Here is a 113905-nt window from a genome sequence, read left to right as displayed (position 1 = left end):
AGTCCGCCAGGAGGTCTCCATGCCCAGCGCCGACCAGCCCGTGCCCTTCACCGCCGAGGACTACCGGGCCCGCATGACCCGCGCGGCCGAGTCCGCGGACGCCGCCGGCCTCGCCGGCGTCCTGGTGGCGCCCGGCCCCGACATGGTCCACCTCACCGGCTACCGGCCGACCGCGGAGACCGAGCGCCTCACCCTGCTCGTCCTGCGGGCCGGACAGGAGCCCGTCCTCGTCGTACCGGCCCTGGAGGCCGCCGACGCCGAGCGGGCGACCGGCGCCCCCGCGCTCACCCTGCACGACTGGACGGACGCCACCGACCCGTACGCCCTGGCGGCCGGACTCCTGGACGCCCAGGGCCGGTTCGGGGTCAGTGACAACACCTGGGCCCTGCACCTGCTCGCCCTGCAGGAACTCCTGCCGGGCACCTCGTACGCCTCGCTCACCGCCGCGCTGCCCATGCTGCGCGCCGTCAAGGACGCGGCCGAACTGCAGCGCCTCGCGGCGGCCGGGGAGGCCGCCGACGCCACGTACGAGCGGATCCTCACGGTCCGCTTCTCCGGCCGCCGGGAGAGCGACGTGGCCGCCGACCTGGCCGCCCTGCTCACCGAGTACGGCCACTCGCAGGTCGACTTCACCGTCGTCGGCTCCGGCCCCAACGGCGCAAACCCGCACCACGAGGCGGGTGACCGCACCATCGAGCGGGGCGACATGGTGGTCCTGGACTTCGGCGGGCTGAAGCACGGTTACGGCTCGGACACCTCCCGTACCGTCCACGTCGGCGAACCCACCGCCGAGGAGCAGCGGGTGCACGACGTCGTACGGGAGGCGCAGGAGGCCGGCTGCCGTGCCGTGCGGCCCGGGGTCGCCTGCCAGGAGATCGACCGGGCGGCCCGTGCCGTCATCACGGAATTCGGGTACGGCGAGCGTTTCATCCACCGCACCGGTCACGGCATCGGCGTCACCACCCACGAGCCGCCCTACATGATCGAGGGCGAGGAGCAGCGGCTCGTACCCGGCATGTGCTTCTCGGTGGAGCCGGGCATCTACCTCCCGGGCCGCTTCGGGGTCCGCATCGAGGACATCGTCACGGTCACGGAGGACGGCGGCAGGCGGCTGAACACCACCTCGCGCGAGCTGGCCGTCGTGGAGTAGGAAACCGGGCGCTCGCCGACGGGCACCTGGCGGAAACCGGGGACCCGTCGGCGCACACCGGGCCGAGGCCGGTCACTCGTCGGCGAGCACCACGCACGATTCGGGCGGCAGGTGCAGGACTCCGTCGGCCCCGGGTGCGTCCACCGGCTCCCAGGCGGCCAGGACCCGGCCGGTGCCGGAGCGGTGCCGGCCGACGCCGAGCGGGACGGCGGCCGGCCGGGCCGCGAGGTTGACCACGATCCGCAGGTCGCCCCGGCGGTAGGCCAGCCAGCGCGCCTCCTCGTCGAACGCGGTCCGCACCGAGGCCAGATCGGGATCGGAGAGGTCGGGCAGGGCCCGGCGCAGAGCGATCAGCTCGCGGTACCAGGCCCGCACGCGGGCGTGCGGTTCACGCTCGGGCTCGCTCCAGTCGAGGCAGGAGCGCGCCCGGGTGCGCGGGTCCTGCGGATCGGGGATGTCCTCCTCGGCCCAGCCGTGCGCCGCGAACTCCCGTCGCCTGCCGTTGCGTACGGCCTCGGCGAGCTCCGGGTCCGTGTGGTCGGTGAAGAACTGCCACGGCGTACGGGCCCCCCACTCCTCTCCCATGAAGAGCATCGGGGTGAAGGGCCCGGTGAGGACGAGGGCGGCTGCGCAGGCCTGGAGCCCGGGGGAGAGGGAGGCGGCGAGCCGGTCGCCGAGGGCGCGGTTGCCGATCTGGTCGTGGGTCTGGGCGTAGCCGACGAAGCGGTGGCCGGGGGTGCGGGTGACGTCGACGCGGCGGCCGTGTGTCCGCCCCCGGAAGGTGGAGTAGGTGCCGTTGTGGAAGAACGCGCTGGTCACCGTCTTGGCGAGAGCGGCCAGCGGGGCGGCCGCGAAGTCGGCGTAGTACCCCTGGGACTCGCCGGTGAGCGCCGTGTGCAGGGCGTGGTGGAAGTCGTCGTTCCACTGGGCGTGCAGGCCGAGACCGCCCTCGGAGCGGGGCGTGGTCGTACGGGGATCGCAGAGGTCGGACTCGGCGATCAGCGCGAGGGGCCGGCCGAGCTCGGCGGCGAGCGCGTCGACGGCGGCCGAGAGCTCCTCCAGGAAGGTGAGCGCCCGGCCGTCGGCCAGCGCGTGGACGGCGTCCAGCCGCAGCCCGTCCAGGCGGTAGTCCCGCAGCCAGGCGAGCGCGCTGCCCAGCAGGTACGCGCGCACCTCGTCGGAGCCGGGCGCGTCGAGGTTGACGGCCGAGCCCCACGGCGTGTGGTGGGTGTCGGTGAAGTACGGGCCGAAGGCGGGCAGATAGTTGCCCGACGGGCCGAGGTGGTTGTGCACGACGTCCAGGACGACCGCGAGGCCCAGCCCGTGGGCCGCGTCGGTGAAGCGCTTCAGGGCGGCCGGGCCGCCGTACGGTTCGTGCACGGCCCACAGCGACACCCCCTCGTACCCCCATCCGTGCGTGCCGGGGAAGGGGCAGACGGGCATCAGCGACACATGGGTGATGCCGAGGTCCACCAGGTGACCGAGCCGTTCGGCCGCGGCGTCGAAGGTGCCCGCCTCCGTGAACGTACCGACGTGCAGCTCGTACAGGACCGCGCCCGGCAGTCCGCGCCCCGCCCACGGGTGCCGCCAGGTGTACGCGTCCTGGTCGACGACCGCGCTCTCGCCGTCGGGTCCGTCCGGCTGGCGGCGCGAGCGCGGGTCCGGCAGCACCGGCCCGCCGTCGAGCGCGAAGCCGTAGCGGTCGCCGTCGGCCGCCTCCGCCTCGGCCGTCCACCAGCCCGCACGCAGCGGATCACGCTCCATGGACTGCCGCCCGCCCGCCGTGCTCAGCACGACCGACCCGGCCTGAGGGGCCCACACCTCGAACTGCATCCACCACTCCTCGTCCGTGGTCCGTGGTCCGCGGGCTCGGGAACAGCCCCGTGGCCGGCGGACGTCGCACTGCGCGGCCCCGGGCACTGGAGCGAGCCCGTACCTGGCCATTAGGGTCTGGTCCTGATCATTGCCCTGCCGGGTTCCGCTCATACGTAGCGAAGCCGGGCAGTCATACAAGGTCCCTCTTACGGCTGCTGGAGTCCGAGATGACCGTGCCGACGTTCCCGCCCGGCTTCCTGTGGGGCGCCTCAGCCTCCGCTTTCCAGACCGAGGGGGCGTACGACGCCGACGGCAAAGGGCCGTCCGGCTGGGACGCCTTCGCCGCTCAACCGGGCCGTATCAAGGACGGCACCGACACCACCCGGGGCACCGGCTTCCACGAGCGCTACAAGGAGGACGTCGCCCTGCTCGCCGGACTCGGCGCGGACGCCTTCCGCTTCTCCATCAGCTGGCCCCGGGTCGTGCCCGGCGGCAGCGGTTCGCTCAACCCGGCCGGGCTGGACTTCTACGACCGGCTCGTCGACGAACTCTGCGCCCACGGCATCACCCCGGCCCCGACGCTCTACCACTGGGACACCCCGCTGCCGCTGGACGAGGCCGGCGGCTGGCTCAACCGGGACACCGCCTACCGCTTCGCGGAGTACGCGGGCATCGTCGCCGAACGCCTAGCCGACCGGGTCCCCATGTGGATCACCATCAACGAACCCGCCGAGGTCACGCTCCTCGGCTACGCGCTCGGCGAGCACGCGCCCGGACGCACCCTCCTCTTCGACGCGCTGCCCGCCGCCCACCACCAGCTCCTCGCCCACGGACTGGCCGTACGGGCGCTGCGGGCCGCCGGAGCCGACAACATCGGCATCGCCCTCTCCCACACCCCCGTCTGGACGGCGGGGGACTCCGAGGAGGACCGCCTCGGCGCCGCGCTCTACGACACCCTGACCAACTGGCTGTTCGCCGACCCGGTCCTCACCGGCCGCTATCCCGACGAGAACGTCGCCGCGCTGATGCCGGGTCCGGTCGGGGACGACCTCAAGGTGATCTCCACCCCGCTGGACTGGTACGGGGTCAACTACTACAGCCCCACCCTTGTCGGCGCGCCCGGCCCCGGCACACCCGGGACCTTCTCCGGCTACACCATGCCTCCGGAACTCCCCTTCGGCCTGAGGGAGATCGAGGGCTACGACACCACCGACCTGGGCTGGCCCGTCGTCCCTGAAGGGCTCGCCGAGACACTGGCCGGACTGCGGCGCCGCTTCGGCGACCGGCTGCCGCCCGTCTACATCACGGAGAACGGCTGCGCGGTCGACGAGCCCGTCGCCGACAGCCGCCGCATCGCCTTCCTGGAAGGGCACCTGGGGGCACTGCGGACGGCCATCGACGCGGGCGTCGACGTGCGGGGCTACTTCACCTGGTCACTGACCGACAACGTGGAGTGGACCGAGGGCGCCAGCAAGCGCTTCGGCCTGGTCCACATCGACTACGAGACGCTCCGGCGCACCCCCAAGGAGTCGTACGCCTGGTACCGCGACGTGATCCGGGCCCAGCGCACGGGCGGCACCGGCTGACCCCGCTATCGCACCAGATGGACCCGCTCCTGCACGATGCGGTGACCGGCCCGGGCGAACGCCGCGGCCATCGGGGTGTTGCCCCGGTCGGTCGCGCCGGCGACGGACGTCGCACCCTCGGCGGCCAGGAAGCGGGTGCATTCGACGAGCAGGTCGTAGCCGTACCCGTGGCCGCGCGCCTCGGGGACGACGCCGATGAAGCCGATGCACGGGCCGCCGGGGTTGCGGGCCGGCACGTGGATTCCGGCGAGCGCGCCGTCCGGGGTGTACGCGAGCTGCCACCAGGAGCGCGGGGAGGGACACCAGTGGAAGAAGTCCAGCTCCTCCTGGGCGGCCTGCTCCAGACCGCCGGGGCCCTCGATGGCGCGCCGCGCATGGGCGTCCAGCGTGACGGAGTGGACCCGGCGCAGGACGTCCAGGATCACGGCGTCGTCCGGCTCCTGGCGGAACTCCAGCCGGCCGGGCCGCTCGGGAAGGCCGTCGCCGGGGGTCCACTCGTACCGGTAGCGCTCGACCAGCACGCGCATGCCGGCCGCCTCGGCCGCGGCGATCCGGGCCGAGGCCGCCGCCCGTACCTCCGGCACCTCGCGCCAGCCCGCAGGCACGATCAGCTCGTACTCGGCGGACCACGGGGCGCTCCGCAGCAGTTCGGTCCCCGCCTCCGCCTCGCCCGGGGCGAAGTCGAAGTAGTTGACCAGCACGGGCTCGGTGTCCTCGGGCCCGCCCCACCAGGCGGCCCGGGCGACGACGACGCCGTCGCGCAGGGCGACCCGGGTCCACTCGGGGCGGTACTCACCGCCGTCGCGCACGGTGGCGAAGCGGTGGCCGAACGCGGCGCGGCCGACGAGACGGGCATCTTGCAGGGAATCGAAAAGGTGGGCGTCGCTCTGGGTGAGCGCGCGAATGACCAGATCGGTCATGGACGTGTCCTCCGGGACAGCGGGCGCGCTCCCGGTCAGACCGGGTCCGGCACCGCCCTGCGGACGGGACGGGAGCGCGCGGACGAAGTGGTGCCTGGGGTGGTGGTACGGCAACGCACGTCTCTCGCCTCCCTCCGCGTCCGGGGCCTGTGGTCCACTCGACTGTACGGGCCCCGGAACGGGCCGTCCATCGCTTTTCCGGCGGCCGACCGGTCCCCCGCCCTGGCGAAGAGGCGTCCGGCGTTCCCCCTGCCCGGACGCCCGGCGACTGCGGTCCACGTCCCCGGCGGCGGCCGGACATGAGGTCGTCGGCGCGCTCGTGGTCCGGGACGCAGAGGGGATGGAGGACGAGGCCGAGCCCGGCGGCGGCCGGCGAGCGGACGGGCCGTCAGTTCCGGTGGTACGACGGGCACGGACCGCCCGGGTGCGGCTGGTCCCGGCGCCGGCCAGGAGCGGGGCCGCACCAGCCAACTCGCCTCCGGCGAACGGAGTTCGCCGGCCGCCTCCCAGTTCAGGAAGGCCGAAATCCGGGTCTGTCTGGACACCCCCGGCCCGGCGGACCGACAATCGGCACTGTGACGTCCTCCTTCGAGTCCTCCACGTATCCCGCGCGGCTGTCCGACGCCCAGCGCGACCGTGTCCTCGGTGTGCTCAGGGACGGCGCGGCCCAGGGCAAGCTCTCCCACGACACCTTCATGCGGCGGATGGAACTCGCCCTGGTGGCCCGGCGCGCCGAGGAACTGGAGGCGCTCACGGCCGACCTGGACACCGGCGGGCGCTGGTCGCGGGGGCTGCTGCGCGCGGTGGGCGGCGTCTCCGCCTTCCCGGCACGCCTGCGCAGGGCCTGGCAGTCGGAGCGGCTGCCCAAGCTCCTCCTGCCCGTGCCGGGCCCGCACCCGCTGCACATCGGACGCGATCCGGGCAACGGGCTGCGGCTCAGCCACGAGACGGTGTCCCGGCGGCACGCGGAACTGACGGCCCACGGCAGCCGGTGGATCCTGCGCGACCTCGGCTCGACGAACGGCACCTGTGTCAACGGCCGACGGGTCATCGGCTCCGTCCCGGTGCGCGACGGCGACCAGGTGAGCTTCGGACGGATGGCCTTCCGGCTCTCCGCGCCCGTGCCCGGCCCGCCCGTCTGAGGCATCCCCCTCGCGGCCCCACCCCCTCCCGCCCCCCGCTCCTTCGCCCGGAGGTCCTCGCGGCGTACGTCCTGGTGACTACCCCACGTGCTCCACGTGGCACTCGAGTACCACGCGTAACCCGTTCACAGACGGATTCGTGGAACCTCCGCCGCCTCGTACCGTCTTGATCAGAGACGGGACGACGGCAAGACGCCCGCCCGGGGGCCACGGTCCCCGGGCGGGCGCGACAGCGGGCAGGTGGCACGGGTGACACAGGTGGCTCAGCGGGAACAGGCGAAGGACAAGGCGTTCGCCCCCGAATACCAGGGGGCCCTCGGCTCCCTTTCGGTGAACTCATCCCTCACCGAGGTGCTGGCGAAGGGCATCGAGGAACTACGGGCCGCACAGGCCGCGGGGCAGCAGCGGGAGATGGCGCGCTGCGGCCTCGCCGTCGCGGAGGCCTACCGGCGGCTGGGACGGGTCACGGACGCCGACGCGGCCTGGAAGGCGAGTTACCGCGCCGCACGCTCGGCGCGGGACACCGGGGCGATGGCCTGGGCCCTGTGGAGCGGCGGCACACTCGCCCGCCAGCGGGGCGCCCTGGCACTGGCCTACCGGCTGCTCGGGCTCGCGGCCGAACTGGGCGAACGCGGCGGCGACGTCGTGGTGCGCGGCTACTCGCTCGCCGGGCTCGCCGAGACGGGGCGCATCCAGGGCGACTACCAGGCCGTCGGTGAACTGCACGAACAACTGCTCGCCGAGGCACGCCGGCGGGGAGAGGCCCGGCACACGGTGTGGGCGCTGGAAGGCATAGCGCAGATGCACCGGAACACCGGTGACTACGATCGTGCACTCGCCCTCTTCGAGGAGGCGGCCGAGACCGCCGGCCGGGCCGACGACCGGCGCGGACGGGCCTGGGCGCTGCGCGGGATAGCCGACGTCCTGTCCGTACGCGACGGGGACGTGGAGCGGGCGCTTGAGCTGCTCGCCGAGGCCGAAGTGGCCTGCCGCGAGATGAAGTTGTCCAGCGCGCTGGCCTACAACCTGAAGATGCGCGGCAACGTGCACTACCGGGCCGGGCTGTACCCGCAGGCCCGGGACGACTACGGGCGGGCGCTGGCCGGGTTCCGGGAGATGAACGAGCCCCGGGGGACCGCGCTGTCCCGGCTGGGGCTCGCCAAGTCACTGGCCCGGCTCGGGCGGGATCCGGTGGAGACCGCCGCGGAACTGGCCGGCCTTCGCCGGACGCTGGACCGGATCGGACTGCGGCACGCCCGGGACATGGTCGACAAGGCGGCGGCCGAGCTGGGGGTGGGACCCCTGCCCGTCGGGGACGACCGCACCGAGGAGGCGGCGGCGCGATGACCTACCCCGCCACCGCCCCGGCCGAGACCGCCCCCCGGGTACTCGCCCGCTGCCGCGACCTCGTGCGGCCCGCCCTGTCCGCCGCGATCGGACGGCTCCACCCCTGGCCCCGCGAGATGGCCGCCTTCGCCCTCGGCCGGAGCACGGACGGCGGGGCACCGGCGGGCGCCGCACCGGCGGACGGAGCCTCCGAGGGCAAGGGCGTACGCCAGACCCTCGCCGTGCTGGGCGCGGAGGCCGCCGGGGCACCCGGACGGAGCGCCGTCGCCGGGGCGGTCGCCGTCGAACTGACCCACGCCTTCACCCTCGTGCACGACGACATCATGGACGGCGACGGAACCCGGCGGCAGCGGGAGACCGTGTGGAAGGCGTACGGCACCGGAGCCGCCGTACTGGCCGGGGACGCACTCTTCGCCCTCGCGGTCCAGACCCTCGCCGAGGCCCCCGGGCCGCACACTGCCGCGGCCGTGCGCCGCCTGTCTCAGACGCTGGGCGGCCTGGTGCACGGCCAGGCGGAGGACCTGCTGTTCGCGGCCCGCCCCTGGACGGGGCCCGAGGCCGTCGGCCCCGACGAGTACCGGACCATGGCCGAGCTCAAGACCGGCACCCTGCTGGGCTGCGCCGCGGCGCTCGGCGGCCTGCTGGGCGGGGCGCCGGCCGCGACCGTCACCGCGCTCGACCGGACCGGGCGCCACCTCGGGGTGGCCTTCCAGGCCGTCGACGACCTGCTCGGCATCTGGGGCGACCCCGCGGTGACCGGTAAGCCCGTCCACAGCGACCTGCGGCAGCGGAAGAAGACCTACCCGGTGCTGGCGGCCCTTGCCGGTGAGGGCCCCGCCGCCCGGGAACTCGCGGCCCTCCTGAACTCCCCGCTTCCCCTCGACGACACCGGCGCGGTCCGCGCGGCAGCGCTCACCGAGGCGGCGGGCGGGCGCACCGCCACCCTGGAGGAGGCCCGCCGCCACCTCGACGCCGCCCGCGCCTGCCTGCGCAGCGTCCCCCTCGCCCCGGGGCCGGTGGGCGAGATCGAGGTACTGCTCGGGTTCCTGCTCCACCGCACGGGATGAGGCGGCGGCGGGGGACGCGTCTCCTCAGACGGCGCCCTTCCGCCCCGCCTTCGTGAGCAGGGCCACGGGCCGTTCCCCGAACAGGTCGGCGAGCGCGACCGTGGCGCCCGCGAACTCCCGGCCCGGAGAGAGCTCGTCGCGCCACGGGCCCTCGTCCGGCAGGACCAGCGTCGTGTCGCGCCAGCCACCCTCCTCGGCGAGACGCAGCGAGAGCCGGGTCACCGCGGTGACCGCTTCGCCGGACCGGCAGAACGCCAGGCAGTGGGAGGCCGCCGGGCCCCGTGCGGCGAGCGGGGCGTACGTACCCGACTCGCCGAAGAGGTCACGGCGCTCCCGCCGGAGGCGCAGCGCGGCGGCCGTGATCTCCGCCTTCTCGTCCCGCCCCCCCGCCGGCCGGGCGAAGGGTCGCCGGTTGTCCGGGTCGACCAGGGCGATGTACTCCCGCTCCGTGCCCTGGTACAGGTCGGGCACGCCCGGCATCGTCAGGTGCACCAGCGCGGCGCCCAGCACGTTGGCCCGGACGAACGGGGCGAGCGTGTCCGTGAACCGGGTCAGCGCGTCCCGTGCCTCGCCCTCGCCGCTGCCCGGGCCCGCCGCCACGAAGTCGCTCACCGCACGCTCGTACGCGGGATCGGGCTCCGTCCAGCTGGTGAACAGTCCCGCCTCCCGGACGGACTTCAGCAGCGCGGGCGCCAGCCGGCCCGCCATCTCCCCGGCGGGCAGACATGCGCAGGCGTACGCGACCTGCCAGGCCTGCCATGCCAGCTGCGGGTCCGGGGCGGCCGCAGCCGTCGACCGGGTCAGCCGCGCCACCAGCGAGGCCCACCGCTCGGGGCACTCGGACAGGACCGCGATCCGGGCCCGTACGTCACCGCTGCGCTTGGTGTCGTGCGTGGTCAGCACCGTACCGGTGGCCGGCCAGTCCCGGGCCAGCCGTGCGCAGAAGGAGTGGAACTGCTCCGGGCTCACCGCCGGCCTGCCGGGGTCGCCGCCCACCTCGGTCGCCGAGATCAGCGGCACGTAGCGGTAGAAGGCCATGTCCTCCACCGACTTGGCGTGCAGCGCGGACGCCGTCTGGGCGAACCGGGCACAGAACGCCGTGTGGTCCGGCCCGTCCCCGAGCCGTCCCAGCGCCAGCCCCCGCACCACGTCGACCGCCTCCGCCTCCTGGGGGACGGAGAACACCGCTTTGGCGTCCCGCACCGCGTCGGGCGGCAGCGTCGCCTCCGCGATCTCCGTGAGGGGTCCGCCCGCCGTGACGTACGGGCGGTAGACGGGGACGCGCACGAGCAGCTCGCGCACCGCCGTGTGCAGCGCCCACGGGGCGTGGTCGCGCAGGGCGGGGTCCGCGGCGCAGACCCGTGCGGCGAGGCGGGTGAGCCACTCCGTCTCGGCGGCGAGGTCGTGGGTGACCACGCGGTAGGCGGCCCGCCGGACGGTGGCCGTCCAGTAGCCGCCGCGGTCCCCGGCCGGGCCCGCGAAGTCCCGGTAGCGGCCGAGCAGGTCGGCGCTGCCCATCGGGTCCGTGAAGACGCCGTCGACGCGGTGCAGCGCGTCGTACCCGGTGGTCCCGGCGACGGCCCAGCCCGCGGGGAGCGTCTCGGAGCCGGTCAGGATCTTCTCGACCACCGTCCACCGTCCCTCGGTGGCCTCGGCGAGCCGCTCCAGGTACGCGGCGGGTTCCGCCAGGCCGTCCGGGTGGTCGATGCGCAGTCCGTCGGCGACTCCGTCCCGGAGCAGCCGCAGGATCGTGCCGTGGGTGGCGGCGAAGACCTCGGGGAGCTCCACCCGGACGCCGATGAGGTCGGAGATGGTGAAGAACCTGCGGTAGTTCAGCTCGGTGCGGGCCAGGCGCCACCAGCCGAGCCGGTAGTGCTGGGCGGCCAGCAGCTCCCGCATCGGGAGGCCGGCCGTCCCCGCGCGCAACGGGAACTCCTGCTCGCCGTAGCGAAGGACGGGCGTGCCGTCGTCCCGTTTCGCCACCTCGAATCCGCCGATCTCCTCGCCGATCCGCCCGGCGAGGACCGGCAGCAGGACCTTCCCGCCGCCCGCCTCCCAGTCGATGTCGAACCAGGAGGCGTAGGGGGACGCGCGCCCCTCGCGCAGCACCTCCCACAGCGGCCGGTTGTGGCGGGGCGCGGCCGCCATGTGGTTGGGCACGATGTCGAGGATCAGTCCGAGGCCGTGCGCGCGGGCCGTGGCGGCCAGCCGCCGCAGCCCTTCCTCGCCGCCGAGCTCGGCCCGCACCCGGCCGTGGTCGACGACGTCGTAGCCGTGACCGGAGCCGGGCACGGCCTCCAGGACCGGGGACAGGTGCAGATGGGAGACGCCGAGCGTGGCGATGTACGGCACGGCGTCTGCGGCGGCTGCGAACGGGAAGTCCGGTTGGAGCTGCAGCCGGTACGTGGCGGTGGGCGTCATGGACACGTACGTACCCCGCCTGACGGCTTCTGTGTCACATGACGCCCCACCAGGGCACCACCGGTGGTCTCCGGGCCTTCCGGGTGCCCCGTCTGGCCTACGCCGGGCGCTTGAGCACCGTCAGACTCCGCCCCAGGAGTGTCACCCGTTCGCCCGCGGAGACCTTGGGGCCCGCACCCGGGGGGACACCGTCCGGGATCGCCGTGTCCACGACGACCTGCCACCGCTTCCCGTGGTGCACCGGCACGGTGAACTCCAGGGAGTCGGCCCCCGCGTTGAACATCAGCAGGAACGAGTCGTCGGCGATCCGCTCGCCGCGCGGCCCCGGCTCCGAGATCGCGTGACCGTTCAGGAAGACCGTCATCGCCTTGGCGTGGGCGGCCTGCCAGTCCCGCTGGGTCATCTCCTCGCCCCGCGGGGTGAACCACGCGATGTCCGACAGCTCGTCGTGCGTGCCCTCCACGGGCCGGCCGTGGAAGAAGCGGCGGCGCCGGAAGACCGGGTGGTCCCGGCGCAGCCAGACCATGGACCGGGTGAACTCGAGCAGGCTCGTGTCCGTGCCGGGGGCGCCGGCGGCCTCCGGACCCTCGCCCTTCGGCGCGCGGGCGGCGGCCGGGTCGGGCCAGTGCACCCAGGAGAGCTCGTTGTCCTGGCAGTAGGCGTTGTTGTTGCCGCGCTGCGTACGGGCGAACTCGTCGCCGTGGCTCAGCATGGGCACGCCCTGGGAGAGCATCAGCGTGGCGATGAAGTTGCGCATCTGACGGCTGCGCAGCTCCAGGATCTCCTTGTCCTCGGTCTCCCCCTCCGCGCCGCAGTTCCACGAGCGGTTGTGGCTCTCGCCGTCCCGGTTGCCCTCGCCGTTGGCGTCGTTGTGCTTGTCGTTGTACGAGACGAGGTCGTGCAGGGTGAAGCCGTCGTGGCAGGTGGTGAAGTTGATGGAGGCCAGCGGGCGCCTGCCGTCGTCCTGGTAGAGGTCGGAGGAGCCGGTGAGCCGGCCCGCGAACTCCGCGAGTGTCCGGGGCTCGCCCCGCCACAGGTCCCGCACGGTGTCCCGGTACTTGCCGTTCCACTCGGTCCACAGCGGCGGGAAGTTCCCCACCTGGTATCCGCCCTCGCCCACGTCCCACGGCTCCGCGATCAGCTTCACCTGGCTGACCACCGGGTCCTGTTGCACCAGGTCGAAGAAGGACGAGAGCCGGTCCACCTCGTGGAACTGGCGTGCCAGCGTGGCCGCCAAGTCGAAGCGGAAGCCGTCCACGTGCATCTCGGTCACCCAGTACCGCAGGGAGTCCATGATCAGCTGGAGCACGTGCGGGGACCGCATGAGCAGGGAGTTCCCGGTGCCCGTCGTGTCCATGTAGTACTGCGGATCGTCGGCCAGCCGGTAGTAGGAGGCGTTGTCCAGGCCCCGGAACGAGAGGGTCGGCCCCAGGTGGTTACCCTCCGCCGTGTGGTTGTAGACGACGTCGAGGATCACCTCGATGCCGGCCCGGTGCAGCGCCCGGACGGCCTGCTTGAACTCGAGGACCTGTTCCCCGCGGTCGCCCCAGGAGGCGTACGCGTTGTGCGGGGCGAAGAAGCCGATGGTGTTGTAGCCCCAGTAGTTGGCGAGGCCCGCGTCGGCCAGCCGGTGGTCCTGGACGAACTGGTGCACCGGCATCAGCTCGATCGCCGTGACACCCAGCTCCGTCAGGTGGGCGATGATCTCCGGATGCGCGAGCCCGGCGTACGTACCGCGCAGTTCCTCGGGCAGCCCCGGGTGAAGCATCGTCAGGCCCTTGACGTGGGCCTCGTAGATCACGGTGCGGTGGTAGTCCGTACGGGGCGGGCGGTCGTCGCCCCAGTCGAAGTACGGATTGACCACGACCGAGCTCATCATGTGCGGCGCCGAGTCGAGGTCGTTACGCGCGTCGGGCCGGCCGAACGGATAGCCGTACACCGCCTCGCCCCACTCGATCTGCCCGGAGATCGCACGCGCGTACGGGTCGAGGAGCAGCTTCGCCGAATTGCAGCGCTGCCCGCGCTGCGGCTCGTACGGGCCGTGCGCCCGGAAGCCGTAACGCTGTCCCGGCATCACTCCGGGCAGGTAGGCGTGCCGGACGAAGGCGTCGGTCTCGCGAAGCTCCACCGCCGTTTCTGAACCGTCGTCGTGCAGCAGGCACAACTCGATCCGGTCTGCGGCCTCCGAGAAGACCGCGAAGTTGGTGCCGGCGCCGTCGTACGTGGCACCGAGGGGATACGCCTGTCCCGGCCAGACCTGCATAGATAGGACTCTTCCATTTCTGATCCGGGTGTTGGAGGGTTCTTGCCCCGATACTCCCCGAAAGATGTGCGCGCACCTAGGACGTCCGCCGGTGCGGCCGGGTCCCGTCGGCCGTGATTGCGCCGGGCCGGTCAACTTCGGACACTTTCGTGTCGCCCGGAGGATGCGCGTCGAGCGGCGGCACGCCCACCCGTCCGCTGTGCGGCCTCCCCGGAGTGCCCAAACGCTATGAATCAGCTCACTCCCCCTGATCTCGCCCCAGGGAACCGGCATGGATCACAGGGGAGTTGAGTGAGGAGCCTGTGCATCCTGCTGCAGGGGATCCCGGTCCCGGAGTACCCTTCCTTGATCGTTGGTGGGGGAGTGGAAGGCGGTACGCGGGTGAGCTCGGGAGGGTTCGAGCTGCCCCCAGGTGACGCAGGTCACGAGGGGGAGTCGACCGATGCCCCGCCGGGGGCGGTCTCCCTCGCGCAGCCCATGGAGATCGGCGCGGAACTGGACTGGGGAGCGGATGCCTGGAACGAGGTGCGCACCCGGGCCCAGCGCGCAGGCCGGGCCTACATTTGGCTGAATCTCGTCGAGCAGCGGCTGCGCGCCGTGGTCTCCGCCGTGGTCCGGCCGATCTACGAGCCCGTGCACGGCGAGGACTGGGTGGTGGCCGCCGCGGGTCCCGCCGGGCAGGAGTGGGTGCAGCGGGCCGTCGCGGTGCGGGAGGTCTCGCGCCGCAAGGGTTATCTGCTCGACCCGGCCGACGACAACGTCCTCAGCTTCCTCACGCTTCCGCAACTGCGGGAGCTGATGGTCCAGCACTGGGCCTGCTTCGAGCCGTACTTCGACGACCGCCGCGAGGTGGAGCTCGCGCTCGACGAGCTGGAGGTGGCGCGCAACGTCGTCTCCCGCAACCGCGCGCTGAACGAAGCGGTCCTGGCCCAGGCCGAGAGGGCCTCCGCACGGCTCCTGGAGATCCTGGGCAGCGGGGCCGCCGTGCCGTCCGCCGACCGGCTGCCGGTGGACGCCGTGGAGGAGCTGGTGGGCGACCGGTACGCCGACGTGGTCTCCGTCCACTCCGACCGGGTGCGCCTCCAGCGCCAGCTGCCCGCCGAGGACCTGTTCGGCGGCGCGCGACGGCTGGACGCGATCGGCATAGGGCTCAATCTGCTCACGCAGAACTTCTCGGGCCGGCGGCTGGTCCGCCTCGCCGAGTCCGGCTGCCGGGTGCGGCTGCTGTTCATCAACCCGGCGAGCAGCGCGGTCAAGCGCCGGGAGCGGGAACTCGGCCTCAAGAAGGGCGAGCTGAGCCGCTCCGTGGAGATGAACATCCTCCACATGCGCAGGGTCCGTTCCAGACTCCGCGACCCGGGCGCCTTCCAGATCCAGGTCTTCGACGAGACGCCGCGCTTCACGGCCTACCTCGTGGACGGTGACGGCCCGGACGCGGTGGGGGTCGTGCAGCCCTATCTGCGGCGCGCACGCGGCATGGAGGCACCCGTTCTGGTACTGCGCGGCGGCGGACGGGCCGTGGTCCGGGCGGGCCAGGACAGCGAGCACGGCCTCTTCGAGACCTACCGCGAGGAGTTCGAGTCGGTGTGGACGGACTCCCGGCCCGTCTCCTGACGCCCCCTCCTGCGTTGTCAGTGGCGCGTGCGAAGGTGGTCACCACATGGGGGAGAGCACCAAGGAGGAGGTACGGGATGAGCTGGCACCGGGAGCGTCTGGTCGGCTTCGACCTGGAGACGACGGGCACGGACCCGCTGGAGGCCCGGATCGTCACCGCCGCGGTCGTGGCGGTGGAGAGCCGGGCGGAGGAGCCGGTCCGGTGCGGCACCTGGCTGGCGGATCCGGGCATCCTGATTCCCGCGCAGGCCTCGGCGATCCACGGCATCAGCAGCGAGCGGGCCGCGGCGGAGGGCCGCCCGGTCCGCGAGGTCGCGGACGAGATCGCCGACACGCTGGTGGAGTACTGGTGCGAGGGGGTGCCGGTCGTCGCGTACAACGCGGCCTTCGATCTGACCCTGCTCTCCGCGGAGTTGCGACGCCACGGACTGCCGTCCCTGAGCGAGCGGCTGGGCCGGCCGGGCATCGGCCCCGTCATCGACCCGTACACGATCGACCGGGCCGTCGACCGCTATCGCAGGGGCAAGCGCACCCTCGAGGCGGTCTGCGTCGAGTACGGCGTGGTGCACGGCGGTGCGCATGACGCGGCCGCCGACGCGCTGGCCGCGGTGCGCGTGGCGTACGCGATAGCCGAGCGGCACGGTGCGGTCGCCGCCCTCACCACCGCCGAGCTGCACGAGCGTCAGATCGGTTGGTACGCGGAGTGGGCGGCCGACTTCCAGTCCTTCCTGCGGCGCAAGGGCACGGCCGACGCGGTGATCGACGGCCGCTGGCCGCTGCGCGAGCCGGCCCCGGCGCAGCTCCCCTGACGGCCGATCCTCAGAACGGATACCACCGGACCTCGGGGTTGTCCTCGCGCAGGGACGCCACCCTGCGACGGAATTCGGCCAGGGCCTTCGGATTGGCCGGGGCGTGCTGGGAGACCCAGGCGCAGCTGGCGGTCTCGCGGGCTCCGCGCAGCACGGCGCAGCCCTCCCACTCACGCACGTCCCAGCCGTAGGCCGCGGTGAAGGCGTCGTACGCCTCGGCGGGCAGGCCGTAGCGGTCGCGGGAGAGGGCGAGCACCACGAGATCGTGCTCGCGCAGATCGGCCGAGAAGGTCTCCAGGTCCAGCAGGACCGGTCCGTCCGGACCGATGTGGACGTTGCGGGGGAGCGCGTCCCCGTGGATCGGGCCGGGTGTGAGATGCGGCGCCAGGGCGGCGGCGGCCGTGGCGAAACCGTCGCGCCGGCCGCGCAGGTAGTCGGCGTCGGCCGGATCGATCGCGTCACCCGCCAGCCGCAGCCAGCGTTCCACCCCGCCGAGCAGTTCGCGGCGCGGCAGGGCGAGGCCCTCGGGCACGGGCAGCGCGTGGACGAGGGAGAGCAGCGGGGCCAGGTCGCGCGGTTCGGGAGGGCGCACCGCCTCGGGGAGCCGGTGCCAGAGGGTCACCGGGTGGCCCTCGACCAGCCGGGCCGCCGGTTCGGCGGCCCGCACGGCCGGCACGCCCGAGGCGGCGAGCCACCGGGCGACGGCGACCTCGCGCTCCGCCCGCTCCGCCAGCTCCGGGTGCGCGGTGGCGTTCCTGCCGACCTTGACCACCAGGTCACCGACGGAGAACACCGCGTTCTCGCCCAGCGCGAGCAGCTCGGAGCCGCCGGGCAGCCCGGCGGCGGTCAGTACCTCGCGTGCGCGCATCTCGTCCATGGCCTGATTTTCGCATCCGTGCAGGCCACCTTGACGAACGGACCATGCGTCAGCACGATGACGGGGGCCTCACGGACGGGCCGGACATGGGTGAAACCGATCCAATGGGGCAAAGGGGTCGATTCATGGCATTAACCGGCGTCGTGGCTCCTCAGGGCCGTAAGAGGCCACCCGGCGGGCCACCGCGGCGCCGCAGAGGCGACGGCGCCACCTGGTTCCTGGTGCTGCCCGCGCTGATCCCGATCCTGGTCCTGAGCGTCGGCCCGCTGCTGTACGGGATCGCGCTGGCCTTCACCGACGCGCAGTCGGGCCGGACCCGCGCGACCCGGTGGACCGGCGCCCTCAACTTCCAGGACCTGCTGCACGACACCCTGTTCTGGGACTCGTTCAGGATCGGCCTGCTGTGGGCGGTCGGCGTCACGGTCCCGCAGTTCGTGCTCGCGCTGGGGCTCGCCCTCCTCCTGAACGCGGACCTGCGCATGCGCCGGATGGCCAGAGCGCTGGCCATCATCCCCTGGGCCATGCCCGAGGTGGTCGTCGGCATCATGTGGCGCCTGGTGTACAACCCCGACGCCGGCATCCTCAACGAGACCCTTCGCGACCTCGGTCTCGGTGACGGCCGGGACTGGCTGACCGGGCCGGTGACCGCCCTGCCCGCGGTGATCCTCGTGGGCGTCTGGGCCGGCATGCCCCAGACCACCGTGGTCCTGCTGGCCGGCCTGCAGAACACCCCGCACGAACTCCACGAAGCAGCCGCCCTGGACGGTGCCGGGGCCTGGCGCCGCTTCCGTACCGTCACCTGGCCCGCGATCAGGCCCGTGGCGCTGGCCGTGAGCGCGCTGAACCTCATATGGAACTTCAACTCCTTCGCCCTGGTCTACGTCCTGACCGCCGGAGGGCCGGGGGGCCGCACCCGGCTGCCCATGCTGTTCGCCTACGAAGAGGCCTTCCGATACGGCCAGTTCGGCTATGCTGCGGCGATGGGATGTGTGATGGTCGCGGTGATCTCCGTGATCCTCGCCGTGTTCCTCGCCGGCCGGCTCCGGGGATGGGAGGACACGTGAGTCCGCGTACCGGCGGAGCGGCACGGGCCGGGAAGTACGCCGCGCTCCTGTGCTACCTGGCCTTCCTGGCCTTCCCGTTCCTGTGGCTGGTCTCCACCGCCTTCAAACCCGCCCGCGAGCTGGGCGCCCTGCACCCCACCTGGATCGCGCGGGAGCCGACCCTGGACAACTTCCGCCAGGCCTTCGACGAGCAGCCGTTGCTGCGCGCGGCCGCCAACTCGCTGACCGCCGCCCTCTGCGCGGCACTGATCGCCGTCGTCATCGCCACCCCCATGGCGTACGTCATGGCGCGTCACCGCGGCAGACTGGCCACGGCCGCCACCGGATGGATCGTGATCAGCCAGGCGTTCCCCTTCGTCCTGGTCATCATTCCGCTCTTCCTGGTCCTCAAGAACCTGCACCTGATCAACTCCCTGGGGGGTCTGGTCATGGTGTACGTGGTGTGGTCGCTGCCCTTCGCCCTGTGGATGCTCACCGGGTACGTCCGGGCCCTGCCGCCCGAACCGGAGGAGGCCGCGGCGGTCGACGGGGCCGGCAGGGTGCGGATCCTCGTCTCGGTCACCGCCCCGCTGCTGGCCCCCGGGATCGTCGCCACCGGGCTCTTCGCCTTCATCACCGCATGGAACGAGTTCTTCTTCGCCCTCGTCCTGCTCAAGACCCCGGAGAAGCAGACCTTGCCGGTCGTACTGACGCACTTCCTCGGCGCGGAGGGTGCGGCCGACCTCGGGCCGCTCGCCGCCGCCGCCTTCCTCGCCACCCTCCCCTCCCTCCTCCTCTTCGCGGTCATCCAGAAGCGCATCACGGGCGGACTGACGGCCGGGGCGGTGAAGCACTGATGCGCCGCCGTCCCTTCACGGCCGCCGCGGCGGTGACCGCCGCGCTGGCCCTGCTGCTGACCGGCTGTTCGGACGGGGGAGAGCGGGGCAGGGACGCCGACGGCACGATCCGGCTGAGCTTCCGGTCGCCGGCCTGGCAGAAGGAGTCCGTCGACGCCAACAGAGAGCTGGTCGAGGAGTGGAACGCCACGCACCCGGACATCCAGGTCGACTACGTCCAGGGCAGCTGGGACGACGTCCACGACCAGCTCCTCACCTCCTTCGAGGGCGGTGAGGCGCCCGACATCATCCACGACGCCTCCGACGACCTCGCGGACTTCGCTTACGGGGGCTACCTCGCCGACCTGCGGCCCCTCCTGTCGGACCGGCTGAGCCAGGACATCCCCCAGCGTTCCTGGCAGACCACGACCTTCGGTGACGGTGTCTACGGAGTTCCCTTTCTCCAGGAACCCAGGGTCCTGATCGCCAACACGAAGATCCTCGAGGCGTCCGGTGTCCGGATACCCACCCCCCGACGGCCGTGGAGCTGGCCGGAGTTCCGGAGGGTCACCGCCGAACTGACCGGGAAGGGGAGGTACGGGGTCGCCTGGCCGCTCAGGGAACCGGTCTCCGTCACGCTCAACCTGGGCCTCTCCGCGGGCGGGCGGCTCTTCCACCGCGAAGCGGACGGCAAGGTGACCATCCGCTTCGAGGACGGCGACCAGGTCATGCCCGAAACGGTCCGGGACCAGGTCAACGCTGATCACAGCGCGGCGCGCACGGCGCTTGGCATGGGAGGGTCGGACACCCTGCCCGGCTTCTTCGGCGGCAGGTACGCCATGGTCGCGCTGGGCTTCTCCTACCGTCAGCAGGTCGTCGAGCAGGCCCCGGAGGGCTTCGAGTGGAGCGTCCTGCCGGTTCCCGCCGGTAGCGGCGGACTCGCCCAGGGGGTCAGCCCGCAGACCCTCTCGGTGGCCGAGGACAGCCCCCACAAGAAGGAAGCCGTGCAGTTCATCGACTTCCTGCTGCGCCCGCCGAACATGGTGCGTCTGGCCAGGGGCGACTGGATGCTGCCGACCGGCACCGAGGCGCTGGCGGACCCGTCCCTGCACACCGCCGAGAACGGCTGGGCGACCGGCACGGCCCTCGCGGGCGCCCTGCGTCCCGCCCCCGCCCAGGCGGTGCGCGGATACCCGGAGTGGAAGGACAAGGTCGCCACCCCCGCGCTGCAGGAGTACTACAGCGGGGCGATCGGCACGAAGGAGCTGGAGGAGCGGCTGGCGGTCTCCGGGAACCGGGTGCTCGCCCGGTACCAGCGCTGAGGGGTGAGCGCCGAGAAGCAGACTGTACGATACGTTCCGTCTCGCATAGCGTGAGTGCCATGACCACCACCCCGCGTGCCCATATCGCCATGTTCTCCATCGCTGCCCACGGGCATGTGAACCCGAGTCTCGAAGTGATCCGGGAACTCGTCGCCCGGGGACACCGCGTCAGCTACGCCATCCCGGCCCCGTTCGCCGAGACGGTCGCCGCCACGGGAGCGGAGCCGGTGATCTACACGTCCGTCCTGCCCACCGAGGACAGTCCGCAGGACTGGGGCACCGAACTCATCGACCACCTCGAGCCGTTCCTGACGGACGGGATCCAGGCGCTCCCCCAGCTCGCCGCCGCGTTCCGGGGCGACGAGCCGGACCTCGTCCTGCACGACATCACCTCCTACCCGGCTCGCCTCCTCGCCCACCGCTGGGGCGTCCCCGCCGTGTCGCTCTGGCCCAACCTCGTGCCGTGGGAGGGGTACGAGGAGGAGGTCGGCGCGCCGATGACCGCCGAGCTGAGGCGGACCGAGCGGGGCGCGGCGTACTACGCGCGCTTCGCCGCGTGGCTCGCGGAGAACGGTCTCGGCGGGATGGAGCCGGACGCCTTCGTCTCCCGCCCCCGCCGCGCCGTCGTCCTCATCCCCGAGGTGCTCCAGCCGCACGCCGACCGGGTCGACCGCACCGTCCACACCTTCGTCGGCGCCTGCCAGGGGGACCGCGCCGAGCAGGGGGAGTGGAAGCGTCCCGCCGGGGCGGAGAAGGTGCTGCTGGTCTCGCTCGGCTCGGCCTTCACCGACGAGCCGGGCTTCTACCGCGAGTGCGTCCGGGCCTTCGGTGATCTGGCGGGCTGGCACGTCGTGCTCCAGATCGGTGCCCATGTGGATCCGGCCGAACTCGGAGACGTGCCGAGCACCATCGAGACGCACGCCTGGGTGCCCCAGCTGTCCGTACTGAAGCAGGCGGACGCCTTCGTCACCCACGCCGGCGCGGGCGGCGCTCAGGAGGGCCTCGCCACCGGTACGCCGATGGTCGCGGTCCCGCAGGCCGTCGACCAGTTCGGCAACGCGGAGATGCTGCAAGCGCTCGGTGTGGCCAGGCATCTGCCCAAGGAGGAGGCCGACGCGGCGTCCCTGCGGGCCGCCGTCCTGGCCCTGGTGGACGACCCCGAGGTCGCGGCCCGGCTGGCCGCGGTGCGGGAGCGAATGGCGCGGGAGGGTGGTACGCAGCGGGCGGCCGACCTCATCGAGGCCGAACTGCCGGCCTGAACCGCGGCCCGCGTCCCTGGCGGGCAGGCTCCCGGTAGGGACGGCGTGCGCGGGCGGGATCGTGGCGCGGGTGCCCTCGCCGGGGTGGCGGGCCGAGCGGGCTGGGGGTCCGCGTCCCTGCCCTGGATCGAGGGGGCGTCATACGTGCTCGGAGCGGCGGGACTTCGCGGGTCGCTCGGTGCCGCGGCAGGGAGCGAACCGGTCGGCCTGTGCCGCACCGACGTTCCCCCGCCGGAAGAGGAGCGGGCGATTCCGAGGAGAGGACGGCCAGGGAACCGTCAGCGGGACAAGGTGACCCGTCGGCGTCCGATATGTGGATTGCGGGATCTTTCCTCCTTCACCCCGGTTCGGCCGTGAGTGGGCCGGTTTCCTGTGACGAAGATCTGGTAACTCCGTGACGGCTGCATGAAGTTCTTGATCTGGGCGCGTCAATCGCGCAGGGTTTCGAGGCAACCCCCGGAGATTTTCCGGCCGAGGGTCAATCCCCCCACAAAGAATGACGAGGAGACCCCTCTTCATGGCAATTCACAAGCGCGCACGCCGGGTCAGGCTGACAGCAGCGATAACCGCGGTCGCCGCCGCGGCAGGTGTCGGCATCCTGGGCACCCCGTTCGCCGGAGCCGCACCGGCTCCCGCGATGGGCACCGTCTACGGAGCCGACGCGGCCACCGCCGTGTCCGGCAGCTACATCGTGATGCTGGACAAGAAGGCGGACAAGTCGAAGCTCGCGAAGGAGTACGGCGGCAAGCTCTCCCGCAGCTACAACTCCGCCATCAACGGCTTCTCGGCCGGCGGACTGACCCGGACCGAGGCCAGGAGGCTGGCGGCCGACCCCGCCGTCGCCAAGGTCGTCCAGAACAAGAAGTTCCACACCACCGCCACCCAGGACAACCCGCCGTCCTGGGGCTTGGACCGGATCGACCAGACCGGAACCGCGGGCGACAAGTCGTACACCTACCCGGACGCCGCGGGTGACGGCGTCACGGCGTACGTCATCGACACCGGCGTACGGGTGACCCACAGCGACTTCGAGGGCCGGGCCACCTCGGGCTTCGACGCCGTGGACAACGACGACGACGCCGACGACGGCAACGGGCACGGCACCCACGTGGCCGGCACCATCGCCGGCGCGGCCCACGGCGTGGCGAAGAAGGCGAAGATCGTCGCCGTCCGCGTCCTGGACGACGCCGGTTCCGGTACCACCGAGCAGGTCGTCGCCGGCATCGACTGGGTCACCGCCAACCACAAGGGCCCGTCCGTCGCCAACATGAGCCTCGGCGGAGGCGCGGACCCCGCGCTGGACGCCGCGGTCCAGAAGGCGATCTCCTCCGGCGTCACCTTCGCGGTCGCCGCCGGCAACGAGTCGAGCGATGCGGGCGGGGGTTCGCCCTCCCGGGTTCCCGAGGCCATCACGGTCGCCTCCTCGACGGTGGACGACGCGCAGTCGTCGTTCTCCAACTTCGGTTCGGTCGTGGACATCTACGCCCCGGGTTCGGACATCACGTCGGACTGGAACGACAGCGACGACGGCACGAACACCATCTCCGGTACGTCCATGGCGACTCCCCACGTCGTCGGTGCCGCAGCCGTCTACCTCGGCGGGCACCCGGACGCCACCCCGGAGCAGGTCGCCACGGCGCTCACGGGCGGGGCCACCCCGGACGCGATCACCAACGCGACCGAGGGCACCGCCAACAAGCTCCTCAAGATCGTCGAATAGGGAGCAGTCGCTGGGGTCTGTCCCGCACCTCACGGCGGATCGGCGCGGCGCTGGATGCGGTGCGTCGTACGGCGGAGGGACGTTCGCACACGGATCACGTGGACGTTCCGGCGGCGCGCGAGGTGGCGTAGCCGTCGCCGCGCGTCAGCCGGGACGGGCGGGGCGGCCCTCGGGCCGGCCGCCGCGCCCTCCCCCACGGGGCGCGGCGGCCGTGACCGGCCTGCAGATCGTCCTGGCTTCTGTCGCCACTCACGCCCGTATCAGGAGTGACGCGAGTGACCGCTGCTTCGTAGGAATCGGTGGTCTTGTCGCCCCGGACGTGAACGGGCCTGACCCGAGGCCGCCCGGACCTGATGCGCACCCGGATCGCTTCCGTCACCGTTGTGAACCGGGTGAGCCGCTGGTGTTCCCGCTCGTCCCGACGAAGCTGAGCGGGCGGCCGGATCCGTCGCGGGCTGGTGCCGTGACCGGCCATGTCTGCCCCATGAGGAGCGTCGTCCCGTGCGCCGGCCAACGCGGATGGGGGTCCCCCCTGGCCCTTCAGGCCTTGGGGGAGTGCGTGCTGGGCGGCGCGACGGGGCAAAGCTTGCCGAGAGGGGCACTAGTGCACGGTGGCCGACCAGCGGACCAGGCAGTCCACCTCGATCAGGCCAGGGCCCGGAAGTTCGACGGTGCCGCGGAAAGGCCCGTCGCACCCCTCCAGGTGCGTCGCTTCCCCACCGCTGAGTGGCCGGTGTGAGAAGCCTGCGTACCCCTTGCCCACCTCCAGCTCCAACCTGGTGCGCTCACCGGTATACAGCAGGACATCCGGATGACGGCCCTCCACGCTCTTCACCAACTTGGGCAGCGAGTCCGCGGCGCGAAAGCCGATGTTCCAGCGCGGAAACAGCGAACCACGGGACATCTTCTTCACCTTGAGGTGCGTGTACTCCCTGGGCACGATCGCCCGTACACGGTGACCACCGAGGTTGTGCTTCACGAGCATGCGGCCCTGTTCGAGCCGACCGGGAGTGTTGATCAGTCCGTAGACGTAGAAACCGGCGAGAGTCCCGCCTTCGATCTCGACCACTGTGGTCTCACTCTTCGGAGCGTGACTGACGGGAACCGTGCCGTTCCCCCGCCCCCGATGGCGTAGTTGTATGTCCTCCATGGCCGCAGTCTGCCAGGGCCGGTCTCCTTGGCGCGTCCCCCGCTCGGACCCACAGCAGCCGTCGCCTTGGCCTCACTACCGATGTGAGGAAGACGCGGAGACCCCTGAGGGCTGTCCCGTCATCCCTGGCATGCGCACGGTGGCAGCAACGGCACCTCGCCGCGTTGTCGGAACGCCCGAACGCATGCCGTACGCGGACGCGCCTGCGCCGTGCCATGCACCGCATCCGACGCCGCGCGCTGACCCGCCAGGGCTTACGGGAAGCCCCTAGGGTGGGGTCATGAGCACGATGTACGCGGCGCTGCTGCGCGGGATCAATGTCAGCGGTCACCGGAGAGTCCCCATGGCGGAACTCCGCACGCTGCTCGCGGAACTGGGGCACGGCGACGTGGCCACCCACCTGCAGAGCGGGAACGCGGTGTTCACCAGCGCGTCGCACGACGAGGACGCGCTGTGCGCCGAGTTGGAGCGGGCGATCGAGGCGCGGTTCGGGTTCCCGGTCGACTGCCTGGTCCGCTCGGGTGCCTACCTGGCGGCCGTCGCCGAGGCCTGTCCGTTCCCGGCCGCCGAACTCGAGGGCCGGCAGCTGCACGCCACCTTCTTCGACAAGCCTGTCGACGCCGCCCGCTTCGCCGCCCTCGACGCGGCCGCTTTCCGCCCCGAGGAGTTCCGCGTCGGCGAACGGGTGCTCTATCTGTACGCCCCGGAAGGACTGGGCCGCTCGAAGCTGGCCGAAGCCCTGGGGCGTCCCGCCCTCACGCGCGGGCTGGTCGCCACCAGCCGCAACTGGAACACCGTCGCGAGACTCGTGGAGATGACGCATGGCTGAGCGATCGCCCGCCGTGGCCGCAGCCGTCGAGGGTGAGCTCCGCCTCCTCGATCCGGTGGTGCGGGCATCGGCGGAGGCGCTGTCGGCCATGCTCCACCCCGACTTCCGGGAGATCGGTACGAGCGGCAGGCTCTGGGAGCGGGACTCGATCATCGCCGCGCTCACCACGCCCGACCCCGGCGCACCGCGCCCCGGCCCGTTGACCGCTTCCCGGATGCGGGGCGAGCAGCTTGCTGCGGATCTGGTGCACCTCACCTTCGACACGGAGTCCAGGGGATCGCGCTCACACCGCAGTTCGCTCTGGCGGCTGACGGGGAACGACTGGCTGCTCTACTTCCACCAGGCCACGCCGTTCGTCGACGATCCGTTCGCCGAGGTCTGACGGCGCCGGACAGCCGGAGAGCCGGCCCCGGCGGGCTGTGAGCCCGCACCGCGGGCCTGCGGTCCGATCGACCGCCCGCCCCGCGCGCTTCCGACCCGTGCGCACCCGCCCGCACGCACCCGCACGATACGCATCCCCCTCGGCGTGGACCGACCTGTGCCGATGCCGACGGGTCCGCTCAGCACAGGCGGGCTGTGGCCGCAAGGGCGCGGCCCCGGCCGATCCGGTCTCCGGCAGCGGCCGGTTCCTGCCGGAAGGAATGATTCCGGCCAGGGGCGGAGGGTCGGATGTTTCAGTCGAAAGCCGACCGAACGGACGGTTCACCGTCGCCTTGCGCCCGGGGGCCGGGGAGCCGGTGTCCACCTCGACAGGTGCCGGGCGGGCGTGTGTGGACGCGACGTCCGGTGGGCGCGGTCCAGGTCCGGCCCATCCTTCGCGATTTGCTGCAACGCATGACCGCCGTGGGTCCGGTGGGCGGAGGCCGACATCCGGGGGTCGCCCAGCCGCCCGCCGGAGTTCACCTTCCGTCCTCTTCCGCCGGTCCGGAAGGCGACCTTGTCAGCAGGCCAAGCGGAGTCAAGGATTCACGTCGTGCGGTTGGCAGGTCCACGACCAGTACCACTGGCCGGGGACAGCCGCACCCGCGGCCCGCCCACCCAGCGGGTCGTCACACCCCCCTTCATGGAGGAACTTGTGACCTTCAAGCGCTTCGCCCCCCTCGGCTCCCTCTCCAGACGTGCACGGCTCATCGCCGCGACCTCCGGTCTGGTCACCGCCGTCGCGCTTGCGGCACCGACCGCGGTCGCCCAGGCCACACCCGACACCACCGTGACGAAGGCCGAGCTGGCGAGTGCCAGCTCCGCCGTACGCGGTGCCGACATCGCGGGTACCGCCTGGTACACCGACGCGAAGACCGGCAAGGTCGTCGTGACCGTCGACAGCACGGTCTCCGCCGCCGAGGTCGCCACGATCAAGAAGTCGGTCACCGACTCCGGCGCCAAGGTCGACGTCAACCGCACCCCGGGCACCTTCAACAAGCTCATCGCGGGCGGCCAGGCCATCTACGCGGGCGGCGGCCGCTGCTCCCTGGGCTTCAACGTCCGCAGCGGGACCACGTACTACGCGCTGACCGCCGGCCACTGCACGGAGATCGGCAGCACCTGGTACACCAACTCCGGGCAGACCAGCACCCTCGGCACCCGGGCGGGCAGCAGCTTCCCCGGTAACGACTACGGGCTCATCCGCCACTCCAACTCCGCCAACGCGGACGGCCGGGTCTCCCTCTACAACGGCAGCTACCAGGACATCACCTCGGCCGGCAACCCCTCGGTCGGCCAGGCGGTGAAGCGCAGCGGTTCCACGACCGGCGTGCACAGCGGTACGGTCACCGGTCTCAACGCCACGGTGAACTACGGCGGCGGCGACATCGTCTACGGCCTGATCCAGACCAACGTCTGCGCCGAGCCCGGTGACAGCGGCGGCTCCCTCTTCGCGGGCAGCACGGCGCTGGGCCTGACCTCGGGCGGCAGCGGCAACTGCTCCAGCGGCGGCACCACGTTCTTCCAGCCCGTCACCGAGGCACTGAGCGCCTACGGCGTCAGCGTCTTCTAGGCACACGCGTCACGGGCCCCGGGCCCGACGGCGGGCCGCGCTCCCCGAGCGCGGCCCGCTTCCGCGTGTACGCCCCCGGTTCACGGGGACACGACGGTGTGGTTCGGCCCCCTCCCGCGGTCCGTGCCGCGCGGGCAGGAGGGGCACGGCACGGATGGCCGGTCACCGGACTTCTCCGAGCGCACCCGCACCGGCACCTCGGCCGCGGCTGACGGGCCGTCCCGGCGGACCGGCCGGCTCACGCGCTCAGCGTGGTGGGCCTCTCCGCCGCGGCGCACGCCTCGTCGTACCGGTCCGCCACCAGCCTGGCCAGCCCGGACGACGGCCCCAGCACCCCGGCCAGGACGTCGGCCCCGGCCTCTGCCGCGCCCGCAGCGATCCGGTCGGGGAGACGGCCCGGCGCGATGACGTACGGGGCGACCGCCACCCGGTGCACGCCCTCGGCACGCAGGGCCCGTGCCACGTCGGCGGTGCGCGGGAGGCCGCCGGGAGCCACCGCGGAGGCGAACGCAGGCCGCACGGCGCACCAACCGGTGTGCCGCAGCTCCCGCGCGATGTCAGCGATCACTGCGATCGCCTCCGGGTCCGTGGAGCCCGCCGCGGCCAGGACGAGGCCGGTCGAGCTCTTGTCGGCGGGGGAGAGGCCCGCCTCGTACAACCGCCGCTCCAGCGCCGCGTTCAGGATCGGGGAGGGGCCGAGTACGCCGGCCTGCCGGATCCGCAGCCTCGGCAGCCGGGCCCGCGCCTCCCGCAGCACCGAGGGGATGTCCGACGTGGCGTGGAAGGCCCGGGTGAGCAGCAGCGGCAGCGCGACGACCTCGTCCGCCCCCTCGGCGGCCAGGCGTTCCAGCACCCCCGGCACCGACGGGGCGCTGAACTCGAGGAAGCCCGTCTCCACGCGCAGCCCGGGCCGCAGCGACCGTACCCGCGCGGTGAGCGCGTGCACGGTCGCCGCGTGCCGTGGGTCGCGGCTGCCGTGGGCGACGACGAGGAGGACGGGACGGGTCATGGCGTCTCAGCTCCTGACGAGGAGACCGCGGCTGCGCAGGACCCGCCGCTCCAGCGGACTGAAGATCAGCAGATCGATGGCGATACCGACGAACAGGATGAGCAGGATCGCCAGGAAGATCCCCGGCATGTCGAAGTTGTTCCGGCCGTTCTCCAGCAACTGTCCCAGCCCCAGGCCCAGGTCGGGCGAGGAGGCGATGATCTCGGCGGCCATGAGCGAGCGCCAGGAGAACGCCCAGCCCTGCTTGAGGCCCGCGAGGTAACCGGGCAGCGACGCCGGCAGGACGATGTGGATCGTCCCGCGCAGCCCCGTCGCCCCGATGGTGCGGCCCGCACGCAGGAACAGCGGCGGCACCTGGTCGACGCCCGAGACCAGCCCGTTGGCGACGGACGGCACCGCGCCGAGCAGGATCACCGCGTACATGGTCCGGTCGTCGAGCCCCAGCCAGATGATGGCCGGCGCCACCCACGCCACGGACGGCAGGGACTGCAGCCCGGACAGGATCGGGCCGATCGCCGCCCGGATCACCTTCACCCGCGCCACCAGCAGACCCAGCGGGGTGCCGAGGGCGACGGCCATCAGGAAGCCGAGCAGGCCGCGCGACACACTGGTCCAGACGACTTCGAGCAGTGTGCCCTGCAGCCACATGTCCGTGAGACTGCGCCAGACCTCGGCCGGCGGCGGCAGCTTGTAGTCGTCGGTGACCTCCGCCCAGACCAGCAGCTGCCAGACGAGGACGACCAGGACGACGGCGGCGACCGGCGGCAGGACCTTCCGGGTCAGGATCTCGCGCAGGGGTATCCGGCGCACCTGGACGGCGTCGAGCGCGTCCAGACCCGCTTCGAGGCCCGCCAGGTCGTCGGCCTTCGTGTCAGTGCTGGCCATGGCGGCGGATCTCCCCACGCAGTTGTTCGGTGATCTCGACGGACAGTTCCGCCACGGCGGTGTCCTCGATGCGGCGCGGCTGCTCGATGCCGACCGTCCACTCCTGGGCGATCCGGCCGGGCCGCGAGGACAGCAGGACGACCCGCTGCGCGAGCCGTACCGCCTCGCGCACGTTGTGGGTGACGAAGAGCACCGACGCGTTCGTCTCGTGCCAGATACGGGTGAGTTCGTCGTGCAGGACATCGCGCGTGATGGCGTCGAGTGCCGCGAACGGCTCGTCCATCAGCAGGAGGCGGCTGTCCTGGGCGAGCGCGCGGGCCATCGCCACGCGCTGGCGCATCCCGCCCGAGAGTTCGTGCACCCGCTTCCCGTGCGCCCCGCCGAGGCGTACGAGTTCGAGTAGCCGCTCCGCCTCCGTGCGGCGGTCCGCCTTGGGCATACCGCGCATGCGCAGGGCCAGTTCGATGTTCTTCCCCGCGGTCAGCCACGGGAAGAGGGCGTGCTCCTGGAACATCAGGGCCGGCCGCCCGCCGGGGGTCTCGATGGACCCCGCGGTGGGGCGGTCGAGCCCGGCCACCAGGTTGAGGAGCGTGGACTTGCCGCATCCGGACGCTCCCAGGAGGGTGACGAACTCGCCGGGAGCGACATCGAGCGTGATGTCGTCCAGGACGAGCTGCTGTCCCGTGGGTCCGGCGAAGGACTTGGAGACGTGCGTGATGCGGGCGGCGTGCTCGACCGCTGCACGGTCCTCGGCCTCGGTGAGGGTGGTGGTCGCCATGGTCGTCACCTCCTGGGGAATCGTCAGGAATCCTGGGTGCGGGTCGGGTGGGCTACTTGACGCCGAGACCGGCGTCGCCGACCGCGGGCCGCCCCGCGGCCTTGAGGATCTTGTTCAGCGGCTTCAGGTCGTAGATGCCCGCGAGGTCGGGCTTCTCCAGCAGGCCCGCCTCGACCGCGTGGTCCGCCTGTGCCTGGAGCGTGGCGGCCAGCGGGTCGTCCGTGACGCGGATGGACTTCCACGCCGGGTCGAGGACGTCGGCGGACAGGGCCTTGCCGTTCAGCTTCTCCAGCGCGGTGTTGGCCGAGGCCTTCGCCTCGTCCGGGTGGGCGTTGATCCACTTGTTGGTGTTCACGGTGCCGCGCAGCACCGCCTCCACGACGTCCGGGTGTGCGGAGAGGAACTTCTGCGACACGATGATGTTCGTGATGACGAACTTGTCGTCCGGCCACAACGTCGACTCGTCGAGCAGGACCTTGCCGCCCTCGGCGACCAGCTTGGAAGCGGTCGGCTCCGGGACCCAGGCGCCGTCCAGCGAACCCGCCTTGAAGGCGTCCGGGGTCACCTTGTTGTCCGAACGGACCACGGAGACGTCGCCCTTGCCGCTCTGGGCGTCGACCTTCCAGCCCTTCTCGGAGATCCAGTTGAGGAACGCCACGTCCTGGGTGTTCCCGAGCTGCGGGGTGGCGATCCTCTTCCCCTTGAGATCCTCCGGAGTCCTGATCTTCTTCGGGTTCACGACGAGCTTCACGCCGCCCGAAGCCGAACCGCCGATGATGCGCAGGCTCTGGCCCTTGGACTTCGCGTACCCGTTGATCGAGGGGGAGGGGCCGATGAAGCCGATGTCGATCGCACCCGCGTTGAGCGCCTCGATCTCGGAGGGCCCGGCGTTGAACGTCGAGGGCTTGACCGTGGTGCCGCCCAGTTCCTCGGCGATGATGCCCTTCTGGATGCCGACCAGGGCGGTGGCGTGCGTGAGGTTCGGGAAGTACCCGATCTTCACGGTGTCCGAGGACAGCTTCTTCCCGTCGGCGGAGACGCTCTCGGTGTCGTCGTCCTTCGCCTGGGAGCCGTAACCGCACGCGGTGAGCGCGACGGCGAGCAGCGGCAGGGCCGCGACAGCGGCGAGGCTGCGGCGAAGGCTGGTACGGGGGGCATGCACGGGAGGCTTTCCTCTCGTCGGCCCGGTGCTCACGTCCCCCTGGGACGGGGGGTCGCGGCCGGGTGGGCGGCGGGTCTTCGTCTGGACGGGCGGTGCGGGCGGGCGCGCAGGCAGTGCGCGTACGTCAACACGCACATCGCCCGACCCCGCCCAGGCCTCCCCCGAGGGCGCCGCTGCCGACCCGGCCGCCCTCCTTCGCGAAGGTCGAGAAGACGTCCGTACGCATCAGAAGTCCCACTCCGCGTCCTCGGCCGCGCCCGCGTTCCCGGCGCCGTCGGCGGCGGCGGTGAACGAGGCGCCCGCCATGCCGGCCGTCAGCGTCGTGCCGTCCGCGGGGTCGATCAGGAGGAAGGAGCCGGTGCGCCGGGAGGCCGCGTAGTCGTCGAGCGCGAGCGGCTCGGCGGTACGCACCACGACCCGGCCGATGTCGTTGGCGACGAGCCGGCCGGGTGCCGGGTGCTGGGAGAGGTCGTCCAGAGTGAGCCGGGAGGGGATGTCCTTGACGATCGCCTTGACCGTGCGGGTGGTGTGCTTGAGGAGTACCCGCTGACCCACGGTGAGCGGCTGGTCGGCCACGTGGCAGACGGTCGCCTCGACGTCCTGGGTGGTCCGCGGGGCGTCGTCGCCCGGTGCGATCAGGTCGCCGCGGGAGATGTCCAGGTCGTCGGTGAGCCGCAGGGTCACCGACTGCGGCGCCCAGGCGACGCGCACGCTCTCGCCCAGGGCGTCGATCCCGGCGATCGTCGACGTGCGGCCCGAGGGCAGGACGGTGACGGGCTCGCCGACGCGCAGCACCCCGGAGGCGATCTGCCCGGCGTACCCGCGGTAGTCGGGGTGCTCGGCGGTCTGCGGGCGGATGACGTACTGGACGGGGAAGCGGGCGGGGCACTGGGTCAGGTCGTGGCCGGCCGGCACGGTCTCCAGGTGCTCCAGCACCGTCGGGCCGCCGTACCAGTCCATGTTCGCCGACGGGTCCACCACGTTGTCGCCGGCCAGCGCCGAGATCGGGATGGCGGTGATCTCCGGGACGCCCAGGGAGGCGGCGTACGCGGTGAACTCCTCGGCGATCGCGGCGAACACCGGCTCCGCGTACTCCACGAGGTCCATCTTGTTGACGGCGAGGACGACGTGGGGGACGCGCAGGAGCGCGGCGACGGCGGCGTGGCGGCGGGTCTGTTCGACGACGCCGTTGCGGGCGTCGACGAGGACGACGGCCAGCTCCGCCGTGGAGGCGCCGGTGACCATGTTCCGGGTGTACTGCACGTGCCCCGGGGTGTCGGCCAGGATGAACCGGCGCCGCGGGGTGGCGAAGTAGCGGTACGCCACGTCGATGGTGATGCCCTGCTCGCGCTCGGCGCGCAGTCCGTCGGTCAGCAGCGCGAGGTCGGGCGTCGCCTGGCCCCGGTTGCGGGAGGCGTGGGCGACGGCTTCGAGTTGGTCGGTGAGGACCGACTTGGAGTCGTGCAGGAGGCGCCCGACGAGGGTGGACTTGCCGTCGTCGACGGACCCGGCGGTGGCGAAGCGCAGCAGGGTGGTGGCCGAGAGCTGCTCGGTGGTGGTGGTCATGGCGGGCCTCTCGTGCGGTTCAGGCCGGGTCGGGGAGCGGGGTCCGGTGGCGGGGGCGCCTCCTTTGCCGGTCAGGCGGTGGGGGAGCCGTCCGGGGAGGGCGAGGGGGCCGGCGGGGGCGGCCGGCGCGGTGGGACGGGGTGCGGGTCCGTGCCGCGCCCGGCCCGGTCCGCGCGAGCATCCCTCAGAAGTACCCCTCGCGCTTGCGGTCCTCCATCGCGGCCTCGGACATCTTGTCGTCGGCGCGGGTCGCGCCCCGCTCGGTGAGCCGGGAGGCGGCGATCTCGGTGATCACGGCGTCCAGGGTGGTGGCGTCGGAGTCGACCGCGCCGGTGCAGGACATGTCGCCGACGGTGCGGTAGCGCACCAGGCGCGTCTCGACCGTCTCGTGCTCCTTGGGGCCGCCCCAGTCACCGGCGGTGAGCCACATGCCGGAGCGGTTGAAGACCTCGCGCTCGTGGGCGAAGTAGATCTCCGGGAGTTCGATGCCCTCGCGCTCGATGTACTGCCAGACGTCGAGTTCGGTCCAGTTGGAGATCGGGAAGACGCGCACGTGCTCGCCGGGTGCGTGGCGGCCGTTGTAGAGCTGCCACAGCTCGGGGCGCTGGCGGCGGGGGTCCCACTGGGAGAACTCGTCGCGCAGCGAGAAGACGCGCTCCTTGGCGCGGGCCTTCTCCTCGTCGCGGCGTCCGCCGCCGAAGACGGCGTCGAAGCGGTGCTGCTGGATGGCCTCGGTGAGGGGGACGGTCTGCAGCGGGTTGCGGGTGCCGTCGGGACGCTCGCGCAGGGTGCCGGCGTCGATGTAGTCCTGGACGGAGGCCACGTGCAGGCGCAGTCCGTGCTTCTCGACGGTGCGGTCGCGGTAGGCGAGGACCTCGGGGAAATTGTGCCCGGTGTCCACGTGCAGCAGCGTGAAGGGCACGGGCGCCGGGGCGAACGCCTTCAGCGCGAGGTGCAGCATCAGGATCGAGTCCTTGCCGCCGGAGAAGAGGATCACCGGCCGCTCGAACTCACCCGCCACCTCACGGAAGATGTGCACCGCCTCGGACTCCAGGGAATCCAGGTGGCTGAGCGCGTACGGGTGGTCGGTGCCTTCCGGCACGGTGGCGACGGTGGTCACGCCAGGCCCCTCTCGGTGAGCAGCGCGTGAAGCGCCGCCGCGGACTCCTGCACGGTCTGGCGGTGTGACTCGATCCGCAGATCCGGCGCCTCGGGGGCCTCGTAGGGGTCGTCGACCCCGGTGAGACCGCTGAGCTCGCCCGCCGCCTGCTTGGCGTACAGCCCCTTCACGTCGCGCTCGGAACACACCTCGACCGGCGTCGCGACGTGCACCTCCAGATACGCGGTGTCCTCGGCCCGGTGCCGCTCGCGCACCGCGGCACGGCTGTCGGCGTACGGGGCGATGACCGGGACGAGCGCCTTGACCCCGTTGGCCGCCAGCAGTCCGGCGACAAAACCGATCCGCTGGACGTTGGTGTGCCGGTCCTCGCGGGAGAAGCCGAGACCCGCGGAGAGGAACTCCCGGATCTCGTCACCGTCCAGGACCTCGACCCGGTGCCCGTCACCGCGCAGCCGGCCCGCGAGTTCGTAGGCGATGGTGGTCTTGCCGGCGCTCGGCAGACCGGTGAGCCAGACGGTGGCCCCCGTCTCCGTCACGCTCATCGATATCTCCTGATCAGTCGTCATCAGCCGTGCAGCCCGCATTCGGTCTTGCCGCGCCCGGCCCAGCGGCCGGCCCGGGCGTCCTCGCCCTCCAGCACCCGCCGGGTGCAGGGCGCGCAGCCGACGGAGGCGTAACCGTCCATCAGCAGGGGGTTGGTCAGGACGCCGTGCTCGGCGACGTAGGCGTCCACGTCGTCCTGGCTCCAGCGGGCGATCGGCGAGACCTTGACCTTGCGGCGCTTGGCATCCCAGCCGACGACGGGGGTGTTCGCCCGGGTGGGGGACTCGTCGCGGCGCAGCCCGGTCGCCCAGGCGGCGTACGCGGTCAGGCCCTCCTCCAGCGGCTTCACCTTGCGCAGGGCGCAGCACAGGTCGGGGTCGCGGTCGTGCAGCTTCGGCCCGTACGCGGCGTCCTGCTCGGCCACCGACTGACGTGGGGTCAGGGTGATGACCTGGACGTCCATCACGGCCTCCACCGCGTCCCGCGTCCCGATGGTCTCGGGGAAGTGGTAGCCGGTGTCGAGGAAGACCACGTCGACGCCGGGCAGGGCGCGAGAGGCGAGGTGCGCGACGACCGCGTCCTCCATGGAGGAGGTGACGCAGAACTTCTTGCCGAAGGTGCCGGTGGCCCAGGTGAGGATCTCGAGGGCGGAGGCGTTCTCCAGATCGCGGCCTGCCTGTCCGGCGAGCTCCTCCAGGGCCTCGGCGGTGTACTCCGCGGCGGTCGGCGTGTCCGTCATGTCCCGTCCCCTTCTGCCTGGTCGCGCCGGAGTCCGTGGGCCAGCAGGCCCAGGAACCGAAGCTGGAAAGCACGGTTGCAGGAAGCGCATTCCCAGGCGCCGTGCCCGGCCTCGTGGGGGCGCAGGTCCTCGTCGCCGCAGTACGGGCAGTAGAACGGCGCGGCTCGTCCGCTCATGACAACGACTCCGCACCGGCCCGGGCGGCCCACGTGGCGAAGCGCTCGCCGTCCTCGCGCTCCTCCTGGAACCTGCCGAGCACCCGCTCCACGTAGTCGGGCAGTTCGGCCGAGGTGACCTTCAGCCCGCGGACCTTGCGGCCGAAGCCGGCCTCCAGCCCGAGCGCGCCGCCGAGGTGTACCTGGTAGCCCTCGACCTGCTCGCCGTTCTCGTCCAGCATCAGCTGGCCCTTGAGGCCGATGTCCGCCGTCTGGATGCGGGCGCAGGCGTTGGGGCAGCCGTTGATGTTGATGGTCAGCGGCTCCTCGAAGTCCGGCAGGCGGCGCTCCAGTTCGTCGATGAGAGCGGCTCCGCGCGCCTTCGTCTCGACGATCGCGAGCTTGCAGAACTCGATGCCGGTGCAGGCCATCGTGCCGCGCCGGAACGGTGAGGGCTTCACCTGGAAGTCCAGGGCCTCCAGGCCGGCGGACAGCGACTCCACCCGGTCCTGCTCGACGTCGAGGATGATCATCTTCTGTTCGACGGTGGTCCGCACCCGGCCCGAGCCGTGCGACTCCGCCAGTTCCGCGATCTTGGCGAGGGTGGATCCGTCCACCCGCCCGACGCGCGGGGCGAACCCCACGTAGAAGCGGCCGTCCTGCTGCCGGTGGACCCCGATGTGGTCGCGCCAGCGCGACGAGGGTTCGGCGGGGGCCGGGCCGTCGAGCAGCGGACGCTTCAGGTACTCGTCCTCCAGCACCTGCCGGAACCTGGCGACGCCCCAGTCGGCGACCAGGAACTTCAGCCGGGCGCGGTTGCGCAGCCGGCGGTAGCCGTAGTCCCGGAAGATGCCCACGACCCCGGCCCAGACGTCGGCGACCTCGTCCAACGGCACCCAGGCACCGAGGCGTTCGGCCAGGCGCGGGTTGGTGGAGAGTCCGCCGCCGACCCACAGGTCGAAGCCCGGTCCGTGCTCGGGGTGCTCGACGCCGACGAAGGCGATGTCGTTGATCTCGTGCACCACGTCCTGCACGGGCGAGCCGGAGATCGCGGTCTTGAACTTGCGCGGCAGGTTGGAGAACTCCGGGCTGCCGATGTAGCGGGCGTGGATCTCCTCGAGCGCCGGGGTCCCGTCGATGATCTCGTCCGCGGCGATGCCCGCCACCGGCGATCCAATCATCGTGCGCGGGCAGTCGCCGCAGGCCTCCGTGGTGGAGAGGCCGACCGCCTCCAGCTTCTCCCAGATCGCGGGGACGTCCTCGATGCGGATCCAGTGCATCTGGACGTTCTGCCGGTCGGTGATGTCGGCCGTGCCACGGGCGTACTGTTGGGAGATCTCGCCGATCACGCGGAGCTGAGCGGTCGTCAGCCTCCCGCCGTCGATCCGCACCCGCATCATGAAGTACGAGTCCTCGAGCTCCTCCGGCTCCAGGACCGCGGTCTTGCCGCCGTCGATGCCGGCCCGGCGCTGCGTGTAGAGGCCCCACCACCGCATGCGCCCGCGCAGGTCGTTGGGGTCGATCGAGTCGAAACCGCGCTTGGAGTAGATCGTCTCGATGCGTGTCCGCACGTTGAGACTGTCGTCGTCCTTCTTGAACTGCTCGTTCCCGTTGAGGGGGGTGAAGTGACCCATGGCCCACTGACCTTCGCCACGGTGCCGTCCGGCCTTGCGTCGGGGCGTGGCGGTAGCAGGCTGTTCCGGGGTGGCGGCCATGACAAGTACGTCCTTCGGGACTGCAGGAGGGCGGCTCTGAACTGCACACTCGCGTCAGGCGCGGCGGTGCGCAGGAAAGATGGTGGAGCAGGGGAGCGCGGCGGTGCCGGCGACTCTCAGCGGGCCGGACAGATGGCGCTGGACATGCGGCCGAGGTCGACGTGCCGCCGACTCACCAAGGCAATTCCAGTTCCGGACATGACGGAAGCGTGGCACGCGCCTCTCCGGGCAGTCCACCACGATCCATCATGTGGACTTGATGGTCCCGAAATGTGAGACGCTGTGGCCTCCGTCACGCCCGGACGGCCGACAAAGCGGGCTCAATCGGTGTGCGGACCGGGGTACGCGCCCGGCCAGGGGCCGGGACTGTCCACGAGGGGTTCCCGCTCGGTCCTGGTGTCGAAGAGCCGGAATCCGCGGCGCAGGTAGTTGTCCATGGCGTGCGGACCGTCGTCGGAGCAGGTGTGCACCCACACCCGCTCGGTCGGTGTCACGCCCGGATGGCGATCGGCCAGGTCCCAGGCGCGCGCCACTCCGTACGAGAGGAGGTGGCCGCCGATCCGGCGCCCCCGGAAGGCGGGGATCAGCCCGAAGTAGCCGATCTCGACCACCCCGCCCTCCTGGGCGTCGAGTTCGATGTACCCGGCCGGGGTGCCGTCCTCGTACGCCACCCACGTCTCGGCGCCCGGCCGCTCCAGGATCTCCTGCCACTCGGCGTAGGTCAGGCCCAGGCGGTCGGTCCAGCGGATGTCTCCGCCGACCGCCGTGTACAGGAAGCGGCTGAACTCCGGGAGCGGTGTCCGCGACCGTACGATCCGCACGTCACCGGGGGCGGCGGCCGGGCGCAGGTCGGTGGGCGCGGTCTGCTCCAGGGACCAGATCGTCACCTCGGAGGTCTCCGCCCGCGGGGGCGCGGCCTCGGGGGCGGGATCGGTGGGACGCGTGAGGTTGCTCATGACCGCCAGCGAACCATGCCGCCGTCCCGCGCCCAAACCGGACCCCGCCGGGCCCGTTCCGCCCGCGGCGCGCACCCCGGTCGGCATGGTGCGGGTCCGGCGGCCGCCTGTGGAGCGTTTTGCGGTCGGCATGGTGCGGGTGGCCCGCCCGTGGCGCGTATGCCGGTCGGAGCGGGACCGGAGCCGGCTGGAGCGGTGGGCCCCTGGCTCACCCCCGGCCGGGACGGGCCGGACCCGGTCGGAGAGGCCCGCCCGCGGTGCGCGCCCCGACCACCACCGGAGCCGTCGAGCGCGGCAGGAGATCGGCCGGCACGGCGGGGAGGACCACCTCCACCTCGACCCCCTCGCCGAAGCGGTACGGGCGGTGCGCGAGCACCTCCGCGAGATGGCGCCGCATCCGCGAGATCTCCGCCCGCACCGTCACGGTCCGGGTCGGATCACCGAAGACGTCCTGGGCCAGCTCGGCGGCGGTGCGCCCCTCCCGGTGCAGGGCCAGCGCGTACAGCAGCTCCGCATGGCGGGGCGAGAGCTGCCGCGTCCACGTCCCCACCGGGCCGGCCACATGGACGGCGAGCCCCCGCTCCCGGCTCAGGTCCAGCACGACCCGGCGCGGCGGCGCCTCCGAGGGGTCGTCGGCGACCCGCACCAGCCAGCCGCCGGGCAGCGGCTCCACCTCGCACATGCCGAGTGAGGCCAGCCAGACCCGGCCGGGCCGCAGGGACTTGGGCAGCGGCAGTCGGCTGATGGGCGGCATCCCGCTGACGGCGGCCGGCCAGCCGTGCGTGTCCACCGCCAGGGCGCGCCCGCCCAGCCGACACAGGATCGGGGCGGCCACCGACCGCAGCTGCTCGACGGCCATCAGATGCCTGTTGCGCAGCTCGCTCTCGGCGAGCGCCGCGACCGAGCCGACCAGCGCCATCGTCGCGGGGTGGAAGGTGGACGCGGGTCCCGTGACGTCGACGATGCCCATCAGCCGGCCGTCGCGGGGATCGCGCACCGGCGCCGCCGCACAGGTCCAGTTGTGCAGCGCGCGCACGAAGTGCTCCGCGGAGTGGACCTGGACGGGGGTGCGGGTCGCGAGGGCGGTCCCGATGGCGTTGGTGCCGGTCACCGCCTCCTCCCAGGCGGCCCCCTCCTCCAGGCAGATGTCCTTGGCCAGGCGCATCACCCCGGCGTGCCCCTGCCGCCACAGCACCCGCCCCTCGTCGTCGGTGACGACCATGATCTGCCGGGCCGCGTCGACGATCGTCGCCAGCCCGTCCCGCAGCAGCGGCATGACCTCGCCCAGCGCGGAACTGCGGCGCCGTTGCTCGATCTCGTCGGTCTCCAGCAGCCGGCTCTCCAGGGACTGCTCGGGGCGGACACCGCTGCGCAGCACCCGGTCCCAGGACGCGTCGATCTCCGCGCGCGGGGCCTGCGCCGTGCGCTCGCCCGCCAGGCGGGCGTCGCGGACGCCGTGGAGCCGGCGTGCGTTCGCGGCCGAGTACGGGGCGAGGGCCGCCCCCGGCGCCGCGACAGAGCCTCTTTCCATGTCGGGTCCCCCCATCGAGCGTGGGCCCGGCCCGGAAGGGAAGCACCGGCCCGGGGGCCATCCTGCCGTGTCGGCACCGCCGCCGCCGCGCACTCCACACAATGGTTGCAACCCCGTGCAACTCTGGTGACGCGCCCCGGGAGCGTACGAGAGTGTCGTAACACCGTGCGGCGGGGCCTCGACCCCACCGGGCGGTGGCGCACAAGCGTGGAGGGTGGTGCCGTGTCGGCGCAGCACCACCCTCCGTCGTTTGTACGGGCCGGTCCTGCCGGTCCTACCGGTCCTGCGCCCGTGCCCGCTCCACGACCGAGGCCAGGTCCAGGCTGTGCGGCAGCGTCCCGAAGGCGGAGCCCCAGTCCCCGCCCAGCCGGGACGCGCAGAACGCGTCGGCGACCTCCGGCGGCGCCCAGCGCAGCAGCAGCGATCCCTGCAGCACCAGGGCCATCCGCTCCACGAGCCGCCGGGCCCGCGCCTCGACGGCCTCCAGGTCCGCGAGCTCCGTCAGCAGGTCCGTGACCGCCGCGTCGAACCGGTGGTCCGCGCCGCGGGCCTTCCCGACCTCCCGCAGGTACGCGTCCAGCGCCTGCGGCTCGCGCCGCAGCGCCCGCAGCACATCGAGCGCCTGTACGTTGCCCGAGCCCTCCCAGATCGAGTTGAGGGGCGCCTCGCGCAGCAGCCGGGGCATCCCGGACTCCTCGACGTAGCCGTTGCCGCCCAGGCACTCCAGCGCCTCGCCCACCACCGCGCCGCACCGCTTCGTCACCCAGTACTTCGCGGCCGGCACGGCGATCCGCAGGAAGGCCCGCTCCTCCTCGGTGTCCGCGTCGTACGCGGCGGCCAGCCGCAGCGCGAGCGTGGTCGCCGCCTCCGACTCCAGGGCCAGGTCGGCCAGTACGTTGCGCATCAGCGGCTTCTCGATCAGCAGCCCGCCGAACGCGCTGCGGTAGGCGCTGTGGTGGATCGCCTGGGCCACCGCCTGCCGCATCAGCGCGGCCGAACCCACCACGCAGTCCAGCCGGGTCGCCGCCACCATCTCGATGATGGTGCGCACCCCGCGCCCTTCCTCGCCGACCCGGCGGGCCCAGGTGCCGTCGAACTCCACCTCGCCGGAGGCGTTCGACCGGTTGCCCAGTTTGTCCTTGAGGCGCTGGATCGCGAACACGTTGCGGGAGCCGTCCGGCAGGACACGGGGTACGAGGAAACAGGTCAGCCCGCCCGGAGCCTGCGCCAGCACCAGGAACCCGTCCGACATGGGCGCCGAACAGAACCACTTGTGCCCGGTGAGCAGGTACTCCCCGTCGCCGGCCAGCGGTTCGGCCCGCGTGGTGTTGGACCGCACGTCCGTGCCGCCCTGCTTCTCCGTCATGCCCATCCCGAAGAGCGCCCCGGCCTTCTGCGACGCCGGCCGGAGCCCCTCCTCGTACACGTGGGAGGTCAACAGCGGCTCCCACTCGGCGGCCAGCGCCGGGTCGGTCCGCAGCGCGGGGACCGCGGCGTGCGTCATGGACAGCGGGCAGCCGTGGCCCGCTTCGGCCTGTGTCCACACCAGGAAGCCGGCCGCCCGCCGGACGTGCCCGGCCGGCCGTCCCCAGGCGTCGGTCAGGCCGGCCGAGACCGCGTGCCCGAGCAGCCGGTGCCAGGCGGGGTGGAACTCGACTTCGTCGAGGCGGTGCCCGTAGCGGTCGTGGGTACGCAGCTTCGGCGGGTTCTCGTTCGCCTGCGCACCCCACGTCTGGGCCTGGGCGGAGCCGGCGGACCGTCCGAGCGTCTCGAGTTCGCCGCGCGCCTCGTCGACGAGGTCCGGCCCGGTGTGCCGTTCGACGGCCTCCGTCAGCACCCGGTCGCTCGCGAAGACGTCATAGCCGACCAGCGGCGGAACCTGGTTGGTCACTGTGTGGGTGGTTGCTGCCATGCCGATACGGTAAGGACGTGCAGGCAGCAAATGAAACACCCGAGCGGCCACCGGGTCGCCTCCACCGGGCTCGAGTCCTCTACCGCAACGTGTCCAAGCGGCAGATGGCGTGGCAATTGCTCAAGGACACGGTCAATTCGTGCATCGAGTACCGCATCCTGGGACTCGCCGCCGAAGCGGCGTTCTTCACCCTGCTGTCCCTGCCTCCGCTGCTGCTCGGCCTGATCGGGCTGCTCGGCTACGTCGACGACTGGACGTCCACCACGACCGTCGCCTCCATCGAGCGGAACATCCTGGACGCGGTGCAGACCGTGCTGTCCGAGCGCGGCGTGAACGACATCGCCAAACCGCTCATGGACGACGTCACCACCGGCGCCCGGCCCGACGTCATCTCGATCGGGTTCGCGATCGCGCTGTGGTCGGGCTCCCGCGCGGTGAACGTCTTCATCGACACCATCACCGTGATGTACGGGCTCGACGGGCACCGCGGCATCGTCAAGACCCGGCTGCTGGCCTTCCTGCTGTACGTCGTCGCGCTGCTGCTGGGAGCGGTGGTGCTACCGCTGCTGGTGGTCGGCCCCGACCGGGTCGTGGAGTTCGTCCCCTGGGGCACCGAGGTCCTCGCCGTCCTGTACTGGCCCCTGGTCATCGTGCTGACCATCGCGTTCCTGACGACCCTCTACCACGTGTCCGTCCCCGTCCGTTCGCCGTGGATGGAGGACGTTCCCGGCGCGCTGGTGGCGCTGGCGATGTGGGTGGTGGGCAGCTTCCTGCTCCGGATCTACCTGACGAGCACGGTCGAGGGGCCCACCATCTACGGCTCGCTGGCCGCCCCGATCGCCGTCCTGCTCTGGATAGGCATCTCCGCCTTCGCCGTGCTGGTGGGCGCCGCGGTGAACGCCGCGATCGACCGCGTGTGGCCGTCGCTGGCCACGGCCGCCGCCCGCGCGGCCACCGAGCGGGCCAGGGCGGCGCAGGCCGCCGAACTCGTGGCCCGCGCCCAGGCGGCGAACTGGGACGCCTGGGCGGACGATGAGGACGACGACGTGTACATGCCCTCCGAGTTCCCGGAACGCTGGTCCCGGTTCCTGCCCCCGGACGACGTGAGGTCCCGGCTGCACGCGATCCGCGAGAAGGACCCCAGGGACACCGGCGACACCAAGGGTGCCAAGAACAGCGGCGACCCCAAGGACCCCAAGGACACCGGCGACCCCGAGGACACCGGGGACCAGTGACCCGTAGCGTGGAGCCCATGGGAGGCGCGCACTACGGGGAACGGGCATCGGCCTTCGCCGGTGCCACCGTCTGGACGTTGAGCGGGACCCCCGACCCGGCGCGGCAGGTGCTCCCCGACGGCTGCATGGACCTGATCGCGGCAGGCGGCCGACTGCTGGTGGCAGGCCCCGACACCCACGCGTTCACCCCCTCCGGCACGGGTGGTGGACCCTGCGCCGGGATCCGCTTCGCACCCGGCACCGCGCCCGCGCTCCTCGGCGTACCGGCCCACGAACTGCGCGACCGGCGGGTCGCCCTCGACGCACTCTGGCCGGGTCCGGAGGTCCGCAGGCTCACGGAGCGCATCGAGGGGGCCGCCGACCCGGCGTCGGCCCTGGAGAACCTCGCCCTGCGCAGAGCCGCCGGCGCTCAGCCGCCCGACCCGCTCATGGCGCGCGTCGCCGCCCTGCTGCGGCAGGGCGGCTCCGTCACCGCCACCGCACACGCCGTGGGCCTCGGCACCCGCCAGCTGCGCCGCCGCTCCCTCACCGCGTTCGGCTACGGACCGAAGACCTTGGCCAGGGTCCTGCGGTTGCAGCGCGCCCTGGCCCTCGTACGGGCGGGGACGCCGTACGCCGAGGCAGCCTGCGCCGCGGGCTGCACCGACCAGGCCCACCTGGCCCGGGAGATGCGGGACCTGGCCGGCACGACGCTCGGCGGCTACCTGGCGGAACGGGCCTGACCCCGTCCTACGACGTGGGGGCGAAGAGCGAGACCGCGCAGCCGTCCGGGTCCAGGACGATCGCGTAGCGCTGGCCCCACACGGCGTCCCAGGGCTTCAGGTGGCCGCGGTAGCCGGCCCCGGTCAGGTCCGCGTAGACGGCGTCCACCTCCGCCGGGCTGTCGCAGAGAAACGCGAGCCCGAGCCGCTCACCGCCCTTCGGCCCGGTCCAGTCCGGGTCGAAGGAGCGGACCACGTCCTCCGTGTCCCACAGCAGGCGCTGACCGCCGGGGAGGGCCACTTCGACATGGGGTGCGGTCTCGGCGCCGGCGGGGATGTCGAGCCCGAGCCGGCGGTAGAAGGCGAGCGAGGCGGCCAGGTCCGCCGTGGTGACGGAGAAAGCGTCGAGTCGTGGAGTCATGCACCGAACGTAGACGGGCGCCCGCGCCCGGGTCTTGTACGAAACGGTCACGGGCCATGACCCGGCCGGATCAGTGCCCAGGGCCCACTCGCCGCCCGGGAGCCTGTCGCGTGGCCGGGATGCGCGGGACAGCCCAGCCTCGCCCGGAGCCCGTTGCGTCGCCCTGTGTCCGCCACGCGGCCCGGCGCGCACCGGCCACCCGGCGCCCGCCGCGTGGCCGGTGCGCGCCGGGTTCCGGCCGGTTACCGGTCGACGCAGGCCTCGGGTGCGGTACCCGGGGCCGTCAGCGCGAGGCCGAGCTGCGCCCGTTCGGTGAGCCAGCGGGTCGGACGGTGGCGCGGGTCGCCGGTCGTGGCGTGCAGGGCCCGCTGCAGCTCCAGCATCCGGGCGGCGCCGACCCGGTCGCCCCAGGCCAGTGGCCCGGCGGGGTAGCCGAGGCCGGTCGTCACAGCCAGGTCGATGTCCGCCGGCGTGGCGAGCGAGCGTTCCGCGATCGAGGCGGCGACCGACACCACCGAGGCCAGCAGCCGCTGCGCCACCGAGCCCGCCGTGTCCCGCACCACGGACACGGCGTACGGCTTCTCGCCGTCCGCCGCCCGGGCCAGTACGGCGCGGGCGTCCCGCGCGGCGGCCGGGTCGGCCGCCGGCGTCACCGCGAGGACCCGGCGGCGGCCCGTCGCGGGCAATGGGTCCACCCCGAAGGTGCGTTCGGCGGGGAGCCCTTGGGCGGCCACGGCGGCGGCCGCGGTGGTGCCCCACACCGGGACCAGGACGAGAGCGGTGGGGGAGGGGAGTCTGCCGCCCTCGACGGCGGCCCCGGAGGCGGCCAGTGCCTCCCGCAGCGCGTCGTCGCCGCCCGCCACGAACACCGGCCGGTCCGCGTCGCCGGTCACCGGCGCCTCCGCGGGGACGCCGTGCGCCTCGGAGCCGTACGCGAACCATCCCCGCCCGGTCTTGCGGCCGTGCAGGCCCGCCGTCACCCGGTTCGGGGTGAGGTAGGAGGGGCGGAGCCGGTCCTCGTGGCGGAAGCCCTGCCAGATCGAGTCGATCACCGCCGCCGTCACGTCGAGGCCCGTGAGGTCCATCAGCTCGAACGGCCCCATCCGCAGCCCCAGTACGTCCCGGGCGATGCGGTCGATGTCCGCCGGGTCCGCGACCGACTCCTCCAGCAGGGCCAGCGCCTCGGTCACCAGCCCGCGCCCTGCGTGGTTGACCAGGAAGCCCGGGGTGTCGGCGACCGTGACCGCGCGGTGGCCACAGCTCTCGACCAGCGCGGTGAGGGCCGGCGGGATCTCCGGACGGGTGGCGGCGCCCGGCACGACCTCGACGATCCGCATCAGCGGCACGGGGTTGAAGAAGTGCAGCCCTGCCAGCCGCGTCGGATCGCCCAGCGTGGCGGCGATCCGGGTCACCGACAGGGAGGAGGTGTTGGTCGCGAAGACCGTGGAGGCCGGCAGGACCTGCTCCAGCTTCCCGAACACCTCGGCCTTGGTGTCCAGGTCCTCCCGTACGGCCTCGACGACGAGTTCGACGTCCGGGCCCGGTGCCCAGGGGTCGTCCAGCGGGATCAGCCGCTCCAGCGCCGCGGCGCGGTCCCCGGCGGTCATCCGGCCCTTGGCCACCGCGCGCTCCAGCATGGACCGTACGAAGTCCACGGCCTCGGCCACCGCCTCCGTGCGGACGTCGCACAGCTCGACGGTGTGTCCGGCGCTCGCCGCCCACTGGGCGATGCCGCGGCCCATGGCTCCGGCGCCGACGATCCTGATACGCATGGCGGTTGGGTTCCTCTCGCAGGTGTGCGGTACGTGTCAGCGAAGATAGACGCGATCGGGTTCGACGTCCTCACGCAGGAGCCGCAGCTCCGCGGCGGTCGGCGGGGGCACGGTCCCGACCGCCTCGCCCGCTGAGTGCTGATCTGCCGGATCAGCGCACTCGGTCGTAGACCATGGCGATCTCGCCCAGATCGCCGGTCTCCTGATGGGCGAGCTTCCACTTCGAGCTCGGCAGGCCATCGTCGAACAGCCGCTGCCCGCCCCCGACGATCTCGGGGAGGATCATGAGATACAGCCGGTCCACCAGGTCTGCCGAGAGAAGCGCCTTGATGACGCTGGCGCTGCTGTTGACGAGAATGTCGCCCTCGCCGGTGGCCTTGAGGTCAGCGACGACATCCGCAGCGGGGGCGTTCACCACCCGGCTGTGTTCCCACGACGCCTCGGTCAGGGTGGTCGAGAAGACCACCTTTTCTGTGTCGACCAGCCACTTCGCATATCCACGATCACGCGGATCGGCGTTCTCGTCCGCGGCGACCGACGGCCAGTACCCCAGGAATCCCTCAGCGTTCACCCTGCCCAGCAGTGCCGTCGTCGCGCCCTCCCAGATGCGGGCGAGGTGGTTTCGCGCGACCTCAGTGGTCACGTACGGGGCGAACGCACTGAAATCGTTGGCCCCGCCGGGACCGTTGTAACGCCCATCGAGGCTGAGAGCCAGGTTTGCGGTCACCCTGCGGTCGGTCGAGTGGGTCATTTCGCGCTCCTTGTATCGGTGCGGTCGGTGTCGTGCGGGTCTGCGGCGAGGGCCGCCACGAGTTTGTCGAGGCTCTGGCCGAAGCCGATTTCGATGCCTGCGATGAAGTCGGCGGAGTGGACCGTGCTGTCGGTGATCCGCCAGTGGGCGTCGAGGTCCGTGCCGGTATCGGTGGGCTTCAGGGCAAGGTCGACGTGAGCGGTGAACGCGATTCCCCCATCGGGAAGCACGGGAGAAAGCCGGTAGCTGAGACGCTCACCGGGGCGCACGTCCTCGACGACTCCCTCCGCGCGACCGGCGACCAGGTCAGAGCCGTCGGCGTCCTCGACGTCGCGGTATTCATGGACGATCCGTCCACCCGGTCGCGCCTCGAAGGCGAGCTCGGAGACGCGAAGGTCGTCCGGCGTCCACCAGCGGGCGAGCAGGGGTGCCTCGGTGAGGTGGCGCCAGACCAGCTCGGGGCTCCCCGTCAGCGACCGGTGGAACCTGAACGAGCGGCCGTTGGCCCACCCTGGCTCCTCCGCGGCAAACCGCTCGGCGCGGAGGCTGAGCCCGTAGCGGTCGTAGGTCGAGCGCGAGCCACCGACCTGGTCCGCAGTGTCGGCCAGTCGGTTCAGCTCAGCTGCAAGGTCCCGCAGGGAGGCGGGCTGAAGCGCGTAGATACGGCGCTGGCCGGTGCGCTGCGAGGTGACGATGCCTGCACGTTCAAGGGTCTGCAGGTGCTTGGTCGTCTGCGGTTGGCGCGCCTCAGCGAGATGGGCAAGAACGCCGACCGGGCGGGGCCGCTCGGCCAGCAGTCTCACGAGCCGCCAGCGGGTCGGGTCTGCCAGTGCGGTGAGGAGTGCATCCATGGACACAATCATTCTCTGTAAAGAATATTCTTGTCAAGGAATACTTCTGGGTCCTGGGCGCGCCAGGATCAGCAAGGCCGGCCGGCTGCGGGATCAGTCGCAGGCCCACCCGGCAGCCCCCTCCCTGGGGTGACCGACGGCGCAGGGGCGCGGCGTTTCATAGGGGGGGTCGCGATGCACGCCCTAGGACACCGGGGCCCCGTAGGGAAGCCCACGGGCGGCCGATTGAGACGCCGCGCGTCTTGGCGGGCGGGAAACTCGCTACTGGACCGACTCGGTGGTCGGATGCGAGGGTCACCCCACAGACCGAACCCGCCGAAAGGTGCCCCGCCGTGCCCGACCAGCTTGATGTCGTCATCTGCGAACCGCTGCGCACTCCCATCGGACGCTTCGGCGGGGCCTTCGCCCGGCAGACGCCGGCAGCACTCGCCGCACGCGTCATCGCCGAGGTCGTCGCCCGTACGGGCATCGACCCCGACCGGGTCGACGAGGTGATCCTCGGACACGCCTACCCGTCCTCCGACGCCCCGGCCATCGGCCGTGTCGCGGCCCTGGACGCCGGGCTGCCCGAGTCCGTCACCGGTATCCAGACCGACCGGCGCTGCGGTTCAGGGCTGCAGGCCGTCCTGGACGCGGCCATGCAGATCCGGGCCGGCTTCAGCGAGGTCGTGATCGCCGGCGGCGTCGACGTCATGAGCGCCGCTCCCTACTACACGCACGACGGGCGCTGGGGCATCAAGGGTCCCGGACTCCAGCTCCACGACTCGCTGGCCCGCGGCCGGGTCACCGCGGGCGGCGTCAACCACCCCGTGCCCGGCGGCATGATCGAGACCGCCGAGAACCTGCGGCGCGCCTACTCCATCAGCCGCGCCGACCAGGACGCCCTGGCGCTGCGCTCGCAGGCCCGCGCCGCCCGCGCCTCGCGGGAGGGGCGCTACGACGCCGAGACGGTCCCCGTCACGGTGCGCAGCGGCCGCGACGAAACGGTCGTGACCGCCGACGAGCACCCCCGTCCGGACACCACCGCGGAGCAGCTCGCCGCCCTGCGGCCCCTCATGGCCAAGGTCGACCCGGAGGCCACCGTCACCGCCGGCAACGCCAGCGGCCAGAACGACGCGGCCGCCGCCTGCCTGGTCACCGGCGCGGCCACGGCCGAACGGCTCGGCCTCACCCCGCTCGTCCGCCTCGTCTCTTTCGCCCGGGCCGGCGTCCCCGCCGCGACCATGGGCCTCGGCCCCGTCCCGGCCACCCACGCCGCCCTCGGCCGCGCCGGACTCTCCCTCGCCGACCTCGACCTGATCGAGATCAACGAGGCCTTCGCCGCCCAGGTCCTGGCCTGCACCCGCGAGCTGGGACTCGGCGAGCAGGACCACGAGGAGCGCATCAACGTCAACGGCTCCGGAGTGTCGCTCGGCCATCCGGTCGGCGCCACCGGAGCCCGGATCCTCGCCACCCTGGCCCGCGAGATGCACCGGACCCAGGCGCGTTACGGCCTGGAGACCATGTGCATCGGCGGCGGCCAGGGCCTCGCCGCGGTCTTCGAGCGCGTCGCCGCCTGAGCCCCGCCCCGCGCCCCGTCCCTCACCACCCCCGCACCGCACCCACGCCACCGTCACCGGGGTGAGCGAGGTTGCGCAGGGCGGCGTGCGGATGAGGGGTCCCTGATCCTGCCGACGCGCGGGCGCCCGTACGTCCAGCGGAAGGCCAAGGGCTGTCCAGAGGTTTCCGGCGGGCGCGCGAGGACCGTCACGGCGGCCGGCCGCCTCGTCGCGACGTCCGCGTGCGTCCGGGCACGCGGACGGTCCCCCGCCCCGCGCGGCACCGGATCCGGCGCCGCGAGCCGGCCCACCGGGTGAAGCGGGCAGCCCTCAACCTGCGCGGTCCGCCCCGACCGGCGCCGGCGCACGCTCAGGCGCGGCCAGATGGTCCTTCCGCGCGCCGGGGTCCGTCAGCCGGTTCAGCCGCGCGGGTACGTCGAATCCGACCAGCAGCGCCACGATCACCGTGCCCGCGAACGTCAGGACCGCGAGCGCCTGTCCGAGATCCATCCCGGAGGCGAGGTGCGCCCCGAGCACCGGGGCCACGGCACCGCCGAGCGCTCCCACGTTGTACGTGAACCCGAGTGCGGCCCCGCGGCCGGCCGTCGGGAAGTGGCCGCCGATGTACCGCGGCAGCAGCCCGGAGATCCCGAAACCGGTGGCCTGCAGCAGGAACAGCAGACAGCCCAGGACCAGCAGGTTGTCCTTGACCGCGAACACCGGGTAGACGAAGGCCAGCGAGGCCAGCAGGGTCAGCGCGTACGCCTTCTTCGCCCCGATCCGGTCGCCCAGGAAGCCCGCCGCCCAGCAGCCGGCCATCGTGCCGAAGCCCGCGAAGTAGAGGACGTCGGTCACCTGGCCGGTGGTGTACCCCAGCTCCGTCTTCAGATAGGTGGGGAGCAGCGCCTGGATGGGCCAGGAGTACAGGAACGCGAAGAACAGCGTCACGATCATCGACACGTACAGCAGCCACCCCCGCCGTCCGCCCAGCTGCACGGCGAACGCGGCGAGGGAGAGGCCCGCCACCACCGACAGCACCGGCACGAGGCCCTCGCCGCCCGGGGTGAAGACCAGGAAGAGCGAGAGCGTGGCGGCCACCGCCAGGACGGTGTTGAGCGCGGCGAGCCGCGGGGTGCGGAACAGCGGCCTGAAGGGGCTGGGCCTGGCGTCCCGTTCCGCGACGTCCGCGGTCCACTCCTCGGCCTCCGGCAGGGCCCTGCGCATCCACAGGGCGACCGCGACGGGTATCAGGCCCAGATAGAACATCCACCGCCAGCCGAGCGAGGGCACCACCCAGGTGTAGACCTGGGCGGCGAGGACGGAGCCGACGGAGAACCCCGAGATCAGGAACCCGCTCGCCCGGCTGCGGAGCCGGGCAGGCCAGCTCTCCATGACGTACGTGGCACTGGCGCTGTACTCACCGGCCATGCCCATGCCGATGGCCAGCCGGGCGGCGAAGAGGCTGTGGTAGTTCCAGGCGAACCCGCAGGCGAAGGTGCCCAGAGAGTAGAGCAGGATGCTCAGCACCATCGAGATCCTGCGGCCGTACCGGTCGCCGACGGCTCCCAGGACGGCGCCGCCCAGCCATCGGGTGATGAAGGCACCGGAGACCAGACTGGCGGCCTGCACCGTGCTCAGGCCGAAGTCGTCGCTGATCTCGGTGAGGACGAGCGTGATGAGGACGAAGTCGAAACCGTCGAGGACGTAGCCGATCCAGGCGGCGAGGAAGGATTTCCACCGGGTAGCGCTCACCTCGCGGTACCAGGGGAGCGTGGGGGGAGTCTCGTGCACGGTGCGCTCCATGGTGCGGGACGGCTCGTCGTCGAGGCCGTCCCTCGTGGTGAGGGCTGCTCAGGGCCGGGTGAGGCCGGCGACGAAGCGTGCGGTCAGGGCGGTGGGGGCGGTGATGGCCGTACCGACCACGACGCTGTGGGCGCCTCGGGCGAGAGCCTCGGCAGCCTCCTCGGGGGTATTGATACGTCCTTCGGCGACGACCGGTACAGAGACCGCGGCCGAGAGAGATGTCACAAGGTCCAGGTCGGGGCCGGTCTGCTCCGGCGTTCCCGGCACGTAGCCGGACAGGGTCGTCGAGACGAGGTCCGCGCCCTGCGCGGCGGCGGCGATCCCCTCGGCGAGGGTGGAGACGTCGGCCATGACGAGGGCGCCCGCGGCGTGCACGGCGGTGACCAGCTCGGCGAAGGTGGAGCCGTCGGGGCGAGGCCGGTCGGTGGCGTCGGCGGCGACGACGGCCGCCCCGGCCTCGACGACCGCCAGGGCGTGCCGGACGGTCGGGGTGATGTAGACGCCGGTGTCGCCGTCCTTCCACAGGCCGATGACCGGCACGTCCACGGCCTTCACGACGGCGGCGACGACCTCCGGCTCGTTGGCCCGGATCGCGGAGCCGCCGCCGGCGACGGCCGAGAGGGCCAGCCGCACGAGGGTGGAGGTCTCCCGCATCGGGTCACCGGGGGGTGCCTGGCAGGAGACGATCAACCGGCCCCGCAGGGTGTCGGCCAGATCCTGTGCGGTCATCGTGGTGCTCCCGGGTGGTGGAGGGGAAGGGTGGTGGTCAGTGCGGCGGCGCCCAGCACGGCGGCGTCGTGGCCGAAGAGAGGGGGTACGGGGGTGAGCCCGCGCAGCGGCGGCATCAGCTCGGCGGTGAAGGCGGCGGCCAGCGCGTCGCCGTACAGCGCGCCGATGCGGGGGACCCCGCCGCCGACGACGACCCGGTCGGGGCCGAGCGCGTTGGCGAGGCCGCCCAGGACCCGTCCGGCGGCCTTCGCTCCGGTGGTGATGGCGTGCACGGCTGCCCGGTCGCCCCGGGCGGCGCGGCCCGCGACCGTTTCGAGCCGGCCCGCCGGGGCGCCGGTGAGCCGCTCGTAGTGCGCGGTGATGCCCGGACCGGAGGCGATGACCTCCAGATGGCCGCCACCACCGCAGGTGCAGGCAAGCCCCGCCGCCTCCACGCTGGGCAGATGGCCGAGGTGACCGGCGATCCCGGACGCACCGTGCAGCATCCGCCCGTCGACGGCGAGGGCGCCGCCCACGCCCGTACCGACGGCGGCGAACAGCAGCGAACCCTGGTCCTCCGCCAGCGCGGCGAGCTCCGGCCCGGCGGTGGCGCGTACGTCGTTGTCGCAGGCCACCGGCAGGCCCGTACGGTTCGCGAGGCCCGCGCCGAGTGCGGTGCCCGCCCAGCCGCTGATCGAGTCGGTGGCACTGGTGACCATGCCGCTGCGGGGATCGACGACCCCGGCGGCCGCGATCCCGAGCGCCGTGGCCAGCCCGTCGGGGTCCACCTCGGCGGCCGCCGCGGCGAGCGCGTCGAGCACGGCCGCCGCACCGTCCCTGGCCGGGGTGGGGCTGGTGTGCCGGGTCAGCACCGTGCCGTCGGGGGCGAACAGCGCCGCCGCGATCTTCGTACCGCCGAGATCGAGGCCGATCACCACGGCCCCGGTCGCCGCCGCGCTCGCCGGACCGCTCCTCATCGCACCGGCTGCAGACCGGCGCCGCGCAGCCGCTCCGCGACGAGGGCGGCGGAGGCGGCGGAGAGCGGGATCTGCGGGAACGCGGTGGCACCGTTGCCGATGACACCGAGCAGTCGCAGTGCCTCCTTGAACGAGCCGAGCGCCGACGAGCTGCGGCCCATGTCCTGCTCCGGGCCGGCGTCGACCATGGCGAACAGCTCGACGAGCCGTTCCTGCTCCCGGGCGGCCCGGGTCCAGTCACCGGCGCGCGCGGCGTCGTACAGCCGCACGTAGCCGGCCGGGTCCACGTTGCCGAGGCCCGGCACGACGCCGTCGGCGCCGGCCAGCAGCGCCGCGTCGACGGTGAGTTCGGAGCCGGTCAGCACGCTGAAGTGCGGGGCCGGGCCGTGCGCCCGGCCTTCGCGCCCGCCGAGCTCCACGATCAGCCTGCGCAGCCCGCCCTCGTCCCCGCTGCTGTCCTTGAGACCGGCCAGGGTGCCGTCCTCGGCGAGCTCGCGCACCAGAGCGGGGGAGAGCTTGGAGTGCACGGCCACCGGGATGTCGTAGGCGAACAGCGGCAGGCCGGCCGCGGCGCGCAGGCGGCGGAAGTGCCCGGCGGTCTCCTTCGGATGCGTACGGGTGTAGAAGGGCGCGGTCGCGACGAGGGCGTCGGCGCCGAGCCCGGCCGCGGTCCGGGCGTGCTCGGTGACCCGTGCGGTCGTCGAGTCGATGACCCCGGCGAGGACCGGGACCCGCCCGGCGGCCGCGGTGACCACGGTCTTCAGGGCGGTGGCGCGCTGGGTGTCCGTCAGATAGGCGACCTCGCCGGTCGAGCCGAGGGCGAAGAGCCCGTGCACTCCGCTGTCGACGAGGTGGCCGACGAGCCTGGTCAGGGAGGCTGTGTCGACCTCCCCACGATCGTCGAGCGGGGTGCAGACCGGCGGTACGACGCCGTGCAGCGGTGCGGTCAGGGGCATGGGGAGGGGCTCCAGCTCGTTCGGAACGCCGGTCCGTCGCCGGAAGGCGCGACGGAGCCGAGACATGAGACGTAAGATGTCTTATGTCTTGACGCACCTTAGGCAGATGGCCCGGCGGCCGGTCAAGAGGTACCGGCGGCCGGCCCTCGAACCTCAGCCTGGATCGGTGCCGGTGCCGGTGCCGGTGCCGGCTCCGTGGTCCGGGCCGCTCCCCAATCCGCTCCCGAGGCCGCTCCCAGGTCCGCTCCCGGGTCCGCATAGAGGTAGCTGCTGGCGCCCGCCAGGGTCGCGCGGCACCACGCGTCCACCGCACCTTGGTCCATCAGCGTCCAGTCCGGGGTCCGCTCCACCTGGGCGCGGCCCAGTCTGCGGCCCAGTTCCACGAGCCGTGCCCCCTCCGGGGTGCGCTCACCGGCGTAGAGCCGCAGCGCGTCGGCGGTCGAGGCGGCCGTCCGCAACGCCCGCTCCAGACACAGGGCGTCCTGCAGCGCCTTGACCGCTCCGCTCGCCGTGTGCGGACGGGTGACCCCCGCGGCGTCGCCGGCGAGCAGGAACGGCGGGTCCGCGGCGAGAGGCGCGTGCAGGTCGGCCACGGGGTGGCAGGTCATCGCGGTGTGCTCACCGCAGGCGACGATCTCCGACCATTCCTCCGGGAAGTGCTCATCGGCCAACTCCCGTACATATCCTGCCTCGTCCGGCGACCCGCCGGGGCCGGGCGGGGTCGCGTAGACCGCGTAGGCGAGCAGCCGGTCGTCCGGCCCCGCGCCGTCGCCACGCGGGATCAGGTAGAAGATGCCGTGCCCACCGGGGAAACCGATCGTGACCCACGCGCCGCGCAGCAGCTCCGAGGGGCGCCGATGGCCGGCGAGCGCGCTCGCCGGCAGAGTGCCACGCCACACCGCGTACCCGGCAGGAGAGGGCCGCAGGCCGGGTGCCAGCAGGCGGCGGGTGAGCGAGCGGTGTCCGTCGGCGCCCGCGACGAGGTCGTACGTCTGCTCACCCTCGGCGGTACGGACGGCGGCGCGCCCGGCACCGGCCGGTCCGACGGCGGTGACGGGGCGCCCCCGGTGGTAGCGCGCCCCCGTGGCGGCGGTGCGCAACGCCTGCCACAACAGGCCCCAGTGGCACGGAGTGACCGGACTGGGCTGGCGGGCGAGCTCGCGTGCCGACCGCCCACCGGGCGCCCGGGTCAGCCAGACGCGGGTCCCCACGGGAGCGGTCGGCATGGCGGCGCCCAGGTACCCCGAGGCGACCAGCTGCCCGTGCAGGGCGGGCGGGATGACGATCCCCAGCCCCCGGCCCTGGAGCGCGCCCGTGCTGCGCTCGTACACGGTGACGTCCGCCCCCGCCCTGAGGCCCGCGACCGCCATCGCACACCCGGCGATGCTGCCGCCGACCACGCCCATACGTAAGCCCGTTGCCGCCATGCCGCTGCCGCCTGTCCGCAGTCCCGGGAGGTGCCGTCCCCTCCATCGTCGCAGCCGGCCGGGTGCGAGCGGGGGAACAACACCTCTCCCGTGCCGGGGGGTTACCGGGTCACGGTCACCGTCCGGCTGCCGGACGCCTGCTTGCCGTCGGCCCTGTAGGTGACGGTGAGCTCGTGGTCACCGGAGGCGCCGGCCGGGATCGTGACAGGGACCTTGATGTTCGCGCCCTCACCCGGCCGGGTCGCGGGGAAGGCGACCTGCCTGGTCGTCCAGCCGGACGGCACCGTCAGGTCGAGCGTGCCCGCGCCGCGGGTCACGTCCATCCGGTTGACGACCCGGACGGTGACCTCCGTGGTCGTACCCGCCTCCATGGGGGACGGCGGGGTGATGGTGATGTCCGCGCAGGTGCCGCCGAGCCACTGCAGGCCGAACGAGGAGTAGGTGATGTGCTTGTAGCCGTCACGCTCGTAGAGCAGGCCGAGCCGGCCGTTCGGCAGTCGTGTCAGCGTCGAGTACGCGGCACTGCCGGGGTCGACGACCTTGCGGATCGGCCAGGTCTTGCCGTTGTCGCAGGACATCTTCACGGTGAGGTTGCTCCGCGAGGAGGCGCTCTCCGTGTTGCTGAACAGCAGCCAGGAGGCCCTGGGGTCGGACGCCGGGGCGTCCGGGGCGTAGCGGATGACCGAGCCGTTGTTCGCCGGGTCGGGCAACTCGGTGTCCTGGGCGAGCGGCGTGTAGTTGACGCCGCCGTCGCTGGAGTAGGCGATCGTGCGGTAGGGCGCGGAGCGGTTGTTGAGCATGATCCGGCCGTCACTGAGCTCGACCGTCTTGTTCTCGTCCCCGCCCGGTCCCACCGGGTTGCCCGTCCTCCAGGTCGCGCCGTGGTCGTCGCTGTAGGCGCTGACCGCGTAGTTGGCCCCGTCGCGGCGGATCGCGTACTGCTGGATCAGCCGCCCCTTGTACGCGCCGGCGCGCACCTGGATGCCCTCGCCGGACGCCGCGAACATGCCGCCCCAGGCCGGGTTCTTGATCTGTTCGGTGATGCGGCGGTGCGTCCAGGTCAGCCCGTCGTCGTCGGAGTAGCTGTAGTCGGCCTGGAGGACGTCGGGGTCGGTCTCGTCGGCACCGGTGGCCGAGCCGAAGAAGCCCTGGTTCACGGAGCCGGCGTAGAAGACGAAGATGCGGCCCGTGGTGCGGTCGACGAGCAGGCTCGGGTCGCCGAATCCCTTGGGCGCGGCCTCCTTGCGGACGACCTGCTGGGTCTGCCAGGTGGTGCCGCCGTCGGTGCTGCGGCGCAGGACGATCCCGAGGTTGCCGGGCAGGTCGCCGAGCGTGGGACGGGAGTCGTAGGCGGCGAGCAGGGTGCCCTTGACGGACGTGGTCAGCGCCGGGATGCGGTAGTAGGGGGACCCGGCACCCTGGGTCGCTATGTCCTGGGAGGTCAGTTCCCCGGCCGCGGCCGGGGCGGCGGGTGCGCCGTGGGCGGTGACGGCCGTGGTGGCCACCATGACGGCGGCCGACAGCATGGCGACGGTGACTCTGCGCTGCATGAACGGTCTCTCTTCTCGTGAGGGGGAGAGCTGCGGAGATGGAGCGGAGCGCGGCGCCGGCGGCCGGCGCGTCAGGGGGGTGAACGTCCGCGCGCGGAGTTCCCTCCGGTCAGGAGAGGCCGGTCGGCCCGGTCGGGAGACCGGTGAACAGCGAGCGCACCCAGGCCAGTTGTTCCGCCCGGTGGTGTTCGGTGCCGCCCTCGTGCCCGTTGAACTCGTAGACGCGTACGTCCTTGGGGCCCGCGTAGCGGTTGTAGGCCGTGAAGCAGGTGGAGGGCGGGCAGATCTCGTCCGCCATCGCGATGGAGAACAGGGCGGGCGCGGTCGCCCGGGTGGCGTGCTGCGCCGCGTCGAAGTACGCCAGGGTGCGGAAGACCGACTCGGCGCGGTCGCGGTAGAGCCGGAGGTAGGCGGCGATCTCGGTGTACGGCGGAGTTCCGGCGATCCGCGCGCCCCGGGGGATGTTGCACAGGAACGGCACGTCCGGCATCACTCCGGCCAGCCCCTCCACCAGCCCGGACACGGCCAGCGCGATGCCGCCGCCCTGGCTCACCCCGGTCACCACGACGCGGGAGGGGTCGATTTCGGGGTGCTCCCGCATCGCCTCCACGCAGCGGACGGCGTCGGTGAACACCCGCCGGTAGTAGTACGTTTCGGGGCTCTCGATGCCCCGGGTCAGGAAGCCCGGCACGGTTCCGGCCTCCCCGGGGCCGGTGTCGGCGGTGACGCCGCCCGCCGCCGACCACCCCTGGCCGCGGGTGTCCATGACCAGGTGCGCGTATCCGGCGCAGGCCCACATCAGCTGCTCGTGCGCGAGCCCCCGGCCGCGCCCGTACCCCAGGTACTCGACGACGCAGCCGAGCGGCTCGGTGGCGGCGGCGGGCATGTGCAGCCAGCCGCGTACCGGCCGGCCGCCGTATCCCGGAACGCTCACGTCGTACGTACGCACCTGGGTCAGCCCGCAGTCGACCCGCTCGTACCGGGGCTTGTCCAGGGCGCCGTCGTGGCGGGCCTCGCCCAGGGTGCCGGACCAGAAGTCGTCGAATCCTTCGGGCAGCGGCAGTTCGGGCCGGTAGGCGCGGCAGTCCTCGAGCGGGAGATCGGCCGACGGCATGGCTGTGCCCTCCGGGGTGCAGGGAAGAGGCAGGACAGAAGACGTCAGATGTCCTGGTGCCACCGGACCCTAGGGAGCTTCACGGCCGGACGTCAAGGGTGAGGCGGGTCGGGGCCCCGCCTCGGGGCGGGAGGCGGCGGCCCCGCCGAGGTCAGGCCGGGTCCGCCCTGCGCGCCCTCGCTTCGGAGATGCGCCGTCTGACCGGCGCGTAGTGCTCGCCCAAGGCCGTGAGGAACGCGGAGACATCGCCGGCCCGGGCCGCGTCGACGACGTTCTGGTGAGCGGCGACCGTCGCCCTCTCGTCGGCGTGTGTGAATCCGTCGAGGTGCGGCGCGACGATCGTGTAGACGTCCCAGAAGGCCATCGAGAGCTGGCCGATCAGGTCATTGCCCAACGGGGCCACCAGGAGGGCGTGGAACGCCCGGTCCGCCGCGACGAAGCCGTGCCCGTCGCCCGAACCGGTGGTGCGCATGGTCTCCACCAGGTCGTCCAGGGCGTCGAGCTGCTCGGTGCTGAGCAGGGAGATGATCCGGTCGGCCATGCCCCGCTCGAAGAGCTCGCGCACGTCGACGAGGTCCGCCATGACCTGGAAGTCGTCGTCCGGGGAGAGCAGGCCGCGGAAGGTGAGGCTCTCCACCAGCGCGGACAGGCTCAGTCGGCCGACGTACGTTCCGTGGCCGTGGCGTACCTCGACGATGTCGAGGGCGGCGAGGATCTTGACGGCCTCCCGGACGCTGGAGCGGCTGGCGCCGAGCGCCTCGCACAGGGCCGGCTCCGTCGGGAGCGGATCCCCGGGACGCAGCCGCTCGTCGAGGATGTAGCGCTTGATGCCCTCGACGACTTCCTGTCGCAACAGGGTGCGACCGGGTCGCGTGCCGGACATATCTGAACTCCCCACCTCTTGACCCCTCTCGATTGTCGGGCTACGTTCCCACGCTATCAAGGCATCAGACATCTGACGTCTGATGCTCGCTGGTTCTTCGGGATCCGACCACCGCCGAAACCAGCTGTTCTCCACCCCCTGCCAGCCCAACGTCCCTTGGAGGACCCGTGCCCGAGCTGAGGCCAGCCGGCGTCGAGCGCCGTACGTTCCTGCGTTACACAGGCTTCATCGGTGCGGCCGCTGCCATCACGGCAAGTCTCTCCGCGTGCGGCGGCCCCACCTCGACCGCCGACGGCGAGACGGGCGGGAGTGACGGCAACGGCACCATCGAGGCCGGCCTGTCCTACCCCCTGTCGACCGGATTCGACCCGATGATCACGTCGGGAGCCACGCCGTACGCCGCCAACATGCACATCTTCGAAGGCCTGGTCGATCTCGATCCGGTCACGCTCGTGGCCCGCCCCGCCCTCGCCACCGAGATGCCGAAGAAGATCAACGCCACCACCTACCGCGCCACCCTCCGCGACGGCGCGACCTTCCACGACGGCTCACCGGTCACCGCCGAGGACGTGGTGTTCAGCTTCGAGCGCATCCTCGACGAGAAGAACGCGTCGCTGATGGCGCAGTTCGTGCCCTTCATCGACACGGTCACCGCCGTCGACGCGAAGACGGTTGAGTTCAAGCTGAAGTACGCCTTCGCGCTCTTCCCCTCCCGCATCGCGGTCGCCCGCATCGTGCCGAAGAAGATCGTCGAGGCGGACGTCAAGAAGTTCGACGCCCGGCCCGTCGGCTCCGGGCCGTACAGGTTCGTGTCGGCGACCCGCGAGGACAAGATCGTCTTCGAGAAGTACGACAAGTACAACGGCTCGCACCCGGCCAAGGCCGAGAAGATGATCTGGCGCCTGATATCGGATCAGTCGGCCCGTGTCAGTGCCATGCAGTCCGGCCGCGTCCAGGCCATCGAGGATGTCCCGTACATCGACGTGAACGGGCTCTCCGCCTCGGCGAAGACCGAGGCCGTGCAGTCCTTCGGCCTGCTCTTCCTGATGTTCAACACCGCCGACAAGCGGTTCGCCGACAAGCGGGTCCGCCAGGCACTTCACTACGCGCTGGACACCGAGAAGATCATCAAGACCGCCATGGTCGGGAACGCGACGGCCGCCACCGGCTACGTCCCCACCACCCACCCCGACTTCCACAAGGCCGCCACGGTCTACACCCACGACGTGGCCAAGGCCAGGAAGCTGCTCGCCGACGCGGGGGTGCGGAACCTCAAGTTCACCGTCCTGACCACCGACACCGGCTGGGTCAAGGACATCGCTCCGCTCCTCAAGGAGAGCTGGGCCGCCGCCGGTATCGAGGCCACCCTGGACATCGCCCAGTCGCCGGCCCAGTGGGCCAAGGTCGACGCGGGCGGCTTTGAAGTCATGGTGGCCCCCGGCGACCCCTCGGTCTTCGGCAACGACGTGGACCTCCTGATGCGCTGGTTCTACTACGGCTTCTGGCCGGAGAAGCGCTACGGCTGGTCCACGACCGCCGCGTACAAGAAGGTCAAGCAGCTCCTCGACAAGGCCGCCCAGGCCGCCGACGAGGCGGTCCGCAAGCAGCTGTGGGCCCAGGTCACCGACGTCGTCGCCGACGAGGCCGCCCTCTACCCGATCCTCCACCGCAAGCTGCCCACCGCCTGGAACGAGAAGGCCCTGCCCGGCTTCGCGCCGCTGCCCACCACCGGCCTGTCCTTCCTGGACGTCGGCCGCGCCTGACGCCCCCCGGTCCGGGCCGCCCACCCCCGGCGGCCCGGACCAGCCCTCCGCCCACTCCCAAGGAACCCGACGATGGTTGCTTTCCTCCGGCTCGCGCTGCGCCGCGTCGCGATGATGCCGGTGATGATCCTCGGCATCGCGCTGCTCGTCTTCGTGGTGCTGCAGTTCTCGCCGGCCGACCCGGCCTACAACGCGCTCGGAGAGAGCGCCGGTCCCGAGGCCCGCGCGGCCTTCGCCGAGGCCAACGGGCTCAACGACCCCCTGCCCGTACGCTACGTCCACTTCCTCGGACAGCTGCTCCACTTCGACCTCGGCATGACCGTCCCGCCCAGTCAGCCGGTGATCGACCGGATCACGGCGGCGTTCCCCCTCACCCTCCAGCTGACCTTCCTCGGTCTGCTCCTCGCCGTCGTCCTCGCCGTCGTCGGTGGCGTCCTGGGCGCCATGTACCGCGACCGCTGGCCCGACCAGCTCTTCCGGGTCCTGTCCATGGCCGGGGTCGCCGTCCCGTCCTTCTGGCTCGGCGTCCTGCTCATCCAGCAGTTCGCGCTGAACACCCGCCTCTTCCCGACCGGCGGATACACCAACCCCGCCGACTCGTTCAGCGGCTGGCTCACCACCATGGCCCTGCCCGCCCTCTCGCTCGCCGTGCCCGTCGCCGCGTCGCTCGCCCGCCTCGTCCGCACCTCGATGGTGGCCGAACTCGACCGTGACTACGTCCGCACCGCGCAGGGCAACGGCCTGCCGGTCCTCCTGGTCGTCCGCTCGGTCCTGCGCAACGCGCTCGTCACCCCGCTCACCGTGCTCGGCGTCAAGGTCGGCTACCTGCTCAGCGGGGCCGTCGTCATCGAAGCGATCTTCGACCTGCCCGGCATGGGCAAACTCATCCTCGAAGGTGTCACCGGCGGCGACGTGGCCCTGGTCCAGGGCACCGTACTGACCATCGCCATCGCCTTCCTGGTGGTCAACGTCATCGTCGACCTGCTCTACCTGCTGGTCAACCCGCGCATCAGGACGGTGTGACATGTTCGCCACGGGCCGTCTGGCCACCACGCTCTCCCGACCGGGCATCGCCTTCCGCGCCCTCCCGGCCACCTCCCGCGTCGCCCTCGGCGTCCTGGTCGTCGTCATCCTCGGCGCCGTGTTCGCCCCCTTGCTCACCCAGGACCCGCTGACCACCGGCACCCCCGTGCAGGGCCCGAGCGGCGACCACTGGTTCGGCACCGACCGGGCGGGACGCGACGTCTTCGCCCGTGTGGTGCACGGCTCGCGCTACTCGCTGATCATCGGCCTCGGCGCGACCGCCTGCGCGCTGGCCGCCGGAGCCGTCCTCGGCTCGCTCGCCGCCACCTCACGCAAGCTCGGCGACGAGTCCCTCATGCGCACCCTCGACGTCGTCATGTCCTTCCCGCCGATCGCGCTCGCGGCCGTCCTCGTCGCCGTGTTCGGCACCAGCATCCCGGTGATCATCTTCACCGTCGCCTTCGTCTACACCCCCTCCCTCGCCCGCGTCGTACGCGCCAACGTGCTCGCGCAGTACGGCGAGGACTACGTGGCGGCCGAGAAGGTCATCGGTGCCCGGCGCGCCTACATCGTGCTCCGCCACGTCGCCGTCAACTGCATGGCCCCGGTCATGGTGTTCGCGACCGTCATGGTGGCCGAGGCCATCATCTTCGAGGCCAGCCTCTCCTTCATCGGAGCGGGGGTGCAGGACCCCGACCCCAGCTGGGGCAGCGTCCTCGCCTACGGCCGGCAGATCCTCCTGGCCGGCGGCTGGTGGGCGACCTTCTTCCCCGGCCTCGCCCTCCTCATCACCGTCCTCGCGCTCAACGTCCTCTCCGAAGGCCTCACCGACGCCTCCGCCGCGCCGAAGAGCCGTGGTGCCGTCGAGGGATCCACCGGAACCGCCGCGCCGGACCCGGTCGAGGCCGCCTCCACCGTCGACATCGACGCAGCCCTCGCCGAGCTCGCCGGGCACATCAACGCCACCGAGCCCGCCCTCACCCCGGTGCCTGAGGACGCCGGCGAACTCCTCGTCGTACGCGATCTGGCGATCCGCTTCCCCGACCGCTACGGCGACGTTCCCGTCGTCGACCGGCTGAACTTCACCGTCCACGAGGGCGAGACCCTCGGTCTGGTCGGCGAGTCCGGCTGCGGCAAGTCCATCACCAGCCTCGCCGTCATGGGCCTCCTGGCCCGCAACGCGGAGGTCAGCGGCGAGATCCTCTACCGCGGCCGGGACCTGCTGAAGCTCCCGCCCAGGGAACGCCGCGCCCTGATGGGCCCCGAGATCGCGATGGTCTACCAGGACGCGCTCTCCTCCCTCAACCCCTCGGTGCTCGTCGGCACCCAGCTCAGGCAGCTGACCTCCCGCGGCGCCACCAAGACCCCCGCCGAACTCCTCGACCTCGTCGGGCTCTCGCCCGAGCGCACCCTGCGCAGCTACCCGCACGAACTCTCCGGTGGCCAGCGTCAGCGCGTCCTCATCGCGATGGCCCTGTCCCGCAGCCCCCGCCTCCTCATCGCGGACGAACCGACCACCGCCCTCGACGTCACCGTCCAGGCCCAGGTCGTCGAACTCCTCATCCGCCTCCGCGACGAGCTCGGCTTCGCCATGGTGCTGGTCTCGCACGACCTCGCCCTGGTCGGCGACCTCTCCCACCGGGTCGCCGTCATGTACGCGGGCCGGCTCGCCGAGGTGGGCGACACCCGCGCCGTCCTCACCGACCCCGCCCACCACTACAGCCGCGGCCTCCTCGGCTCCGTCGTCTCCCTGGAAGCCGGCGCCGACCGGCTCCACCAGATCCGAGGAGTCGTCCCCGCCCCCCAGGGCTTCGGCGCGGGATGCCGCTTCGCCGGCCGCTGCGGTGCCGCGACCGACCTCTGCCGCACCACGACCCCCGTACTCACCGGGCGCGGTACCACGAAGGACCACGGCTTCGCCTGCCACCACCCGGCCGGTGCCGCCCCCGCGAAGAAGCTGGAAGGGAGCGCCCTGTGATCGAGCTCGACGGCGTCCACGTACGCCACAAGGCACGCAGTGGAGGCCTCTTCCGCCGGGACGCCGTCCACGCGCTGACCGACGCCACGCTGAAGGTGAAGCGCGGCGAGATCGTGGGCCTGGTCGGCGAATCCGGCTGCGGCAAGTCCACCCTCGCCCGGGTCCTGACCGGACTGCAGAAGCCCACCGAGGGCCAGGTCCTCTTCCACGGACGCGACCTCTGGACGATGCCGGCCGCGGAGCGGCGCGACGACTTCGGCTCGGCCGTCGGCGTCGTCTTCCAGGACCCCTCCACGGCTCTCAACCCGCGCCTCACGGTCCGGCAGATCCTGCTCGACCCGCTGGACGTGCACCGGCGCGGCACCCGCGCGGCACGCGAAGCCCGCGTCGAGGAGCTGCTCGACCTGGTCGGACTGCCCGGCCACACCCTCGCGGCCCTTCCCGGGCAGCTCTCCGGCGGCCAGCGTCAGCGTGTCGCCATCGCCCGGGCCCTGGCCCTCGAACCGGAACTGATCGTCGCCGACGAACCGACCTCCGCGCTCGACGTCTCCGTACGCGCCCAGGTGCTCAACCTCCTCGTCGACCTGCGCGAACGCCTGGGCCTGGGCATGGTGTTCATCTCGCACGACATCCAGACCGTGCGCTACCTCGCCGACCGGATCGCCGTCCTCTACCTCGGTCGCATCGTCGAGGAGGGCAGGGCGCCCGACGTGGCGGGGTCTCCCCGCCACCCGTACACCGAGGCGCTGCTCTCCGCGACGCCCAGCCTGCTGGAGGCGACGGAACGCATCGTCCTCACCGGTCCCGTGCCCTCCGCCACCAACCCGCCACCCGGCTGCCCTTTCAGCACCCGCTGCTGGAAGGCCGACGCCGAGTGCTCCACGGTCTTCCCCGCGGAGTCCTCCGGATCCGGTGAGCACCGCTGGCACTGCGTCCACCCCCAGACCTCCGCGTACCCCGCCGGGGACCGGACCCCCGTACCGCCCGCAAGGAGCACCGCATGACCGCCGCCCCCAGCACCTACTCCGGAGTGATCCCCCCCGTCGTCACCCCGCTCACCGAGGACGGCGAGCTCGACCGGGTCTCCCTGGAGCGGGTCGTCGGCCACCTCCTCGACGGCGGTGTCAGCGGCCTCTTCGCCCTCGGCAGCTCCGGGGAGACCGCCTACCTGACACCCGGTCAGCAGGACGAGGTCATCAAGGTGATCACTGCGGCGTCGGCGGGCCAGGTGCCGGTACTCGTCGGCGCCATCGAGACCACCACCAACCGGGTCGTCGAGCGGGCCCGTGCCGCGGCCGCCCTGGGGGCCGACGCGGTCGTGGCCACCGCGCCCTTCTACACGCGCACCCACGCCACCGAGATCGACCGCCACTTCCGGGACATCGCCGCGGCCGTCGACCTGCCGCTCCTCGCGTACGACGTACCGGTCTGCGTGCACAGCAAGCTGGACCCGGAACTCCTGCTGCCGCTCGCGGCGGAAGGAGTCCTCGCGGGTGTGAAGGACTCCAGTGGGGACGACGGGTCCTTCCGCCGGCTGGCCATCGGGGCGCGCGACCTGCCGGGGTTCTCCGTCCTGACCGGACACGAACTGGTGGTCGACGCGATGATGCTGGGCGGCGCCGACGGTTCCGTACCCGGCCTGGGCAACGTGGACCCGCACGGTTACGTACGGCTGCACGAGGCCGCCGTGCGGGGTGACTGGGCCGACGCCAAGGCCGAACAGGATCGGCTCGTCGCGCTGTTCGACATCGTCGCGGCCGCCGTGCCCGGTACCGCCTCGGCGACGGCGGCAGGACTGGGTGCCTTCAAGACCGCGCTGATGCTGCGCGGCGTCATCGCGACCAACGTGGTGAGCCCGCCGATGCGCCGGCTGGACGCCGCGGAGACGACCGTGATCGCCGCCCACCTGGACCGGGCGGGCCTGTCCCGCGTCTGAGTCCGCTTTTCCGCGCACGAGGAAGGGCCGCCCGCTGCGGGCGGCCCTTCCTCGTGCGGGCTGTGCCGTGGGTCATGCCGAAGCCGGCCTGCCCGGTGACGCCCGGCCCGCACACGCGCCGCGCCGTCGGGGCCGCGCCGGTCGATCCGGCATCGACGCGACCCCGACGCGCGATCGCCCGCACCGGACGCCGGGCCCGCGATCCCGGCACGCGACGCTACGTTCGAACTAGTTGCCTGAACCGCGGGTGCGGCGCATCAGGACCGCTCCACCGAGGAGCAGTGCGGCGCTCGCGCCGGCGGCCATGCCCATGCCGCCCGCACCGGTCTGGGCGAGCTGGGTGTCGGGGGTGTTCGGGCCGGGGTGACCGGCCGGCGGCTGGACGGCGGGCGGCACGTCCACCGGCGGCTTGGAGGTCGGCGGCTCGTCCACCGGCGGCTTCGACGTCGGCGGCTCGTCCACGGGCGGCTTGGAGGTGGGCGGCTCGTCCACCGGGGGCTCGACCGGCGGGCGCTCGTGCCCGCTCTCGTTGACGCAGTCGTTGCCGAACACGGGGTTCAGCAGGCCCACGACATCGACGCTGTTGCCGCAGGCGTTCACCGGAACCTCGACAGGCACCTGGGCCAGGTTGCCCGACAGCACCCCCGGTGAGCCGATGGCCGCGCCCTCCGCGCTCGCACCGGCCCCCGTGTCGTCGTGGTCCTTGCCGGAGTCCACGTTCGCGCAGGTGTTGCCGAAGGCAGGGTTCAGCAGAGCGATCACGTCGACGGTGTTGCCGCAGAGGTTGACCGGGACGTGCACCGGCACCTGGACGGCGTTGCCCGAGCCGACACCGGGTGAACCCGCGGCGACCCCGTCGGCCGAGGCATCGGCGTGTGCATAACCCCCGGCGGCGGTCAGGATGCCCGACGCCGCCGCCATGACGATCATGCTTTTGTTCAGAACCTGTCGCATTACATGCCCTTCTCCGGAAAATTCGCGCGGGCGGTGACACCCGATAGGTAGTCATTCCAGCTACGCGGACGACTGCCTAACGACCTCGACGTCGCGGAGGAAACTCGGAGAACCGTGGAAATCCTGTAACCACTCGAAAGGGTTGCGCACGGGTGTTCGTTTTATGGAGGGATTCCCGGCATTCGGGTGAACGGGCGGAACCATTCGCCGGGCGGCGAGTTGATCAGGACGCTCCGCCGCGGGGCAATCGGTACGAGAAGGGTTAATCGTGATCAAGAAGGTTCTGGCTACGGGTGCCGTCGCCGCCTCCATCCTCGGTCTCACGGCAACGAGTGCCATGGCCATCGGCGACGACATGGGCACCACGGTGGTCAACGGCAACGGTGCCGAGTCGGAGTTCGGCAACTCCGAGACCGAGGGCGACATGAGCCCGCAGCTCAGCCTCGTCCAGGGCTCGCTGAACAAGCCCTGTGTCGGTCTGCCGCTCAAGGCCAACGTCGGTTCGCTCATCGGACTGGTGCCGATCACGGTCCAGGACATCAACGTCCTGTCGAACCCGCAGAACCAGCAGTGCACCGACAACTCCACCCAGGCCAAGGGCGACGAGCCGCTGTCGCACATCCTGTCCGACATCCCGGTGCTCTCGGGCAACGGTGCGGGCAACGGCTGATCCAGCCGCAACGACCGGCCCGGGCCGCCGACATTCCTCCATCGTGCGGCCCGGGTCTGCGTCATTCGGGCGGTTTCCCGGGAAACGGCTTCCATAGAGTTTCGCCGCCGCCCGCCGATCGTTACGCATGACAGCTCCGGAGCCACGGGTGCGTGCACCACAGCATCCGTGCGGCACGAAAGACGTGACCGCTCAAGGCTCCGCTGCAGAAAGGGACGAAAGTGAAGTACACCAAGGTTGCCGCCGTCGCCGCCGGAACCCTCATGGCGCTGGGTGCCGCCGCTCCGGCCATGGCCGACGCCGGCGCAGGGGCCGCTGCCGTCGGTTCCCCCGGCGTCCTGTCCGGCAACGTCGTGCAGGTTCCGATCCACATCCCGGTCAACGTCTGCGGCAACACCGTGAACGTCATCGGTCTGCTGAACCCGGCCTTCGGCAACGTCTGCGTCAACAGCTGATCCACTGACGCCGAGCTGATCGCTCATCACCGGAAGGCCCCGGACCGCACCCGCGGTCCGGGGCCTTCCCGTCGTGTGCGGCTCCGCGCACGCGGCGCGGGGCATCCTCGGCCGGCCTGCGGGGAGGCCCGCGGCACGGGCTGCCCCCGCGATTCCCGGCGGACGCGCGACGGCGGTCACGGCGCCTCGCCATGCCGCCCGGACCCCACGCATCCAGTCCGCGGACGCCCTTCCGCCGCGCGACGCGCCGCATCCGACGTCGGCGCCGCTCCGCCGGGAGACGCGGGACAGTCCTCGAAGCGCCGAGAATCCCGCAGCGAGGCCGGCGGAAGTCCGGAGGCGGAGAGCCCGGGAAACCTGCGGAAGAACTCCGCGAAAAAAGCCGCCCTTGTGCAGTTGCCGGTTCGCGCACGGCTCGTTAGGCCTGGTGGAAGCGGTGGAAGCCACAGGCGAAGAAAGCCTGTGCGGCGCGGGAACGCGACCGAAACCCACGCCGCTGCAGAAGGGAATTCGAAAGTGAAGTACGCGAAGACCGCCGCGTTCGTTGCCGGTTCCGTGGTCGCTCTCGGAACGGCTGCGCCCGCCTTCGCTGCTCCTGCCACGTCCCCCACGCTCAGCCTCACCACCGGTGTGAACCACCTCATGGCCAGCACTCCGCAGATCATCGACCCCGTGGTCGAGACGGTCGGCAGTGCGACCAAGAAGGTTCACGAGGACGGCACGGTGAGCAAACTGGCGGGCGAGGCGACCGGTGCGGCGGCCGAGGCCGCCCCTCTGATCGGCGGCCTGCCCGTCGGCGGCTGATCCGCCGCACCGCAGAAGTCTTCTCCATTCAGCGCATTTTCTCCGGTGCCCGGTCCGGCGCATTCCATGGCCGGCCGGAGACATACGCACCGTTCGAGTGAATTGGCACGACCGGGCCCGCCGGAACGAGTTGTTCAGAATGCTCCGGACAGGCGGGCAACAGAAAATCCAGAAGGGCGATTTCATGATCAAGAAGATTCTGGCGTCGGCTGCGGTCGCAGCCTCCGTCGCGGGTATCTCGGCTGCCGCGGCCCCCGCCGCCATGGCGACCGGAAACGACCAAGGCACCACCGCGGTCAACGGAAACGGCGCCGTGCAGTACTACGGCAACAGCAGCACCACGGGTGACATGAGCCCCCAGATCGGCCTGATCCAGGGATCGTTCAACAAGCCCTGCATCGCCCTGCCCGCGAAGGCCAACATCGGTTCGCTCCTCGGCCTCGTGCCGATCTCGGTCCAGGACATCAACGTCCTGTCCTCCCCGCAGAACCAGCAGTGCACGGAGAACTCCACCCAGGCGAAGGGCGACGAGGCGCTGTCGCACATCCTCAACGACATCCCGATCCTGTCGGCGAACGGCGCGGGCAACCGCTGACCTTCGCGCGGAGTGACGGGGCCGGTCCGTCCGCGCGGTGACGCTCTCCTGGGGGAGCGGCAGCCGGGGCGGACCGGCCCCGTCACTGTGTCCGGGGCCGGTCGGGTAGCCCGATCGTGCGGATATTGGCCCGGTTGACGCATCGTCGGCCGGTTCCTCCGCACCGGTCGGGTAGGGCCCCTTCATGGACCAGTACGACAGTCAGTCCCGCCGGAACCCCGAAGCGATGCCAGGCCGCTCCACCCCGATCTATGACCGGCTGCTCGCCGAATGGCACGGAGCGGGCCGGGAGGTCGGGCGGGAGGTGCCCCCGGCACCGGACACGGAGCGGCCCGGTGTCTTCGTGCCCGCGGCCCGCACGGCGGACGGCGCGGACGGCGGGCGCTGAGCCAGGCGACCGGCGGCGGTGCGTCGACCTCGCGCCGCGTCGAACTCGTTCGAGTGGTGTAGCGGAACTCCGTCGTCCGCTTTCGGTTATCAGTACGTCCCACAACGGGATCACGAGGAAAGGTGAAGCGTGATGAAGAAGATCCTGGCGGGTGCGGCCGCGGCCGTCTCCCTGATCGGTGTCTCCGCCGCTGCGGCCCCTGCGGCCATGGCCATCGGCAACGACCACGGGACGACCGTGGTGAACGGCAACGGCGCCGAGTCCGAGTTCGGCAACTCCGAGACCGAGGGCGACCAGAGCCCGCAGCTCAGCCTCGTCCAGGGCTCGCTGAACAAGCTCTGCCTCGGCATCCCGGCGAAGGCCAACATCGGTTCGCTCGTCGGTGTCGTGCCGGTCACGGTCCAGGACGTCAACGTCCTGTCGAACCCGCAGAACCAGCAGTGCGCCGACAACTCCACCCAGGCCAAGGGTGACGAGCCGCTGTCGCACATCCTGTCCGACATCCCGGTGCTCTCCGGCAACGGCGTCGCCAACCACTGACGGCACGGCCCGGTGTGTACGGCTCTGGGCCGTGTGCACCGCCTCGTGAGGCAGCACGTCACGACGGTGCCCACCACTCCACGGGGGGTGGTGGGCACCGTCGTGTGCGGAGAGCGCCAGGGACGTCGGAATGTGCGCGTGGTGCGGAGGTCAGCCCAGGCTGCGGACCGGCAGAAGGCAGTGGGCCGACGTCCCGATGACCCCCGGGTCACCCACGAAGGACCGCAGCACTTCCTCGCTCACCGGCCGGCCGGGAACGGCTTCGGGCCACGGGCGCGTGGCGAACATCCCGTGCACCGTGCCCCCGGCCCGGGCGGCCGCCAGCCACTGGGGCGGCACGGTGTACTGCGCCGTGAAGTGAGGGAGCGTCAGGACCGCTTGGCCGGCCTGGACCAGAAGCTTCACGGGCAGGTTCGGTAGCTCCGCGGCGTCCAGGGTCTCGCCCCCCACCTGAAGTCCGATGCGCTCGAGAGCTGTCCGCATGGCCCGCTCGCCGGCCTCCGGCCCGTCCTGCCCGTCGCCGAGCGAGTAGGTGAGGAGGAAGGCGACGTCCCGCTGTCCGTCGGGGTGTCCGCCGCTCCAGCCCAGCAGGATCTGCGTGCCCAACTGCGCTTGTGTGAAGGTGCCGGTGGAGGTCTGGGATGAGGTCATGTCCGGCACCATATCGGCCCCGGACCGGCGGTTGTGCATGCGTATCACCTGATCGAGGGATATCGGGGACGAAGTCCGGCGTACGGCCCGGAGCGCGGGTGGTGCACGGTAATTCCGTTGACACCACCGGGTGAACGGGGGCTAGGGTGTGGCCGGTTCGAGGAATCAGGAGGTGAGGACATTGATGACTGTCGTTGCGATGGGCGCTGCCCACAACCAGAAGAGCATCGTTCTCACCCCCGTGGCCGCCGGCTGACCTCACTGTTTCTTCCCGTGCCTGAACGCGCGGTGCCGGGGCCACCCTTGTGAAGGGTTTCCCTTGTCTTTCCCTCTTCTTCCGGTTTCCTCCTCGCACCCGCTGGCTCCGTACGGCTGGGACGACGACTGGGCCGCCGCCTTCGCCCCGTACGCCGAGCAGGGACTCCTGCCCGGCCGCGTGGTGCGGGTGGACCGCGGCCAGTGCGACGTGGTCACTACGGACGGCACCCTCAGGGCCGACACCGCGTTCGTGGTGCCCCGCGATCCGATGCGGATCGTCTGCACCGGTGACTGGGTGGCCGTCGACCCCGGCGGCGACCCGCGGTTCGTCCGTACGCTCCTCCCGCGCCGCACCGCCTTCGTCCGCTCGACGTCCTCGCAGCGCTCCGAAGCGCAGGTGCTCGCCACCAACATCGACCACATCGTCATCTGCGTCTCACTCGCTGTCGAGCTGGACCTGGGGCGGCTGGAACGCTTCCTCGCCCTGGCCATGTCGAGCACCGAGGGTGCCGCACTGCTCGGCGACGGGACGGGGGCCGGGACGTACGAGGCGCAGCCGCTCGTGCTGCTCACCAAGGCCGATCTCGTCCCGGACACCACCACCCTGGCCCACCTGGTGGAGGACGTCGAGCGCCTCGCCCCCGGAGTGCAGGTGCTGCCCGTCAGCTCGGCCACGGGGGAGGGCGTCGACGTGTTCGGCGCCATCGTCGGCGGCGGTACGAGCGTGCTGCTCGGAATCTCCGGGGCCGGCAAGTCGACCCTCGCCAACACCCTGCTCGGCGCCGACGTCATGGACGTACGGGCCACGCGGGACGCGGACGGCAAGGGCCGGCACACCACCACGACCCGCAACCTCCTCGTGCTGCCGGGGGGCGGCGTGCTGATCGACACCCCCGGGCTGCGCGGAGTCGGCCTCTTCGACGCGGAGAGAGGCGTCGAGCAGGTCTTCTCCGAGATCGAGGAACTGGCCGGGCGGTGCCGTTTCCACGACTGCGGCCACGGGAGCGAACCGGGCTGCGCCGTGCTCGGCGCGATCGAGGACGGCACGCTCTCCGAGCGGCGCCTGGACAGCTACCGCAAGCTGCTCAGGGAGAACCACCGCATCGCGGCCAAGACCGACGTCCGGCTCCGGCAGGAGACCCTGCGGGAGTGGAAGCGCCGGAGCGCGGTGGGACGCGAGGCCATGGCGCTCAAGCGGGGCCGAACCCGGTAGCGCGTCCCCGGCTCGACGTCCGAAATCCGCGAGTGCGCACCTCGGCGGGGACGCACACTGGACGGTGTGACGGATGACGAGACCAGGTACGAGGCGGTGAGCAGCCGCGACGCGCGCTTCGACGGAGAGTTCTTCTTCGCCGTCGCCACCACCGGCATCTACTGCCGGCCGAGCTGCCCCGCCGTCACTCCCAAGCGAAAGAATGTGCGCTTCTTCCCGACCGCCGCCGCCGCGCAGGGCCACGGTTTCCGGGCGTGCAGACGCTGCCGCCCGGACGCCGTGCCCGGCTCCGCCGAGTGGAACGTCCGTGCCGATGTCGTCGGACGCGCGATGCGGATGATCGGCGACGGTGTGGTGGACCGCGAGGGCGTCCCGGGGCTCGCGGGCCGGCTCGGGTACAGCGCCCGGCAGGTGCAGCGCCAGCTCACCGCCGAACTCGGCGCGGGCCCGGTCGCCCTCGCCCGCGCCCAACGCGCCCACACCGCCCGGGTCCTGCTGCAGACCACCGGCCTCCCGGTCACGGAGATCGCCTTCGCCTCCGGATTCGCCAGCGTGCGCCAGTTCAACGCGACGATCCGGCAGATCTACGCCCGCACCCCCAGTGCCCTGCGCGCCGAGGCGGGCACGGGCCTGGGCGCGGGGGTGCGTGAGGGGCGCCGCGCCGGCATCCCGCTGCGGCTCGCCCACCGCGGCCCGTACGCCACCCGTGAGGTCTTCGACCTGCTGGGGTCCGAAGCGGTGACCCGCATGGAGGAGATCAGCGGCGCCCCCGGGGCGCGCACCTACCGGCGCACCCTGCGGCTGCCGTACGGCTCCGGCATCGTGGCCGTCGACGAGGTGTCCGCGGGGCCGTGGCTGGAGGCCCGTATCGAGCTCACGGACCTGCGCGACCTGACGACCGCCGTGCAGCGGCTGCGCCGCCTGCTGGACCTGGACGCCGATCCGTACGCCGTGGACGAGGCGCTGGGCGCCGACCCGGGCCTGGAGCCGCTGGTCGCCGCGCGCCCCGGCCTGCGGTCGCCCGGCGCCGCGGACCCGGAGGAGTCCGCCGTACGGGCGCTGGTCGGTGCCCGGGCCGCGGCGGAACTGGTCGAGCGGTACGGCAAGGTCCTGGACGTGCCGTGCGGCGGTCTCACGCACGTGTTCCCGGAGCCGGGCGTGCTGGCCGGCGCGGCCGACGACCCCGTGCTGCGGACCCTGGCGGGAGCCCTGGCCGACGGATCGGTGCGACTGGACGCCGGGGCCGACCGGGACGATGCCGAGCGGGCGCTGCTGCGGCTGCCCGGGATCGAACCGGCGACGGCCGCGCTGATCCGCATGCGGGCGCTGGGAGACCCCGATGTCGATCCGTACGGGACGCCGGGGGCCGGTGCGTGGCGGCCGTGGCGTTCGTACGCCGTACGCCACCTGGCGCTCGCCTCCGCCGGGCGCCCGGTGGACCGATCGGGGGTGGCGGGGGATCAGGCCCAGATCAGCGTGCCCAGCCAGGCCCCGACGGCCAGCAGAGAGCACAGGAGCTCCACGAGGACCGAGTAACCGGTGGCCCGCATCACCGACGTGAGCGAGGCCCAGCCCGCTCCTCGACTGCCCAGCCGCAGCCGCTCGGCGCCGTAGACCGCGCCCGCGTACCCGAGGACGGCGCCGGCCACGGGGACGACGAAGAACCCGATGATCGCGGCGATCCCGCCGAGCATCAGCGTCCTGCGCGGGGCCCCGGCCTCCCGGGGGCGGCGTGAGGGCAGCAGGGCCTGCAGCGCCTGGTTCAGCAGGAGCAGGCCCGTGGCGCCGATCAGCACGCCCCAGGCGAGCGTCGACGTGTCGGTCAGGGCCCACCACACCACCGCCGCCCAGACGATCGCCTGCCCCGGCACGCCCGGCACCAGCACACCGACCAGTCCGAGCAGCATCACCGCACCGACGGCAACGAGCTGCCACCCACTCATCCGACCAGCGTGCCCGAGTCGGCCCGGTCCCGCCCGTCGGCGCGGGGCCCCGGAGGGCGGAACCCCCGGGCACCGGTGTGGAGCCCCTGGGGTCAGCGCGGAGCGCGGGCCACCCAGCCGCGCTCGTACGCGTGCCAGCCCAGCTGGAGCCGGGTGGAGACCCCGGTGAGCTCCATGAGCCCCTTGACCCGCCGCTGGACGGTCCGCAGTCCGAGATCCAGCTGCTTGGCCACACTCGCGTCCGTCAGACCGGCCAGCAGCAGCGAGAGAATCCCCAGATCGGTCGCATCCGGGACCGGCCCGGCACTCTCGTCGATGCCGCCGCCACCCAGCCGCAACGGCATCGCGTCGCGCCACACCGCCTCGAAGAGGCCCGTCAGCGACTCCAGCAGGCCGCTGCCGTGCACCACCAGGGCGGCGGGCTCCGCGCCGCGCCCCGTCAGCGGGACCATGGCCAGGGCCGCGTCGGCGACGACCAGTTTGGTCGGTACCCGGTCGACGACCCGGCACTGTTCGTCCCGGCTCAGCGCGGCCGAGAGTTCGACGATCCCGGAAGGGAGCGAGAGCACGTCGCGCTCGACCACCACCCGGTAGGTGACCCCGCGCAGGGACGCCCGTTCCTCCGACTCGTTCTCCATGCCGGAGACCGCGATCGGCTTGCCCGTGACGAGCGCGCAGACTTCCGAGGTGGCCCCCAACTGCAGCTGGTGGAACCGGTGGGCGACGGCGGCGGCGCCGGTCACCACCTCCACCAGGTCGTGCACCGCGGGTTCGGCCGCCTCCGCCCGGTACTCCTCCGCGAGCAGTGCCGAGGCCAGTTCGGCCTGCTCCAGTTCGTGCCGCTGCTGGGTCAGCAGCGCACCCAGTGCGACGCCGGGCGGCGCGGCCACCCAGCGGCCCGCTCGGGAGGAGGACTGGGCCACGAGCCCCTGCTGTTCCAGCCGGCGCAGCGCCCGCTCCGTGTCGGCCTCCGGCAGCGAGAGCCGGCGCGCCAGATCGGGGAGTTCGGCGGCGCCCGCCGCGACGAGTGCCCGGTAGGCCGCTTCCTGTCTCTCGTCGAGACCTATCGCCGCCAGCATCCTCGGACCCTCCCCGCGGTGGTGATCGCACATCCCTGCGCCCGTCCGGCAGGCCGTGACCTGGCGGAAACCAGCCACGGCGCAAACCCGCCGGACACATCATCCCCCGGAGCGCCGGCCACTCTGTCAAGGTGGCGTCACCGCAGGCTCGGTGAAGCGTACCCACACCTTCCGCCGGCCACCCGGACCGGTCCGCCGGGCGTCCTTCCCGTGGGGGGTGGGGCCGCCCGGCGGGCCTCTTCCCCGGTGCGTCATTTCCGGGACTCTTTTCCGGATGCCCCGTTTTGGGGCGGGCCCCGCGGTCGACACTAAGGGCATGAGTCAGCAGGGGGACAAGCCCGCCGCCCACGAGGACGACTGGTGGCGCAGGCTGTACGACGAGACCGCGCCCGACACGGGTCCGGGCAGCGCGGCGGACAGTATCGACGACCGTTTCGACTCGGCGTCGGACGCCGTGGGACGGGCGGCGGACGGCGGGGGCTCGCCGGCCGGAGCCGCGGCCGGGACGCCGGACGCCGCGGAGGCGGCCGACGACGCTGTGGGCCGCGCGTCGGATGCGGGGAGCCCGACGGCTGAGCACCCGTCCGCGGTGACACCGGTTCCCGACCCCCGCGCGCCGGAGACGGAGCGCCGACCGGCCCGCGGTGCGCCGGCCGCCCCTTCCGCGACCGAGCCGCCTCCCGCGCCCCCCGGGCCGTCTCCCGCGTCACCCGCGCCCGCTCCGGAGCCGACCGTCGGGCTGCCCGTCCTCCCGCCGCAGCCCGCGCACCCGCCGCAGCCGCCGCGGGCTGCCCCCGTGGCGCCCGTACCGCCGGTGTCGGCCGCGCCGCAGCCGTTCTCCGGGCGCACCCCGGAGCCGTCGGGAGGCGCCCCGGTTCCGCCGGTGTCCCCTGTTCCGGAGCCGTCGGGAGGCGCCCCGGTTCCGCCCGTGTCGCCCGTTCCGGAGCCGTCGGGAGCCGCCCCCGTGCCGCGGTCGTCCTCGCCGGTGCAGCCCGTACCGGCGCCGCCCCCGGTGGCGACCGATACCCCGGAGCCGCCGCCCGGCCCGCCCGCCGCTCCCGAGGGTTCCGCGTCCGCTGCCCGCCCCATGCCCGTGAGCGCCCCGTGGGAGCCCCCGCCCGCTTCCCCGCAGCGGCACACCTTCGCGGTACCGCTGAAGCCGGCGCGGCCCCCGGTCGGCGAGCCCGCACCGGTCGGGCCACCCTCCCGGACCGACGGCGCCCCGGAGCCGTCGCGCCCGGTCGTCGGCCACCTCGGGGACCGGCCGCCTGCCTACGACCCCGAGCCGGCCGCCCTGCCCGCTTCCGGAGCCGAGGACCTCGACGGCCTCGTCCCCGACACGGTGCTCGACGGCGCTCGGTACGGGACGTACACCCTGCGGGCCGCGTCCGTGCGGGGCGACTCGGCGCGCTTCCGCGGCGAACCGCGCCGCGACGCGCTGCTCACGGCGCGGTTCGGCGCCGGGGACAGCGCCCTGCTGCTGGTCGCCGTGGCCGGGGGCGCCCGTGCCGCCGCACACGCGCACCTCGCCGCCGCCGACGCCTGCCGCTGGATCGGCGGAGCCGTCGCCCGCAGCCACGCCAGGCTCGGTGACGACATAAGGGCGGGGCGCAGAGGAGACCTCAGGTCCGGTCTGCACCGCCTCACCGACCGCACCTACGGCAGACTCCGCGCCCGCGCCGCCGAGCTTGGCCTGGAACCCCATGCGTACACCGCCGGCTTGCGCTGCCTGCTCCTCTCCGCCGACCCGGAGTGCCGCACCCGCGTCTTCTTCGGCGCCGGCGCAGGCGGGCTGTTCCGGCTGCGTGACGGTGTCTGGCAGGACCTCGACCCCGTGGCACCCGGTGACCCCGGTCCCGCCGCGCGGACGGCGGAGAGCCCCGGCGGGGACCGGCTGACCGTGGACCTGCGGATCACCACACCCCCGTCGCCGTACGCCGACAGCCCGCCACCTCAGCCCGCCGAGCCCTTCCGCTTCCGTGCCTCCGTCGCCCGCCCGGGGGACACCCTGCTGCTGTGCGGCAGCGGAATGGCCGACCCGATGCGCGGTGAACCAGCCCTCGCCGATGAGCTCGCCCGGCGCTGGGGGACCGGTGGACCGCCGGGCCTGGCCGCCTATCTGGCCGACACCCAGCTCAGGGCCGAGGGATACGCCGACGACCGCACGAGCGCCGCAGTCTGGGAGGCGTGACCGCGCACACCGTGGCTTGATGGACTCCGGAGTCCGTCCGGCCGTCCGGCGTTTCGGAGCCCGGAGCCGGGACAGCCGCACGTACACGGAGCACAGGCAGGAAGGGTGCGCACCCATGGCCAAGCAGAACGTGTCGGAACAGTTCGTCGACATCCTCGTGCGGGCGGGGGTCGAGCGACTGTACGGCGTCGTCGGGGACAGCCTCAACCCCGTGGTGGACGCCGTCCGGCGCCATGCCGGCATCGAATGGGTCCAGGTCCGGCACGAGGAGACGGCCGCGTTCGCCGCCGGCGCCGAGGCCCAGGTCACCGGCCGCCTCGCCGCCTGCGCCGGGTCATGCGGCCCCGGGAACCTCCACCTCATCAACGGTCTCTACGACGCCCACCGCTCCATGGCGCCGGTGCTCGCGCTCGCCTCGCACATCCCGTCGAGCGAGATCGGCCTCGGCTACTTCCAGGAGACCCACCCCGAACTGCTCTTCCAGGAGTGCAGCCACTACAACGAGATGATCTCCAACCCCCGGCAGATGCCGCGTCTGCTCCAGACGGCCATCCAGCACGCCGTCGGCCAGGGCGGGGTCAGCGTCGTCTCCATGCCCGGTGACATCGCCGGGCAGCCGGCCCCGGAGAAGGCCCCCGAACACGCCCTGGTCACCTCACGGCCCTCCGTGCGCCCCGGTGACGAGGAGATCGACAAACTCCGCCGGATGGTCGACCAGGCCGAACGGGTGACGCTGTTCTGCGGCAGCGGCACGGCCGGCGCGCACGCCGAGGTCATGGAGTTCGCCGAGCGGGTGAAGGCTCCGGTCGGCCACGCCCTGCGCGGCAAGGAATGGATCCAGTACGACAATCCGTTCGACGTCGGGATGAGCGGGCTCCTCGGCTACGGCGCCGCCTACGAGGCCACCCACGAGTGCGATCTGCTGATCCTGCTGGGGACCGACTTCCCGTACAACGCCTTTCTCCCCACCGACGTGAAGATCGTGCAGGTCGATGTCCGCCCCGAGCGCCTGGGCCGCAGGTCCAAGCTCGACCTGGCCGTCTGGGGGGATGTGCGCGAGACGCTCCGGTGCCTGACGCCGGCGGTGAAGGTCAAGAACGACCGCCGGTTCCTCGACCGGATGCTGAAGAAGCACGCGGACGCGCTGGAGGGCGTCGTCAAGGCGTACACCCGCAAGGTCGACAAGCACATTCCGATCCACCCGGAGTACGTCGCCTCGGTGCTCGACGAACTCGCCGACGACGACGCGGTGTTCACCGTCGACACGGGCATGTGCAACGTGTGGGCGGCCCGCTACCTCACGCCCAACGGCAGGCGCCGGGTGATCGGCTCGTTCAGCCACGGTTCGATGGCCAACGCCCTGCCGCAGGCGATCGGCGCCCAGTTCACGGACCGCAACCGGCAGGTCGTGTCGATGTCCGGCGACGGCGGATTCACCATGCTGATGGGCGACTTCCTCACCCTCGTGCAGTACGACCTGCCGGTGAAGGTCGTCCTCTTCAACAACTCCTCGCTCGGCATGGTGGAACTCGAGATGCTCGTCGGAGGACTGCCGTCCTTCGGCACGACCAACAAGAACCCGGACTTCGCGGCGGTCGCCCGCGCCGCCGGCGCGTACGGGGTGCGGGTGGAGAAACCGAAGCAGTTGGAGGGCGCGCTCAAGGACGCCTTCACGCACAAGGGCCCGGCCCTCGTCGACGTGGTCACCGATCCGAACGCCCTCTCCATCCCACCGAAGATCAGCGCCGACATGGTCACCGGCTTCGCACTCTCCGCCAGCAAGATCGTGCTGGACGGCGGTGTGGGGCGGATGCTCCAGATGGCACGCTCCAACATCCGTAACATGCCGCGTCCTTGAGGCACTTCACAGCTCGCTCTCCCCACGGTTCCTGCCGGTGCGGGTCCTGCGTACATCAGGGGCGCGCTCGACTCCCGCACGGGGTGGTGAGCGGGGGCGTGTTCACCTCTCGGCGCCCTGGGAAGCGTGGCCGCCCGTCTGCGGGGCATGCATCGAGGGATGGTGTTCGGGACATGACGGAATCTGGGGGACGATTCAGCGTGCTGACGGGGGACATGACGAGACGCCAGAAAAGCCGGCCGACGCGGCTGCACCGCAGAGTCGGGCATGCCGATCTGTCGGCGGTGGGCGAGGTGCGGGGGGCTCTGCGGGAGTTCCTGCGTCACGGCCCGGGCCGGCAGGTCACCGAGGTGGCGGAACTCCTGCTGAGTGAGGTCCTGACCAACGCGCTGATCCACACGCGCAACGGCGCGGTGGTCACGGTGACCTCGGTGCCCGCGCGCCTGCGTGTGGAGGTGCGTGACTTCCTGGCGGGGCAGGAGCCCGCGCCGTACGTACCGAACGCCGACGACGGTACGCACGGCAGAGGGCTGCTCCTCGTGCAGAGTCTGGCCGACTCCTGGGGGGTCACGGCGCAGGCACTCGGCAAGGTGGTCTGGTTCGAACTGAGCGGCGGGAGGGCCTGATACTCAGCCGAACTGCCGCTCCAGGTTCTGGAGTTTCTGCTCCAGCGAGTCGAGCCGGGGCAGGGCCTGCGTGTCGTCGTCACCGGCAGCGGGATCGACGGCGTCGCCGCCCGCTGTCCGCGCCGACGGCCTCGTGGAGCCGGAGCCGTCCGCCGTGTGCAGGGACGGGCGGGAGCTGAGGGGCAGTCGGCCCGGTTCCGGCACGGGGGCGGCGACGGCAGGGACGGCGCCGACCGCTGGGGCGGAGACGGCCTGGGTGTCCATCCGGTGACCGAACCGGGCCCCGCGTCCCCACCGGTTCTGCCGGTTCAGGGCCTTGATGCGGGCCCGGTCCAGCTTCGCCCGTTCCCTCCTGCGATGCCGGTCCTCCTCCTTCTCCTGACGGTCCTCGCGCACGTTGTCCACCGCTTCGTCCAGGGTGCGTACGCCCTCCAGGAGCATCAGCGACCAGGCGCCGAAGGTCTCCCTGGGGGCGCGCAGCCACCGTACGATCCGGATCTGCGGCAGGGGGCGGGGCACCAGGCCCTGCTCGCGCAGGGCCGCCCGCCGGGTCTGCTTCAGCGCGCGGTCGAACAGTACGGCCGCCGAGAGGGACATCCCGGCGAAGAAGTGGGGGGCGCCGGCGTGTTCCATGCCGCGCGGCGCGTGCACCCAGTTGAACCAGGCGGCGGCGCAGGCGAACGTCCACACGAGCAGCCGGGAGCCCAGCGCGGCGTCACCGTGGCTCGCTTCGCGCACCGCGAGTACCGAACAGAACATCGCGGCCCCGTCGAGACCGAACGGCACCAGGTACTCCCATCCTCCACCGAGGCTGAGGTTTTGCCGGCCGAAGCCGACCAGCCCGTGGAAGGAGAGGGCCGCCGCGACCGCGGCACAGCAGAACAGCAGGACGTACGAGGCAGTGGCGTAGAGCGCCTCCTTGCGCCTGCGGCGCTCCTCGCTGCGTTCCCAGCTGTCGTCAGCCGTGGCGCCGGCCTTCTCGGCGGCGCGCCTGGCCCGCGCGACCACCGTCACCGCCACCAGAGCCCCCACGAGCAGCACGGCGCCGGGAAGCAGCCAGTCGAGTGAGAGGTCGGTCAATCTCATGCGCGGTCCCTTGCGTCACGTGAGGCGTTTCGGGCGCCAGTGTGGCGGAAAGACCTGTCCTCCCACGGGTTTTCGGGGCAAGGGGCCACCGACGGGGTGCGCGGGTTCCCCTATGGAGGGAAAGTCCTCGAAATCCCTTGCGAGAGTACCGAGTTGCGTTCGAATCGCGACCCCCCGGCAGGGTGGTGCGAGCGGCCGTACGCTCAGGGCGCGGGCGTCAGTTTCCGGACGCGGTCGGCGTCACAGGTGCGCGGACAGGTGACGCAGGTGTCCTCGGGCCGCAGTGTGTAGAAGAGGCAGCAGCTCGCCCGGTCGCGGGTCGGCAGGGACGCGCCGTCGGGGCCCGTCAGTTCGCGGAAGCCGGCGGCGCCCACGTACGGGCCGGTGGTGCCCGGCAGCAGCAGTTCGAGCTCGCTCATCGCGCGGCGCTCCTCGCCGAGCAGGTGGGCGATGTACCAGAGCCCCTCGACGATCTCGTCGGTGGCCATGCCCCAGAGGGCGCGCCTGCCGCGCCGCATGCGCGGCCCGAAGCCCTCCAGCACCGGACCGAGGTGCTCCGCCACCGCGTCCAGCACCTCCGCACGCAGCGCCGCCTCGTCCGGCACGACCCGGGCGCCCGGGAGGGAAGCCGCAGGGTCGTCCGGCAGGCAGGCGAACTTCCTTACGCGGGCGGTCAGGTGGCCCCGTTCCCGGTGGAAGAAGACGTCCCGCACGGGGACCCGGGGGACCCGGCGGTCCAGGAACCACGGCACGGTCACCAGCAGGCAGGCCGGCCAGGCGTAGCGGTGCAGGCCGAAGCCGGCCACCACGTCGGGGCGGGCCCGGGTGCCGTAGTCCCGCAGCACCTGCGCGTCGTCCTCGGCCAGGAAGGCGTCCAACGCCCCGCCACCCTCCGCGAGCTCGGCCGCGCCGATCCAGCCACTGCCCGAGGGCGCGGCGTCGTCGTCGGCGAGCGCCTCGGCCCGCAGGCCGGGGAAGGCCTCGGTGAGGCGCGCGTACGCCGGGGCCACGGGGGACGGCGGGGCTGCGGTGAGCAGGGCGGGCACGGTCATGCGGGGACCACCGAATCACGATCTTCAACAGGTAAGCCTTACCTTACCCGAATGGGTCGGTGTGTGAACCTCGGCCCGCTCCGCCTATCGTGCACAGGGGCCCGGCGCACGTGAGCCGGGCCCGCCGGTACGAGGAGGTCCAGTGGAGCAGGGCAGAGCCCGTGAGGACGTACGGCCGCCGTACGCGTACGAGGCGACCCCGCCCGAGGTCCGCGTGCCCGAGCAGGTGCGCGGCGAGCACACCCACAGCGAGCCGCCCGCGCCCCGTGTGGTGCAGCGGCACTCGGTGCGCGGCCAGGTCCTGGACGCCCTGCGCGCCGCCCTCGTCGGCGGCGAGCTGGTTCCCGGGCAGGTCTACTCGGCCCCGGCACTCGGCGCCCGCTTCGGCGTCTCGGCCACACCGGTGCGCGAGGCGATGCAGCAGCTCGCCTCCGAGGGCGCCGTCGAGGTCGTGCCGAACCGCGGCTTCCGGGTCAGCAGTCGCGGTCCCCGCGAACTGGCCGAGCTCGCCGAGGTGCGCGCCCTGATCGAGGTCCCCGTGATGCTGCGGCTCGCCCGCACCGTCCCGGCCGGCAGCTGGTGCGCTCTGCGCCCGCTGGCCGACGCCACCGTCGCGGCCGCCGCCGTCGGCGACCGGGCGAGCTACGCGGAGTGCGACCGCGCCTTCCACCGTGCCGTGCTCGCGCTCGCGGGCAACGAACAACTCGTGGCCGTCGCCGACGACCTGCACCGCCGGTCCCAGTGGCCGCTGGTCAGCAACCCGGCCACGCGCCGGGCCGACCTGCTCGCCGACGCCTCGGAGCACACCGCGCTCCTGGACGCGCTCGTCGCCCGGGACCTCGCGGTGGTGCAGTCCCTCGTGCGCGAACACTTCACCGGCGCCGACCGCTGAGACCGCGGGATCACGGCGGCGACCGGCGAGGCCGCTGAAGCCGGTGAGGCCGCCGGACGTCAGACCCGTTCAGTTGGCCTCGGCGGTCTCCGGGCCGGGTGGCTCCAGCCGTGGCGCCAGCCATGTCGGTACCCCGCCGAGCAGGCGGAACAGCCGGCCGGCCTCGGCGCGCAGCCGGGCCGCCTCGGTGCCCGTCTCCGTGTCCGCGAGCGAGATGAGGGCCGGGGCCGTGCCGACGAGGTAGCCGAGCTCCTCCCTGATCCGCAGGGACTCCGCGAAGCCGTGCCGTGCCTCCGCGAGTTCGCCCTCGCGCAGCGCCAGCGAGGCGAGGTGCCGCCAGGTGGAGGAGAGCAGCAGTTCGTCGCCCTGGGCCAGCGCTCCGGCGTGGGCCCTGCGGTAGGCCGCGAGGGCGGACTGGGGCGCGTCGGCGATGTTCTGGGCGATCAGGCCCCGGCGCAGGTCCAGCACGGGGCGGCCGGGGGCCGTGGGGGAGAGCAGCGCCGCCGCCCGGCTCAGCGCCACACTGGCCTCGTCGGCCCGGTCGCGTACGCCGAGGAGGGTGGAGGCGTAGGCGAGGTAGCCACGCTCGCAGGCGGCCGTGCCGCGTTCGGTGTCGTCGTGGGCGAGTGCCTCGGCCGTGCGCAGCGCGTCCTCCGCGTCGGTCCAGCCGGTGCCGGTGTAGAGGCACCGCTCGATCAGCAGGGAGGTGCGCTGCAGTGCGGCGGCCGGGTCGGCCGACGCGTCGGGTTCGAGCAGCGCGGCCGCGTCGGTCCAGCAGGCGCGTGAACGCAGCCGCCATACGGCTGTCTGGAGCGGCGGATCGTCGTCTGCTGTCGTTCCGGTGCCGGACATGGCGGTATGCGCCACATTGCCCTCCCCGAGCGCGCCATCGAGCTGTTGGGTCCTGGCGCATCTCAGCACGGATCGGCACGCCGGGCCAAGGGGTCGGATCAATGTCAGGTGAAAGATTTCACAATCGCCAGGAGCCCCTCCGGGTGCCCGAAGGGCCCCGGAGCTCAGCTCATACGCAGGGCGAGGAAGAAGTCGAGCTTGTCCTCGAGGCGCGAAAGGTCACGCCCCGTCAACTGCTCGATTCGTCCGACGCGGTAGCGCAGCGTGTTGACGTGCAGGTGCAGCCGGGCGGCGCAGCGGGTCCACGAGCCGTCGCTGTCCAGGAAGGCCTCCAGCGTCTCGACCAGCTCGGCGCGGTGGCGCCGGTCGTAGTCGCGCAGCGGGTCGAGGAGGCGGGCGGTGAAGGCGCGGCGGACGTCGTCCGGCACGAAGGGCAGCAGCAGGACGTGCGAGGCGAGCTCGTGGTGACCGGCGGCGCAGACCCGGCCCGGGCGGGCCGCCGCGACCCGGCGGGCGTGCCGGGCCTCCTCCAGCGCCCCCCGCAGCCCTTCGGCGGAGTGCACGGCGGCGCTGACACCCAGGGTCAGGCGGCCGTCGTCCGCCAGCCCCGCGGAGAGCGGTTCACGGACCCCGGCGAGCAGCGCGTCGGCGTGGAGCGCGGCGTCCTCCCGCCGCGGGGCGTCCGCTGCGGCGGCGGGCCGGCCCGCCTCGCCCGCGCCACCGGCCGGCCCGGTGCCCGCGGTGTCCTCGGCGGACCCGGCGGCCGGGGCGGCGGAGACGGCAGGCAGCGGCACGAGCGCCACGGCCTCGTCGCCGGTGTGCGCCACGGCGATCCGGTCCGTGGAGTCGGGGCCGGCCACCACGGGGTCGACCAGGATCTCCTCCAGCAGGGCCTGAGCGGCCCGGCTGCCCGACGGGTCCCCGGCCGGGGCCTGCCCGGCCCACTCGACCCGGGCCACGACGACCTGCCAGTGCGGGGCCGTACCCAGACCGGGCAGCAGGACCGGGGCGGCCACCCGCAGCCTGGCGGCGATCTCGGCCGGGGCCGCGCCCGTCCGGACAAGCTCCAGGACCTCCTGGGCGAGCCGGCGGCGTACCGTCCTGGCGGCGTCGCGGCGGTCACGTTCGACCGCGATCAGCTGGGTGACGCCCTGGAGCAGGTCCAGCCGGGCGGCCCGCCAGTCGCCCGCGTCGGCCTCGACGGCCAGCAGCCAGTCCGAGAGGAGCGACTCACGCACGTCATGGGGCGGGACGGGGTCCACGCCCCGCCCGCTGTTCCGGATCGGGAACAGCGAATACGTCGTGCCGTCGACCTCCGCGCGGTACGGGCCCGGGCGGCCGGTGCGCGTGGCGGCGAGGTGCCGACCGGCGAGCGCCGCGCCGACGTGGGCGGCCAGCGGTTCTCCCGCCCCGGCGATCTGGCGCCCGGTGGGGGAGAGGACCCAGGCCCGCAGATCCAGGTCGGAGGTGAGCAGGTCGAGGACGACCTCGGGTCCGCCGCCCGCCGGCCCCGAGGTCATCAGCCGGCGGTGCCGGTCGACGACGGCGGCCAGGTCCCCGGCCCGCTCGCCGGACACCTGGCGCACGACGTGCTCGGTGATCGTCGCGAACGCGACGGTCTCGTGCACGGCGAAGAGCGGCAGCCGGTGCTTCAGGCACGCCTCGACCAGGTCGTCGGGGACGGGCCCCAGCTCCGCCTCGCCCGCGGCGAGGCCCGCGACCCCGGCGCCCGTCAGGATCCGGACGAAGGGTTCGGAGTCCGAGGCGTCCCGGCGCCAGGCCATGCCCGTCAGGACCAGCTCGCCGCCGGAGAGATAGCGGCTGGGGTCGCGCAGGTCGGTCGTCATGACGCCCCGGACCGAACGGTCCAGCTCGTCCTCCCCACCGAGCAGCCGCAGGCCCAGCGCGTCGGTGTCCAGCAGTGCGCGGAGCCGCATCGTCGGTTGCCGCCGATCTTCTTGGTTGGGGCGGGGAACAGGTGGGGATACCCGGACACCGCCGTGCGGTTGCCGATACCCGCCATTCGTTCGAATCTACAAGACGAGGACGGGGGCCAGCCAATTCCTTCATGGTTTCGGTGACTGCACCGGGTGGACCCAGGCTTGTGTACTGGCTCACACACCGCGTGAACAGGACATGAACGGCAGGGTCAGGGCGGGACGCCCGCCAGCTCCGGCGAACGACCGATCGAGAAGAGAGCCATCCATGGACGTCCTTCGCCCCGCCGGCCGGAAGGAGGCGCTCGTTGCCGAGACCGGGCACCCGGCGGCGTTGCCCCTCGTGGGCCGCACCGACGTCAGGGGCGGGATCACCTTCGGCCACCGGGCGGCCCGCGTACCGCATGGGCCTGAACCGCGTCGCCGAACGGTTGGAGGGGTACGTGGGCCAGGCCCCCGTACGGCTCGGTGCCTCCGTCCCCCGTAGCACCGTCATGAAGCACCTCGGCACCGACCTGCCCGTCTCGCCCCCGCCTCCCGCACGGTCGCCTCGTCGCAGCTCCGCACCCGCGGCGGGACCGGCGGCGACCTGGGCACCGCCTCACCCGCGGGCGACGCCCGCGCGGCGCTGCCTGCCGCGGGCGCGAGGTGGAGGTGGCGTCCGCACGGGCGACGCGCTTCCCCGACCCGCCGCCTCTCCCGGCCGGCATGCTCCAACTCGCCGCCGACCACGCCCCGTACGTGCTGCGCGGTGCCGGCGAGGCTCCCACCCTGTCGTCCACCCCGGCCGTCCTCGCGGCGATCCGGAAGGCGACGGGACTCCAGCTCACCAGGACAGCTCACCAGGACCCCGGTGCGCCCCGGGCGCTTCACCGCTACCTGACGAGCTGCCCCACCCCTCCGGGCGGTGCGCAGCCGGCCGTGCACGTCGCACGTTCGCGCCGCGCACCGTCCGGGGCTCCTCGCACCACCGCTCAGCCGGCACCACGTAGTTCGTCTCGGGCCGTCCCCCGGGTCGTGCCGCCGCGCAGTCGTCCCACATCCCGCAGTCACGCAGCTCCACGCGGGTGCCCCTGTGAACCTCGGGAGTCAGGCAACATGACCCAGCAGTCAGTGGAATCCAGGACGAGCGCGCACGACGCGGGCCCCGACCCGCGCGTACCCGCCGGACGGTCCTGGCCCGACCGGTACTTCCACATCTCCGAAAGGGGATCGACCGTCGCGCGTGAGGTGCGCGGCGGTGTCACGACCTTCATGGCGATGGCGTACATCCTCCTGCTCAACCCGCTCATCCTGGGCGGCAAGGACGTCGACGGGCAGGTGCTCGGGCAGGCCGGACTGATCACCGCCACCGCCCTCGCGGCGGCGGCCACCACCCTGCTGATGGGCTTCGTCGGCAAGGTCCCCCTCGCGCTCGCCGCCGGTCTGAGCGTGTCCGGGGTGCTCGCCTCGCAGGTCGCCCCCGCCATGACCTGGCCCCAGGCCATGGGCATGTGCGTGGTGTACGGCGTCGTGATCTGCCTGCTGGTCGTCACCGGACTGCGCGAGCTGATCATGAACGCGATCCCACTCGCGCTGAAGCACGGCATCACCATCGGCATCGGCCTCTTCATCGCCCTCATCGGGCTGTTCAAGGCCGGCTTCGTCCACAAGGGAACGGCCACCCCGCTCTCCCTCGGCCCGGCCGGCGAGCTCGCGGGCTGGCCCGTACTCGTCTTCGCCGTGACCCTGCTGCTCATCTTCATGCTGCAGGCGCGCGACGTCCCCGGCGCGATCCTGATCGGTATCGTCGTCGGCACCGTGGCCGCGGTCGTGGTCAACGCCGTCGCGGACATCGACCCGAAGTCCTGGAGCAGCGGTCCGCCCGAGCTGAGCGGCGGCGCGGTCTCCTCACCGGACTTCTCCCTCTTCGGGAACGTCGATTTCGGCGGCTGGGGCGACGTCGGTGTCATGACGGTCGGCATGATCGTCTTCACGCTGGTGCTGGCCGGTTTCTTCGACGCCATGGCCACCATCATCGGCGTCGGTACCGAGGCGGAGCTCGCGGACGACAAGGGCCGGATGCCGGGCCTGTCCAAGGCACTGTTCATCGACGGAGCGGGCGGTGCGATCGGCGGTGTCGCCGGAGGCTCCGGCCAGACCGTGTTCGTCGAGTCGGCGACCGGGGTGGGGGAGGGCGCACGCACCGGGCTCGCCTCCGTCGTCACGGGTCTGTTCTTCGCCGCCTGCCTCTTCTTCACCCCGCTCACGGCGATCGTGCCGGCCGAGGTCGCCTCCGCGGCCCTGGTCGTGATCGGCGCCATGATGATGCAGAACGCCCGGCACGTCGACTGGAGCGACCGCTCCGTCGCCGTTCCGGTCTTCCTCACCGTGGTCCTGATGCCGTTCACGTACACCATCACCACCGGGGTGGCCGCGGGCGTCATCGCGTACTCCGCCATCAAGCTCGCGCAGGGCAGGGCCCGTGAGGTCGGCGTCTTCATGTGGCTCCTCACGCTGGTCTTCCTGGTCTACTTCGCCCTGAACCCCCTCGAGAGCTGGCTGGGCGTCACGTGACGTAGCCAGGGCTGCCCCGGTACGCGGTCGATCCCGCGTGCCCGGTGTCCGCCGCCCCCGCCGGCGCGGGCCGCCGCCGTGCTGGTGCCCCGGTGCCCGGTTCGTCCCGGGCGGGTAGCCGCCACGGCGGTTTCACGCCAGCGAGAAGCCGTCTGCGGCCCGGCGTTTACCGGTAGATCAGCTGCATGACATTTTCCCTCTCCTCCGTTTCCGGCCGGGCGAGACCCGCTCGCGCGGCACGCAGGGCTCTGCTCATAGCGACCTCGGTCGCCCTCGTGAGCGGCGTCATGCTCCCCGCGGCGGGCTCCGCCACCGCCGCTCAGCAGCCCCCGGCCGAGGACCGCCACGCGGCCCCGGTCAGTGAGTACGACATCACCCTGCTCACCGGGGACGTCGTCCACTACTCCGACGGCGCGGGCGACCAGGACACCGTCACCGTGGACCGGCCCGACGGCGCCACGGGCGGAGTCCACGTGCAGCAGGCCGGGGAGGACATCTACGTCCTGCCCGACGAGGCGAGCGCCCTCATCGCGGCGGGGAAGCTCGACCGCCGGCTGTTCGACGTCTCCACGCTGGTGCGGATGGGCTACGACGACAAGCGCTCCGGCGGCATCCCGCTGATCGCCACCTACCCGGCGGGCACGGCGCGTTCGCTGCCCGCCGCACCGCGCGGCAGCAGGACCGTCCGGCACCTGGAGTCGATCCGGGGCGCGGCCCTGAAGGCCGACAAGGACGACGCCCGCGCCTTCTGGAGCGACATCACCCGCGGGGCGAAGAGCCGGACGCTGGACAACGGCATCGCCGAGCTGTGGCTCGACGGCCGGGCCGAGGCCGCGCTCAAGGACTCGGTACCCCAGGTCAACGCCCCGCAGGCCTGGGCGGCCGGCTACGACGGCAAGGGCACCACGGTCGCGGTCCTGGACACGGGCATCGACGCCACGCACCCGGACGTCAAGGACCGCGTCAGGAAGACCAGGAGCTTCGTCCCCGGCGAGGAGGTCACCGACAGAAACGGTCACGGCACGCACGTCGCCTCCACCATCGCCGGGTCGGGCGCGGCGTCGGGCGGCGCGAACAAGGGCGTCGCCCCCGCCGCCGACCTGATCGTCGGCAAGGTGCTCGGCGACGACGGCTCCGGCGCCGACTCCGGCATCATCGAGGCCATGGAGTGGGCCAAGGCCGAAGGCGCCGACGTCGTCTCCATGAGCCTCGGATCCAGCATCCCGGACGACGGGACCGACCCGATGGCGCAGGCGGTCGACGCCCTCTCCGCCGACGGCGGCCCGCTCTTCGTGATCGCCGCCGGCAACGCCTACGGCGCGGGCACCATCGGATCGCCCGGTTCCGCGGCCGAGGCGCTCACCGTCGCCGCCGTCGACAAGCAGGACAACCGCGCGGAGTTCTCCTCCATGGGCCCGCTCGTCAGGTCGCAGGGCCTGAAGCCCGACCTCTCCGCCCCGGGCGTCGGCATCGAGGCCGCCGCTTCCCAGTCGGTCCCCGGCATCGAGGGCATGTACCAGGAGATGTCCGGTACCTCGATGGCCACCCCGCACGTCGCGGGCGCCGCCGCCATCCTGAAGCAGCGTCACCCCGACTGGTCCGGTCAACGCGTCAAGGACGCGCTGATGACCTCCTCGAAGCTGCTGCCCGCCTACACACCGTACGAGCAGGGCACCGGCCGGCTCGACGTGAAGGCGGCGGTCGACACGACGGTCGAGGCCACCGGCTCCGTCGAGGTGGCTTCCTACGCCTGGCCGCACAGCGCGTCCGACCCGGTCGCCGAGCGCACGATCACCTACCGCAACACCGGGGCGCGTGACGTCACCCTCTCCGTGGCCACCGACACGGACTCCGCGGCCTACACGTTGTCCGCGTCCACGCTGACCGTCCCGGCGGGCTCCACCGCCGGGGTGGTGCTGTCGCTGGATCCCTCCCGGGTCCCGACCGGCACCCGGTTCTCCGGGCAGGTCGTCGCCGAGGACGCGGCCGGCACCGTCGTCGCGCACACCGGCTTCGCCATGGACAAGGAGCGGGAGCTCCACGACCTCACGCTGCGCATCCGCGACCGGTCCGGCGAACCGATGACCGGCAACGTCGTCATCGCCGAGCTCGGCGACCCCGAACTGAACGTCGTCGCGGTCCCGGGGGACACCACCCTGCGACTGCCGCCGGGCAACTACACCGCGTGGACCACGGTCGAGGTCGACGGCGACCGCGCCGACTCCAGGGCCGTGGCCTTCCTCGCCGCCCCCGAGACCGTCCTCGACGAGCCCACCACCGTCACCCTCGACGCGTCCAAGGCCCGTAAGGTCAGCGTGCGCACGCCCCGGGAGACCGAGAACCGCCAGCTGCGCTACGACATGGCGCGCACCGCCCCGAACGGCACCGTCCAGCGTGACGCCTACCAGATCCCGGCCGTGTACGACCAGCTGTGGGCGAGCCCCACGAAGAAGGTCACCGAGGGCGGCTTCAGCTTCCTGACCCGGTGGCGGCAGGGCGAGGAATTGATCGACGTGACGGCCGGCGGCCGTGACGTACCGGTCATCGTGCAGGGCGGATCCCCCGTCGCCGAGGACAGCCGGCGCAAGCTGGCCGCCGTGTACGCGGGCGACGGCGCGGTCTCCGACTACGAGGGCCTGCGCGTCAAGGGCAAGGCCGTCGTCATCGAGCGCAGCGACGCGGTGGCCCCCGCCGACCGGCTGGCCAACGCCCTCGCCGCGGGCGCGTCGGCGCTCCTCGTCGTCCACGACGGGGTGGGCGCGCTGCTGGAGGCCTACGCCCCGTACGGCACCGAGACCACCATCCCGGTCGTCTCCGCGCAGCGTCTCGCGGGCCGGCAGCTCGTGGAGACCGCTCGGCGGGGCGGGCTGATCTCCGTGGACCAGCGCAGGTTCGCGCGCTACGTCTACGACCTCGTCGACCGCCACGACGGAGCGATCCCGGACCGCTCCCTGGCCTACGCGCCCACCGGGCGGCAGCTGGCCGAGGTCGAGAACACCTTCTACGGCCACCGGGACACCCTCGGCGGCGGCTACCGCTACGACATCCCGGACTACGGTCCCGGGATCGGCTTCGAGGAGTACGAGAAGTTCCCCGGTACCCGCACCGAGTGGGTCACCCCTCTGCCGGGCGGTTCGTTCTGGTACGAGAACCACTCGGTCCTGAACCCGGAGACCTCCGAGACGCTGGCCGAGATGCGCAGCGGGCGCCTGGACTACGCGGCGGGCCGCACCTATCGCGACGAGTGGTTCGCGCCGGTCACCCGCCCGCGGCTGGGCACCGGTTTCTGGGGGCCCTTCCGCACCGCGTACGACGACATCCAGTTCAACATCACCCCGTGGACGGACTCCGGCGCCGGACACTCCGGTTCCATGCCCGCGGACGAGTACGACACGACCTCGTACGCCTTCTACCAGGGCGACACGCTGGTCAAGAAGGGACCGGGCCGGGCCGGTTACGCGTGGGACCTGTCCGAGGAGACGCTGCCCTACCGGCTGGTCGTCGACTCCGTGCGGGACGCGGACACCTGGAAGACCTCCACCCGCACCCACAGCTCCTGGGAGTTCGAGTCCGGAGCCCTCGACGGGAACGGTCCCGACCAGGTGGACATCCCGCTGCTCCAGCTGGACTTCGACGTCGACACCGACCTCGCCGGTGACGTCCGGGCCGGAACGTGGACCGAGATCGCCCTGGCCTCCGGAACGCAGGAGTGGCTGGAGGGGGCGGTGAGCGCCGACACCGCCTCTCTGTCGGTCAGTTACGACGACGGGGAGACCTGGAGCGCGGTGCGGCTGCGCGCGGGACAGGACGGTTCCTGGACCGCCCGCTTCAGGACGCCCGCCGAGGGTGCCTCCTTCGTCTCCCTCAGGGCGCACGCCGAGGCCGGCGGCGGACTGGCCGTCGACCAGGAGATCATCAGGGCCTTCGGCCTGAAGTGACCCGCCCGGCGCACGGGCGGCCCCGCTCCTGGGGCGTGTCGCGAAGGGAGCGTCGTCCGGCGTGAGCGGAGGCACAGCGCAGGGGCGCCCCGGTACGGAAGTACCGGGGCGCCCCCACAACGCGGCGAGCCGGAGGGCCGGGCGCCGCCCGGCGGACGGGACATGCCGTACACGCCCCGATCCCTCGGGGCCGGCGTGCGGCCGCCCGGCGCGGGTCAGCGGCCGGTCTGCAATGCCGCCCAGGTGCCGGCTCCCACGCTGCCGTCCACCGTCAGGCCGCGCGCCTTCTGGTACGCGCGGACGGCCGTGTCCGTCGCGGAGCCGAACGTCCCGTCGACGGCGACCGTCGTTCCGAGCGCGGCGGTCAGCGCACGCTGCAGCCGCTTCACCGCGTCGCCCGTGCTGCCCTTGGCGAGGGCCGGGGTGGTGCCCGCCGAGAGCAGGGCGGTCCACGTCCTCGGGCCGACCGTGCCGTCGGCGGTCAGCCCGCGGGCCGTCTGGAAGGCCTGCACGGCGCTCTTCGTCGCCGGGCCGAAGACCCCGTCGACGGCTCCCGCCTCGTAACCCTGGGTGTCGAGCAGTTGCTGGACGGCCCTGACCTGCGTGCCCGTCGAGCCCGACTGCTGGGTCGCGTACGAGGCGAAGGTCAGCCCGTCGCTCTCGCTCCCGCCGCCGCCCGTGCCCGTACCGGTGACGAGCTGCATGTAGGTCGTCCAGTTCCAGTGGGCACCCGGGTCGGTGTGGTCGTTCCCGGGGGCCTCGCTGTGCCCGATGATGTGCAACCGGTCCTTCGGGATGCCGTACCGGTCGCACAGGTGGGCGGTCAGCGCCGCCGAGGAGCGGTACATGGTGTCGGTGAACCACGACGGGTCGTCGATGAAGCCCTCGTGCTCGATGCCGAGCGACGAGGCGTTGGCACTCCTGGCGTGGTAGGCGGTGTCCTTGTCGCGCACCATCTGGGTGACCTCACCGTCCGAGGACCGGACGACGTAGTGGGAGCTGACCTGGGACGTGGCGTTCTGGAACCAGCTGATCGTGCCGGCGTACGAGCCCTGCATGACGTGGATGACGACCTTGTCGACCGTCGCCGTCCGGCCGGTGGCGTAGTTGGCGGACGCGGCGGGCACCCAGAAGGCCGAGGGGTAGTCGGGACTCGGCGTGGTCACCTGGGCGGTGGCCAGGTCACCCTTCTCCGGTGCGACGGGGCGGGAAGGCACCGAGACCCGTTCGCCCCCGCGGACCGTCGTGCGCAGGCCCTCGGCGAGGAAGGTGTAGACGGTGTCCGCGTAGAGGGCGGCGACCGGCCCCCGCGCCCCGCTGTAGCGGGCGACGGCCGGATACCAGGCGTCGATGTCCCGGCGTTCGGCCCCGTCCAGGCCGACTGCGTCGGCGTGGCTGCGCAGGACCGCCGCGCCGCCCAGGATGTTGGCCTCCGTGTCCTGGCGCAGGTCGGCCGCGGACTCGCCGGTCAGCGCGGCGGCCTTCTCCAGGGAGTGGTTGGCCGGGTTGCTGACGAGGTGCATCACGCCGTACCCGTTGGCCTGGCTGGGGCGCCCGGCGTGTCCGTCCAGATGCGTCTCTCCGTAACCGACGGCGGCGAGCAGATCCCGCGGTACGCCGAACTTCTCGGCCGCGCGGTCGAAGGCCTGGTTCATGGGCCGGGGGACGGCGGGCGTGGCGGGGGCCGGCCGGCCGGCGGCGACCAGGGTGGCGACGGCGAGGGCCGTCAGGACTGCTGCGCGTCGTGCGGTGTGGCCGGCGGGGCGTCGGGGCATACCTGCTCCTGGTCCGTGGGGGGAGAGGAAGACCCCCGGGCCCGGTGGGGTGGGCCGGGGGCCGTCGGGGGCGGCCAGGCTATCCAGCCGCCCGGGCCCGGACAACGGCGCCTCGCGGGGAGTAACTTGCCTTCACTCCAATGGAGTTGTGGCCATCGGGGCGTCCTCTGACGGGCCGTCGCCGTCCGGGCTGTCCCGCGGTTCCCGGTGGACCGGGCCGCGGCGTCGGATGCGGTGCGTCGCACGGCGGAGGAGCGTCCGCATACCGGATGTACGGGGACGCTCCGACAACGCGGCGCGGTGCCGTAGCTGACCCCGCGCGCCCGCCGGGAGCGGCGGGACAGCCCTCGGGCGCGGAGGGCTGCGGGGCGCTCCTACGTCACCAGCGGTCCCGGTGGATGACGTCGGCCACCGGCCGGCGCCGGACCGGACCGAAGTTGCCCTGCGGCCACCCCACCGGGACGGCGGCGAAGGTGTGGGTGTCGGCGGGGATGCCCAGCACCTCCTTCCACTCCTGCTCCAGCATCAGGTGCCAGATGGTGATGTTGGCGGCGAGCCCCAGCGCCCGCGCCGCGAGCAGGAGGTTCTGGACACCCGGATAGACGCAGGAGCCCTCCGCGAGTGCCTGGAAGCGCGTCTGCGTACGCGTCATGTGCTCGACCCCCGCCGGGCCGAGGGCCTGGGCGTAGAGCTGCAGGCCCTCCTCGTCGAACCGGGGCTCGGGGAACTTGTAGCAGGGGATGATCAGCGCCGGGGTGTCCGCGAAGTGGTCCCGCTGGTATTCGATGGCCGCGACCATCCGCCCGTACGCCGCGTCGTCCATGCCCTTCGGCGCGTGCTTCCCGGTCGTCGCCAGATAGGCGTCCACGCACCGCTTCCACAGGGGCGCCAGGCGGGCCATCATCTCGCGGCCGGTGACGACCACGTACTCGTAACACTGCATGTTGCCGCCGCTGGGCCCCCAGACGGCGGCCTGTATGAGCTGTTCGAGCGTCTCGTCCGGCACGGGGTCCGGCTTGAGGCGGCGCATGGCGCGCATGGTGGACATGGTCGCGAAGAGGCCGGGCCCGTCGAGCGCGGGGCCTTGGGCCGCGGACGTGCCGGCCTGAACGGTTTCGAAGGTCATGATCGCGGAGTGTACGGCTCAAGCCCGGTCACCGGCAGTCCCGTTGGGCACCGGAGGCGGGTGCGGGCCGGAGCCGTCGGAGCCGCGCCGCCGTCCCGGCCCGTGCGGCCCCGCACCGGGCCCCGTCCCGCATCCGCCGGGTCGTCCGCCGCCGGGGCCCGCCGGAATCGCACACCTGCCCGTCCCCCCTCCTCACGGGGGAACGGGGCCCCGGGATCCGGCCGCGAAGGCGTATAAAGGGTCCCTCCCGAGCAGCCGGCGTCCCCCGATGGCCATCTCACCCACCACGCGGCCGGCGTCACCGCGTACCGAGAGCGGAGGAGCGTCCCCATGAGCACCTCGGAAGAGATCAGCGCCTTGCTCGTCACCAGGTTCGGGACCGATCCCGAGGCCATCCGGCCCGAGGTGCCGCTCCGTCAGCTGCGGTTGGACTCACTCGCCCTGGAGGAGCTGCGGCTGCTCATCGAGGACCGCATGGACATCGACCTGGAGGACGTCGCCCTGTCCTCGCGCGACACCGTCGGCCGGCTCGTCGCGGCCGTGAGCAGCAAGGCCGGCGCGTGAGCGGCCGGGGGCCGTTCGCGCGCGGCACCGCGCGGCCGGGCCTCGCACGCGGGACCACGCCGGGCATCGAGCCGTTCGACGCGGCGGTCACCGGGGTCGGCCTGGTCACGGCGGCGGGGGTGGGAGCCGGGGCGGCCTGGGACGGGGTGTGCGACGCGACCGCCGCCCCGAGCGTCCTGCACCGGGAGGAACTGGCCGGTCTCCCCTGTGACTTCATGTACACCATCACCGGCCTCGACACCGAGGCCGTCCTCGGCGTCGCCGCCCTGCGGCTGATGGACCGCTTCTCCCAGCTCGCCGTGATCGCCGCCCGCGAGGCCGTCGCCGACGCCGGACTCGACCCGTCGGTCTGGGACAGCGGCCGGGTCGCCGTCGTCATCGGCTCCGCCCACGGCGGACTGCCCTTCTACGACGCCCAGCACGCCGCGCTCACCGAGCGCGGCGCCCGCCGCGTCTCCCCGAAGCTCGCCCCGCTGACCGTGGTCAACGGGGCCGCCAGCAGCGTCGCGATGGACCTGGGCGTCCACGGGCCGAGCCAGGCCGTCTCCACGGCCTGCTCCTCGGGCACCGTCGCCATCGGCACCGCCCACCAGATGCTGCGCGCCGGCGCGTGCGACATCGTCGTCGCCGGCGGCGCCGAATCGGTGTGCTCCCGGCTGCTGATCGCCAGCGCCTGCCAGATGCGGGCGGTCTCCACCCGGCGCGACGACCCGCAGGCGGCCTGCCGCCCCTTCGACACGCACCGCGACGGCTTCGTCGTCGGCGAGGGCGCCGGGCTCCTCGTCATGGAGCGCCCGGAGCACGCCCGCGCCCGAGGGGCCACCGTCCGGGCCCGCGTCACGGGCTACGGGGCGTCCAGCGACGCCCACTCGGCCGTCGCCCCCGACCCGGACGGCCTCGGCATCGAACGGGCGCTGCGCACCGCCCTGGCCGACGCGGGCATCGACGGGGCGGAGGTCGGGCACGTGAACGCCCACGGCACCTCGACCGTCGCCAACGACCTCATCGAGGCGACCATGCTGCGGCGCGTCCTCGGCGAGCAGCCGCTCGTCACGTCCACCAAGGCGATGACCGGGCACACCCTCGGCGCCGCCGGCGGGATCGAGGCGGCGCTGACCGTGCTGGCGCTCCAGCACCAGGTGGTGCCGCCGACCGTCAACCTCGACGCGCCCGACCCCGGCATCCCCGTCGACGTGGTCACCAAGGAGGCCAGGCGGGCCACGTTCGACCACGCGGTCAAGACCTCGCTCGGATTCGGCGGCCACAACGCGGCACTCGTGCTCACCAGGGCCTGAGGGGAAGCGGGAGCACGATGTCCCAGGAGATCATCCGCACCCTGACCGTGCAGGGGCTGCGGTACGGCTACCGGGTCCTGCCCCGCGCGAAGGACACCGGCCTGCCCGGTACGGAACCCGTCCTCGTCCTCGGGGGAGCCCTGCAGGGCATGTTCGGCTGGCCGCAGATGGACGACCACCTGGGCCCGGTGGCCGACGTGGTGACCGCGGACCTGCCCGGCATGGGCACGGCGGACCCCCTGCCGCCCGGACCGAGCGCCACCGTCCTGCGCGCCGCGGTCACCGGGATCATCGACGACATCGGCGCCCCGCGGATCAACCTGTTCGGTTTCTCCTACGGCGCCGCCATCGCCTTCGGCTGCGCGCGGCACGACCCCGGACGGGTCGCCCGGCTCGTCCTCGGCGGCGTACCCGTCCACATCGGCGAGGAGCAGCGGGACTACTGGCACCGGGCGCGTCGACGGCTCGCCGAGGGCGACGCGGAGGGGTTCGCCGCGCTCGCCGCGGACGGCCTGATGTGCCTGGACCCGGAGCGGCCGGTGTACCGCGGGGAGCTGGCCAGGCGCTACGTACGGCGTTCGTTCCTGCACGCGCTCACCCACTCGGCGCACGCCGCCGACTCACTGGAGCGGGCCCTGGGGGACCGGCCGGAGTTCTCCGGGGGGCTGTCGGGCGTGCCGGCGCTGGTCTTCGCCGGGGAGCACGACACGGTGACGCCGCCGGAGCGGCAGCGGGAGTTCGCCCGGACGATCGAGGGCAGCCGGTTCCTCACCCTCGCGGACTCCGACCACTGGGTCGTACTGGAGAGACCGGAGGACGTCGCCGCACTCGTCACCCGCTTCTTCACCGACCGGCCCCTCGACCCGGCGCCGGCCCGCCTTCCGCACCAGGTCACGGCCGCGGACGGCGCGGCCGTGACCTGAGCGGGCCCGCTCGTCAGTGCTTCGGGCCGCCGCCGTTCACGTCGATCCGCACGATCTGCGGGTCGTGGTCGCTCGCCTGGTCGGCGAACTCGGCGTTGATGTGCACCACGTCGTAGTCGAAGCGGCGGACGGCGGGGCTGGTCAGGATGTGGTCCAGCGTCTGCGCGTTGCCGTCGTAGACGTAGCTGTACTGCTCGTCGGCGGGGAGCGTCGTGATCAGCGGCCGCAGGACCCCGCCCGCGGTCAGGGCGTCCATCGTCGGGGAGAACGCGAAGTCGTTCAGGTCGCCGAGCGTGATCACCCGGGCCGAGCTGTCCGCCTCCAGCAGCGACGTCACGAAGGTGTTGACCTCCGAGGCCTGCTGAACCCGCTTCGTCTCCGAACTGCGCACGGGCTCCTGGTAGCGGCCGTGCAGGGGCTGGTCGCCGCCCTTGGACGCGAAGTGGTTGCCGATGACGAAGACCGGCTTGCCGCGGAAGCGGAACTCGCCCACCAGCGGCTTACGGCTGTCGTTCCAGGCCGGGCTCGTCGGGTTGATGCGGCCCGGCGAGACGGAGAGCGTGGCGCCCTTCCTCGTCTTCACGACCTCGACGGCGGTGGTCGCGTCCCCGCCCTCCCGGTCCACGAAGTCGACCCGTACGGGGTTGTAGAGGAAGACGTTACGGATGTTGCCGCCGGGCTCGCCGCCGTCCTGGCCGTCCGCCGGGGCGACGTAGCGCCAGGCGTACCGGGGGCCGCCCGCGGCGACGATCGCGTCCGTGAAGCGCCGCAGCGTCGCCTCGGAGCCCACGGTGCCGTCCTTCACCGCACCGTTGTCGTCCTGGATCTCCTCCAGCGACACGATGTCGGGGGAGGCGAGGGCGACCGCGACACCCGTGGCCAGCGTGTCGAACTTGGACTGCTCGTCCAGCGCGTCCAGGTTCTCGACGTTGTACGTGGCGACGGCGAGCTCCTTGTGCTTCTGCTTGCGCGTCACCTCGCGCTCGAGGCCGTTGTCCTGGAGCGTGCCCAGCTCGGTGGCCTGGACGTTGTACCCGCCGTACGAGGCGTAGTCGACGACACCCGTGGTCGTGCCGGTCAGCACGTCGCCGACGTCGGCCACCGGGACCGGCTGGGCGGCGTTCAGCGACATCACCTTGAGACGGCCGGTGTTCGGGTCGTCGTACGACCTGTACAGGGTCCCGCCGCGCCGGGTCGGGTTCTCCTCGGGCTTGACCGTCACCCAGACCTCGTCGTACGCGGTCGTCGCACCGGTCACGCGGGTGTCGGCCATCGTGACCCGGGCACCCTCCAGCGATTCGTACAGATCCAGCGCGTACGCCGCCGGGTCGAGGGTCAGGCCGTCGACCGACCCGCCGCCGGCCGACGGTACGTAACCGTCCGGGACCGAGGCGGCGTCCAGGACGACGGGCGCGGGCAGGGCGTTGCCCGAGGACAGGACCGTGGTCAGCGGCGCGGTGATCTGGGTGAGCGACTGGGTCGCGGTGCCCGGGTAGTACTCGGCCACCTTGCCGCTGACCAGCACCGAGTCCCCGACCGCGACGGTGGGGGCGGCGGAGCCGGTGTAGACGAACAGGCCCTCGCTCGTACGGGCGTCGGCGTCCGGCGCGGTGTCCTGGATCCAGAAGCCGCGCGAACCGGAGGAGCGTACGCCGGTGACGACGCCGGGCACCCCGGTCACCGGCCGGCCGGCGAACGGGGAGACGCGGGTCGTGCCCTGGATGTCGTGCACCCGCACGGTACCGGGCTCGGTCGGGCCGCCGGGCTCGCCCGGGCCGCTTCCGCCCGCGCTCTCGCCGGCCGCGTTGACCGGCGTCGGGGTGCCCGCGGTCAGGTCGGCCGCGTTGTCGTCGGTGTCCGCGAGGGAGGCGCCGCGCGCCACGGAGGCGGTGGCCGAAGCGCCCGTCACCGGACCGCTGCCCTCGCGCACGGCCGCGGAGCCGTAGCCGACGAGGTCGACGATCCGCGTGTCGGCCGCACAGTCCGCGACGGTCTTGCAGGTCAGCGGGGTGGTGCCGGAGACGAGCGCGACGGTGCCGCTCGACGCGGACATCGCGACCGTGCCGGTGGCGTCCGCGGCCGGGAGCGCCACCGTGCCGCCGGTGCCCGCCGCCTGGGCGACGAGGTAGCGGCCACCGGGCGCGAGGGAGCCGGTCAGCGCGGACACCTGCCACAGCGAGCCGGCGGACGGACTGCCCGGCAGGTACTGGACGCTGAGACCGGACAGGCCGAACGTGCCCGAACCCGCGTTGGCCAGCTCGATGAAGTCACGGGTGAGCGTCGCGCCGGAGTTGCCTCCGCCCCCGTACACCTCGGAGATGACGGCGGTGGACGACGGCGCCGCGAACGCGGCGGGCAGCGCGGTCACCGAAAGGGTCACGGCGACGGCGCCGGCCAGCAGGGCGGAGCCGGGTCTGGCTATCTGCACGGGAACTGCCCCTTACATGGTAGTGAGAGGGCAAAAGCTATGCGCGTAGACCAGAGGTGACAAGGGATCGAAAGGTTAATTCCTGGAAACGGAAGGGCCGGTGCCCTGCCTTGTACCTCATCGGGCAGGCGGGGTACAGGAGTTGAGCCCCCGCCGCCTCGGACCATTCCCGCGCCCCGGACCACCCCCGCCCCCGCGGGAACGGCCGCCTGCCGTCAGCGCCCACCCGGCGGGCGGCGCCTGCCCGGGTGCGGTGCCGCGGACCGCGCCCCTGCAGGTGGGCTCGACGCCGTCCGCCCCTCAAGTCCTGGTCGTCCGCAGGCAGCCGACCACCGCCGCTGCTCGCCTGCCGCCGGTACCGCCGCTCACCCGCCGTCGCCCCCTGCGGCCTCCGCCCCTGCGGGTGGGCTCGACGCCGTCCGCCCCTCAAGTCCTGGTCGGCCGCAGGCAGCCGACCACCGCCGCATGCCTGCGGCCCGCACCCGCCCGGCGGTCGGCGCCCGGGTGCGGTGCCGCGGACCCCGCCCCGGCGGGCGGGCTCGACGCCGTCCGCACGGGCGGCCCCGGCCCTTCGCCACCACGCGCCGCCACTCACCCTCCGCCGCTCACCGGGCGGGCGCCGCGCCGTCTTCGGGGCTGACCTGCTCCGGACGGTTCCGCGCCCGCCGGGCCGGGGACACCGCCAGGGAGAAGGAATGGCCGGCGGGGTCGTTGTAGACGCGGACGTCGCTCGGCCCGTTGTTGCTCTCCCGCGTGTCCACCGGCCGGGCGCCGAGGCCTATCGCCTCGCGCTCGGCCTCGTCCATGTCTCCCGGGTCCACCAGGATGCGCAGGTGCGCCTGCTGGGAGTCCTCGGGGCGCGGCCAGCTCGGCGGCGCGTAACCGTGGTCGCGGCGGACGGCCAGGTGCACCCCGTCGTGGCCGACGATCTCGACGAAGTCGGGGTCGTCCGCCCGGCGCGTCTCGGCGCCGAGGAGGCTCGCATAGAACAGCGCGAGCTCGGCGGGTTCGGCGCAGTCCAGAACCAGAACACTCGTTTTTCCGACAGTCATGTTCCACCGGTACCCCCGTCCGGGAGTGGCACGCCGGTACGGGGCGGCGACCTCCGTCCGGACCGGGCCCGCGCGGGCCGCCCGTCCCGCTCACGGGGAACGTACGGGCGAGCGCCCCGGCACGAACGAGATCCTGAGGGTGGTAGGGCACCGCGCGGCTGCGCTGCGGTCCGGGACGCCGTCCGGCGCCCGTGTCTGAGGGGCCGCCCCGCGATCCCCGGCGAGTGCGCCACCACGGCTACGGCACCTCACCGCGTCACGGGGACGGGCGCACACCACCCGCCTCCGGGCGTCCCTCCCCCGTGCGCTGCACCGCCTCCGCCTTCGCGCGCTGATCCACCGGGAAAGGCGGGACTGCCCGTAGGGTGCGGTCATGGCAGAGAGCACGGGGCAGGGGAACGCGGCCGCTTCCGAGGCCGGACCCGCCGACCCCCGTCGCTGGCGGGCTCTCGCCGTCTGCCTCGTGGCGGGCTTCATGACGTTGCTCGACGTGTCCATCGTCAACGTGGCGCTGCCGTCCATCAAGACGGGACTGCGGACCCCGGAGTCCGACCTGCAGTGGGTGCTGTCCGGGTACGCGCTCGCCTTCGGGCTCGTCCTCATCCCCGGGGGCCGGCTCGGCGACGCCCGCGGACGCCGTGCGGTGTTCATGGCGGGGCTCGCCCTGTTCACCCTGTCCTCCGCCGCCTGCGGGGCCGCCCAGTCCAGCACCTGGCTCGTGGTCGCCCGGCTCGTCCAGGGCGCGGCGGGCGGACTGCTCGCCCCTCAGATCTCCGCGCTGATCCAGCAGATGTTCTCCGGCCGCGAACGGGGCCGCGCCTTCGGCATGTTCGGCACCGTCGTCGGCATCTCCACCGCCGTCGGACCTCTGCTGGGCGGGCTGCTCATCCAGGTGGCCGGAGCCCAGGAGGGCTGGCGCTGGGTGTTCTACGTCAACCTGCCCATCGGGCTCGTCTGCCTCCTGCTGGCCCGGCGGCTGCTCCCGGACACCCCGTCCGCGACCCGGGTCCGGCCGCGCGACCTCGACCCGCTCGGCGTGCTGCTCCTCGGCGCCGGGGTGCTCGCCCTGCTGCTGCCGTTCGTCCAGGCCCAGCAGTGGCCGGGCAACGGAAAATGGCTGCTCCTGGTGGTGGCTCTGGCGCTGCTCACCGTGTTCACCGTCTGGGAGGCGTACAGCGCCGGACGCCATGTCCAGCCGGTGCTGAACCTCGCGCTCTTCCGGCTCCGGTCCTTCTGGCTGGGGTGCCTGATGATCCTTCTGTACTTCGCGGGCTTCACCTCGATCTTCTTCATCACCACGCTCTACTTCCAGTCCGGACTGCATTACAGCGCCCTCGAGGCGGGTCTGGCGATCACCCCGTTCGCGGTGGGCGCCGGTGCCTCCGCCGGCCTCGGCGGCCGGCTGGTCCACCGCTTCGGACGCCCGCTGATCGTCGTCGGACTCGCCATGGTGGCCACCGGGCTCGGCCTCACCGCACTGGCCGCCCACCTGGTACCCGGACGGGGCGCCGGACTCGCCATGGCCGCGCCGCTGCTGCTGGCCGGCCTCGGCAGCGGTCTCGTCATCGCCCCCAACCAGACCCTCACCCTCTCCGAGGTCCCCGTGCCGAACGCGGGCAGCGCCGGAGGCACCCTGCAGACCAGCCAGCGTGTCGGATCGGCCATCGGGATCGCCGCCGTGGGCTCGGTCTTCTTCGCCCGGCTGGGCGAGGACGGCTGGGCGGACGCCTACGACCGAGGGCTGATCGTCTCGGTGGCCTTCGTCCTTGCCGGGCTGATCGTCGCCGTGGCCGATGTCGTGGCCGGCCGGCGGGGAAGAGGAGACGGGGAGAGGGAACCGACACCCCGAGCGACGAGGAGAACACCATGACCGGCACAGCGGACCACCCGGCCGACCCGGAGCCCGGCGGGAACACGTCGTACGGCCACAAGCCCTTCAAGCGGTCCCGCAGCCACTTCGCCGACCGCGTCACCGCCGACGGACGCGACGGCTGGCCCGTCGAGGCGGGACGCTACCGGCTGGTCGTCAGCCGGGCCTGCCCCTGGGCGAGCCGGTCGCTGGTCTCCCGGCGGCTGCTCGGCCTGGAGAGTGCCCTGTCCCTGGCCGTCACCGACCCCCTCCAGGACGACCGCAGCTGGCGCTTCACCCTGTACGAGGGCGGTCGCGACCCGGTGCTGGGCATCCGCTACCTGAGCGAGGCCTACGACGCCCGGGAGCGGGACTACCCCGGCGGTGTCAGCGTGCCGGCGATCGTCGACGTACCGAGCGGCCGGCTCGTCACCAACGACTACCAGCAGATCACCCTCGACCTGGCCACCGAGTGGACGGACCTGCACCGCCCCGGCGCTCCCGACCTCTACCCCGAGCGGCTGCGCGGCGAGATCGACGAGGTGATGGAGGGCATCTACCGGGACGTCAACAACGGCGTCTACCGGGCCGGATTCGCCAGCGGGCAAGGCGAGTACGAAGCCGCCTACGTCGACGTGTTCCGCCGCCTCGACCTGGTCTCCGAGCGGCTCGCCGGGCAGCGCTACCTGGTCGGGGACACCATCACCGAGGCGGACATCCGGCTGTTCACCACCCTGGTGCGGTTCGACGCCGTGTACCACGGCCACTTCAAGTGCAACCGGACGAAGCTCAGCGAGGACCCGGTCCTCTGGGCGTACGCCCGCGACCTCTACCAGACACCCGGCTTCGGTGACACCGTCGACTTCGACCACATCAAGCAGCACTACTACCAGGTGCACACCGGCATCAACCCCACCGGCATCGTGCCGCTGGGACCCGACCTGTCCGGCTGGCTGACCCCGCACCACAGGGAGCAGTTGGGCGGTCGGCCGTTCGGCGACGGCACCCCGCCCGGTCCGGTGCCGCCCGGTGAGGAGGTACCCGCCGCGGGCCGCCCCTGACCGGGCGGCCGGGGGCGGCGCCCCGCGGGTCACGTGACCCTCGGCGGCGGCCCCGCGCCCCCGGAGGCCAGCGGCGAACGGGCCAGCACCACGCAGCCCACGGCGATCAGGGCGATCCCGGCCAGCTGGGGCAGCAACCACCAGCCGGTCCGCAGCTCCTCGCTGTACAGCGTCACCCCGTACAGCACGCTGATCAGCGCGTCCCCGAGCGTCAGCATCGGCTGCACGGCCACCAGCGTGCCCGCCTGCAGCGCGTTCTGGAGCAGGAACAGCGCGCCGACACCGGCCACGGCCGTGGCGTACAGCTGCCAGGCCGTCAGCAGGGCCACCGGACCACCCCCCGCCTCCAGCCGCGCCATGGCGTCCTTCATCAGCGCCGCCGTCAGCGCGTACGCGCAGGCCGCCGCCAGACCGAGCAGGGCGGCCCGGGTGTTGGCGCGCAGCGCGAGCGCGGCGGCGATCAGGGCGGTCTCGAAGAGACCGGTGAGGACCAGGGCCGGGACCCACGCGGCCCCCCGCACACTCCCGCTCCCCCCGACAGGCGCGGCGGAGGCCATGGCGAGCGCCAGGCCGAGCGTCATCGCCCCCACCCCGAGCCACGCGGTCCGGGGCAACCCGGCCCGCATGACGAAACCGGCGAGCAGCAGCGTCGCGGGCAGCTCGATCACGAAGATCGGCTGGACCACGGCGATCGGGCCGGTGGCCAGCGCCACGGCCTGGCAGACCGCCGCAAGGATCACCAGGGCGATCCCGCCGAGCCACACCTTCTGGCGCAGCAGGTAGCCGAACAGTGACAGGCGCATCGTCTCGCCGTGCGGCACCTTCAGGGCGGCGCGCCGCTGGAGTACCGACGCGGCCCCGTTGCTGAGGGCGGTCAGGACGGCGAACAGGACACTGATCACGTCACCATCATGGCGGCCGGCCGGGCCTCACCTGCGATACCGCGTCCCTGGGGGTGTCGGACACGCCTGGCTGCGGCGCGTACCCTGCGGCCCATGGCCGTGAAGCATCCTCCCGTACTCTCCACCCGGGCCCTCAACAGGGCAACGCTGGCACGCCAGTTGCTGCTGAGCCGTACCGCCGCACCGGTGGCGGGCACCGTCCGGCACCTGCTCGGGCTGCAGGCGCAGAACACCAGGCCGCCGTACTTCCAGCTCTTCGCCCGGCTCGAGGGCTTCGACCCGGGGGACCTCTCCGCGCTCATGGAGTCCCGCGAGGTGGTCAGGATCGTCACCCTGCGCTCGACCCTCCACACCCACACCGCCGAGGACGCCCTCGCCCTGCGCCCGCTGGTACAGCCGGCCCGCCAACGGGAGCTCGCCGTGTTCCGGCACGGGCTCACGGGAGTGGACCTCGACCGGCTCGCCGCCCTCAGCAGGGAACTCGTGGAGGAACGGCCCCGGACCATGAAGGAGTTGAGGCAGGAGCTGCTGGTCCACTGGCCGGAGGCCGACCCCCGGGCCCTCGCGGTCGCCGCCCGCTGCCTGCTGCCGCTCGTCCAGGTGACCCCGCGCGGGTTGTGGGGCCGCAGCGGACAGGTCGCCCTGACGACGGCCGAGCACTGGCTGGGCCGCCCGCCGGGGCCCGCGGCCTCGCCCGAGGAGACCGTGCTGCGCTATCTCGGCGCGTTCGGGCCCGCGTCGGTGAAGGACATGCAGACGTGGGCCGGCCTCACCCGGATGCGCGAGGTGTTCGAACGGCTGCGACCGCGGCTGGTCACCTTCCGCGACGGGAGCGGCACGGAGCTCTTCGACCTGCCCGACGCCCCGCGTCCCGACCCGGACACCCCGGCCCCACCGCGCTTCCTGCCCGAGTTCGACAACCTTCTGCTCGGCCACGCCGACCGCACCCGGGTGATCCCGCCCGCCCTCAAGGGCCGCAACGGGGTCGGCAACCAGTCCTACGGCACCGTGCTCGTCGACGGCTTCCTGGCCGCGCTCTGGCGCCTCGACGAGACCGCGGACAAGGCGACCGTCACCGTCCAGGACCTGGGCGCACTCGGCCCCGCCCGGCGTGCGGAGATCGCGGAGGAGGCCGAGCACATGATGACGGTGATGTCGCCCGCACCCGCCTGCGACGTCCGGTTCGCCGCCTTCGTCGACTTCCCCGACCGCCAGGCCTGATCCCTCACGGCAGCAGCCCCGCCCGGCGCGCGGCCACCACCGCCTCCAGGCGGGTGTGGGCGCTCAGCTTGCGCATCGCGGAGCGCAGGTAGCCCTTCACGGTCTCCGGGCGCAGCCCGAGCCGCTCGGCCGCCGACGCGTTCGTCGCCCCGGAGGCGACGCAGGCGATCACGTCCAGCTCGCGGGGCGCCAGCCGTACGGCAGGGGCCGCGGCAGAGCCGGCCGGCCCCGCTCCCGTGTCCGCGGCCGAGGCGAGGCGTCCGCACACGGCGAGCAGTTCCCCCCGCAGGGCCGGGTCGCTGATCCGCGGGGCCAGCGCGCGCAGCTCGCGGTGGGCCTCACGGACGTCCTCCCAGGTGCCGGAGCCGGCACCCGGGCCGCCCAGGTGCTCCCGGGTGGCCGCCAGCAGCTCCCGCACCTCGTCCCGGACGGCCAGTGCCTGCTCCACGTCACGGGCGGCCGCGGTGGCCGCGTCGAACGTACGGTCCCCGAGGGTGAGCGGTGCGCGCAGCGCCCCGTACAGCACTCCGCGCACCGTGCGGCGCACGACGACGGGCACCGCGACGACCGAGCGCAGGCCCTCCGCGGCCACCGCCACGTCGTACTCGTGGCTGATGTGGCGGGAGGAGGGATAGTCGGTCACCGCACACGGGCGCGACAGGGCGATCGCCTTGCCGCCCAGTCCGCTGCCCGCCGAGATGACGAGTCCGCGCAGCGCGGTGGTCTGCGCGCCGTTCAGCTCGGCGATCCGGGCGTGGCGGGCGTCGGAGAGCAGTCCGCCGAACACCATGGGCAGCCCGCTGGTGCGGCGCAGCCGCAGCAGCGCCGCCTGCAGTTCGATCGCCTCGCCCGGTTCCGGCACGCCGATGACTCTCCGCCCTGAAGGTCCTCCCCCCCGTTCGGGGGTGGTGAGATCTGGGTCACTGTTCACATGATGTTAAAGGACGGGTTCGTCATGAGGAGGGCACATGCCGGCAACGAGCGCGACGCAGAGGTTCCGGGTGGCCCGGGACTTCCTGCTGGAACACCGCGAGGACTACGAGAAGGCCTACGAGGGCTTCCGCTGGCCCCGCTCGGACCACTTCAACTGGGCGCTCGACTGGTTCGACGTCATCGCCGAGGGCAACGACCGAACCGCCCTGCACATCGTGGAGGAGGACGGCGGACGCACCGAGGTCTCCTTCGCCGCGATGGCGGCCAGGTCCAACCGGGCCGCGAACTGGATGCGGGCCCGGGGCGTCAGGGCCGGCGACCGGATCCTGGTCATGCTCGGAAACCAGGCCGAACTGTGGGAGACGGCCCTCGCCGCGATGAAGCTGCGCGCCGTCGTCATCCCGGCCACGCCGCTGCTGGGCCCGGCCGACCTGCGCGACAGGGTGGAGCGCGGCAAGGTGCGCCACGTCCTGGCCCGGACGCAGGACGCGGCCAAGTTCGACGAGGTGCCCGGCGACTACACCCGTATGGCGGTGGGCGGAGACCTGGAGGGCTGGCTGTCCTACAGCGAGGCCGAGGCGGCACCGGACAGGTTCACGGCGGACCGGGAGACCGACGCCGACGAACCCCTGATGCTCTACTTCACCTCCGGGACGACGGCGAGCCCCAAGCTGGTCGAGCACACCCACGTCTCGTACCCGGTCGGGCATCTGGCCACCATGTACTGGATCGGGCTCAAGCCCGGTGACGTCCACCTGAACATCTCCTCGCCCGGCTGGGCGAAGCACGCCTGGTCGAACCTCTTCGCCCCGTGGAGCGCCGAGGCCACCGTCTTCATCTTCAACTACGACCGCTTCGACGCGGCCCGGCTGATGGCGGAGATGGACCGCTCGCGCGTGACCAGCTTCTGTGCCCCGCCCACCGTCTGGCGCATGCTGATCCAGGCCGACCTCTCGCAGTTGAGGACCCCGCCGCGCGAGGTCGTCGCGGCGGGCGAACCGCTCAACCCCGAGGTCATCGAGACGGTACGGCGCGCCTGGGGCGTCACCATCAGGGACGGCTTCGGCCAGACGGAGACCGCCGTCCAGGTGGCCAACACCCCGGGGCAGCCGCTGAAGGCCGGTTCCATGGGCCGCCCCAGCCCCGGCTTCACGGTGGAACTCCTCGACCCGGTGACCGGCGAACCGGGCGCCGCCGAGGGGGAGATCTCGCTCGACCTCGCCACCGCGCCGGTGGGGCTGATGACGGGCTATCACGGGGATCCGGAGCGCACGGCCGAGGCGATGGCCGGCGGCTACTACCGCACCGGGGACATCGGATCCCGTGACGAGGACGGTTACATCACGTACGTGGGCCGCGCGGACGACGTGTTCAAGGCCTCCGACTACAAGATCTCGCCGTTCGAGCTGGAGAGCGCCCTGCTGGAGCACGAGGCGGTGGCCGAGGCGGCGGTCGTGCCGGCCCCCGACCCGGTGCGGCTCGCCGTCCCGAAGGCGTACGTCGTGCTCGCGGAGGGCTGGGAGCCCGGTCCGGAGACGGCGAAGGTGCTGTTCGCGCACTCCCGCGCCGTCCTCGCCCCGTACAAGCGCCTGCGCAGGCTGGAGTTCGCCGAGCTGCCCAAGACGGTGTCCGGCAAGATCCGCCGGATCGAACTGCGCGAGCGCACCGCCCAGGGAACCGGCACCGAGTTCGACGAGGGGGACCTGCGATGATCGGGCCGTCCTACGCGCACGGCACCGGCACGACCGCCCTGCTCGGCGACACCATCGGCCGCAACCTGGCCCGCGCGGTGGAGGCCTTCCCGGAGCGGGAGGCGCTGGTCGACGTGGTGTCCGGGCGCCGCTGGACGTACGCGGAGTTCGGCGCGGACGTGGAGGAGCTGGCCCGCGGGCTGATGGCGTCGGGGGTGGCCAAGGGCGACCGGGTCGGCATCTGGGCGGTCAACTGCCCGGAGTGGGTACTCGTGCAGTACGCGACGGCCCGCATCGGCGCCGTCATGGTCACCATCAATCCGGCCTACCGGGCGCACGAGTTGGAGTACGTACTCCACCAGGCCGGGATCTCCCTCCTGGTGGCCTCGCTCGCCCACCGCACCAGCGACTACCGCGCGCTCGTCGGCCAGGTGCGCGCCGACTGCCCCGAGTTGCGCGCCGTCCACTACATCGGCGACCCGTCGTGGGACGAGCTGACTACGGCGTCACAGTCCGTCACCCTGGAGCAGTTGTACGCCCGTGAGGCGGAGTTGTCCTGCGACGACCCGATCAACATCCAGTACACCTCGGGCACCACCGGCTTCCCGAAGGGAGCCACGCTCTCCCACCACAACATCCTCAACAACGGCTACTTCGTGGGGGAGTTGATTGCCTACACCGAGCACGACAGGGTCTGCCTGCCGGTGCCCTTCTACCACTGCTTCGGCATGGTCATGGGGAATCTCGGGATCACCTCGCACGGCGCCTGCATCGTGATCCCGGCCCCGGCCTTCGAGCCCGCCGCCGTGCTGGCCGCCGTCCAGCAGGAGCGCTGCACCTCGCTCTACGGCGTACCGACGATGTTCATCGCGGAGCTGAACCTCCCCGGCTTCTCCTCGTACGACCTCTCCTCGCTGCGGACCGGGATCATGGCCGGGTCGCCGTGCCCCGTCGAGGTGATGAAGAGGGTCGTCGCCGAGATGCACATGGCGGAGGTGTCCATCTGCTACGGCATGACGGAGACCTCGCCCGTGTCCACCCAGACCCGCCGGGACGACGACCTCGATCGCCGCACCGGCACGGTGGGCCGGGTGATGCCGCACATCGAGGTGAAGGTGATCGACCCGGTGACGGGGGTGACGGTGCCGCGTGGCGAGGCCGGTGAGCTGTGCACCCGCGGTTACAGCGTGATGCTCGGGTACTGGGACCAGCCCGGGCGGACCGCCGAGGTTGTCGACGCGGGCCGGTGGATGCACACCGGGGACCTCGCGGTGATGCGGGACGACGGCTACGTCCGGATCGTCGGCCGGATCAAGGACATGATCATCCGCGGCGGAGAGAACGTGTACCCGCGGGAGATCGAGGAGTTCCTCCACGGTCACCCGAAGATCGCCGACGTCCAGGTGGTCGGGGTGCCCGACGACACGTACGGCGAGGAGATCCTGGCCTGCGTCATTCCGCGCGACCCCGCGGACCCGCCGACGCTGGAGGACGTGACGGCGTACTGCCGTGAGCAGTTGGCGCACTACAAGATCCCGCGCCGACTGCGCGTGCTGGAGGCCTTCCCGATGACCGTGAGCGGCAAGGTCCGGAAGGTCGAACTGCGCGAGGGCTACGGCGTCTGAGGGGTCCGGCCCGGAGCGCCGGGCCGGACCGGGCGGCGGATCAGGCTGCTTCGATGATGTCGGAGCTGATGCCCTGGGTCGCCGCCGCCCACTCGATGAGCAGCACCTCGTACGCCGCGGACTCCACGGACGACCAGTCCTGGCCGGCCCGGGCGTCCACGAGTGCACGGATCGCCTCGTTCGCCTCGACGGCGGCCGGATGTGTCGGCTGCATCGGGAGGACGGGCGTGGAGGGGATGGGGAGCCGATGAGTTAAGACCATGTCTTCACTCTACGTCCCCATACTGACAACAGCCCGAACATATGCGGCTGGCGGGGCACAGGTGACCGAAATCATGGCCTCGTGCCTCCGGCACTTTCGCGGCGCATGCAGACGCGCGGTCGGCGGTCCAGGCCGAGCCGGGCCTCCCGCGCCCTGATCGCCCGCAGCCCTGCGCCGATCTCGTCCTCGGCCAGTGTCCGGAAACCGAGACGGGTGTAGTACGGCGCGTTCCAGGGGACTTCGGCGAACGTGGTCAGGGTGAGAGCCCTCAGCCCCTGCTCCCCGGCCCGGTCGGCGAGGTGGTCGATGAGGCCCCGCCCCACGCCCTGGCGGGATGCCGCCGGGAGGACCGAGACCTGCTCGATGTGGGCGGCCGAGTCGACCCGGCCGGCGATCAGGTAGCCGACGGGGCGGTCCGTCTCCTCGTCCGCGGCCACCCAGCAGTGTCCGTCGAGGAGATAGTGCCGCAGCAGCCCGAGAGACGGCGGCTCGTCGTCCGCGACCTCGTGCATGCCGAGGGCGCGGAACGGCTCGCCCGCGGCGCGCTCGATGTCCTGGAGCAGGGGGAGTTCGGACCGGCGGGCGGAACGGAGGCGCACGGGGGCAGTATGGCCGACCGTCACGGGCCCGTGCTGACCAGTGCGTCGGCGGGGCCGTTGACCGGCTGCGGGGTCCCCGTGAGGTCCATGACGAAGAGCGGGACGGCGAGACCGTCGGCGCGGGAGCGGGCGTCACGCGTGTAGCCGGCGAGGGAGAAGAGGACTGCGGTCACCGAGGTGTTGAGGCCGTGGAGCCAGAGGCACTCGACCTCGCGCGGGGTGGTCGCCCGCGTGGTCGAGTCGACCTGTGCGATGAGCCCGGCCGCCCGCAGGTCTATCCGGGAACTCGACCGCACCTCGGACTGGACGACCTCGCGGTAACCCAGCCACGTGAGGTAGAGGGCGGCTGCGCTCACCGCGTCGCGGGCCGTGCGGATCACCAGGGGCCGGAACGCCGGGCGGTCACGCGCGGCCGTGGGCGGCGGGGGCGCGGGGGAGGGGCCGGCCGGGGCGGGGGGCGTGGTGCCCCGCGCCGCCACCGGTCGTACGGGTATGCGCAGCACGGCCCCGCAGGGACAGCAGAGTTCGGGATGCGGCCACTGGTCGCGCCGCCCGCAGGAGTGGCAGCGCACACTCACCCAGTCGTCGTTCCAGGTGCGGTGCGTTATCGGTTCGACCGGGGCGCCGTGCATCAGGGGCGGGGCGGTGGGGGAGCCGCACGGGCAGGGGTAGACCGGCGTGATGTACGCGTGGTCCCGGCGGCAGACCGGGCAGCGCACCGGTACGGATTCCACGTGCTCCCCCTTCCCGGCGCCGGCCCGGCGGCGACCGCGGCGCGTGCCCCCATCGTCCACCAGGAACGGGTCTGCGGGCAGCTACTTGGCGCACTTCCTCCGTCCCGCCTCCCCATGCCGTCTTCCGCCGTCTCCGGCCCCTGACCTTCTCGTCCCTTGACGGCCGTGCGGGCCCGCCCTAGATTGATTCCACATAGCAGAACAAGATTTCCGTCATGCGGAATTGGTCTCTCAGGTGGCGCGACAGAGCCCGAATCCACCACGTCCGAGCAGGAGCACTCCATGCCTCGTATGACCGCTGCCCGAGCGGCAGTCGAGATCCTCAAGCGTGAAGGCGTCAGCAACGCGTTCGGTGTGCCGGGTGCGGCGATCAACCCGTTCTACGCGGCGCTCAAGGCAGCCGGCGGGGTGCACCACACCCTCGCCCGCCACGTCGAGGGCGCCTCCCACATGGCCGAGGGCTACACGCGTGCCGCGGCGGGGAACATCGGTGTCTGCATCGGCACGTCGGGTCCGGCCGGCACCGACATGATCACCGGTCTGTACTCCGCCATCGCCGACTCCGTGCCGATCCTCTGCATCACCGGCCAGGCCCCGACGGCCGTGCTCCACAAGGAGGACTTCCAGGCCGTCGACATCGCGTCGATCGCCGCACCGGTGACCAAGGCAGCCACGACCGTCCTGGAGGCCGCCCAGGTCCCGGGCGTCTTCCAGCAGGCCTTCCACCTGATGCGTACCGGACGTCCCGGCCCCGTCCTCGTCGACCTGCCGATCGACGTGCAGCTCACCGAGATCGAGTTCGACCCCGACCTGTACGAGCCGCTGCCGGTACACAAACCCGCGGCGACCCGCAAGCAGATCGAGCGGGCCGTCGAGATGCTCAACGCCTCCGAGCGCCCGCTGCTCGTCGCGGGCGGCGGCGTCATCAACGCCGACGCCTCCGGTCTCCTGGTGGAGTTCGCCGGACTGACCGGCGTTCCGGTCGTCCCCACCCTGATGGGCTGGGGCATCCTGCCGGACGACCACGAGCTGAACGCGGGCATGGTCGGTCTGCAGACCTCCCACCGCTACGGCAACGCGACCTTCCTGGAGTCCGACTTCGTCCTCGGCATCGGCAACCGCTGGGCCAACCGCCACACCGGCAGGCTCGACGTCTACACCCGGGGCCGCACCTTCGTCCACGTCGACATCGAACCCACCCAGCTGGGCAGGATCTTCGCCCCGGACCTCGGCATCGCCTCCGACGCCCGGGCCGCGCTGGAGCTGTTCGTCGAGGTGGCGCGCGAGCTGAAGGCGGCGGGCGGGCTGAAGGACCGCTCGCAGTGGGCGGTCTCCACCCAGGAGCGCCGCGCGACGCTGCAGCGCCGTACGCACTTCGACGACGTGCCCCTGAAGCCGCAGCGGGTGTACGAGGAGATGAACCGGGCGTTCGGCCCCGAGACCCGTTACGTCACCACCATCGGCCTCTCGCAGATCGCGGGGGCGCAGATGCTGCACGTCTACCGACCGCGCCACTGGATCAACTGCGGACAGGCCGGGCCGCTCGGCTGGACGATCCCGGCGGCGCTGGGTGTCGCCACGGCCGACCCCGAGGGCTCCGTCGTCGCGCTCTCCGGCGACTACGACTTCCAGTTCATGCTGGAGGAACTGGCGGTCGGGGCGCAGCACCGCATCCCGTACGTCCACGTGCTGGTGAACAACTCCTACCTGGGGCTCATCCGGCAGGCACAGCGCGCCTTCGACATCGACTTCCAGGTCAACCTGGAGTTCGAGAACCTCAACTCACCGGAGCTGGGCGTCTACGGCGTGGACCACGTCAAGGTCGTCGAAGGCCTGGGCTGCAAGGCGATCCGGGTCACCGAGCCCGACCGGCTGCTGCCGGCCTTCGAGGAGGCGAAGAAACTGGCCGCCGAGTTCCGGGTGCCGGTGGTGGTCGAGGCCATCCTGGAGCGGGTCACCAACATCTCGATGAGCGGGTCCGACATCGCGTCGGTCAACGAGTTCGAGGACGTGGCGTCGGAGCCGGGCCACGCGCCGACGGCGATCCGCGCGCTGACGGTCTCCTGACCGACCCGCCCACGGGTGGGAGGGCCTCGGCGGCCCGCAGGCCGCCGAGGCCCTCCTGCTGTGCCGGACCCGCCGCTCGTCGCCTTACGTCGCTCGGGTCGACGACCGCCCCGTACCGTCCGCGGATGTCCACCACCAACACCGCTGCCGTCGTCGGCGCCGGTCCGCGCAGGTGCCGGGGGACGGGCGGATCGCTCTCCGCCTGCGGCCCCGAGCTCCCGACTGGCACCTCCGGGCTGCTGCGCGCGGTGTCCCGGGACAGCTTCCGCGGGATGTTCGACGGCGGCCGGTTCCGGCGTGTCCGGGCCGGGTTCGGGCCCGTCGGTTTCGGACCGCACCCTCGGTCGCGCTCGACGAGGCGCCGGCGGCGTTCGACGTGACCGTACGGTGACGCCTCGGCGATCGGGTGGAGGCGCCGTGTCCCGGCGGCGAAGACACCGTCCGGGACGCCGCCGGTCCGTCTGGGACCGGTGCCGTAGGGCGCCATGGCCCGCGCGACGAACGGCGCAGGGGTGGGCCCCCCCCCCCCCCCCCGGGGGGGCCCCCCCCCCCCGGGGGGGGGGGGGGCCGCGCCCCCCCGGCGGGGGCGCGCCGGGCCCGCCGGGGCCCCCGCCCACACGGGTGGGGCCGGCCCCCCGG

The 113905-nt window shown here is 72.6% G+C and carries 94 protein-coding genes and 2 pseudogenes; 47 read left to right on the top strand and 49 right to left on the bottom strand.

Annotated features, from left to right (window positions below; all coding sequences use genetic code 11):
* Window positions 1–19: 19 nt before the first annotated feature.
* On the top strand, window positions 20–1150 hold the full coding sequence (locus ACH4VO_RS23435) for an aminopeptidase P family protein (protein WP_360990565.1): 1131 nt from the start codon (window positions 20–22) through the stop codon (window positions 1148–1150).
* A gap of 72 nt (window positions 1151–1222) precedes the next feature.
* On the opposite strand, the gene treZ is transcribed toward ACH4VO_RS23435, so the two are convergent.
* On the bottom strand, window positions 1223–2983 hold the full coding sequence (treZ, locus tag ACH4VO_RS23430) for a malto-oligosyltrehalose trehalohydrolase (RefSeq protein ID WP_360990321.1): 1761 nt from the start codon (window positions 2981–2983) through the stop codon (window positions 1223–1225).
* Window positions 2984–3192: 209 nt separating this feature from the next.
* On the opposite strand from treZ, the gene ACH4VO_RS23425 reads away from it, so the two are divergent.
* On the top strand, window positions 3193–4551 hold the full coding sequence (locus tag ACH4VO_RS23425) for a GH1 family beta-glucosidase (protein ID WP_360990323.1): 1359 nt from the start codon (window positions 3193–3195) through the stop codon (window positions 4549–4551).
* A 5-nt stretch (window positions 4552–4556) separates the two neighbouring features.
* On the opposite strand, the gene ACH4VO_RS23420 is transcribed toward ACH4VO_RS23425, so the two are convergent.
* Window positions 4557–5471, bottom strand: coding sequence for a GNAT family N-acetyltransferase (locus ACH4VO_RS23420; protein WP_360990326.1), 915 nt, complete (start codon window positions 5469–5471; stop codon window positions 4557–4559).
* Between the two features lie 575 nt (window positions 5472–6046).
* Here ACH4VO_RS23420 and ACH4VO_RS23415 point away from each other — a divergent pair.
* From ACH4VO_RS23415 to ACH4VO_RS23405, 3 genes are all read left to right on the top strand, one after another.
* Entirely contained in the window at window positions 6047–6613 is a 567-nt protein-coding gene (locus tag ACH4VO_RS23415) for a DUF1707 and FHA domain-containing protein (protein ID WP_360990329.1), read from the top strand.
* 249 nt (window positions 6614–6862) lie between these two features.
* Window positions 6863–7960, top strand: a complete 1098-nt coding sequence (locus tag ACH4VO_RS23410; protein ID WP_360990331.1) for a tetratricopeptide repeat protein — start codon at window positions 6863–6865, stop codon at window positions 7958–7960.
* Window positions 7957–9027 carry a polyprenyl synthetase family protein gene (locus tag ACH4VO_RS23405; protein ID WP_360990334.1) on the top strand — a complete coding sequence of 357 codons (1071 nt, stop codon included), beginning with the start codon at window positions 7957–7959 and terminating at the stop codon, window positions 9025–9027. The genes ACH4VO_RS23410 and ACH4VO_RS23405 overlap by 4 nt, the downstream gene beginning before the upstream one ends.
* 24 nt (window positions 9028–9051) lie before the next feature.
* Here ACH4VO_RS23405 and treY read toward each other — a convergent pair whose 3' ends face one another.
* Window positions 9052–11448, bottom strand: a complete 2397-nt coding sequence (treY, locus tag ACH4VO_RS23400) for a malto-oligosyltrehalose synthase (RefSeq protein WP_360990336.1) — start codon at window positions 11446–11448, stop codon at window positions 9052–9054.
* A gap of 97 nt (window positions 11449–11545) precedes the next feature.
* Window positions 11546–13711 carry a glycogen debranching protein GlgX gene (gene glgX, locus ACH4VO_RS23395; protein WP_360990338.1) on the bottom strand — a complete coding sequence of 722 codons (2166 nt, stop codon included), beginning with the start codon at window positions 13709–13711 and terminating at the stop codon, window positions 11546–11548.
* 381 nt (window positions 13712–14092) lie between these two features.
* Here glgX and ACH4VO_RS23390 point away from each other — a divergent pair, with 381 nt between their 5' ends.
* Together ACH4VO_RS23390 and ACH4VO_RS23385 are read left to right on the top strand one after the other, a co-directional pair.
* The gene (locus tag ACH4VO_RS23390; RefSeq protein ID WP_360990341.1) at window positions 14093–15325 is read left to right on the top strand and encodes an SAV2148 family HEPN domain-containing protein; all 1233 of its coding nucleotides are present in this window, start codon (window positions 14093–14095) and stop codon (window positions 15323–15325) included.
* Window positions 15326–15402: 77 nt separating this feature from the next.
* Entirely contained in the window at window positions 15403–16134 is a 732-nt protein-coding gene (locus ACH4VO_RS23385; RefSeq protein ID WP_360990344.1) for a 3'-5' exonuclease, read from the top strand.
* 10 nt (window positions 16135–16144) lie between these two features.
* Here the strand turns inward: ACH4VO_RS23385 and ACH4VO_RS23380 are convergent, their stop codons facing one another.
* Complete coding sequence (locus ACH4VO_RS23380) at window positions 16145–17011, bottom strand: aminoglycoside phosphotransferase family protein (protein ID WP_360990347.1); 867 nt, start codon at window positions 17009–17011, stop codon at window positions 16145–16147.
* A gap of 125 nt (window positions 17012–17136) precedes the next feature.
* Here ACH4VO_RS23380 and ACH4VO_RS23375 point away from each other — a divergent pair, with 125 nt between their 5' ends.
* From ACH4VO_RS23375 to ACH4VO_RS23355, 5 genes are all read left to right on the top strand, one after another.
* Window positions 17137–18075, top strand: a complete 939-nt coding sequence (locus ACH4VO_RS23375) for a sugar ABC transporter permease (RefSeq protein ID WP_360990350.1) — start codon at window positions 17137–17139, stop codon at window positions 18073–18075.
* Window positions 18060–18911: a carbohydrate ABC transporter permease gene (locus tag ACH4VO_RS23370; RefSeq protein WP_360990353.1), complete on the top strand. Its 852-nt coding sequence runs from the start codon at window positions 18060–18062 to the stop codon at window positions 18909–18911. Before ACH4VO_RS23375 ends, ACH4VO_RS23370 begins: the two co-directional genes overlap by 16 nt.
* Window positions 18911–20212: a sugar ABC transporter substrate-binding protein gene (locus ACH4VO_RS23365; protein ID WP_360990355.1), complete on the top strand. Its 1302-nt coding sequence runs from the start codon at window positions 18911–18913 to the stop codon at window positions 20210–20212. Before ACH4VO_RS23370 ends, ACH4VO_RS23365 begins: the two co-directional genes overlap by 1 nt.
* 59 nt (window positions 20213–20271) lie before the next feature.
* A complete protein-coding gene (mgt, locus tag ACH4VO_RS23360; RefSeq protein ID WP_360990358.1) occupies window positions 20272–21471 on the top strand; it encodes a macrolide-inactivating glycosyltransferase in 1200 nt (399 codons plus the stop codon).
* Between the two features lie 517 nt (window positions 21472–21988).
* On the top strand, window positions 21989–23191 hold the full coding sequence (locus tag ACH4VO_RS23355; RefSeq protein ID WP_360990360.1) for a S8 family peptidase: 1203 nt from the start codon (window positions 21989–21991) through the stop codon (window positions 23189–23191).
* Between the two features lie 601 nt (window positions 23192–23792).
* Here ACH4VO_RS23355 and ACH4VO_RS23350 read toward each other — a convergent pair.
* The gene (locus tag ACH4VO_RS23350) at window positions 23793–24260 is read right to left on the bottom strand and encodes a hypothetical protein (protein ID WP_360990363.1); all 468 of its coding nucleotides are present in this window, start codon (window positions 24258–24260) and stop codon (window positions 23793–23795) included.
* A 361-nt stretch (window positions 24261–24621) separates the two neighbouring features.
* Between ACH4VO_RS23350 and ACH4VO_RS23345 the strand changes: the two genes are divergently transcribed.
* The 3 genes from ACH4VO_RS23345 (at window position 24622) to ACH4VO_RS23335 (ending at window position 27163) form a co-directional block, all read left to right on the top strand.
* Window positions 24622–25170, top strand: coding sequence for a DUF1697 domain-containing protein (locus ACH4VO_RS23345; protein WP_360990365.1), 549 nt, complete (start codon window positions 24622–24624; stop codon window positions 25168–25170).
* On the top strand, window positions 25163–25552 hold the full coding sequence (locus ACH4VO_RS23340; protein ID WP_360990368.1) for a nuclear transport factor 2 family protein: 390 nt from the start codon (window positions 25163–25165) through the stop codon (window positions 25550–25552). The genes ACH4VO_RS23345 and ACH4VO_RS23340 overlap by 8 nt, the downstream gene beginning before the upstream one ends.
* A gap of 693 nt (window positions 25553–26245) precedes the next feature.
* The gene (locus tag ACH4VO_RS23335; protein WP_360990568.1) at window positions 26246–27163 is read left to right on the top strand and encodes a S1 family peptidase; all 918 of its coding nucleotides are present in this window, start codon (window positions 26246–26248) and stop codon (window positions 27161–27163) included.
* Between the two features lie 238 nt (window positions 27164–27401).
* Here ACH4VO_RS23335 and ACH4VO_RS23330 read toward each other — a convergent pair whose 3' ends face one another.
* From ACH4VO_RS23330 to ACH4VO_RS23265, 14 genes are all read right to left on the bottom strand, one after another.
* On the bottom strand, window positions 27402–28172 hold the full coding sequence (locus tag ACH4VO_RS23330; protein ID WP_360990370.1) for a CbiX/SirB N-terminal domain-containing protein: 771 nt from the start codon (window positions 28170–28172) through the stop codon (window positions 27402–27404).
* Between the two features lie 6 nt (window positions 28173–28178).
* Window positions 28179–29057, bottom strand: coding sequence for an ABC transporter permease (locus ACH4VO_RS23325; RefSeq protein WP_360990373.1), 879 nt, complete (start codon window positions 29055–29057; stop codon window positions 28179–28181).
* Window positions 29044–29835 carry an ABC transporter ATP-binding protein gene (locus ACH4VO_RS23320; protein ID WP_360990376.1) on the bottom strand — a complete coding sequence of 264 codons (792 nt, stop codon included), beginning with the start codon at window positions 29833–29835 and terminating at the stop codon, window positions 29044–29046. Before ACH4VO_RS23320 ends, ACH4VO_RS23325 begins: the two co-directional genes overlap by 14 nt.
* A 52-nt stretch (window positions 29836–29887) precedes the next feature.
* Window positions 29888–30997, bottom strand: a complete 1110-nt coding sequence (locus tag ACH4VO_RS23315; protein WP_360990378.1) for an aliphatic sulfonate ABC transporter substrate-binding protein — start codon at window positions 30995–30997, stop codon at window positions 29888–29890.
* A 225-nt stretch (window positions 30998–31222) separates the two neighbouring features.
* On the bottom strand, window positions 31223–32563 hold the full coding sequence (locus ACH4VO_RS23310; RefSeq protein ID WP_360990381.1) for a GTP-binding protein: 1341 nt from the start codon (window positions 32561–32563) through the stop codon (window positions 31223–31225).
* A 184-nt stretch (window positions 32564–32747) separates the two neighbouring features.
* Entirely contained in the window at window positions 32748–33683 is a 936-nt protein-coding gene (gene cysD / locus ACH4VO_RS23305) for a sulfate adenylyltransferase subunit CysD (protein WP_360990384.1), read from the bottom strand.
* On the bottom strand, window positions 33680–34225 hold the full coding sequence (gene cysC, locus ACH4VO_RS23300; RefSeq protein WP_398441291.1) for an adenylyl-sulfate kinase: 546 nt from the start codon (window positions 34223–34225) through the stop codon (window positions 33680–33682). Before cysC ends, cysD begins: the two co-directional genes overlap by 4 nt.
* Before the next feature lie 23 nt (window positions 34226–34248).
* A complete protein-coding gene (locus tag ACH4VO_RS23295) occupies window positions 34249–34965 on the bottom strand; it encodes a phosphoadenylyl-sulfate reductase (RefSeq protein ID WP_360990390.1) in 717 nt (238 codons plus the stop codon).
* A complete protein-coding gene (locus ACH4VO_RS23290) occupies window positions 34962–35141 on the bottom strand; it encodes a hypothetical protein (protein WP_360990392.1) in 180 nt (59 codons plus the stop codon). The genes ACH4VO_RS23295 and ACH4VO_RS23290 overlap by 4 nt, the downstream gene beginning before the upstream one ends.
* Window positions 35138–36835 carry a nitrite/sulfite reductase gene (locus ACH4VO_RS23285; protein WP_360990395.1) on the bottom strand — a complete coding sequence of 566 codons (1698 nt, stop codon included), beginning with the start codon at window positions 36833–36835 and terminating at the stop codon, window positions 35138–35140. Before ACH4VO_RS23285 ends, ACH4VO_RS23290 begins: the two co-directional genes overlap by 4 nt.
* Window positions 36836–36951: 116 nt before the next feature.
* Window positions 36952–37035 carry a putative leader peptide gene (locus ACH4VO_RS23280; RefSeq protein ID WP_310591794.1) on the bottom strand — a complete coding sequence of 28 codons (84 nt, stop codon included), beginning with the start codon at window positions 37033–37035 and terminating at the stop codon, window positions 36952–36954.
* 120 nt (window positions 37036–37155) lie between these two features.
* Complete coding sequence (locus ACH4VO_RS23275) at window positions 37156–37791, bottom strand: GNAT family N-acetyltransferase (protein WP_360990399.1); 636 nt, start codon at window positions 37789–37791, stop codon at window positions 37156–37158.
* A gap of 208 nt (window positions 37792–37999) precedes the next feature.
* The gene (locus ACH4VO_RS23270) at window positions 38000–39322 is read right to left on the bottom strand and encodes a GAF domain-containing protein (protein ID WP_360990402.1); all 1323 of its coding nucleotides are present in this window, start codon (window positions 39320–39322) and stop codon (window positions 38000–38002) included.
* A 274-nt stretch (window positions 39323–39596) separates the two neighbouring features.
* Complete coding sequence (locus ACH4VO_RS23265) at window positions 39597–41234, bottom strand: acyl-CoA dehydrogenase family protein (protein ID WP_360990405.1); 1638 nt, start codon at window positions 41232–41234, stop codon at window positions 39597–39599.
* A gap of 17 nt (window positions 41235–41251) precedes the next feature.
* Between ACH4VO_RS23265 and ACH4VO_RS23260 the strand changes: the two genes are divergently transcribed.
* The gene (locus ACH4VO_RS23260; protein ID WP_360990408.1) at window positions 41252–42469 is read left to right on the top strand and encodes a YihY/virulence factor BrkB family protein; all 1218 of its coding nucleotides are present in this window, start codon (window positions 41252–41254) and stop codon (window positions 42467–42469) included.
* Window positions 42470–42486: 17 nt separating this feature from the next.
* Window positions 42487–43259: pseudogene (locus tag ACH4VO_RS23255) on the top strand (DUF6597 domain-containing transcriptional factor).
* Here the strand turns inward: ACH4VO_RS23255 and ACH4VO_RS23250 are convergent.
* The 4 genes from ACH4VO_RS23250 to ACH4VO_RS23235 form a co-directional block, all read right to left on the bottom strand.
* Window positions 43199–43591, bottom strand: coding sequence for a VOC family protein (locus tag ACH4VO_RS23250; protein ID WP_360990411.1), 393 nt, complete (start codon window positions 43589–43591; stop codon window positions 43199–43201). The pseudogene ACH4VO_RS23255 and the gene ACH4VO_RS23250 overlap by 61 nt on opposite strands.
* Before the next feature lie 242 nt (window positions 43592–43833).
* A complete protein-coding gene (locus tag ACH4VO_RS23245; RefSeq protein WP_360990414.1) occupies window positions 43834–45363 on the bottom strand; it encodes a 3-hydroxyacyl-CoA dehydrogenase in 1530 nt (509 codons plus the stop codon).
* 151 nt (window positions 45364–45514) lie between these two features.
* The gene (locus tag ACH4VO_RS23240; protein WP_360990417.1) at window positions 45515–46114 is read right to left on the bottom strand and encodes a dihydrofolate reductase family protein; all 600 of its coding nucleotides are present in this window, start codon (window positions 46112–46114) and stop codon (window positions 45515–45517) included.
* A complete protein-coding gene (locus tag ACH4VO_RS23235; RefSeq protein WP_360990420.1) occupies window positions 46111–46965 on the bottom strand; it encodes a metalloregulator ArsR/SmtB family transcription factor in 855 nt (284 codons plus the stop codon). Before ACH4VO_RS23235 ends, ACH4VO_RS23240 begins: the two co-directional genes overlap by 4 nt.
* A 332-nt stretch (window positions 46966–47297) precedes the next feature.
* Between ACH4VO_RS23235 and ACH4VO_RS23230 the strand changes: the two genes are divergently transcribed.
* Complete coding sequence (locus ACH4VO_RS23230; RefSeq protein WP_360990423.1) at window positions 47298–48524, top strand: acetyl-CoA C-acetyltransferase; 1227 nt, start codon at window positions 47298–47300, stop codon at window positions 48522–48524.
* Window positions 48525–48833: 309 nt separating this feature from the next.
* Here ACH4VO_RS23230 and ACH4VO_RS23225 read toward each other — a convergent pair whose 3' ends face one another.
* From ACH4VO_RS23225 to ACH4VO_RS23190, 8 genes are all read right to left on the bottom strand, one after another.
* Window positions 48834–50306, bottom strand: coding sequence for a sialate:H+ symport family MFS transporter (locus tag ACH4VO_RS23225; protein WP_398441286.1), 1473 nt, complete (start codon window positions 50304–50306; stop codon window positions 48834–48836).
* 48 nt (window positions 50307–50354) lie between these two features.
* Entirely contained in the window at window positions 50355–51035 is a 681-nt protein-coding gene (locus ACH4VO_RS23220; protein ID WP_360990428.1) for a putative N-acetylmannosamine-6-phosphate 2-epimerase, read from the bottom strand.
* Window positions 51032–51991, bottom strand: coding sequence for an ROK family protein (locus ACH4VO_RS23215; RefSeq protein ID WP_360990431.1), 960 nt, complete (start codon window positions 51989–51991; stop codon window positions 51032–51034). Before ACH4VO_RS23215 ends, ACH4VO_RS23220 begins: the two co-directional genes overlap by 4 nt.
* On the bottom strand, window positions 51988–52947 hold the full coding sequence (locus ACH4VO_RS23210) for a dihydrodipicolinate synthase family protein (RefSeq protein ID WP_360990434.1): 960 nt from the start codon (window positions 52945–52947) through the stop codon (window positions 51988–51990). The genes ACH4VO_RS23215 and ACH4VO_RS23210 overlap by 4 nt, the downstream gene beginning before the upstream one ends.
* A 122-nt stretch (window positions 52948–53069) precedes the next feature.
* Window positions 53070–54353 carry an FAD-dependent monooxygenase gene (locus ACH4VO_RS23205; RefSeq protein ID WP_360990436.1) on the bottom strand — a complete coding sequence of 428 codons (1284 nt, stop codon included), beginning with the start codon at window positions 54351–54353 and terminating at the stop codon, window positions 53070–53072.
* A 122-nt stretch (window positions 54354–54475) separates the two neighbouring features.
* Window positions 54476–55924 carry an exo-alpha-sialidase gene (locus tag ACH4VO_RS23200; RefSeq protein ID WP_360990439.1) on the bottom strand — a complete coding sequence of 483 codons (1449 nt, stop codon included), beginning with the start codon at window positions 55922–55924 and terminating at the stop codon, window positions 54476–54478.
* Between the two features lie 109 nt (window positions 55925–56033).
* Complete coding sequence (locus tag ACH4VO_RS23195) at window positions 56034–57038, bottom strand: acetylxylan esterase (RefSeq protein WP_360990442.1); 1005 nt, start codon at window positions 57036–57038, stop codon at window positions 56034–56036.
* A 151-nt stretch (window positions 57039–57189) separates the two neighbouring features.
* Window positions 57190–57921, bottom strand: coding sequence for an FCD domain-containing protein (locus ACH4VO_RS23190; RefSeq protein ID WP_360990445.1), 732 nt, complete (start codon window positions 57919–57921; stop codon window positions 57190–57192).
* Window positions 57922–58088: 167 nt separating this feature from the next.
* Between ACH4VO_RS23190 and ACH4VO_RS23185 the strand changes: the two genes are divergently transcribed.
* The 5 genes from ACH4VO_RS23185 to ACH4VO_RS23165 all read left to right on the top strand — a co-directional run bounded on the left by ACH4VO_RS23185 (window position 58089) and on the right by ACH4VO_RS23165 (window position 64621).
* Window positions 58089–59684 carry an ABC transporter substrate-binding protein gene (locus ACH4VO_RS23185; protein WP_360990448.1) on the top strand — a complete coding sequence of 532 codons (1596 nt, stop codon included), beginning with the start codon at window positions 58089–58091 and terminating at the stop codon, window positions 59682–59684.
* Between the two features lie 72 nt (window positions 59685–59756).
* Entirely contained in the window at window positions 59757–60707 is a 951-nt protein-coding gene (locus tag ACH4VO_RS23180) for an ABC transporter permease (RefSeq protein ID WP_360990451.1), read from the top strand.
* A gap of 1 nt (window position 60708) precedes the next feature.
* The gene (locus ACH4VO_RS23175; RefSeq protein ID WP_360990454.1) at window positions 60709–62685 is read left to right on the top strand and encodes a dipeptide/oligopeptide/nickel ABC transporter permease/ATP-binding protein; all 1977 of its coding nucleotides are present in this window, start codon (window positions 60709–60711) and stop codon (window positions 62683–62685) included.
* The gene (locus ACH4VO_RS23170) at window positions 62682–63689 is read left to right on the top strand and encodes an ABC transporter ATP-binding protein (RefSeq protein ID WP_360990457.1); all 1008 of its coding nucleotides are present in this window, start codon (window positions 62682–62684) and stop codon (window positions 63687–63689) included. Before ACH4VO_RS23175 ends, ACH4VO_RS23170 begins: the two co-directional genes overlap by 4 nt.
* A complete protein-coding gene (locus tag ACH4VO_RS23165; RefSeq protein WP_360990460.1) occupies window positions 63686–64621 on the top strand; it encodes a dihydrodipicolinate synthase family protein in 936 nt (311 codons plus the stop codon). The genes ACH4VO_RS23170 and ACH4VO_RS23165 overlap by 4 nt, the downstream gene beginning before the upstream one ends.
* 228 nt (window positions 64622–64849) lie before the next feature.
* Here ACH4VO_RS23165 and ACH4VO_RS23160 read toward each other — a convergent pair whose 3' ends face one another.
* Complete coding sequence (locus ACH4VO_RS23160) at window positions 64850–65575, bottom strand: chaplin family protein (RefSeq protein ID WP_360990463.1); 726 nt, start codon at window positions 65573–65575, stop codon at window positions 64850–64852.
* A gap of 268 nt (window positions 65576–65843) precedes the next feature.
* Between ACH4VO_RS23160 and ACH4VO_RS23155 the strand changes: the two genes are divergently transcribed.
* The 6 genes from ACH4VO_RS23155 (at window position 65844) to ACH4VO_RS23130 (ending at window position 69027) form a co-directional block, all read left to right on the top strand.
* Window positions 65844–66245: a rodlin gene (locus ACH4VO_RS23155; protein ID WP_360990466.1), complete on the top strand. Its 402-nt coding sequence runs from the start codon at window positions 65844–65846 to the stop codon at window positions 66243–66245.
* A 221-nt stretch (window positions 66246–66466) separates the two neighbouring features.
* The gene (locus tag ACH4VO_RS23150; protein WP_069169487.1) at window positions 66467–66700 is read left to right on the top strand and encodes a chaplin; all 234 of its coding nucleotides are present in this window, start codon (window positions 66467–66469) and stop codon (window positions 66698–66700) included.
* A 516-nt stretch (window positions 66701–67216) separates the two neighbouring features.
* Window positions 67217–67504, top strand: coding sequence for a hypothetical protein (locus ACH4VO_RS23145; protein ID WP_360990468.1), 288 nt, complete (start codon window positions 67217–67219; stop codon window positions 67502–67504).
* A 184-nt stretch (window positions 67505–67688) separates the two neighbouring features.
* Complete coding sequence (locus ACH4VO_RS23140) at window positions 67689–68099, top strand: rodlin (RefSeq protein WP_360990471.1); 411 nt, start codon at window positions 67689–67691, stop codon at window positions 68097–68099.
* A gap of 184 nt (window positions 68100–68283) precedes the next feature.
* Window positions 68284–68487, top strand: a complete 204-nt coding sequence (locus ACH4VO_RS23135; protein ID WP_360990473.1) for a hypothetical protein — start codon at window positions 68284–68286, stop codon at window positions 68485–68487.
* A gap of 132 nt (window positions 68488–68619) precedes the next feature.
* The gene (locus ACH4VO_RS23130) at window positions 68620–69027 is read left to right on the top strand and encodes a rodlin (RefSeq protein ID WP_360990476.1); all 408 of its coding nucleotides are present in this window, start codon (window positions 68620–68622) and stop codon (window positions 69025–69027) included.
* 150 nt (window positions 69028–69177) lie between these two features.
* Here the strand turns inward: ACH4VO_RS23130 and ACH4VO_RS23125 are convergent, their stop codons facing one another.
* On the bottom strand, window positions 69178–69678 hold the full coding sequence (locus ACH4VO_RS23125) for a DUF5949 family protein (RefSeq protein ID WP_360990479.1): 501 nt from the start codon (window positions 69676–69678) through the stop codon (window positions 69178–69180).
* Between the two features lie 319 nt (window positions 69679–69997).
* Between ACH4VO_RS23125 and rsgA the strand changes: the two genes are divergently transcribed.
* Both rsgA and ACH4VO_RS23115 read left to right on the top strand, forming a co-directional pair.
* Window positions 69998–71149, top strand: a complete 1152-nt coding sequence (gene rsgA / locus ACH4VO_RS23120) for a ribosome small subunit-dependent GTPase A (protein WP_360990482.1) — start codon at window positions 69998–70000, stop codon at window positions 71147–71149.
* A 66-nt stretch (window positions 71150–71215) separates the two neighbouring features.
* Window positions 71216–72685, top strand: coding sequence for an AlkA N-terminal domain-containing protein (locus tag ACH4VO_RS23115; RefSeq protein ID WP_360990485.1), 1470 nt, complete (start codon window positions 71216–71218; stop codon window positions 72683–72685).
* Here ACH4VO_RS23115 and ACH4VO_RS23110 read toward each other — a convergent pair.
* Both ACH4VO_RS23110 and ACH4VO_RS23105 read right to left on the bottom strand, forming a co-directional pair.
* Window positions 72610–73092, bottom strand: a complete 483-nt coding sequence (locus tag ACH4VO_RS23110; protein WP_360990488.1) for a DUF456 domain-containing protein — start codon at window positions 73090–73092, stop codon at window positions 72610–72612. The genes ACH4VO_RS23115 and ACH4VO_RS23110 overlap by 76 nt on opposite strands.
* A gap of 92 nt (window positions 73093–73184) precedes the next feature.
* Entirely contained in the window at window positions 73185–74171 is a 987-nt protein-coding gene (locus tag ACH4VO_RS23105; RefSeq protein ID WP_360990491.1) for a helix-turn-helix domain-containing protein, read from the bottom strand.
* Window positions 74172–74487: 316 nt separating this feature from the next.
* Between ACH4VO_RS23105 and ACH4VO_RS23100 the strand changes: the two genes are divergently transcribed.
* The 3 genes from ACH4VO_RS23100 to ACH4VO_RS23090 all read left to right on the top strand — a co-directional run bounded on the left by ACH4VO_RS23100 (window position 74488) and on the right by ACH4VO_RS23090 (window position 78846).
* The gene (locus tag ACH4VO_RS23100) at window positions 74488–76362 is read left to right on the top strand and encodes a protein phosphatase 2C domain-containing protein (protein WP_360990494.1); all 1875 of its coding nucleotides are present in this window, start codon (window positions 74488–74490) and stop codon (window positions 76360–76362) included.
* 115 nt (window positions 76363–76477) lie between these two features.
* Complete coding sequence (locus tag ACH4VO_RS23095; RefSeq protein WP_360990497.1) at window positions 76478–78220, top strand: pyruvate dehydrogenase; 1743 nt, start codon at window positions 76478–76480, stop codon at window positions 78218–78220.
* A 215-nt stretch (window positions 78221–78435) separates the two neighbouring features.
* Window positions 78436–78846, top strand: coding sequence for an ATP-binding protein (locus tag ACH4VO_RS23090; protein ID WP_360990499.1), 411 nt, complete (start codon window positions 78436–78438; stop codon window positions 78844–78846).
* A gap of 3 nt (window positions 78847–78849) precedes the next feature.
* Here ACH4VO_RS23090 and ACH4VO_RS23085 read toward each other — a convergent pair whose 3' ends face one another.
* Together ACH4VO_RS23085 and ACH4VO_RS23080 are read right to left on the bottom strand one after the other, a co-directional pair.
* Window positions 78850–79932 carry a DUF2637 domain-containing protein gene (locus ACH4VO_RS23085; protein ID WP_360990502.1) on the bottom strand — a complete coding sequence of 361 codons (1083 nt, stop codon included), beginning with the start codon at window positions 79930–79932 and terminating at the stop codon, window positions 78850–78852.
* Window positions 79933–80135: 203 nt separating this feature from the next.
* Window positions 80136–80984: a (2Fe-2S)-binding protein gene (locus tag ACH4VO_RS23080; protein ID WP_360990505.1), complete on the bottom strand. Its 849-nt coding sequence runs from the start codon at window positions 80982–80984 to the stop codon at window positions 80136–80138.
* A 142-nt stretch (window positions 80985–81126) separates the two neighbouring features.
* Between ACH4VO_RS23080 and ACH4VO_RS23075 the strand changes: the two genes are divergently transcribed.
* Window positions 81127–81876, top strand: a complete 750-nt coding sequence (locus ACH4VO_RS23075) for a GntR family transcriptional regulator (RefSeq protein ID WP_360990508.1) — start codon at window positions 81127–81129, stop codon at window positions 81874–81876.
* 69 nt (window positions 81877–81945) lie between these two features.
* Here the strand turns inward: ACH4VO_RS23075 and ACH4VO_RS23070 are convergent, their stop codons facing one another.
* Both ACH4VO_RS23070 and ACH4VO_RS23065 read right to left on the bottom strand, forming a co-directional pair.
* On the bottom strand, window positions 81946–82728 hold the full coding sequence (locus tag ACH4VO_RS23070; RefSeq protein ID WP_360990570.1) for a hypothetical protein: 783 nt from the start codon (window positions 82726–82728) through the stop codon (window positions 81946–81948).
* Between the two features lie 164 nt (window positions 82729–82892).
* A complete protein-coding gene (locus ACH4VO_RS23065; protein ID WP_360990511.1) occupies window positions 82893–84665 on the bottom strand; it encodes a PucR family transcriptional regulator ligand-binding domain-containing protein in 1773 nt (590 codons plus the stop codon).
* Between the two features lie 268 nt (window positions 84666–84933).
* Between ACH4VO_RS23065 and ACH4VO_RS23060 the strand changes: the two are divergent.
* The 3 genes and pseudogenes from ACH4VO_RS23060 to ACH4VO_RS23050 all read left to right on the top strand — a co-directional run.
* A pseudogene (locus ACH4VO_RS23060) lies at window positions 84934–85343 on the top strand (FAD binding domain-containing protein); the annotation flags it as partial.
* 420 nt (window positions 85344–85763) lie between these two features.
* A complete protein-coding gene (locus ACH4VO_RS23055) occupies window positions 85764–87221 on the top strand; it encodes an NCS2 family permease (RefSeq protein WP_360990514.1) in 1458 nt (485 codons plus the stop codon).
* 185 nt (window positions 87222–87406) lie between these two features.
* Entirely contained in the window at window positions 87407–91159 is a 3753-nt protein-coding gene (locus tag ACH4VO_RS23050; protein WP_360990517.1) for a S8 family serine peptidase, read from the top strand.
* A 215-nt stretch (window positions 91160–91374) separates the two neighbouring features.
* Here the strand turns inward: ACH4VO_RS23050 and ACH4VO_RS23045 are convergent, their stop codons facing one another.
* Together ACH4VO_RS23045 and ACH4VO_RS23040 are read right to left on the bottom strand one after the other, a co-directional pair.
* Window positions 91375–92934: a peptidoglycan-binding protein gene (locus tag ACH4VO_RS23045; protein WP_360990520.1), complete on the bottom strand. Its 1560-nt coding sequence runs from the start codon at window positions 92932–92934 to the stop codon at window positions 91375–91377.
* Window positions 92935–93313: 379 nt separating this feature from the next.
* Window positions 93314–94060, bottom strand: a complete 747-nt coding sequence (locus tag ACH4VO_RS23040) for a nitroreductase family protein (protein WP_360990523.1) — start codon at window positions 94058–94060, stop codon at window positions 93314–93316.
* Window positions 94061–94390: 330 nt separating this feature from the next.
* On the opposite strand from ACH4VO_RS23040, the gene ACH4VO_RS23035 reads away from it, so the two are divergent.
* From ACH4VO_RS23035 to ACH4VO_RS23025, 3 genes are all read left to right on the top strand, one after another.
* Entirely contained in the window at window positions 94391–94624 is a 234-nt protein-coding gene (locus ACH4VO_RS23035; protein WP_360990527.1) for an acyl carrier protein, read from the top strand.
* A gap of 65 nt (window positions 94625–94689) precedes the next feature.
* Entirely contained in the window at window positions 94690–95919 is a 1230-nt protein-coding gene (locus ACH4VO_RS23030) for a beta-ketoacyl-[acyl-carrier-protein] synthase family protein (RefSeq protein ID WP_360990572.1), read from the top strand.
* Window positions 95920–95936: 17 nt separating this feature from the next.
* Entirely contained in the window at window positions 95937–96842 is a 906-nt protein-coding gene (locus ACH4VO_RS23025) for an alpha/beta hydrolase (RefSeq protein WP_360990530.1), read from the top strand.
* 13 nt (window positions 96843–96855) lie between these two features.
* On the opposite strand, the gene ACH4VO_RS23020 is transcribed toward ACH4VO_RS23025, so the two are convergent.
* Window positions 96856–99270 (bottom strand): endonuclease/exonuclease/phosphatase family protein, encoded by a 2415-nt coding sequence (locus ACH4VO_RS23020; RefSeq protein ID WP_360990532.1) that lies wholly within the window; start codon window positions 99268–99270, stop codon window positions 96856–96858.
* Between the two features lie 605 nt (window positions 99271–99875).
* Window positions 99876–100322 carry a VOC family protein gene (locus ACH4VO_RS23015; protein ID WP_360990534.1) on the bottom strand — a complete coding sequence of 149 codons (447 nt, stop codon included), beginning with the start codon at window positions 100320–100322 and terminating at the stop codon, window positions 99876–99878.
* A 373-nt stretch (window positions 100323–100695) separates the two neighbouring features.
* Here ACH4VO_RS23015 and ACH4VO_RS23010 point away from each other — a divergent pair, with 373 nt between their 5' ends.
* Together ACH4VO_RS23010 and ACH4VO_RS23005 are read left to right on the top strand one after the other, a co-directional pair.
* The gene (locus tag ACH4VO_RS23010) at window positions 100696–102192 is read left to right on the top strand and encodes an MFS transporter (RefSeq protein WP_360990537.1); all 1497 of its coding nucleotides are present in this window, start codon (window positions 100696–100698) and stop codon (window positions 102190–102192) included.
* Window positions 102189–103232 carry a glutathione S-transferase C-terminal domain-containing protein gene (locus ACH4VO_RS23005; RefSeq protein WP_360990540.1) on the top strand — a complete coding sequence of 348 codons (1044 nt, stop codon included), beginning with the start codon at window positions 102189–102191 and terminating at the stop codon, window positions 103230–103232. The genes ACH4VO_RS23010 and ACH4VO_RS23005 overlap by 4 nt, the downstream gene beginning before the upstream one ends.
* A 29-nt stretch (window positions 103233–103261) precedes the next feature.
* Here the strand turns inward: ACH4VO_RS23005 and ACH4VO_RS23000 are convergent, their stop codons facing one another.
* Entirely contained in the window at window positions 103262–104134 is an 873-nt protein-coding gene (locus tag ACH4VO_RS23000) for a DMT family transporter (RefSeq protein WP_360990542.1), read from the bottom strand.
* A 93-nt stretch (window positions 104135–104227) separates the two neighbouring features.
* Between ACH4VO_RS23000 and ACH4VO_RS22995 the strand changes: the two genes are divergently transcribed.
* A complete protein-coding gene (locus tag ACH4VO_RS22995; RefSeq protein WP_360990544.1) occupies window positions 104228–105355 on the top strand; it encodes a winged helix DNA-binding domain-containing protein in 1128 nt (375 codons plus the stop codon).
* A 4-nt stretch (window positions 105356–105359) separates the two neighbouring features.
* On the opposite strand, the gene ACH4VO_RS22990 is transcribed toward ACH4VO_RS22995, so the two are convergent.
* The gene (locus ACH4VO_RS22990) at window positions 105360–106217 is read right to left on the bottom strand and encodes a helix-turn-helix transcriptional regulator (protein WP_360990547.1); all 858 of its coding nucleotides are present in this window, start codon (window positions 106215–106217) and stop codon (window positions 105360–105362) included.
* 106 nt (window positions 106218–106323) lie between these two features.
* Between ACH4VO_RS22990 and ACH4VO_RS22985 the strand changes: the two genes are divergently transcribed.
* Entirely contained in the window at window positions 106324–108000 is a 1677-nt protein-coding gene (locus ACH4VO_RS22985; RefSeq protein WP_360990549.1) for an AMP-binding protein, read from the top strand.
* Complete coding sequence (locus ACH4VO_RS22980) at window positions 107997–109604, top strand: AMP-binding protein (RefSeq protein ID WP_360990551.1); 1608 nt, start codon at window positions 107997–107999, stop codon at window positions 109602–109604. Before ACH4VO_RS22985 ends, ACH4VO_RS22980 begins: the two co-directional genes overlap by 4 nt.
* Before the next feature lie 40 nt (window positions 109605–109644).
* On the opposite strand, the gene ACH4VO_RS22975 is transcribed toward ACH4VO_RS22980, so the two are convergent.
* From ACH4VO_RS22975 to ACH4VO_RS22965, 3 genes are all read right to left on the bottom strand, one after another.
* A complete protein-coding gene (locus ACH4VO_RS22975; protein ID WP_360990575.1) occupies window positions 109645–109866 on the bottom strand; it encodes a hypothetical protein in 222 nt (73 codons plus the stop codon).
* A 71-nt stretch (window positions 109867–109937) separates the two neighbouring features.
* Window positions 109938–110465, bottom strand: a complete 528-nt coding sequence (locus ACH4VO_RS22970) for a GNAT family N-acetyltransferase (protein ID WP_360990554.1) — start codon at window positions 110463–110465, stop codon at window positions 109938–109940.
* A 20-nt stretch (window positions 110466–110485) separates the two neighbouring features.
* Entirely contained in the window at window positions 110486–111199 is a 714-nt protein-coding gene (locus ACH4VO_RS22965; RefSeq protein WP_360990557.1) for a hypothetical protein, read from the bottom strand.
* Between the two features lie 282 nt (window positions 111200–111481).
* Between ACH4VO_RS22965 and gcl the strand changes: the two genes are divergently transcribed.
* On the top strand, window positions 111482–113266 hold the full coding sequence (gene gcl, locus ACH4VO_RS22960; RefSeq protein WP_360990559.1) for a glyoxylate carboligase: 1785 nt from the start codon (window positions 111482–111484) through the stop codon (window positions 113264–113266).
* Window positions 113267–113905: the final 639 nt, after the last annotated feature.

Origin of the sequence: Streptomyces sp. NPDC020780, assembly GCF_044334475.1 — a bacterium.
Lineage (GTDB): Bacteria > Actinomycetota > Actinomycetes > Streptomycetales > Streptomycetaceae > Streptomyces.
This window is presented reverse-complemented; position numbering and strand designations above follow the sequence as displayed.

What these genes read in the sequence shown, in the direction of transcription:
- ACH4VO_RS23165 (WP_360990460.1), top strand. Translation starts at nt 63,686, where the DNA reads ATGACCGCCGCCCCCAGCACCTACTCCGGAGTGATCCCCCCCGTCGTC.
- ACH4VO_RS23195 (WP_360990442.1), bottom strand. Translation starts at nt 57,038, where the DNA reads ATGCCGTCGGCCGATCTCCCGCTCGAGGACTGCCGCGCCTACCGGCCC.
- ACH4VO_RS23290 (WP_360990392.1), bottom strand. Translation starts at nt 35,141, where the DNA reads ATGAGCGGACGAGCCGCGCCGTTCTACTGCCCGTACTGCGGCGACGAG.
- ACH4VO_RS23270 (WP_360990402.1), bottom strand. Translation starts at nt 39,322, where the DNA reads ATGGAAAGAGGCTCTGTCGCGGCGCCGGGGGCGGCCCTCGCCCCGTAC.
- ACH4VO_RS23025 (WP_360990530.1), top strand. Translation starts at nt 95,937, where the DNA reads ATGTCCCAGGAGATCATCCGCACCCTGACCGTGCAGGGGCTGCGGTAC.
- ACH4VO_RS23050 (WP_360990517.1), top strand. Translation starts at nt 87,407, where the DNA reads ATGACATTTTCCCTCTCCTCCGTTTCCGGCCGGGCGAGACCCGCTCGC.
- ACH4VO_RS23090 (WP_360990499.1), top strand. Translation starts at nt 78,436, where the DNA reads ATGACGAGACGCCAGAAAAGCCGGCCGACGCGGCTGCACCGCAGAGTC.
- ACH4VO_RS23125 (WP_360990479.1), bottom strand. Translation starts at nt 69,678, where the DNA reads ATGACCTCATCCCAGACCTCCACCGGCACCTTCACACAAGCGCAGTTG.
- glgX (WP_360990338.1), bottom strand. Translation starts at nt 13,711, where the DNA reads ATGCAGGTCTGGCCGGGACAGGCGTATCCCCTCGGTGCCACGTACGAC.
- ACH4VO_RS23190 (WP_360990445.1), bottom strand. Translation starts at nt 57,921, where the DNA reads ATGTCCGGCACGCGACCCGGTCGCACCCTGTTGCGACAGGAAGTCGTC.
- ACH4VO_RS23210 (WP_360990434.1), bottom strand. Translation starts at nt 52,947, where the DNA reads ATGCCCCTGACCGCACCGCTGCACGGCGTCGTACCGCCGGTCTGCACC.
- ACH4VO_RS23375 (WP_360990350.1), top strand. Translation starts at nt 17,137, where the DNA reads ATGGCATTAACCGGCGTCGTGGCTCCTCAGGGCCGTAAGAGGCCACCC.
- ACH4VO_RS23275 (WP_360990399.1), bottom strand. Translation starts at nt 37,791, where the DNA reads ATGAGCAACCTCACGCGTCCCACCGATCCCGCCCCCGAGGCCGCGCCC.
- ACH4VO_RS23055 (WP_360990514.1), top strand. Translation starts at nt 85,764, where the DNA reads ATGACCCAGCAGTCAGTGGAATCCAGGACGAGCGCGCACGACGCGGGC.
- ACH4VO_RS23285 (WP_360990395.1), bottom strand. Translation starts at nt 36,835, where the DNA reads ATGGCCGCCACCCCGGAACAGCCTGCTACCGCCACGCCCCGACGCAAG.
- ACH4VO_RS23035 (WP_360990527.1), top strand. Translation starts at nt 94,391, where the DNA reads ATGAGCACCTCGGAAGAGATCAGCGCCTTGCTCGTCACCAGGTTCGGG.
- ACH4VO_RS23100 (WP_360990494.1), top strand. Translation starts at nt 74,488, where the DNA reads ATGAGTCAGCAGGGGGACAAGCCCGCCGCCCACGAGGACGACTGGTGG.
- ACH4VO_RS23015 (WP_360990534.1), bottom strand. Translation starts at nt 100,322, where the DNA reads ATGACTGTCGGAAAAACGAGTGTTCTGGTTCTGGACTGCGCCGAACCC.
- ACH4VO_RS22975 (WP_360990575.1), bottom strand. Translation starts at nt 109,866, where the DNA reads ATGGTCTTAACTCATCGGCTCCCCATCCCCTCCACGCCCGTCCTCCCG.
- ACH4VO_RS23355 (WP_360990360.1), top strand. Translation starts at nt 21,989, where the DNA reads ATGGCAATTCACAAGCGCGCACGCCGGGTCAGGCTGACAGCAGCGATA.
- ACH4VO_RS23040 (WP_360990523.1), bottom strand. Translation starts at nt 94,060, where the DNA reads ATGACCTTCGAAACCGTTCAGGCCGGCACGTCCGCGGCCCAAGGCCCC.
- treZ (WP_360990321.1), bottom strand. Translation starts at nt 2,983, where the DNA reads ATGCAGTTCGAGGTGTGGGCCCCTCAGGCCGGGTCGGTCGTGCTGAGC.
- ACH4VO_RS23310 (WP_360990381.1), bottom strand. Translation starts at nt 32,563, where the DNA reads ATGACCACCACCACCGAGCAGCTCTCGGCCACCACCCTGCTGCGCTTC.
- ACH4VO_RS23385 (WP_360990344.1), top strand. Translation starts at nt 15,403, where the DNA reads ATGAGCTGGCACCGGGAGCGTCTGGTCGGCTTCGACCTGGAGACGACG.
- ACH4VO_RS23215 (WP_360990431.1), bottom strand. Translation starts at nt 51,991, where the DNA reads ATGAGGAGCGGTCCGGCGAGCGCGGCGGCGACCGGGGCCGTGGTGATC.
- ACH4VO_RS23405 (WP_360990334.1), top strand. Translation starts at nt 7,957, where the DNA reads ATGACCTACCCCGCCACCGCCCCGGCCGAGACCGCCCCCCGGGTACTC.
- ACH4VO_RS23240 (WP_360990417.1), bottom strand. Translation starts at nt 46,114, where the DNA reads ATGACCCACTCGACCGACCGCAGGGTGACCGCAAACCTGGCTCTCAGC.
- ACH4VO_RS23070 (WP_360990570.1), bottom strand. Translation starts at nt 82,728, where the DNA reads ATGTCCGGCACCGGAACGACAGCAGACGACGATCCGCCGCTCCAGACA.
- ACH4VO_RS23225 (WP_398441286.1), bottom strand. Translation starts at nt 50,306, where the DNA reads ATGGAGCGCACCGTGCACGAGACTCCCCCCACGCTCCCCTGGTACCGC.
- ACH4VO_RS23135 (WP_360990473.1), top strand. Translation starts at nt 68,284, where the DNA reads ATGGACCAGTACGACAGTCAGTCCCGCCGGAACCCCGAAGCGATGCCA.
- ACH4VO_RS23380 (WP_360990347.1), bottom strand. Translation starts at nt 17,011, where the DNA reads ATGGACGAGATGCGCGCACGCGAGGTACTGACCGCCGCCGGGCTGCCC.
- ACH4VO_RS23340 (WP_360990368.1), top strand. Translation starts at nt 25,163, where the DNA reads ATGGCTGAGCGATCGCCCGCCGTGGCCGCAGCCGTCGAGGGTGAGCTC.
- ACH4VO_RS23095 (WP_360990497.1), top strand. Translation starts at nt 76,478, where the DNA reads ATGGCCAAGCAGAACGTGTCGGAACAGTTCGTCGACATCCTCGTGCGG.
- ACH4VO_RS22995 (WP_360990544.1), top strand. Translation starts at nt 104,228, where the DNA reads ATGGCCGTGAAGCATCCTCCCGTACTCTCCACCCGGGCCCTCAACAGG.
- ACH4VO_RS23085 (WP_360990502.1), bottom strand. Translation starts at nt 79,932, where the DNA reads ATGAGATTGACCGACCTCTCACTCGACTGGCTGCTTCCCGGCGCCGTG.
- ACH4VO_RS23105 (WP_360990491.1), bottom strand. Translation starts at nt 74,171, where the DNA reads ATGCTGGCGGCGATAGGTCTCGACGAGAGACAGGAAGCGGCCTACCGG.
- ACH4VO_RS23250 (WP_360990411.1), bottom strand. Translation starts at nt 43,591, where the DNA reads ATGACTCCACGACTCGACGCTTTCTCCGTCACCACGGCGGACCTGGCC.
- ACH4VO_RS23245 (WP_360990414.1), bottom strand. Translation starts at nt 45,363, where the DNA reads ATGCGTATCAGGATCGTCGGCGCCGGAGCCATGGGCCGCGGCATCGCC.
- ACH4VO_RS23005 (WP_360990540.1), top strand. Translation starts at nt 102,189, where the DNA reads ATGACCGGCACAGCGGACCACCCGGCCGACCCGGAGCCCGGCGGGAAC.
- ACH4VO_RS23235 (WP_360990420.1), bottom strand. Translation starts at nt 46,965, where the DNA reads ATGGATGCACTCCTCACCGCACTGGCAGACCCGACCCGCTGGCGGCTC.
- ACH4VO_RS23265 (WP_360990405.1), bottom strand. Translation starts at nt 41,234, where the DNA reads ATGGCAGCAACCACCCACACAGTGACCAACCAGGTTCCGCCGCTGGTC.
- ACH4VO_RS23330 (WP_360990370.1), bottom strand. Translation starts at nt 28,172, where the DNA reads ATGACCCGTCCCGTCCTCCTCGTCGTCGCCCACGGCAGCCGCGACCCA.
- ACH4VO_RS23045 (WP_360990520.1), bottom strand. Translation starts at nt 92,934, where the DNA reads ATGCCCCGACGCCCCGCCGGCCACACCGCACGACGCGCAGCAGTCCTG.
- ACH4VO_RS22980 (WP_360990551.1), top strand. Translation starts at nt 107,997, where the DNA reads ATGATCGGGCCGTCCTACGCGCACGGCACCGGCACGACCGCCCTGCTC.
- ACH4VO_RS23010 (WP_360990537.1), top strand. Translation starts at nt 100,696, where the DNA reads ATGGCAGAGAGCACGGGGCAGGGGAACGCGGCCGCTTCCGAGGCCGGA.
- ACH4VO_RS23320 (WP_360990376.1), bottom strand. Translation starts at nt 29,835, where the DNA reads ATGGCGACCACCACCCTCACCGAGGCCGAGGACCGTGCAGCGGTCGAG.
- ACH4VO_RS23140 (WP_360990471.1), top strand. Translation starts at nt 67,689, where the DNA reads ATGATCAAGAAGATTCTGGCGTCGGCTGCGGTCGCAGCCTCCGTCGCG.
- ACH4VO_RS23325 (WP_360990373.1), bottom strand. Translation starts at nt 29,057, where the DNA reads ATGGCCAGCACTGACACGAAGGCCGACGACCTGGCGGGCCTCGAAGCG.
- ACH4VO_RS23220 (WP_360990428.1), bottom strand. Translation starts at nt 51,035, where the DNA reads ATGACCGCACAGGATCTGGCCGACACCCTGCGGGGCCGGTTGATCGTC.
- ACH4VO_RS23370 (WP_360990353.1), top strand. Translation starts at nt 18,060, where the DNA reads ATGGGAGGACACGTGAGTCCGCGTACCGGCGGAGCGGCACGGGCCGGG.
- cysC (WP_398441291.1), bottom strand. Translation starts at nt 34,225, where the DNA reads ATGAGCGTGACGGAGACGGGGGCCACCGTCTGGCTCACCGGTCTGCCG.
- ACH4VO_RS23080 (WP_360990505.1), bottom strand. Translation starts at nt 80,984, where the DNA reads ATGACCGTGCCCGCCCTGCTCACCGCAGCCCCGCCGTCCCCCGTGGCC.
- ACH4VO_RS23435 (WP_360990565.1), top strand. Translation starts at nt 20, where the DNA reads ATGCCCAGCGCCGACCAGCCCGTGCCCTTCACCGCCGAGGACTACCGG.
- ACH4VO_RS23280 (WP_310591794.1), bottom strand. Translation starts at nt 37,035, where the DNA reads ATGTCCGGAACTGGAATTGCCTTGGTGAGTCGGCGGCACGTCGACCTC.
- ACH4VO_RS23130 (WP_360990476.1), top strand. Translation starts at nt 68,620, where the DNA reads ATGAAGAAGATCCTGGCGGGTGCGGCCGCGGCCGTCTCCCTGATCGGT.
- ACH4VO_RS23345 (WP_360990365.1), top strand. Translation starts at nt 24,622, where the DNA reads ATGAGCACGATGTACGCGGCGCTGCTGCGCGGGATCAATGTCAGCGGT.
- ACH4VO_RS23180 (WP_360990451.1), top strand. Translation starts at nt 59,757, where the DNA reads ATGGTTGCTTTCCTCCGGCTCGCGCTGCGCCGCGTCGCGATGATGCCG.
- treY (WP_360990336.1), bottom strand. Translation starts at nt 11,448, where the DNA reads ATGACGCCCACCGCCACGTACCGGCTGCAGCTCCAACCGGACTTCCCG.
- ACH4VO_RS23420 (WP_360990326.1), bottom strand. Translation starts at nt 5,471, where the DNA reads ATGACCGATCTGGTCATTCGCGCGCTCACCCAGAGCGACGCCCACCTT.
- ACH4VO_RS23200 (WP_360990439.1), bottom strand. Translation starts at nt 55,924, where the DNA reads ATGCAGCGCAGAGTCACCGTCGCCATGCTGTCGGCCGCCGTCATGGTG.
- ACH4VO_RS23205 (WP_360990436.1), bottom strand. Translation starts at nt 54,353, where the DNA reads ATGGGCGTGGTCGGCGGCAGCATCGCCGGGTGTGCGATGGCGGTCGCG.
- mgt (WP_360990358.1), top strand. Translation starts at nt 20,272, where the DNA reads ATGACCACCACCCCGCGTGCCCATATCGCCATGTTCTCCATCGCTGCC.
- ACH4VO_RS23160 (WP_360990463.1), bottom strand. Translation starts at nt 65,575, where the DNA reads ATGCGACAGGTTCTGAACAAAAGCATGATCGTCATGGCGGCGGCGTCG.
- ACH4VO_RS23110 (WP_360990488.1), bottom strand. Translation starts at nt 73,092, where the DNA reads ATGAGTGGGTGGCAGCTCGTTGCCGTCGGTGCGGTGATGCTGCTCGGA.
- ACH4VO_RS23065 (WP_360990511.1), bottom strand. Translation starts at nt 84,665, where the DNA reads ATGCGGCTCCGCGCACTGCTGGACACCGACGCGCTGGGCCTGCGGCTG.
- ACH4VO_RS23425 (WP_360990323.1), top strand. Translation starts at nt 3,193, where the DNA reads ATGACCGTGCCGACGTTCCCGCCCGGCTTCCTGTGGGGCGCCTCAGCC.
- gcl (WP_360990559.1), top strand. Translation starts at nt 111,482, where the DNA reads ATGCCTCGTATGACCGCTGCCCGAGCGGCAGTCGAGATCCTCAAGCGT.
- ACH4VO_RS23365 (WP_360990355.1), top strand. Translation starts at nt 18,911, where the DNA reads ATGCGCCGCCGTCCCTTCACGGCCGCCGCGGCGGTGACCGCCGCGCTG.
- ACH4VO_RS23295 (WP_360990390.1), bottom strand. Translation starts at nt 34,965, where the DNA reads ATGACGGACACGCCGACCGCCGCGGAGTACACCGCCGAGGCCCTGGAG.
- ACH4VO_RS23175 (WP_360990454.1), top strand. Translation starts at nt 60,709, where the DNA reads ATGTTCGCCACGGGCCGTCTGGCCACCACGCTCTCCCGACCGGGCATC.
- ACH4VO_RS22985 (WP_360990549.1), top strand. Translation starts at nt 106,324, where the DNA reads ATGCCGGCAACGAGCGCGACGCAGAGGTTCCGGGTGGCCCGGGACTTC.